This is a genomic window from Stenotrophomonas maltophilia (assembly GCF_006970445.1).
In the GTDB taxonomy this organism is placed as follows: domain Bacteria; phylum Pseudomonadota; class Gammaproteobacteria; order Xanthomonadales; family Xanthomonadaceae; genus Stenotrophomonas; species Stenotrophomonas maltophilia_AU.
In genome coordinates, this window is sequence record NZ_CP033877.1 from 3885699 (window position 1) to 3997524 (window position 111826).

Genomic DNA, 111826 nt, shown 5'->3' on the forward strand with positions numbered 1-111826 from the left:
GATGCGGCCATCGCACGCAGGGTGTCAGCCGCGTTGTCCTGCTTCATCAGTGCCAGGGTCAGCTGGTGCGTGCGCACCGCAAGGCGCTCATTGATCTGCGCGGTCGCGCCCAGGTCGGCCAACCGCCGCGCCAGCTCGCGGTTCTTCTCGCGCAGCACTTCCAGCTGGTAGCTGGCCAGCGATGCGGTCGGGCCGTCATCGCGCGGCACCACCAGGGTCAGGGCCAGGTCCGGGAACTGCTTGAGGAAGCCCGGATGACGCCGCAACCAGGCAGCGACTTCATGGGCCCCGAGCTTGTCGACGGTTTCGCTCATGCCATCCACTCCCCTTCGAAGACGAATGCGGTCGGGCCCGCCATCACCACCGGCTGGCCATCGCCCGGCCACTGGATGCGCAGGTCGCCACCGGGCAGGCTGATGCGCGCATCGCGCTGCAGGCGGCCGCGCTGCATCAGGGTCACCGCGGCGGCGCAGGCGCCACTGCCGCAGGCCAGGGTTTCACCGACGCCGCGCTCGAACACGCGCAGGCGGGCGTGCGCCGGGCCCATCACCTGGGCGAAGCCCACGTTCACCGAGCGCGGGAACGACGCGTGCTGCTGCAGCAGCGAACCCACGCGTTCGACCGGCGCAGCATCGATCAGGCCCACTTCGATCACGGCATGCGGGTTGCCCATCGACACCGCAGCAAAGCGGACGCTCTCGCCCTGCAGCGGCAGCAGGTATTCCTCGCGCGCGTGGGCGAAGCCCATCAGCGGCACGTTGGCCGGTTCGAACGCAGGCACGCCCATGGTCACCGCGAACTGGCCCTCGCCCAGCACCTTCACTTCGTGGCTGGCCAGCGGGCTGTCGATGACGAATGCATCGCCCTGCGCGCTGCCCTCGCGCACCAGCCAGGCCGCGATGCAGCGCGCGCCATTGCCGCACTGCTCGGAATTGGAACCGTCGGCATTCCAGATGCGGTACGAGGCCACCGAGCCTTCCGCACGCGGCGCCTCGATGGTCAGGATCTGGTCGCAGCCGACGCCGGTGTGGCGGTCGGCCAGGCGCGCGGCCAGTTCAGGCGTGGGCGGCGCAGTGCCGTCACGCAGGTCGATCACTACGAAATCATTGCCCGCGCCGTGCATCTTGCTGAAGCGCAGGGCCTTGGAACCGGCCTCACTCATTCCCGCTGCCCGCCTTCTTCGCAGGCACCGGCTGGGTGGTCGGTGCAGCCGGCTCCACGGTCGTGGCCGGGGTGCCGCTGCCCTGGGTCTCCGCCGGGGTCGCCTCAGCGGCGGGCTCGGCTGCGGGTTCGACGGTTTCTTCCACCGGCACCGGCTTCTGCGGCAGAACCAGCGGGCCCTTGTTGCCGCAGGCGGCGAGGAGCAGCAGCGAGGCCGCTGCCAGCGGAATCAGGATGGCGTTTCGATGGGGGATCTTCATGCCCCGAGTATAGCCATTGGCGGCTGAGCGGTTCGTGCAGGGGATCGGGTTGCTGGCCAGCGGCCGGCACTCCCGCAGGCGCTCAATCGGCGGGCGGTGGCAGCGGCCGCGTCCACAGCCAGATCGCCACCACGGTCATGCTGCCGATCGAGAACCACTTCACCCAGGCGATCGGCACGCACCACAGCATGATGGCGGCGCACACGGCCATGGTGATCGTGGCCATCCACTTGCCGTAGCGGCTGACCGCCCCGTGTGCCTGCCAGTTGGCGATGGCCGGGCCGAAGCGCGGGTGCTGCAGCAGCCAGTTGTGCAGGCGTTCGGATCCGCGCGAGGCGGCCCACGCCGAGATCAGGATGAATACGGTGGTCGGAAGGCCCGGCACGAAGATGCCGACAATGCCGGTGCCGAGGCTGACGTAGGCCAGCAGCCACCACGCCCAGCGGAAACGCACCACGCGCGGTGGCGTGGCGGTATCGCGGGATGTGGGGGGCTCGGGCAGGCTCATGGCCGCAAGGATAACGGTTCGGGGTGCCCGGCAACGCCCGGCACCCCTTCGCCGTTACGGCTGGGCGATGCCCAGCTGCTGCAGCACGAACGCGTACGACTCGGACAGCTCCCGATAGCGCTGGAAGCGCCCCGACTTGCCGCCGTGGCCGGCTTCCATGTTGGTGCGGAACAGGATCGGGTAGTGGCCGGTGTTGTCGTCACGCAGCTTGGCCACCCACTTGGCCGGCTCCCAGTACTGCACCTGCGAATCCCACAGGCCGGTGCCCACGAACAGCGCCGGGTAGGCCTGCGGCTTCACGTTGTCGTAGGGCGAGTAGGACAGCATGTAGTCGTAGTACTGCTTCTGCTCCGGGTTGCCCCACTCGTCGTATTCGTTGGTGGTCAGCGGAATGGTCGGGTCGAGCATGGTGGTGACCACGTCGACGAACGGCACCTGCGCCACCATCACCCGGTAATCCTGCGGAGCCTGGTTGGCCACGGCACCCATCAGCAGGCCACCGGCGCTGCCGCCGGACGCGGCCACGCGATCCTTCGCCGCCCAGCCCTGTGCGACCAGGCCGCGGGTGACGTCGATGAAGTCGTTGAAGGTGTTCTGCTTGTGCAGCAGCTTGCCGTTCTCGTACCAGTCGCGGCCCATCTCCTGGCCGCCGCGGATGTGGGCGATGGCACAGACCACGCCACGATCGAGCAGGCTTACCGCGGTCTGGTTGAAGTACGGGTCCATCGACATGCCGTAGCTGCCATAGGCGTACTGGAACAGCGCGCCCTTGCCGTCCTTCTGGTAGCCCTTGCGGTAGACCAGCGACACCGGCACCTTCACGCCATCGCGCGCAGTGATCCAGACGCGGTCGGTTTCATACTTCGACGCGTCATAGCCGATCACCGGCTGCACCTTCAGCTGGCGGCGCTCGCCGGTGGCGGTGTTCAGCTCGAACACCGTGGTCGGGGTGGTCATCGAGGTGTAAACGTAGCGCAGCCACGGCGTATCGGCCTCGGTGTTGTCGCCCAGGCCCATCGAGTACGCCGGCTCATCGGCCTTCACGTAGTCGCTGCGGCCATCCTTGAACAGCAGGCGGATGCGCTCCAGGCCCTCGGAACGTTCGGCAATGGCGGTGTAGCTGTCGAACAGCTCGAAGCCTTCGATGAACACCGCATCGTCGTGCGCGATCCAGTCCTTCCACTGCGCGCGTGAGGTGGCATCGGTCGGTGCGGTGACCAGCTTGAAGTTCTTCGCACCGTCGTTGGTGCGGATCACCCAGCGGCCGTCGTAGTGGTCGGCGTCGTACTCGACATCACGCTGGCGCGGCGCCAGCACGGTGAAGGTGGTTGGATCGCTGGCCGGCGCGTAGCGCTCTTCCGAGGACACGGTGCTGTGCACGCCGATGGTGATGAAGCGATCGTCGCGGGTGCGGCCGATGCCCATGTAGAAGCTGTCGTCCTTCTCTTCGTAGACGACGGTGTCGGCGCTGGCCGGGGTGCCCAGCACGTGCTTCTTGACGCGCACGGTCAGCAGGGTTTCCGGATCGTTCTCGACATACAGCACGGTGCGGTTGTCGTCGGCCCAGACCAGGTCGCCGGAGCTGCCGGTGATCACATCGGGCAGCACCTTGCCGGTGGCCAGGTCCTTGAAGCGGATCGTGTACTGGCGGCGGCCAACATCATCATCGGCCCAGGCCAGCAGCTGGTTGTCCTGGCTGACCTCCATCGAGCCGACGCTGAAGTAGCCCTTGCCGGCCGCCATCGTGTTGACGTCCAGCAGGACTTCCTCGGCGGCATCCATGCTGCCCTTGCGGCGCGCGTGGATGGGGTAGTCCTGGCCGGTCTCGAAACGGCTGTAGTACCAGTAGCCGCGCTCGCGCGCCGGCACGCTGGAATCGTCCTGCTTGATGCGGCCGACGATCTCCTTGTACAGGGTGTCTTCCAGCGGCTTCAGCGGTGCCAGCAGCTGGTCGGCGTAGGCATTCTCGGCCTGCAGGTAGGCCAGCATGTCCTTGTTCTCGCGCTTGTCGTCGCGCAGCCAGTAATAGTCATCGTTGCGGGTCGCGCCGAACGGCGCCTTGACCACATGCGGATGCCTGGCGGCGTCCGGCGGAACGGGCAGGGGGGCGGCGTTGGCAGTCGTGGTCATCAGGCTGGCGAGCAACAGGCAGAGGGTGGATTTCATGAGATAGGGCTCCTTGAGCGGCAATGCAATGGCGTCCTTGTGCCCGAGTCTGGGTCGCGGAAGGACTGCCGGCAACCCTGCCGGTAGTGCCGGCCGCTGGCCGGCAACCTCATGAACTCCGGAATGGGTCGGAATGCCGGCCAGCGGCCGGCACTACCCAAACGCATGCTCCCCGCGCGCGGCGTACCATGGGCATATGAGTACCCTGCCCCACACGCCGGGCTACAGCCGGCGCAGCCACGAAATCGCCCCGTTCCACGTGATGTCCCTGCTGGCCCGCGCACAGGCGCTGGAGCAGGCCGGCCACGATGTGATCCACCTGGAAATCGGCGAACCGGACTTCACCACCGCCGAACCCGTCGTGCGTGCCGGCCAGGCTGCATTGGCTGCCGGCCACACCCGCTACACCGCCGCACGTGGCCTGCCGGCCCTGCGTCAGGCGATCAGTGGTTTCTATCGCAGCCACTACGGGCTGGACATCGATCCCGAACGCATCCTGGTCACTCCGGGCGGGTCCGGTGCGCTGCTGTTGGCCAGCAGCCTGCTGGTCGATCCCGGCCGCCACTGGCTGCTGGCCGACCCCGGCTATCCGTGCAACCGCCACTTCCTGCGCCTGGTGGAAGGCGGTGCGCAGCTGGTACCGGTCGGGCCGGAGACCGCCTACCAGCTGACCCCATCACTGGTCGAACAGCACTGGAACGCCGACAGCGTCGGCGCGCTGGTCGCCTCGCCGGCCAACCCGACCGGCACCGTGCTCTCTGCCGGCGAACTGGCCGCACTGTCGCAGACCCTGCACGCGCGGGGCGGCCACCTGGTGGTTGACGAGATCTATCACGGCCTGACCTACGGCCTGGATGCACCCAGCGTGCTGCAGGTGGACGACAGCGCGTTCGTACTGAACAGCTTCTCCAAGTACTTCGGCATGACCGGCTGGCGGCTGGGCTGGCTGGTGGCACCGCCGGCAGCGGTACCGGACCTGGAGAAGCTGGCGCAGAACCTGTACATCAGCGCGTCAAGCATCGCCCAGCACGCCGCGCTCGCCTGCTTCAGCGAGGAATCGATGACGATCTTCGAACAGCGCCGCGACGCGTTCCGCCAGCGCCGTGATTTCCTGCTGCCCGCGCTGCGCGAGCTGGGCTTCCGCATCGAAGTCGAGCCACAGGGCGCGTTCTACCTGTACGCCGATGTCAGCGCGTTCACCGACGACGCGCAGGCGTTCTGCGCCCACTTCCTGGAAACCGAGCACGTGGCGTTCACCCCGGGCCTGGATTTCGGCTTCCATCGCGCCAACCAGCATGTGCGGCTGGCATACACCCAGGAAGTGCCGCGGTTGCAGGAGGCGGTGGCGCGGATCGCGCGTGGGTTGAAGCGCTGGCAGGGATCACGTTGACGGTGGTGCCGGCCGCTGGCCGGCAACCCGGGAATGCATGAATGATGCGGTTGCCGGCCAGCGGCCGGCACTACCGGATAAAGAAAAACGCCGCCCGAAGGCGGCGTTTTCCGTTCTGCTTACTTACCGCCCAACCGCTCCCACAGGAAGCTGTAGGCCAGCGCCGACATGTGTGCGGCCTGCGCGTTGTTGGCTGCGCCGCCGTGGCCACCTTCGATGTTCTCGTAGTAGGTCACGTCCTTGCCGGCGTCGATCATCTTCGCCGCCATCTTGCGGGCGTGGCCCGGGTGCACGCGGTCGTCGCGGGTCGAGGTGGTGAACAGCACCGGCGGGTAGTTCTTCTTCGCGTTGAACAGGTGGTACGGCGAGAAGGTCTTGATGAACTCCCAGTCGCTGGTATCCGGGTTGCCGTACTCGGCCATCCACGAGGCGCCAGCCAACAGATGGCTGTAGCGCTTCATGTCCAGCAGCGGCACCTGCACCACCACCGCACCGAACAGTTCCGGGTACTGGGTCAGCATGTTGCCGGTCAGCAGGCCACCGTTGCTGCCACCCTGCACGCCCAGGTGCTTGGCGGTGGTGATCTTGCGCTTGACCAGATCGCGCGCCACCGCGGCCATGTCTTCATAGGCCTTGTGGCGGTTCTGCTTCAGCGCCGCCTGGTGCCAGCGCGGGCCGTACTCGCCGCCGCCACGGATGTTGGCGACCACGTACACGCCGCCCTTCTCCAGCCAGGCGCGGCCCATGCCACCGGAGTAGCTCGGGGTCAGCGAGATCTCGAAGCCACCGTAGCCGTACAGCAGGGTCGGATTGGAGCCATCGAGCTTCATCGCCCTGTCGTGCACCACGAAGTACGGCACGCGGGTGCCGTCCTTGCTGGTGGCGAAGTGCTGCTCGATCACCTTGCCCTTGGCGTCGAAGAAGGCCGGCATGGTCTTCAGCGTTTCCGGCGCCTGGCCGATCTCGGCCAGGGCCAGCGTGGTCGGGGTCAGGTAGTCGGTGGCGGTCAGCCACACCGCGTCGCTGTCATTGCTGTCCACCGCGCCCACGGCCAGCGTGCCGAAGGCCGGCGCGCCGACGAAGCGGCTGGTCTTCCAGCCATCTGCGCCCGGGGTCAGCACCGACAGGCGGTTCTTGACGTCGTCCAGCACGTTCAGCACCAGGTGGCTCTTGGTCCAGGTGGCGCTGGCCAGCGAGGTGGTCGCGGTCGGGGTGAACAGCACCTCGAAGTCGCGCTTGCCGGCCAGGAAGTCGTCCAGCTGGGTCGCCAGCAGCGAACCGGAGGCATAGGTCTTGCCGCCCACGGTCCACGGATCGCGCAGTTCCAGGGTCAGCCACTGCTTGTGCAGGCCCTTCTCGGCCGAATTCGGCGCGTCGATCTTGGTCAGCGTGCCGTCGTCGCCACGCAGGTAGAGCTCGTTGTTGTAGAACGCCAGCGTGCGGCTGACCAGGTTGCGCTCGAAGCCCGGGGTGTCATCGTGCATCGCCGCGATGTACATGTCTTCCGGCTTGCCTTCGTACACCACGGTGGCCGAGGCCATCGGCGTGCCGCGCTTCCACAGCTTGGCCACGCGCGGATAGCCGGACGTGGTCATCGTGCCGGCACCGAAGTCGGTGTAGACGAACACGGTGTCGCGGTCGACCCAGTTGAGGCCACCCTTCGACTCCGGACGGAAGAAGCCGTCCTTGATCCAGGTCTTGTTGGCCAGGTCGAACTCGCGGGTGACGTCAGCATCGGCGCCGCCGCGCGACAGCGCGATCAGGCAACGGCTGTAATCCGGGCGCAGGCAATCGGCGCCGTGCCAGACCCAGTTCTCACCCTCGGCCTTGTTCAGCGCATCCAGGTCGAGCACGGTCTCCCACTGCGGCGAGGCCTTGCGGTACTCGGCCAGGGTGGTACGCCGCCACAGGCCGCGCTCGTGCTGCTGGTCCTTCCAGAAGTTGTAGTAGTAGTCGCCGATCTTCTGCACGCCGGGGATCTTGGCGTCGGAGTCGAGCACCTCGCGGATGCTGGTCTCCATCTGCTTGAAGGCCGGGGTCTGCGCCAGGCGCGCCTCGGACTTGGCATTCTGTTCCTTGACCCAGGACAGCGGCTTGTCGCCGGTGACGTCCTCCAGCCAGGCGTAGCGATCGGTGTCTTCAGCGGCCACGGCGGTCCCCACCGAGGCAGCGGTCATCATGCCGGCCAACAGGCAGGCGGAAGCGAGTCGTGACATTGCAGCTCCAGGCAGTCATAAGCCGTGGAACGCTAGCACGGAATGTCGCGGCCTCCCCCGTGTCGAAGGTCAGGCCGTGGCCACCGGACTGCGCCGGCGACGCGTGGCCGGAACCGGCCGACGGCGCGCCTGTCCACCGGTACGCCGCGCCAGCCGCAGCCAGGACAGCCGCGGCAGCGGAAAGCGCAACAGCGCCCACCACGCCGCGAGCGGCATGCCCACCAGCCACATCGGCAGCCAGCCCAGCCACGCGCTGCTGCCACGTGCCGCCGGCCAGACCAGGACCAGCGCCAGCCCGGCCAACGCCAGTTGCCGCACGCCGCGCAGCAGGCGCGGGTCGGCGCGTTCGATGACGCGTTCAGTTGCAGGGCGACGGACGGAACGTGCGTTCATGGGGCTTCTCCGGTAGACAATGCAACACAGCTTGGGCAAGCCCCTTCTCACAGGATGCGACACCATTGACGGATCGCGTGCACACAGTCGACCATGCGCGTGCAAGCCCACTGGAGCCCGCTCCCGCATGACATCGATCCGCCCGTTCTGCGCCGTGCTGCTGGCTCTGTCCCTGGCAGGCCCTGCCATGGCCGCCAGTGAGCCGCCGTCGCCCCGCGCCAGCGCCAACGACGCGGCCGACCCGGGGGCGCCGATCGACCTGAAGCGCTTCATGGGCACCTGGTACGTGATCGGCCGCGTGCCGAACTTCATCGAACGCGGGCATGTCGCCAGCGTCAACGAGTACGAGCTGCGCGACGAGCACAAGGTCGGCATCACCTACCGCTACCGTGATGGCTTCGGCGAACCGCTGCAGGAAGTACGCGCACGTGCCAGCGTCGATCCGGACAGCGGCAACCACGGCTGGCGAACCTGGTTCTATCGCGTGGTGCCGACCCATTCGCGGGTGCTGGAAGTCGCCCCCGACTACTCATGGGCACTGATCGGTTATCCGGGCCGCGAGATGGCCTGGATCTTCGCGCGTACGCCGGACATGGACAAGGCTCTGTACAAGGAGCTGGCCGAACGCCTGCGCGACGAGTACGGCGTGAACACCGACAAGCTCAAGCGCGTACCGCAGCATCCGGAACAGGTCGGCAAGCTGGGCTACGAAGTACCGAACGCACGTTGACCGCACGCGGGCGCGGACCTGGGGCCGCGCGCCCGGGATTCATGCCGCCCGTGGCTGCACCCGGCGTTCGATCTCGCTGCGCGTTGGCAATGTCTTGAGATCGTAGGCCGCCTGCATCGCAAGCCAGGACGCGGCATCCCCACCGAAATGCCGCGCCAGCCGCGCCGCGGTGTCCGCAGAGATGCTGCGTTGGCCGTGCACGATGGCATGCAGCCGCGTTGCGGGAACATCCAAGGCCTTCGCCAGCGCATTCACGCTCAGCGCCAGGGGCAGCAGGAATTCTTCGCGCAGGATCTCGCCAGGATGGATGGCGCGCATGCCGTTGTGGGGACGCTTCATGGCGGGCACCTCAGTGATAGTCAACAATTTCCACGGCATCGGCGCCGCTGTCGGTGCAGGTGAAGCAGAGCCGCCACTGTTCGTTGATACGAAGGCTATATTGCCCTCTCCGATCACCTGACAGCGCCTCAAGACGATTCCCGGGCGGGCTGCGCAGGAAGGCCAACGTCTGTGCCGAATCGAGCAGCTGGAGTTTACGTTCAGCAGCGCGTCGTATCGGGTCCCAGGCGCGAGGGCAGGTTCCTTCAAACAGGGCGCGGGTCTGCTTGCAGCGGAATGCACGGATCATTCCGTCAAACGTATTACGTTTGACGGAACATACCAAGGAATGCGATGTGCTGCCAGTCCCAGTCCGGCGGTATCGATTCCTGATGGGCGTGGCGGCTTCCAGAGCCTGGCGCTATGACAGGCACAATGTCGACACGCTGCAGGCTGCCGGACAGCGGCCGGCACTACCCGAACGATGCCGGGCGCCGCCCGGCATTCTGTTACTTGCGGCTGTAATGCGCGACCAGGCGGTCGCCGAGCATCTGCAGCAGTTGCACCAGGACCAGCAGCAGGACCACGGTAACCAGCGCCACGTCGGTGTGCGAACGCTGGTAGCCGTCGCGGAACGCCAGGTCGCCGAGGCCGCCGGAACCGATCGCACCGCCCATCGCGGTGAAGCCGATCAGGGCCACGGTGGTGACCGTCGCACCCGCAATCAGCCCCGGTCGTGCCTCTGGCAGCAACACGCGGGTGACCAGCTGCCAGGTCGTCGCCCCCATCGCCTGGGTCGCCTCGATGACGCCGCGATCCACTTCGCGCAGCGCCGTCTCGACAAGACGCGCGTAGAACGGTGCCGCGCCGATCACCAGCGGCACGATCGCACCACGTACACCCAGCGAGGTCCCCATCAGGAACAGCGTGACCGGGATCAGCACGATCATCAGGATGATGAAAGGCACCGAGCGCAGCAGGTTCACCACCAGCGCCAGCACGCCATAGGCGAACGGCCGGCGCTTCATCTGCGGTGCGCCGAACAGGTACAGCAGCACACCCAGTGGCAGGCCGATGGCCAGGGTCAGCGGCAGCGAACCGAGCAGCATCAGCAGGGTATCGATGGTGGCCTGGCCGATGTCGGCCCACTTGCCCGCATCCAGATGGCGGAAGAATCCACCGGCAGTGGCGATGATCATCGACGCAGCTCCTCGACATGCACACCGGCAGCCACGAAGGCGGCCTGCGCGGCGGACTGGTCACCGCCCACCAGGGCGACCACCAGCTGGCCATAGGGGGTGTCCTTGATCCGGTCGATACGGCCGGACAGGATGTTGTAGTCGACCCCGGTCTGGCGCGCGACGCTGCCGAGCAGAGGTTCGTAGGTGTCGCCACCGAGGAAGGTCAGGCGCACGATGCGCCCGCCCACCACGTCGAAATCGCGGTGCAACGCCCCTTCGTCCACGTGCTCCGATTCGCTGACGAAACGACGCGTGGTCGGGTGCTGCGGGTGCAGGAAGACCCGGGTGACCGGTCCGGTCTCGACCATCTGGCCGGCATCGAGCACGGCAACGCGGTCGCAGACACGGCGGATCACGTCCATCTCGTGGGTGATCAGCACGATGGTCAGGCCCAGCTCGCGGTTGATTTTCGACAGCAGCGACAGCACCGCAGCCGTGGTCTGCGGATCGAGCGCACTGGTGGCCTCATCGCACAGCAGGATCTGCGGGCGGGTCGCCAGCGCACGGGCGATGCCGACACGCTGCTTCTGTCCACCGGACAGCTGCGCCGGATACTTCTGCGCGTGCGCTTCCAGGCCCACGGTCTGCAACAGCTCGGCTACGCGCGCGTCGATCTCCGCCTTCGGCGTGCCGGCCAGCTCCAGCGGGAAGGCGACATTGCCAGCCACCGTGCGCGACGACAGCAGGTTGAAGTGCTGGAAAATCATGCCGATGCGCCGGCGCAGCGTGCGCAGGCCGTCCGCGTCCAGTGCGGTGACATCCTCGCCACCGATCAGCAGCCGGCCACCACTGGGTTCTTCCAGGCGGTTGATCATGCGGATGAGGGTCGACTTGCCCGCGCCGGAATGGCCGATGATGCCGAATACCTCACCGGCCTCGATGGTCAGGTCCAGCGGTTGCAGCGCGCTGACTTCGCGGCCGGCAACGGCATAGGATTTGTGCAGGCGCTGGAACTCGATCACGGGCGTGGCTCACCGGCTGGGTGACGGAAGGGGGCGTGCAGCCTACCAGCGCGGGCGGTCGCGCGCCCGCGCCATGGGCCAGAATGTTATTCCTTTTGGTTCTAAGGCGCCCGCACCGGCGCATTGGCTGGGGTCAGAGCCCCTGCGGGGATCCGTCCCCATTTCCTGGCCCAACCGGCTCAGGGATGATCCAGCGGCTTCGGCGGCTGCACCCGGTTCAGGCGCTCGCGATGCAGCAGATACAGGCCTGAGGCGACGATGATCGCCGCGCCCACCCAGGTATAGCCATCGGGCAGCTGGCCCCAGAAGGCCAGGTCCCAGCCAATCACCCAGACCAGCCCGCTGTACTCCAGCGGCGCAATCATCGAGGCCTCGCCCAGCTGGAAGGCCTTGGTCAGGGCGATCTGGCCCAGTGCCCCAGCCAGGCCCATGCCGGCGATCAGTGGCGCATGCGCCAGCTGCAGCGGCACCCAGCCGGGAATGGACAGCAGGCCGGCACCGATGGCCATGATCACTAGGAACCAGACCACCATCGACTGCGAGGTATCGGTCCGGGTCAGCAGGCTGACGGTGATCGCCGCCACGGCATAGGCAGTGGCGGCCGCCAGCACCATCAGGCCAGGCACCGAAATGAAACCGTCCACGCCCGGCCGCAGCACCACCAGCACACCGACCAGGCCGATGCCGATGGCGACCCAGCGCCGCGGCCCGACCCGCTCACCCAGCAGCGGCACCGACAATGCGGCGATCAGCAGAGGGGCGACGAAATAGATGGTGTAGGCGGTGGACAGCGGCAGGTCGCGCAGGGCAAACACGAAGCAGCCGATCATCGCCATGCCCAGCGCGCCACGCAGCAGGTGCAGGCCCCAGCGACGCGGCACCAGCGAGCGCGGCCCGGCACTGGCCAGCACCCAGACCAGCACGAACGGCAACGAGGCCGCGCCGCGCAGGAAGGTCACTTCCAGGGTGGGGTAGCTGGCCGACAGCTGCTTCATGCCAGCGTCCATCAGCGAGAAGCAGGCGACCGCGGCGACCATCCAGGCCACCGCGCGCGAGGGGGAGCGTTGCACGTTCATGGCCCATTATCGCCCGGCCGTCGCCTTCTGTAGAGCCGAGCCCACGCTCGGCGGCTCTTTACAAAGCAGCCGAGCGTTGGCCCGGCTCTACAGAGGACGGGCATGTGGGCCCTCGCGATAGAATGGGCGCCACTGAATCCTGCGGAGCATCGCCCATGCCTTCCTTCGACGTCGTGTCCGAAGTCGACACCCACGAGCTGACCAACGCCATCGACCAGGCCAATCGCGAGCTGAGCACCCGCTTCGACTTCAAGGGCGTGGACGCCAAGTTCGAGCGCGATGGCGATGTCATCAACCAGACCGCCCCGACCGAGTTCCAGCTCAAGCAGATGAACGACATCCTGCGCGCGCGCCTGGCCGCACGCGGCATCGACGTGCTCAGCCTGGAGTTCGGCGACATCGAGACCAACCTGGCCCAAGCCCGGCAGAAGATCACCGTCAAGCAGGGGATCGAGCAGAAGATCGCCAAGAAGATCGCCGCAGCGCTGAAGGATGCCAAGCTGAAAGTGGAAAGCCAGATCAACGGCGACAAGCTGCGCGTGCAGGGCAAGAAGCGCGACGACCTGCAGGACGCCATCGCCGTGCTCAAGGCCGGCAAGTTCGAGCTGCCGCTGCAGTTCAACAACTTCCGCGACTGAGGCATCCGCCGGGCATGGCCCGGCGCTGCCAGCGGCAGGTACGACGGCGCGTTGCCAGCGACGCGCCTACAATGGCGGCCCCGCCAGCCGACGTGCCCGCCATGACCGATTCCCACCTGCCCACCGATGACCCGATCGCCGCCACCCGCCTGTGGCTGGAGCGCATCGTCATCGGCCTGAACCTGTGCCCGTTCGCCAAGGCGGTCTATGTGAAGGACCAGGTCCGCATCGTGCTCAGCGATGCGACCACGCCGGAAGCGCTGGTTGAACAGCTGGCCGAGGAGCTGGTGCTGCTGCGCGACACGCCGGCCGAGCAGATCGACACCACGCTGATCGTGCATCCGCAGGTGCTGACCGATTTCCTCGATTACAACGACTTCCTCGACAACGCCGACGCGGCGATCGAGGCATTGGACCTGCAGGGCATCCTGCAGGTGGCCAGCTTCCACCCGGACTACCAGTTCGATGGCGTGGCCGCCGACGACGCCAGCAACTACACCAATCGCGCGCCCTTCCCCACCCTGCACCTGCTGCGCGAAGACAGCGTGGCGCGCGCCGTGGATGTCTATCCGGACCCGGACGTGATCGTCGAGCGCAACATCCAGACCCTGGACCGCATCGGCGTGGACGGCTGGCATCGCCGCCTGCGCGGCGAAGACCTGACGTGAGCGCGGTGCCGCCGATTGCCGCATGGCCGGCCGCGCCGCTGTCGGGCAAGGTGGTGCTGGTCACCGGCGGCGCCAACGGCATCGGTCGCGGTATTGCCCAGGCCGTGCTCGGTGCCGGTGGGCGCGTACTGATCGGCGACCTGGACGTGGAGGCCGGCGAGGCGTGCCTGGCGGAATGGCAGCGCGGTGATGACGCCGCGTTCCAGCGCCTGGACATCACCGACGAAGCCAGCGTGCGCGACTTCATCGCCGTGGCCCTGCAGCGTTTCGGCCGCATCGACGGGCTGGTCAACAACGCGGGGATCGCCGGCCCGCACGGAACGCTGCTGCAGGACATGGACTGGGACGAGTGGCAGCGCCGGCTGTCTTCGCTGCACGGCGCGTTCCTGTGCAGCAAGCATGCATTGCCCGCGCTGACCGCCAGCGCTGCCGGTGCGATCATCAACATCGCCTCCACCCGCGCCTGGCAATCCGAAGCACACAGCGAAGCCTATGCCGCGGCCAAGGGCGGACTGGTGGCCTTTACCCATGCGCTGGCGATCAGCAGCGGCCCGGCGGTGCGGGTGAACAGCATCAGTCCCGGCTGGATCGGCACCACCGCCTGGCAGGCCCCTTCGCGGCGCCACGCGCCGGAGTACTCGGCCATCGACCAGGCACAGCACCCGGTCGGCCGTGTCGGCCGGCCGGAGGATATAGGTGCACTGGCGGTGTACCTGCTGTCGTCGCTGTCCGGTTTCAGCACCGGCCAGGATTTCATCGTCGACGGCGGCATGACCCGGAAAATGATCTACGCCGAATGAAAAAAGGGGACGGAGGGGATTAAGTCGTTTGTGCACAAACGACTTAATCCCCTCCGTCCCCTTTTTTGCGAAGGTGCCAACCAAGGTTGGCACCCACCACAACGGTTTACGCCATGCCCGAGTGGCGCAGCAGCGCGTCGATCTGCGGTGCGCGGCCGCGGAAGGCCTTGAAGTTCTCCGCCGCCGGGCGGCTGCCACCGCGCGACAGGATCTCGTCGCGGAAGCGTGCGCCGGTTTCAGCCAGTGCCTGCGGTGCTTCCTCGAACGCAGCATAGGCGTCGGCGCTGAGTACCTCGGCCCACTTGTAGCTGTAGTAACCAGCGGCGTAACCACCGGCGAAGATGTGGCTGAACTGATGCGGGAAGCGGTTCCAGGCCGGCGGGTGGTTCACCGCCACTTCCGCGCGCACGCGATCCAGCAGTGCCAGCACGCTGTCCTGCGCCGGTTCGAACTGGCTGTGCAGCAGCATGTCGAACAGGCCGAATTCCAGCTGGCGCACGGTGGCCATGCCGCTGTGGAAGTTGCGCGCGGCCAGCATGCGTTCGTACAGCGCGCGCGGCAGCGGCTCGCCACTGTCCACGTGCGCGGTCATTGCCTGCAGGTGCTCCCATTCCCAGCAGAAGTTCTCCATGAACTGGCTGGGCAGCTCCACCGCATCCCATTCCACGCCGTTGATGCCGGCCACACCCAGTTCGCCGATGCGGGTCAGCAGCTGGTGCAGACCGTGGCCCATTTCATGGAACAGCGTGGTCACTTCATTGTGGCTGAAGGTGGCCGGCTTGCCGTTGGCACCGCGGCCGAAGTTGCACACCAGGTAGACCAGCGGGGTCTGCACGCTGCCGTCGGCGCGCACGCGACGGTTGCGGCAATCGTCCATCCACGCGCCGCCACGCTTGCCTTCGCGTGCGTACAGGTCCAGGTAGAACTGGCCGACCAGCGCACCCTGCGCATCGACCAGGCGGAAGAAGCGCACGTCCTCGTGCCAGACCGGCGCACTGTCTTCCTGCACGCGCAGGCCGTACAGCTGCTCGATCACCGAGAACAGGCCGCCCAGCACCTTGGGCTCGGTGAAGTACTGCTTCACTTCCTGCTCGGAATAGCTGTAGCGCGCCTGCTTCAGGCGGTCGGCGGCGAATGCCAGGTCCCAGGCCTGCAGGGCATCGATGCCCAGCTGCTCGCGTGCGAACTGCTCCAGCTCGGCGCGGTCCTTGGCCGCGAACGGCTTGGCACGCGTGGCCAGGTCACGCAGGAAACCCAGCACTTCGGCCGGGTCCTGCGCCATCTTGGTCGCCACCGAATAATCACCATACGAACCAAAGCCGAGCAGCGCGGCCAGTTCCGCACGGAGAGCAAGGATCCGATCGATGTTGCCGCTGTTGTCCAGCGCGTCATCGCCGAACTCGGAGGCACGCTGCGCGCTGGCGCGGTACAGGATCTCGCGCAGATCGCGATCTTCAGCCCAGGTCTGCACCGGCAGGTAGCACGGCATCTGCAGGGTCAGTTTCCAGCCGGTCTTGCCGTCCTTCTCTGCCGCAGCATGCGCGGCGGCCTTCACGTCCTCCGGCAGGCCCTTCAGTCGCGCTTCGTCCTCGATGAGCAGCGACCACGCGTCGGTAGCGTCGAGCACGTTCTGCGAGAACTTCGCCGACAGCGCTGACAGTTCTTCCTTGATCGCAGCAAAGCGCTGCTGCGCCTCGGGCGCCAGCTCGGCACCGCCCAGGCGGAAATCACGCAGGGTGTTGTCCAGCACCTTGCGTTGGGCCTGATCGAAGGTCGCGGCCTCCGGGCTCGCGGCCAGCGCCTGGTACTGGCGGTACAGCGCCAGGTTCTGCCCCAGCGCACTGGCGAAGCGGGTCACCCGCGGCAGGTTGCTGTTGTAGGCCTCACGCAGTTCCGGGGTGTTCACCACGCCCTGCAGGTGGCCGACCAGGCCCCAGGCGCGCCACAGGCGCTCGGTGGCATCGTCCAGCGGGGCCACGAAGGTCTCCCAGCGCACCGGCTGCACCTGCTCGGCTGCGCTGACGGCGGCTTCGGCTTCGGCCAGCAGCACGTCCAGCGCCGGCGCCACGTGCTCGGGGCGGATCGCCTCGAAGCGCGGCAGGCCGGAAACATCGAGCAGGGGGTTGGCAGCGGTCACGGCAGATCTCCAGGATACGGGCCCGGCGGGCGGGCAGCCCTGTAGATATGGCGCTGGCAGGTGGGGCTGACAAGGGGGGCACGGCATTCACATCGGCCTTACGCTCGCGCCCCGAAGCTCTGGCTGCGGGGGAGTCCGCAGCGGTAGGTACCGAACGAGGCCCCACATGGAAGGTCTGGCTGCAGTTGCATCCGCCATTCCGGCGCGGTCGCTGGCATTGTCCGCCAGCCCGGCCGAACTGACCTGGATCGCCGCGCTGTGCGATGCCGGCGACGACGCCCCGCGCCACCTGCAACAGCTGCAGGCGGTGCTGCAGCAGGGCGGCACGTTCAATGACGCCCAGGAGTGGTACCCGTTCGAAGTGGTCGAGCGCGGCGCCAGCCAGCTACAGCTGGGCCACGAGCGCGAGTTCGTGATCTGCGTGCTGCTGTGGCTGCAGGCCCTGGCCCAGGGCCGCGCCAGCATCCTGGATCCCAGCCTGCACCTGGATGACCGCGCGATGGACATCGAGGCGTTGCCTGATGCACTGCGCGATGCGGTGCTGGATGCGTTCACCGCGGCGGGGTATTGATCGAGGCGCGACACACCGCTGCGCCCGCCAGGCCATGCCCGGCGGCACTATCGGCCGGCCTACAGCGCTTCCAGGCTGCACCACGGAAGCTCGGGCAGCCCCTGCCCGGCCACCGCTGCGGCCAACTGTGCATCGGCGCCGTCGACATCGATACCCTGCCGCCCGTACCACGACGGATCGTAGTAGCTCTGCGCATAACGCTCGCCGCTGTCGCACAGGATGCTGACGATGCTGCCCTGGTGGCCCGCCTCGCGCATCCACTGCGCGGCCTGCAGCACGCCGATGAAGTTGGTTCCGGTCGAGCCGCCGACACGGCGGCCGAGCTGACGGCTGACATGGCGCATCGCGGCCAGGCTCAGCGCGTCGGGTACCTTCACCATCGCATCGACGCTGGTCGGGATGAAACTCGGCTCCACTCGTGGCCGGCCGATGCCTTCCACGCGCGAACCGCCGCTGCAGGTCAGGCCACGCCAGTCCTGCTCACCGGCCACGGCGGCCTGGTAGCCGTCGAAGAACACCGACACTTCCGGGTCCGCGCACAGGATGCGGGTGTCGTGCCGGCGGTAGCTGACATAGCGGCCCAGCGTCGCCGCAGTGCCGCCGGTGCCCGGGCTGCACACGATCCATTCCGGAACCGGGCTGGGCTCCTCGGCCATCTGCTTGAAGATGGATTCGGCGATGTTGTTGTTGGCACGCCAGTCGGTCGCCCGCTCGGCATAGGTGAACTGGTCCATGAAGTGGCCACCGGTTTCGCGGGCCAGCTTCTCCGATTCACCGTTGAGGTCACAGGCGCGTTCGACCAGGTGGCAGCGGCCCCCATGGAACTCGATCGCGGCGATCTTTTCAGGCGAGGTGCTGGCCGGGATCACCGCAATGAACGGCAGCCCGAGCAGGCGCGCGAAGTAGGCTTCGGATACCGCGGTCGAGCCGCTGGACGCCTCGATCACCGGCCGTCCTTCGCGCAACCAGCCGTTGGTCAACGCGTACAGGAACAGCGAGCGTGCCAGCCGGTGCTTGAGGCTGCCGGTCGGATGGCTCGACTCGTCCTTCAGGTACACATCGATGCCCTCGAACCCGGGCAGCGCCAGCGGGATCAGATGGGTATCGGCGGAACGGTTGAAATCGGCTTCGATCTTGCGGATGGCGGCGGCCACCCATTCACGCTGCGACATGGCGGGCAATGCTCAGAACGGAACGGTGCGATCCGGCCATTGTACGTCGCGGTGCCGTCAGCTGCGGGCCGGTAGAATGAAGCCATCCGGCCGGCAACGGCCCTGTCTGAAGGATCTCCCCCCATGACCATTCCCGCCCTGCGCGATGTCCCCGGCGTCGCCGCCCAGGCCCCGGCCGACACCACCGGCTTCGTGTTCAACCACACCATGCTGCGGGTGAAGGACATCACTGCCTCGCTGGATTTCTACACCCGCGTGCTCGGCTACCAGCTGATCGACAAGCGCGACTTCCCGGACGCCCAGTTCAGCCTGTACTTCCTGGCCTACGTCCCGGCCGGCACGGTGGTGCCGGAAGACGACTCCCAGCGTCGCGTGTGGATGGCTGGCCTGCCGGGCGTGCTGGAACTGACCCACAACCACGGCACCGAAACCCAGGACGGCGCGGTCTACCACGACGGCAACAGCGACCCGCGCGGCTTCGGCCACATCTGCGTGTCGGTGCCTGACATCGAGGCGGCCTGCCAGCGCTTCGAAGACCTCGGCGTGACCTTCCAGAAGCGCCTGACCGACGGCCGCATGAAGAACCTGGCCTTCATCAAGGACCCGGACGGCTACTGGGTCGAGATCATCGCCAACTGACAAAAAGGGGACGGAGGGGATTAAGCCGTTTCTGGCACTATTGGGCTGGAAGCGACTTAATCCCCTCCGTCCCCTTTTTTGCGAGGTTCGTATGGAAACGATGGAACTGCACCGCGGCCGTCTGATCGACCATATCCAGCTGGTGGTGCGTGACCTCGCCGCCAGTCGCCGTTTCTACCAGGCGGTGTTCGACACCATCGGCATCCCGATTGCCGGTGAAGGCGATGACTACTTCTGGGCCGACGAACTGTTCATTTCCAGCGCCAGCAGCGAGGCCGCCGCCGGCCAGCTGACCGGCCGCCACCACCTGGCGTTCCAGGCGCGCGACAGCGCCACCGTCGATGCCTTCCATACCGCCGCAATCGCTGCCGGCGGCACCGACAATGGCGCGCCAGGCGAACGCCCCTACCATCCGGGCTACTACGGCGCCTTCGTGCTCGATCCGGATGGCAACAACATCGAAGTGGTCTACCACGGCCCGGCGAACTACAGCGCCGACTCGGTGAAGGTCACTTTCTGATTTCACCGATGCCGTGAACGAAGAAGCCGGGCAATGCCCGGCTTCTCTGCTTCCAGCGCTGCAGCCCTCAGTGAGCGGCCATATAGATGTCCTGAAGCACGGCCTTCTCAAGTTCCAGCTCGCCCAGCAGGTTCTTCACGATATCGCCCAGGCTGAGGATGCCGACCAAGCGGGCGCCTTCAGTGACCATCAGATGACGACGCCGCGAGTACGTCATCAACGACATGGCCTGTTTCAGCGTGGCTTCCGGCGCAATGCCCTCCAGACCGGTGGACGGCAGGCTGGAAATCACCCGGCGACCGGCCTGCGGGCCGTCGTCGGCCAGGGTACGCACGATGTCCTTTTCGGAAATGATGCCCACCGGGGCATCGTCCTTCATCACCACCAGCGCAGCGATCTTGTTCGCGCTCATCTTGTGGGCGGCGGCACCGATGGTGTCTTCGGCATCGATGGTGATGACAGCTTCTTTCTTGGATTGCAGGAGTTCGCGGACGTTCATTCTTGTTTCCTGGTGCAGGTCACTGAAGTCAAAAAAGTGTGCTCTTCCGATACGCCCCCTCCCCGGGAACAGACCTTTCAGCGCACGTCTGGCGCACCCGTCTGCCGCTTGGAATGGCTCGGCAGACGACGTGCTGCAACGCGAACGAGGTGGGCTCAACCGCTCAACCCGAACCTCGGTCAAATCGATTCTACGACTGCGACCATCGGTCACTACCGGCATCGATAGGACAGTTCGTCGTGGGAACCTACTGACGATCCAGAGAATGGCACCGCGGCTGAAACCGCCGCTGAATACAAGAGGCATCGCGCATTAAAGATTGATTGCCTGCTGCCGACGGCGGACAGAACACCCGGCGGCTGTCCCACTTCGCACGGACTCCGGCACAAACGAAAGGGGCCACGCAGGCCCCTTTCGCATGCAGCATCCACAGCTCCGGGGATGTCTTACTCCACCGTCACGCTCTTGGCCAGGTTACGCGGCTTGTCCACATCAGTGCCGCGTGCCAGTGCGGTGTGGTACGCCAGCAGCTGCACCGGGATGGTGTGCACGATCGGGCTGAGCACGCCGGCATGGCGCGGCGTGCGGATCACGTGCACGCCTTCGGACTCGTTGAAGTTGCTGTCCTGGTCGGCAAATACGAACAGCTCGCCACCGCGCGCACGCACTTCCTGCATGTTCGACTTCACCTTCTCCAGCAGGCTGTCGTTGGGGGCGATCACCACCACCGGCATGTCCTCGTCCACCAGCGCCAGCGGGCCGTGCTTCAGCTCACCCGCCGGGTAGGCCTCGGCGTGGATGTAGGAGATCTCCTTGAGCTTGAGCGAGCCTTCCAGCGCGATCGGGTAATGCAGGCCACGGCCGAGGAACAGCGCGCTGCTCTTGCGCGCGAAACGCTCGGCCCAGGCGGCGATCTGCGGCTCCATGTTCAGTGCGTGCTGCACGCTGCCCGGCAGGAAGCGCAGCTGCTCCAGGTAGTCCGCTTCCTGCGCCGCGTCGATGCGGCCATGCAGCTTGCCCAGCACCACGGTCAGCTGGAACAGTGCGGCCAGCTGGGTGGTGAAGGCCTTGGTCGAGGCCACGCCGATCTCGGCGCCGGCGCGGGTGTAGCAGACCAGCTCGCTGGCGCGCGGAATCGCGCTTTCCGGCACGTTGCAGATCGACAGCGTGTGCTTGTGGCCAAGCGACTTGGCGTACTTCAACGCTTCCATCGTATCCAGCGTTTCGCCGGACTGGGAGATGGTGACGATCAGGTGCTTCGGGTTCGCATAGGCCGCGCGGTAGCGGTACTCGCTGGCGATCTCAACGCTGCACGGCAGGCCGGCGATGGCTTCGATCCAGTAACGCGCGGTCAGGCCGGCGTAGTAACTGGTGCCGCAGGCAATGATCTGCACGCCCTCGATGCCCGACAGCACCGCTTCGGCGTTCTTGCCAAACAGCTCGGCCGGGAAACCACCGGCGTCGATCGCCGCCTCGATGGTGTCGCCCAGCGCGCGCGGCTGCTCGTGGATTTCCTTCTGCATGAAGTGGCGATACGGGCCCAGCTCCAGCGAAGCCAGCGACACATCGGACAGATGCACGTCGCGCTCGATCGGCTGGTCATGCTCATCGAAGATGCGCACGCCATCGCGACGGATCTCGGCGGTGTCGCCCTCTTCCAGGAAGATCACCTTGCGGGTGGCCGAGATCACCGCCGAGACGTCGGAAGCGACGAAGTTCTCGCCCTCGCCCAGGCCGACCAGCAGCGGGCAGCCCATGCGCGCGCAGACGAAGCGCTCCGGCTCGGCGCGGCTGACCACGGCCAGCGCGTAGGCACCGGTCAATTCCTTCACCGTGTGCTGCAGCGCCACCAGCAGGTCGTCGCCGCCCTTCAGGTGATGGTGGATCAGGTGCGCGATGACTTCGGTATCGGTCTGCGACTCGAACGTGTAGCCCATCGCGCGCAGCTTCTCGCGCTGCTCTTCGTGGTTCTCGATGATGCCGTTGTGCACCAGCGCCACGCCGTGGCTGATGTGCGGATGCGCGTTGGCCTCGGTGACGCCCCCGTGGGTGGCCCAGCGGGTGTGGCCGATGCCCAGTACCGCATTGAAGCCCTCGGCCGCGGCCGCCGTGGCCATTTCCGACACTCGACCGGTACGGCGGACACGACGTACCTCGGGGCGCTCGGCATGGTCGATCACCGCGATGCCCGAGGAGTCGTAACCACGGTACTCAAGCCGCTTCAGGCCCTCGATCAGTACCGGCACCACGTCGCGATCGGCGATTGCACCCACGATTCCACACATGTCACGCGTTTCCTTGAAGACGATCGGCGCATTCTAGCCCGCGTGTCCGGCTTCCCCCTCCTGTCCGCTTAATGAAAGTGTCCGGAAAGGTGTCCGCGGACACCCGGACACTGCAGCAGCCATCCCAACCCATTGACCTGAAAGGAAATAAAGTTGGCACGCTACATGCTTGGTACTCACTACCACCGTCAGGCACGCACCCGATGATCCGCGACACTTCCGCACAGGACCAGATCGTTTCCTCCGCCCCGGCCGGCCGGCCCCGTGCAAACTGGCAGCGCTACCGCTGGCCTGCGCTGGGTGCCATCGCGCTGCTCGCCGGCATCGGCTGGGCGGTGCATGCCTGGTCCAATGCCAGCCGCTCCTTCGACAGCAGCCGCGTGCGCATCGCAGAAGTGAAGCAGGGCGACCTGGTCCGCGACATCGCCGCCGACGGCCGGGTGATCGCCGCCAACAGCCCGATCCTGTACGCCATCTCGGCCGGTACCGTGGACCTGAAGGTGGTCGCCGGTGATGTGGTCAAGAAGGGCCAGGAACTGGCGATCATCGACAGCCCGGAATTGCGCAGCAAGCTGGCCCAGGAACAGGCCACCCTGGCCGGCCTGGAAGCCGAGGCCAGCCGTGCCGCGCTGGACGCCACCCTGGCCCGCGCCAAGTCGCGCAAGGAAACCGACCAGGCCACCATCGAACGTCAGGCCGCCGACCGCGACCTGCAGCGCTACCAGCGCGGCTACGACGGCGGTGCGGTGCCGCAGATCGACCTGGCCAAGGCCAAGGACTCCCTGAAGAAGGCCGACATCACCCTGGCCAACGCCACCACCGATGCCCGCCTGCAGAGCCAGGGCGCCGACCTGGATGCCCGCAACAAGCGCCTGCTGGCCGATCGCCAGAAGGCCGTGGTGGCCGAAGTGCAGCGCCAGGTCGATGCACTGACCCTGCGTGCACCGTTTGACGGCCAGGTGGGCCAGGTGCAGGCGATCCAGTCCACCAATCTGGCCGCCAACGCGCCGGTACTGGGCGTGGTCGACCTGTCCAAGTTCGAGGTCGAGATCAAGGTGCCGGAAAGCTTCGCCCGCGACCTGGCGATCGGCATGCCGGCGCAGCTGACCGGCGGCAACGGCCAGCCGTTCCCGGGCGAGATCAGCGCAGTGTCGCCCGAAGTGGTCAACGGCGAGGTCAACGCCCGCGTGCGCTTCGCCAGCGCGCAGCCGGAAGGCCTGCGCCAGAGCCAGCGGATGTCGGTGCGCGTGCTGCTCGATACCCGCAAGAACGTGCTGAAGGTCGAGCGCGGCCCGTTCGTCGAACAGGGCAATGGCGTGGCCTACGTGATGGATGGCCGCACCGCAGTGCGGCGTCCGGTGGAACTGGGCGTCAGCAGCCTGGGCGAAGTGGAAATCAAGTCGGGTGTGCAGCCGGGCGACCGCATCGTGGTCTCCGGCAGCGACCTGTTCAAGGACGCCGAACGCGTCTCCGTCAACTGATACCTGATACCTGAATCCTGGAGAGAGGACACCCCATGTACATGCTCGAAATGCGTTCGGTCGCCAAGGTCTTCCGCACCGAACAGGTGGAAACCCACGCGTTGCGCTCACTGGAACTGCAGGTCAAGGAAGGCGAGTTCGTCGCCGTTACCGGCCCGTCCGGCTCGGGCAAGACCACTTTCCTCAACATCGCCGGCCTGCTGGAAACCTTCACCAGTGGCACCTACATGCTCGACGGCCAGGACGTGAGCACGCTGGGCGACGATGCCCGCAGCCGCCTGCGCAACCAGAAGATCGGCTTCATCTTCCAGGGCTTCAACCTGATCCCCGACCTGAACCTGTTCGACAACGTCGACGTGCCGCTGCGCTACCGGAAGATGAGCGCCAACGAGCGCCGCGAACGCATCGAGAAGGCGCTGACCCAGGTCGGCCTGGGTTCGCGCATGAAGCACTACCCGAATGAACTGTCCGGCGGCCAGCAGCAGCGTGCGGCGATTGCGCGTGCGCTGGCCGGCAGCCCGCGCCTGTTGCTGGCCGACGAACCGACCGGCAACCTGGATACGCAGATGGCGCGCGGCGTGATGGAACTGCTGGAAGAGATCAATGCCGCTGGCACCACCATCGTGATGGTCACCCACGACCCGGAACTGGCCGCGCGCGCGCAGCGCAACGTACACATCGTCGACGGCCAGGTCACCGACCTCGTGCGCGAGCCGGTGCTGGCTACCCCACCGCGCCACATCGTCGCCGTCAACGAGTGAGGGCCCGACCATGTTCGCCTACTACGCCCGATTGGCGGCGCGCAGCTTCCGCCGCAACAAGATCCTGACCGCGCTGATGGTCGTGGCCATCGCGCTGGGCATCGGCGCCTCGATGACCACGCTGACCGTGTTCCATGTGCTTTCCGGCGACCCGATTCCCGGCAAGAGTGACCGCCTGTTCTATGTGCAGCTTGATGCCGCGACCGGCGCCTATGTCGCTGGCGAGGAACCGGAAACCCAGCTGACCCGCTTCGACGGTGAAGCGCTGCTGCGCGAAGCCAAGGGTGAACGCCAGGCACTGATGAGCGGTGGCGGCGGCACCATCGAACCGGACAACAGCACCCTCAAGCCCTTCAGCATCGACACCCGCTGGACCTCGGCCGACTTCTTCCCGATGTTCGAGGTGCCCATGCAGTACGGCCGTCCCTGGACGCGCGAGGACGATGAAGGCCGCGCACGCGTGGTGGTCATCTCCAAGGCGCTCAACGACAAGCTGTACCAGGGGGCCAACAGCGTGGGCCGCGACCTGCGCATGGAAGGCCAGAGTTACCGCATCGTCGGCGTGATGAAGGAATGGAGCCCGGAGCCGCACTTCTACGACCTGACCACCGGCAGCTACGGCAAGAACGAAGACCTGCTGCTGCCGATCTCCACCTCGTTCGACCTGAAGCTCGGCAACAACGGCAACATGAACTGCTTCGGCGAAAACCCCGACGGCAACAGCTACTCGCTCAATGCACCGTGCGCGTGGCTGCAGTACTGGGTGGAAATGGACCCGGCCAAGGCCGGCGACTACCGCCGCTACCTGGAGAACTATTCGACCCAGCAGCGCGAGGCCGGCCGCTTCAAGCATCCGCCGAACGTGCGCCTGCGCACCGTGATGGAATGGCTGGACTTCAATGGCGCGGTGCCCAGCGACGTGCGCCTGCAGCTGTGGCTGGCGCTGGGCTTCCTCGGTGTCTGCCTGGTCAACACGGTAGGCCTGCTGCTGGCCAAGTTCCTGCGCCGCAGCGGTGAGATCGGCGTGCGCCGTGCACTCGGTGCCAGCCGCGGCCAGATCTTCCTGCAGTGCCTGGTGGAAGCCGGTGCGGTCGGCGTGGTCGGTGGCGTGCTGGGTATCGGCCTGGCCCTGCTTGGCCTGTTCGCGGTGCGCCAGCAACCGGTGGAGTACGCAAAGCTGGCCCATCTGGACGGCAACATGCTGCTGCTCGCGCTGGGCCTGACCCTGCTCGCCAGCCTTGCCGCCGGCTTCCTGCCCGCCTGGCGCGCCATGCAGGTCACCCCGGCCATCCAGCTCAAGTCGCAGTAAGCACCCGAACGAGGACTCCCATGGACATCCGCCCCATCCTCAGCACGCTGCGCCGGCACAAGACTGCCGCTGCCCTGATCGTGCTGGAAGTCGCACTGACCTGCGCCATCGTCTGCAACGCGCTGTTCCTGGTCAGCCAGCGCGTGGAGAAGATCAGCATGCCCAGCGGTATCGCCGAGAGCGAACTGGTGATGCTGCGCGTCAGTGGCATCGGCAAGCAGACCGACGCCCTGGCCCGCACCCGCGAGGACCTGGCATCGCTGCGCGCGATTCCCGGCGTCAGCAACGTCACCATCATCAACCAGGTCCCCTTCCGCAACGGCTCCTCCAGCAGCAGCATCTCGCGCGTGATCGACCAGGAACGGCCGACCACCAACGCCTCGATGTACACCCTGTCCGAGAACGGGCTGGCGACGATGGGCATCAACCTGATCGCAGGCCGCGATTTCCTGCCCGACGAGTACCAGAACTTCGAAGACGTCAGCAAGGGCGGCGCCAAGGAGAAGGCCATCCCGGTCATCTTCACCCAGGCCACTGCCGCCAAGATGGAGCCCAACGGCAGCGCACTGGGCAAGACCTACTACATGGGCAAGCAGTCGCTGCATGTGGTCGGCATCGTCGACACCCTCAGCACGCCCAATGGCTGGAGTGACAACTGGACCAACTCGATGCTGCTGCCGATCCGCACCACCTTCGACAAGGGTGGCACGTATGTGCTGCGGACCTCGCTGGAACGTCGCCAGGACGTGCTCGACGCCGGTGCCGCCGCGCTGGAGCGCAACGATCCCAACCGCCTGATGCGCGACAAGCTCACCTATGAGGACCAGCGCAAGGACTTCTTCAAGAACGACCGCGCGATGGTCGGCCTGCTGATCACCGTCAGCATCTCGCTGCTGGTGGTCACCGCGCTGGGCATCATCGGCCTGGCCAGCTTCTGGGTGCAGCAGCGCAGCAAGCAGATCGGCATCCGCCGTGCCCTGGGCGCGACCCGTGGGCAGATCCTGCGCTACTTCCAGACCGAGAACTTCCTGCTGGCCACGCTGGGCATCGTGCTGGGCATGCTGGCGGCCTACGCGATCAACCTGGCGCTGATGAATCTTTACGAGCTGCCGCGCATGCCGCTGTACTACCTGCCGCTGGGTGCGCTGCTGCTGTGGGTGCTGGGCCAGATCGCGGTGTTCGGTCCTGCACGGCGTGCGGCGGCGGTACCGCCTGCGGTCGCCACGCGGGGCGCGTGAGATGCGTGCCTGCGCGATGTGCCTGATCCTGCTCCTGCCACTGCCACTGCCGGCGCTGGCCGGCGGTGGCAGCGCGCAGACACTGGAATGGCGCCAGGATGCCGCGCGGTTGTCGTTGCGCTCGACGGAGGGCCAGGTGCGCGTGGAGGCCGCCAGTCCGGAAGTGCGCTTCGGCGTGCGCAGTGGCGATCGCATCCTCCGCGTGGACGACACGGCGGTGCGCCGGGTTGAACATCTGGCCGAGGCACTCCGCCATTCCCACGCGGCCACCGCCTATCTGTTGCTGCGCCGCGACAAGCGCGAGCTGACGGTGGCGGTCAACGCTGCAGCCTGGCGCCAGGCGCTGGAAGTGCCGCCGCCACCTGCGCCGCCACCGCCCCCGGCGCCTCCCCGCCACTGAGAAGCGGCAACTCCTGCACGGCCACGGGTTTGGCTATGCTTGGTGGGTGGCGCCGGGCTCTCCCGGCGTATGGACACGAACACGGCTCCATCGGCGCCGCCCATCCCTTTCCGCAGAACCGCTTGATGCCTTCGATCCTGATCATCGACGACAACGCCAGTGTGGGCACCGCACTGGACGTGCTGTTCTCCCTGCATGACATCGACACGCTGCAGGCGCAGAGCCCGGCCGAGGGGCTGGCCCTGCTCGAGTCGCAGCCGGTCGACCTGGTGATCCAGGACATGAACTTCAGCGAGGACACCACCTCCGGCGAGGAAGGCGAAGACCTGTTCGCACAGATCCGTGCGCGCCACCCGGACCTGCCGGTGATCCTGCTGACCGCCTGGACGCACCTGAGCAGCGCGGTGGACCTGGTCAAGGCCGGTGCCGCCGACTACCTGGCCAAGCCCTGGGACGACCGCAAGCTGCTGACCACGGTCAACAACCTGCTGGAGTTGTCCGAGGCACGGCGCGAACTGGACCGCCGACGCAGCCGCGAGCTGCGCCAGCGCAATGCGCTGGAAGAGAAGTACGAGCTGTGCGGGGCGGTGTTCGCCGATCCGGCCAGCGAGCGCGTCATCGCACTCGCCTGCCAGGTCGCGCGCTCCGAACTGCCGGTGCTGATCACCGGCCCCAACGGTGCTGGCAAGGAGAAGATCGCGCAGATCATCCAGGCCAACTCGCTGGTGGCCAAGGGTTCGTTCATCACAGTCAATTGTGGCGCCCTGCCCTCGGAACTGATCGAGGCCGAACTGTTCGGTGCCGAAGCCGGCGCGTATACCGGCGCCAGCAAGGCGCGCGAGGGCAAATTCGAAGCTGCCGACGGAGGCACGCTGTTCCTGGATGAGATCGGCAACCTGTCGCTGGGCGGTCAGATGAAGCTGTTGCGCGTGCTGGAAACCGGTCGTTTCGAGCGCCTGGGCTCCAATCGCGAACGCCAGGTCAAAGTCCGCGTGGTCAGCGCGACCAATGCCGACCTGCCGGCGATGATCCGCGACGGCACCTTCCGCGAAGACCTGTATTACCGCCTCAATACGGTGGAACTGGTACTGCCACCGTTGGCCGAGCGCCCGGGCGACATCGTGCCGCTGGCCGAGCGCTTCCTGACGGCCGGCAAGCCACTTTCCAATGCTGCAACCGCGGCCCTGCAACGGCACCCGTGGCCGGGCAACGTGCGCGAACTGCGCAACGTGATCCAGCGTGCCGAGCTGCTGGCGACCGGCAACCACATCGAAGTGGCCGATCTGAACCTGCCGCGTGCTTCACCTGCACCGCGCCCGGCACCGAGCGCCGGCAATGATCCAGACCGTGCGCGCATCGAGGATGTGCTGGCGCGCAACCACGGCGTCATCGCCCAGGCCGCCGCCGAACTCGGCCTGAGCCGCCAGGCGCTGTACCGGCGCATGGACCGGCACGGCATCCCACGCGAATGAAGCGGCGCTCGTTCACCTTCCGCCTGTTCCTGCGCCTGCTGCCGGTGCTGGCGCTGGCCGCCGCGTTGCCGTGGCTGCTGGCGTACTGGATGGACCATGGCTGGGTGGTGACCACGGTGTCGGCGGTGATCCTGCTGTCACTGATGTGGTGGACCCTGCTCCGCGCCACCGCACCGGTGCGCTCGCTGATGCGTGCACTGTCCGGCACCACCAGCAGCTACCGCGACGGCGAGTACAACTTCGGCGTGTACTGGCCGGGCAACGACGAACTGGGCGACCTGGTGCAGGCGCACCGCGAACTGGGCGATGTACTGCGCGAGCAGCGGCAGGGCCTGGTGCAGCGCGAACTGCTGCTGGACACCATGGTGCAGAACACACCGGTTGCGATGCTACTGATTGCCTCCGGCGGCGACGGCATCGCCCGCGTGGTGTTCTCCAACCTGGCCGCGCGCAAGCTGCTGCATGGTGGCTGGAAGCTGGAGGGCCAGCGCCTGGAAGAGGTGCTGGAACAGGTGCCGGTGGAGCTGCGCGATGCCATCGCCCGTGGCGGCGACAGCCTGTTCGCCGTGCATGCGGAAGGCGAAGACGGTGATGAGGAAGACGAGCAGGTCTACCACCTGTCGCGCCGCGCCTTCCAGCTCAACGGCCGTCCGCACGACCTGCTGCTGGTACGACTGCTCACCGCCGAACTGCGCCGCCAGGAAGTGCAGACGTGGAAGAAGGTGATCCGGGTGATCAGCCACGAGCTCAACAACTCACTGGCGCCGATCGCCTCGCTGGCCCACTCCGGTGGCGTGCTGGTGCAGCGCGAGCGCTTCGATCGGCTGCCGGAGATCTTCACCACCATCGAAGACCGCGCACGCCACCTGGAAGGCTTCATCCGTGGCTATGCGCGCTTTGCCAAGCTGCCGCAGCCGCAACTGCAGACCGTGCACTGGGCCCCCTTCCTGTCCAGCCTGCGCCAGCAGATCCCGTTCACCATGGATCGCGAACCGGACGAGGAACTGAGCAGCCGCATCGACATCGCGCAGTTCGGGCAGGCGCTGTTGAACCTGCTGAAGAACGCGCATGAAGCCTGTGCCGAGGCCGATCCACCCAACGATGACGTGCAGGTGCAGCTGACGCGGTTGCCGCAGTGGCTGCGCCTGGATGTGCTGGACCGTGGCAAGGGCATGAACGAGCAGGTGCTGCAGAACGCACTGATGCCGTTCTATTCGACCAAGCGCAATGGCACCGGGCTGGGACTGGCACTGACCCGCGAGATCGTGGAAGCGCACGGTGGGCGGGTGTCACTGCAGAACCGCGGTGATGGCGGGTTGTGCGTGTCGATCCTGTTGCCGGTGGGTTGAGTCGGGCCAGCGAATAGATCCACGCCATGCGTGGATGTGCCGACCAAGGTCGGTACCTACCAAACCTGCCGCATCGCCACGCGCAGTTGCATCGGAAATCCCAACGCGGCCTCTTCGGCCATCACCGCGCGCAGGCCCTCGCTCCACTCCGCTTCCGGCACTTCAACGAACCCTTCGCTGGCGTAGAAGGCCGCATTCCACGGTACGTCAGACAACGTGGTCAGCACCGCAGCCGCGTGGCCATCCGCCCTCGCCTGCGCCAATGCGTGGCGCAGCAGCGCACGACCATGGCCGCGACGCGCATGCGCCGGGTCCACATCCATCTGCAGGACATGGAAGTCACCGCACAGCTCGCCTGCCAGCAGGTAACCGGCAATGCCGCCCTCGGCAGCATCGACCACCCACAGCTGCCCGCGCTCAAGGCCGTCCTGCAGGGTCGGCAGGTCCAGGCCGTGGCCGGCGAACACCGGATAGGCTTCGTGGCCCTTCAGCAGCTCACCGGCACGCTGTTCGATCGCCGGTAGCACGCCAAGCTCGTCGGCGTGCGGAAGGCGTGGTTCAGGGCTTCTTGACCGGGCGCTTCCAGCCATCGATGGTTTCCTGTCGTGCACGTGCCAGTGTCAACTTGCCGTCCGGAGCGGTGCGGGTGATGACCGAGCCGGCGGCGATGGTCGCGCCCTCGCCGATCGTCAGCGGTGCCACCAGCGAGCTGTTGGAGCCGATGAACGCGTTGTCGCCGATGGTGGTGGTCGACTTGTTCACGCCGTCGTAGTTGCAGGTGATGGTGCCGGCACCGATGTTCACCCTGCTGCCGATCACCGCATCACCCAGATAGGTGAGGTGATTGGCCTTGCTGCCGACACCGAGGGTGACCTTCTTGGTCTCGACGAAGTTGCCCACGTGAACGCCGTCGGCGAGCACGGTGCCCGGACGCAGGCGCGCGAACGGACCGACCAGTGCTGCGCCTTCGGTGATCACGCCTTCCAGATCGCAGTGCGCGCGTACTTCGGTGCCAGGGCCGAGATTGACGTCCTTCAGCCGGTTGAATGGGCCTACAGTGACGCCGTCACCGAGCACGATGTTGCCTTCAAGAACAACATCGACGTCGATCAGCACATCGCTGCCCACAGTGACGGTGCCACGGATATCCAGTCGTGCCGGGTCACGCACGCGCGCGCCCTGTGCGCACAATGCACGCACCGCACGCCGCTGCCAGGCGCGCTCCAACTGCGACAGCTGCCACGGATCATTCGCCCCCTCGGCCTCCTGTGCATCGGCGACCAGCGCCATCTCGGCCGGGGTGTACTCATGGGCGGCGAACGCAAACACGTCGGTGAGGTAGTACTCGCCCTGCGCGTTGCGGTTGGACAGCTGCGACAGCCAGCGGCGCAGCGCGGTCGATTCTGCGGCGATGATGCCGGTGTTGATCGTGCGCACGCGCAGCTGGTCATCGGTGGCGTCCTTCTGCTCGACGATCGCAGCCACCCTGCCTTCTGCATCGCGCAGCACGCGTCCATAACCGGTCGGGTCATCGACGTCGGCCACCAGCACCGCCAATCGCCCCGGCTGCGCCAGCAGGTCGCGCAGGGTCTGCGCGCGGATCAGCGGCACATCGCCGTACAGCACCAGCACCTGCGCAGCATCGGGAACCTGCGGCATCGCCTGTGCGACGGCGTGCCCGGTACCGAGCTGCTGTGCCTGCTCGGCCCATTGCAGATCGCTCTGGTCGGCGAAGTACTGACGCACCGCCTCGCCACCATGGCCGTAAACCACGTGGATGGCCGCCGGCTGCAGCTCGCGGGCCGCATCGATCACGTGCGCCAGCATCGGTTGGCCGGCGATCGGCTGCAGCACCTTCGGCAACACCGACTTCATGCGCTTGCCGGCGCCGGCGGCGAGGATGATGACGTGCAGGGCTTGGGTCATGGGAGCGGCAGTCCGTGGTTCGTTGCCGGTGATTCTAGAGCGTGGGCCGTTAACATGGGCATCCCTCCTCCTTCACCATGCCGATGAGCCTCGTCCGCCAGGGAAGCGCCTACCTCGTGATCGGGCTCGTGCAGCTGCTGGTCGATTGGCTGGTGTTCGTGGTCGCCACCGCGCTGGGCATGCCGGTGGCGCCAGCCAACATCGCCGGTCGCCTGGCCGGCATGCTGCTGGGCTTCTGGCTCAACGGCCGCTACACCTTTGCCGAGGCCGGCACCCGCAAGCTTGGATGGAAGCGCTTTGCACGCTTCTTCGGGCTGTGGCTGCTGCTGACGGCGGCGAGCACGCTGCTGGTCAGCCTGGTCGACCAGGCGCTGGGCCTGCAGTACACGTGGCTGGCCAAGCCGCTGGTGGAAGGCGGGCTGGCCTGCGTGTCGTTCCTGTTGATGCGCTACGTGGTGTACCGCTGATACGAGGCGGGATTGGGAATGCCGGATCGGGATCGGTGGAGTCGACTGTTAGTCGACTGCTCTTCCATCAGACCGCGGAAATCCCGCGCTGCGCGCGGTAGTCGACTGACAGTCACTCTGCCCAGTCGCCGCTCGCCCGCGCACAAACAAAAACGCCGGCACAGGGCCGGCGTTCTCGTGGGTGCAGCGCGAACCTCAGTGCTTGAGATTCTTGCGCAGGCGCTCCAGCGCCTGCAGCTGGACGACAGCTTCAGCCAGCTTCTGCTGCGCCTCGGCCACTTCCATCGCTTCGCCGCGGTTGGCCAGGATCCGCTCGGCTTCTTCCTTGGCCTTGCGGACCGAGGCTTCGTCGATGTCCTGCGCGCGGATCGCGGTGTCGGCCAGCACGGTCACTACCTGCGGCTGAACTTCCAGGATGCCGCCGGAAATGGCGAAATCCAGCTGCTCGCCGTTCGGCGTGGTCACCACCACCTTGCCCGGCTTCAGGCGGGTGATCAGCGGCGCGTGCTTGGGCGCGATGCCCAGTTCGCCCAGCTCACCGGTGGCCACGACCAGGGTCGCTTCGCCACGGAAGATTTCCTGCTCGGCGCTGACGATGTCGCAACGGATCGTGCTCATGCAAATCTCTTCGCTGTTCGCGGCGGCGCAATGCCACCGTGGGGGTCCACCGGCGCGGGCGGTTGCCCGGCGCCGGCGTCAGGTCGGGCAGGATCGCTCCCGCCCGTCCCGGATCAGGCCTTCTCGGCCATCTTCTTGGCCTTCTCGACCGCTTCTTCGATGCCGCCGACCATGTAGAACGCCTGCTCCGGCAGGTGGTCGTACTCGCCATCGACGATGGCCTTGAAGCCACGGATGGTGTCCTTCAGCGGCACGTACTTGCCCGGCGAACCGGTGAACACTTCGGCCACGTGGAACGGCTGGCTGAAGAAGCGCTCGATCTTACGGGCGCGCGACACGGCCTGCTTGTCCTCTTCGGACAGCTCGTCCATGCCCAGGATCGCGATGATGTCCTTCAGTTCCTTGTACTTCTGCAGGGTCTGCTGGACGCGCTGGGCGGTGTCGTAGTGCTCGTGGCCGATGACCAGCGGATCCATCTGGCGGCTGGTGGAATCCAGCGGATCGACGGCCGGGTAGATACCCAGCGAGGCGATCGAACGCGACAGGGTAACGGTCGAGTCCAGGTGGGCGAAGGTGGTCGCCGGCGACGGGTCGGTCAGGTCGTCCGCGGGAACGTAGACGGCCTGGATCGAGGTGATCGAACCATTCTTGGTCGAGGTGATGCGCTCCTGCAGGACGCCCATTTCCTCGGCCAGGGTCGGCTGGTAACCCACGGCGGACGGCATGCGGCCCAGCAGTGCCGACACTTCGGTACCGGCCAGGGTGTAGCGGTAGATGTTGTCGACGAACAGCAGGACGTCCTTACCCTTGCCGTTTTCGTCCTTCTCGTCGCGGAAGTACTCGGCCATGGTCAGGCCGGTCAGGGCGACGCGCAGACGGTTGCCCGGCGGCTCGTTCATCTGGCCGTACACCATCGCCACCTTGTCGAGGACGTTGGAGTCCTTCATTTCGTGGTAGAAGTCGTTGCCCTCACGGGTACGCTCACCCACGCCGGCGAACACGGACAGACCGCTGTGCGCCTTGGCGATGTTGTTGATCAGTTCCATCATGTTGACAGTCTTGCCGACGCCGGCGCCGCCGAACAGGCCGACCTTGCCGCCCTTGGCGAACGGGCACATCAGGTCGATGACCTTGATGCCGGTTTCCAGCAGCTCGGTGGCCGGGGACTGGTCTTCGTACGACGGGGCCGCACGGTGGATTTCCCAGCTGTCGCTGGCGGCCACCGGGCCGGCTTCGTCGATCGGACGGCCGAGCACGTCCATGATGCGGCCCAGGGTGCCAGCGCCGACCGGCACGGAGATGCCGCGGTCGGTGTTGGTGGCGACCAGGTTGCGCTTCAGGCCGTCGGTGGAACCGAGGGCGATGGTACGCACCACGCCGTCGCCCAGCTGCTGCTGGACTTCGAGGGTGATTTCGGTGTTGTCGACCTTCAGTGCGTCATACACCTTCGGCACCGACTCACGCGGGAATTCGACGTCGACGACCGCGCCGATGATCTGAACGATCTTGCCCTGACTCATTGCTGCATCCTCTAAATGTGTGCTTTGAACGAACGCGGTCAGACTGCTGCCGCGCCGCCGACGATTTCGGAGATTTCCTGGGTGATCGCTGCCTGGCGCGCCTTGTTGTAGACGAGCTGCAGTTCGCCGATCAGCTTGTTGGCGTTGTCGCTCGCCGCCTTCATCGCGACCATGCGTGCTGCATGCTCGGAGGCGACGTTTTCCAGCAGTGCCTGGTACACCAGCGACTCGATGTAACGCGTCATCACGTGCTCGAGCACGGTCGCGGCATCGGGTTCGTACAGGTAATCCCAGTCGTGGTGAGCGACCTGCTTCTCAGCCGGCGGCAGCGGCAGCAGCTGATCGAAGCTGGCCTTCTGCGTCATGGTGTTCACGAAGCGGTTGTAGACCAGGTACACGCGGTCGACCTTGCCTTCGGTGAAGGCGTCGAGCATGACCTTGATCACACCGATCAGCGATTCCAGCTTCGGCACGTCGCCGATGTGGGTCACGCTGCCGACCATGTTGACCTTCACGCGGCGGAAGAAGGTCGATGCCTTCTGGCCGATGGTCACCAGGTCCACTTCGGCACCCTTGTCCTGCCATGCCTTGGCTTCGCCCAGCATCTTGCGGAACAGGTTGTTGTTCAGGCCGCCGGCCAGGCCGCGATCGGAGGAGATCACGATGAAACCGACCCGCTTGACCTGCTCGCGCTCGACCAGGAACGGATGCTGGTAATCGGTACTGGCCTGGGCCAGGTGGCCGATCACCTGCTTCATCGCCTGCGCGTACGGACGCGAGGTCTTCATCCGATCCTGCGCCTTGCGGATCTTGGAGGCCGAGACCATTTCCAGGGCGCGCGTCACCTTGCGGGTGTTCTGCACGCTCTTGATCTTGGTTTTGATTTCGCGTCCGCTTGCCATCTCTTGTTTCCCGTGGCGCGGGGCTGATGCCCCGCGTTGTTCAACCGTTTGTCATCTGGTCCAGCGGAGCCTGCGGCTCCGCTCTACAGGACCGCGATTACCAGCTGCCGGTGGTCTTGAACTCGGCGATGCCCTTCTTGAAGGCACCTTCGATGTCGTTGTCCCAACCGCCCGTGGCGTTGACCTTGCTGATCAGCTCGCCCTGGGTGTTGGCGAAGTGGGCGTGCAGGCCTTCTTCGAACGCCAGCAGCTTGTTGACCGGCACGTCGTCGAGGTAACCCTCGTTGACGGCGTAGATCGACAGCGCCTGGTTGGCGATCGACATCGGCGCGTACTGCTTCTGCTTCATCAGCTCGGTGACGCGCTGGCCACGCTCCAGCTGCTTGCGGGTCGCTTCGTCCAGGTCCGAGGCGAACTGCGCGAACGCCGCCAGCTCACGGTACTGGGCCAGCGAGATACGGATGCCGCCCGACAGCTTCTTGATGATCTTGGTCTGGGCCGAGCCACCGACGCGCGACACCGAGATACCGGCGTTCACGGCCGGGCGGATGCCGGCGTTGAACAGGTCGGTTTCCAGGAAGATCTGGCCGTCGGTGATCGAGATCACGTTGGTCGGAACGAAGGCGGACACGTCGCCAGCCTGGGTTTCGATGATCGGCAGCGCGGTCAGCGAACCGGTCTTGCCGGTGACCTTGCCTTCGGTGAACTTCTCGACGTACTCCTCGGACACGCGGGCAGCGCGCTCGAGCAGACGGGAGTGCAGGTAGAACACGTCACCCGGGTAGGCTTCACGGCCCGGCGGACGCTTCAGCAGCAGCGAGATCTGGCGGTAGGCGACAGCCTGCTTGGACAGATCGTCGTACACGATCAGTGCGTCTTCGCCGCGGTCCATGAAGTACTCACCCATGGTGCAGCCCGAGTAAGCGCTGATGTACTGCATGGCAGCCGATTCGGAAGCGGTCGCGGCCACCACGATGGTGTGGGCCAGCGCGCCGTTCTCTTCCAGCTTGCGCACGATGTTGGCGATGGTCGAAGCCTTCTGGCCGATCGCAACGTACACGCACTTGATGCCGGTACCCTTCTGGTTGATCACCGCATCGATCGCCATGGCGGTCTTGCCGGTCTGGCGGTCACCGATGATCAGCTCGCGCTGGCCACGGCCGATCGGGATCATCGAGTCGACCGACTTGTAACCGGTCTGCACCGGCTGGTCGACCGACTTGCGCCAGATCACGCCCGGAGCAACGCGCTCCACCGGAGCGGTCAGGTCGGTGCCCAGCGGGCCCTTGCCGTCGATCGGCTCGCCGAGCGCGTTGACAACGCGGCCCAGCAGTTCCGGACCGACCGGCACTTCCAGGATGCGGCCGGTGGTCTTGGCGACGTCGCCTTCGCGCAGGTTCTCGTAGTCACCCAGGACCACGGCGCCGACCGAGTCGCGCTCCAGGTTCAGGGCCAGTGCGAAGGTGTTGTTCGGCAGTTCGATCATTTCGCCCTGCATCACGTCGGCCAGACCGAAGATGCGCACGATGCCGTCGGACACGCTGGTCACGGTGCCTTCGTTGCGCGATTCCGCGGCCAGCTTGACCTTCTCGATGCGGTTCTTGATCAGTTCGCTGATTTCGGAGGGGTTGAGCGTGGTTGCCATCGTCAAGTCCTAGTGCCGGCAGCGGGGCCGGACGTTAAATGAATTCAGTTAGCGAGCGCGGTCTGCAGACGGGCCAGCTTGCCCTTCAGCGAACCATCGATGACCACGTCGCCGGCGTCGATCACGGCGCCGCCGATCAGCGAAGCATCGACCGCGGTGGTCACGTCGACCTCGCGGTTGAAGCGCTTGCGCAGCGCAACCTTGATCGCGTCCAGCTCGCCGGCCGACAGCTCGGAAGCCGAGGTCACCGTGGCCTTGACCACGTGCTCGGCTTCGGCGCGCAGGGCGTCGAACATGCCGGAGATTTCCGGCAGCAGCGGCAGACGATGCGATTCGGCCAGGATGGCCAGGAAGCGCGAGTAGGTCTCGCCGTGGGACACCGGCGCCAGCAGGGCGACGGCGTCGTCACGACCCAGCTCCGGGTTGGCGAGCAGGGCCGCCACGCGCGGATCGGCGGCGACGTGGGCGGAGAACGCCAGGGCGTCCGACCACGGCGCGAACGCGCCTTCGTCGCGCGCGGTCGCGAACGCGGCGCGGGCGTACGGGCGGGCAAGCGTGAGGGCCTGGCTCATCCTTAGATCTCCGAGGCCAGCTCGTCGAGCAGCGCCTTGTGGGCGTTGGCGTCGATTTCGCGCTTGAGCAGCTTTTCGGCACCGGTCACGGCCAGCGCGGACACCTGCTTGCGCAGATCTTCACGGGCACGGTTGGCGGCGGCGTCGATTTCAGCCTGGGCCAGTTCCTTCTGACGGGTGGCTTCGGTGATCGCTTCGTTACGGGCAGCATCAACGATCTGGTTGGCACGTGCGTGGGCCTGATCGATGATCTCGTTGGCCTTGGTGCGTGCTTCCTTCAGCGCTTCGTTGACCTTCTCCTGCGCCTGGGCCAGATCTTTCTGGCTGCGGTCGGCAGCAGCGAGGCCTTCAGCAATCTTCTGCTGGCGCTCTTCGATCGCGTTCATCAGCGGCGGCCAGATCTTGGTCGCGATGATCCAGATCAGACCAGCGAAGGCGAGCGCCTGCGCAAGAAGGGTGAAATTGATATTCATGGTTAGCTCGATCGCTGGTTTCGGGGTGGACGTGCCGCCGAAGCGGCACATCCGGCCTTCATCCGAAACCGGGTGCATCAGCACCCGGTCGTCTCAAACCGCTGTATCAGCCGGCCAGAGCCTTGGTGACAGCGCCAGCAAAGGCAGCCGACAGCGGGTTGGCGAAGGCCAGCAGCAGGCCGACGGCGACCGAGATGATGAACGCGGCGTCGATCAGGCCGGCGGTGATGAACATGCGGACCTGCAGGACCGGGATCAGTTCCGGCTGGCGGGCGGCCGACTCCAGGAACTTACCAGCCATGATGGCCAGACCCAGACCGGCGCCCAGCGCGGCCAGGCCGATCATGATGCCGACGGCAAGGGCGGTGGAGCTCTGAATCTGCGCGAAGTTGGTCAGGACGGCGAAGTACATGGTTATCTCCAGGAACTTAAGTTGCTAAGGGTGATGAAACGGATGAAGGTTGAAACGCGTTGAAGCTTGAAACTCAGTGAGCGTCTTCCGACAGGCTCAGGTACACGATCGACAGCATCATGAAGATGAAGGCCTGCAGCGGGATCACCAGCAGGTGGAACAGCATCCAGCCAAGGCCGAACACACCACCTGCGATGGCACCGAAGAAACCGGCACCACCCAGCACCCAGATCAGCAGGAACACGATTTCGCCGCCGAACATGTTGCCGAACAGTCGCATCGCCAGCGAGATCGGCTTGCTCAGCCACTCGACGATGTTGAGGATCAGGTTGAACGGCATCATCCACTTGCCGAACGGGGCCGTCAGGAATTCCTTGACGAAGCCGACCAGGCCCTTGGACTTGAGCGCGAAGAACAGCATCAGGAAGAACACGCTGATGGCCATGCCGAGGGTGGCGTTGACGTCAGCGGTCGGGACCGGCTTCCAGTAGTGAACGCCCACCCATTCCAGCGGCTTGGCGATGAAATCGGCCGGGATCATCTTCAGCAGATTCATCAACAGGATCCAGAAGAAGATCGTGATGGCGATCGGCGTGACCAGCTTGCTCTTGCCGTGGTAGGTGTCCTTGGCCTGGCGGTCGACGAACTCCAGGCAGATCTCGACGAAGGCCTGCCACTTGCCCGGCACGCCAGCGGTGGCCTTGCGGGTCCCCAGCCAGAACGCGACAACGATCACCAGGCCCATCAGGACGGCGGTGAGGAAGGTATCGACGTGGATATGCCAGAACATACCCTCACCCTTGCCGACCGGTGCGGTCAGGTTGTGCAGGTGATGCTGGATGTAGCTGGTAGGGGTTAGAGCCTCGCCCGCCATGTGTCCGGAACCTTCAGTTAATTGAATTCTGTCAACGCCTGGCCATGGCCAGGACCTGGAACATCAAGCCGACGGCGATACCGGCCAACAGCGCCAAGGCAGGCAGCTTGAAGACCAGGAACCCCACCAGCAGGACGCCGAAAACCACGACCCACTTGGCCACGATCGCAATGATCAGGCGAGCCATCGCCGATCCTGCAGCCACCGCACCACCACCCAGTGCCATCCGTGCCGCAACCCAGCCACCGGCCGAAATGGCCACACCGGACGCCAGCGCGCCGAGGGCATATTTCGGACCCACCAGCAGGAAGGCCAGGGCCAGGACAGCGACCGCGGCCAGCGGGTAGACCGCGGCGCGCAGCATCAGTCGCCGACCCGCATCAACGGAGTTCAGCACAGGACGTCCCGCGTGGTTGCAAGTGGAGGGCTGAGGCGGCTACAGCAGGGGGGCCTCATCGAGCCGCCAAATTATAGCAATGGGACAATTTGCGAGACAACCGCTGCCTGTTCATCCCGGGAAGCCGCAAGTTGCGGTAACGGTTACATTTTTGCGTACCACCCAGGGGACAATGACGTCCGCATGATGCTGCGCCGCAGTATTGAACTTTGGTCGCAGGCGCGGAACTTTCGCCGAATGCGCCGGTCCGATCTTTCGACCTGCCTGCAGCAACCTCGTCGACGCTCCGCCCCGCAGGTCCCACGATGGCCCCGAAGCCCGGCTCCGGGGCCATCTTTTTGCATCGTCGCGACAGCACTGAACCGTACACATGCCATGGACCATACGTTCACGGATGGTGGACGGGCGCGTCCGGCACAGTGGTTTTCATTCTGATGAACCACTGCAAGGACTCTTCGATGCGCTCCGTACCCACCCTGCTCGCCCTCTCCCTGCTCGCCACCGGTGCTTCGTTCGCCACTGCCGCCCATGCCGCCGAAGGCGATGACCGCTTCGCCATCCGCCTGGGTGCGATGAACATCGACTCGGACAACACGATCCGCGGCAAGACCAATGTGGCTGGCCAGGATGTCTCCCTGAATCAGGACTTCAAGCTGGGCGGCAAGGAATGGGAACCGCGCATCGATGGCATGTTCCGCATCAGCAATCGCCAGCGCCTGTTGTTCAACTACTTCAAGTACGACAAGGACCGTCGCGAGACGCTTGACCAGGGCATTTCCTTCGGCGGTGAGAACGTGCCGGCCGGCAGCTTCGTGAAGGGTGAACTGAAGTACCAGGTGGCCAGCCTGGTCTATGACTACTCGGTCGTTGACACCGACACCTTCGACCTCGGCCTGCAGATCGGTGGCGAGTACGCCAAGGTCAGCACCAAGGGCTACGCCGACCTGGGCACCGTATACGAAGGCCAGTTCCTCAACGAGAAGGCTGACGGCATCGCGCCGGTGGTGGGTGCGCGCATGACCTTCACCCCGGGCGAGCGCTGGATGATCACGCTGCAGGGCCAGTACCTGAACACGCGTTGGGGCAGCTTCGATGACTACAAGGGCGACCTGAGCCGCGCCAACGCCATCGTGGATTACCGCTTCACCAAGAACTTCGGCGTGTTCGCCGGCTACGACTGGTTCAAGCTGGACGTGGACAAGAAGGGCAGCGACGGCACTGTCGGTCTGAAGCAGGAATTCAAGGGCCCGGTGGCCGGTATCAGCTTCGTGTTCTGATCCCCCGCCCCTTCCACGGCATCCTCTCTCCTGGCGCGGCCTCCGGAACATCGGGGCCGCGTTTTTTGTGGGTTCCTGACAGGAGAGCAGAAGCGGGTTGGTCGAGCGCTGGAGAGAGCGGGGGCTGCGTGCGAATGTCCCCCGGCGCCGGCCTGCGGCCGACACCTCCTCCTTTACTTCGCACACAGCCCCCGCTCCCTCCGCGTTTCGGGCATCCAGGCGGCTTGGGCAGGGCTCTCGGCTATCCGCAAGCAGAGCCGCTGCGGGGGTGGCAGTTGCCGTAGACGCAGGCTTGATCGAGCGCCGGAGGGAGAGGGCCTCCGGGCGGCTTTGGTACTGGCTCTCGACTGTCCGCAAGCTGAGCCGCTGCGCGGGTGGCAGGCGTTTCGACAAAGTAAAGGAGGAGGCGACCGCCACAGGCGGGCGACGGGGGACATTTGTCGAAATGCCTGCCACCCACGCAGCGGCCCCACCCTTCGCTGCAGCACTGATCGAAGAAAAAAAGCCCCGGCAGATGCCAGGGCTTCTCGTTCGGAACGGCGCGGACGCCTTACTTCTTCTTCGGCATGTACAGATCGGTGATCGTGCCGTCGTAGATTTCCGAGGCCATCGCCACCGACTCGCTCAGCGTCGGGTGGGCGTGGATGGTGTGGCCGATGTCCTCGGCTTCCGCACCCATCTCGATCGCCAGGCCGATCTCGGCCAGCAGGTCACCGGCATGCACGCCGACGATCGCACCACCGATGATGCGGTGGGTCTCTTCGTCGAAGATCAGCTTGGTGAAGCCCTCGGTGCGGCCGATGCCGATCGCGCGGCCACTGGCGGCCCACGGGAACTTGGCCACGCCGACCTTCAGGCCCTTGGCCTTGGCTTCGGTCTCGGTGACGCCGACCCAGGCGATTTCCGGGTTGGTGTAGGCCACCGACGGAATCACACGGGCAACCCATTCCTTCTTGTGGCCAGCGGCCACTTCAGCAGCCAGCTTGCCTTCGTGCGTGGCCTTGTGCGCCAGCATCGGGTTGCCGACGATGTCGCCGATGGCAAAGATGTGCGGCACGTTGGTGCGCATCTGGCGATCAACCGGGATGAAGCCACGCTCGGTGACCTGCACGCCGGCCTTTTCAGCATCGATCTTCTTGCCGTTCGGCGAGCGGCCCACGGCCACCAGCACGCGGTCGAAGGTGCCCTGCGCCAACGCAGGCGCCTGGCCTTCCTCGGCGGCTTCGAAGGTCACGGTGATGCCCTTGGCATCGGCGGTGACGCCCGAGGCCTTGGTCTTCAGGTGCACGTCGATGCCCTGCTTCTTCAGGCGGTCAGCCAGCGGCTTGACCAGGTCCTTGTCGGCGCCCGGCATCAGCTGGTCCATGAACTCGACCACGGTGACCTTGCTGCCCAGCGCACCGTACACGGTGGCCATTTCCAGGCCGATGATGCCGCCACCGACGACCAGCAGCGAGCCCGGCACTTCGGCCAGCTCCAGCGCGTCGGTGGAATCCATCACGCGCTTGTCGTCCCACGGGAAGTTCGGCAGCTTCACCGCCTGCGAACCGGCAGCGATGATGCACTTCTGGAAGCGCAGCAGCTGGGTGCTGCCGTCAGCGGCAGTAATTTCCAGCTCGTTGGCCGAGATGAACTTGCCGACGCCCTGCACGCTGCGGACCTTGCGCTGCTTGGCCATGCCGGCCAGGCCCTTGGTCAGCTGGTTGACGACCTTTTCCTTGTACTGACGCAGCTTGTCCAGGGTGATGGTCGGCTTGCCGAACTCGACGCCGAAATCACCGGCGTGGGCCACTTCGTCGATCACCGCAGCAGCATGCAGCAGTGCCTTGGACGGAATGCAGCCGACATTGAGGCAGACGCCGCCGAGGCTGGCGTAGCGCTCGACCAGCACCGTATCCAGGCCGACGTCGGCGGCGCGGAAGGCGGCGGTGTAGCCGCCCGGGCCGGAGCCCAGCACGACCATTTCGCATTCGATGTCGGCCGGCTTGCCGCTGGACAGCGCCGGCTTCGGTGCAGCCGGTTCGGCCGGGGCACGGTGCGACGGGGTCACCGGCGGCTTGCTGGCCGGGGCGGCCGCAGCGGGAGCCGGCGCAGCGGCCTTGGCCGGGGCTTCGGCGGCGCCTTCAGCGTCCAGCACCACGACCACGGCGCCTTCGGACAGGGTGTCGCCCAGCTTGACCTTGATGTCCTTGACCACGCCGGCGGCCGAGGACGGCACTTCCAGGGTGGCCTTGTCCGACTCCAGGGTCACCAGACCCTGATCCTTCTTCACCGTGTCGCCGACGGCGACCAACACTTCGATCACCGGCACATCGCTGTAATCGCCGATGTCGGGAACCTTGACTTCAATCGTGGCCATGGTGGGTTTTCCTCGTGCCCGCCCGGCGGCGCCGGCGGGCTGTCACTGCATCTGTTCACGCGGCCGCGCCAGGGGCTGCGGCCGCACGGTGGGGGCGAAGCGGTGCCTTACAGCAGCACGCGGCGCATGTCGGCCAGTACCTGCGACAGGTACGTGGTGAAGCGTGCGGCCAGGGCGCCGTCGATGACGCGGTGGTCGTAGCTCAGCGACAGCGGCAGCATCAGCTTCGGTGCGAACTCCTTGCCGTTCCAGACCGGCTGGATGGACGACTTGGAGACGCCGAGGATGGCCACTTCCGGTGCATTGACGATCGGGGTGAACGCGGTGCCGCCGATGCCGCCCAGCGAGCTGATCGAGAAGCAACCACCGCTCATGTCGGCCGGGCCCAGCTTGCCGTCGCGCGCCTTCTTGGCCAGTTCGCCGGTTTCCTGCGCGATCTGCACCACACCCTTCTTGTCCACGTCGCGGATCACCGGCACGACCAGGCCGTTCGGCGTGTCAGCGGCGAAGCCGATGTGGAAGTACTTCTTCAGGGTCAGGTTTTCACCGCTGGCATCGAGCGATGCGTTGAATTCCGGGAACTTCTTCAGCGCCGCGGCGCTGGCCTTGATCAGGAAGGCGAGCATGGTCAGCTTGATGCCGGCCTTCTCGTTCTCCTTGTTCAGCGCCACGCGCAGGCCTTCCAGGTCGGTGATGTCGGCCTGCTCGAACTGGGTGACGTGCGGGATCATCGCCCAGTTGCGGGCCAGGTTCGCACCGGAGATCTTCTTGATGCGCGACAGCGGCTGGACTTCGGTCTCGCCGAACTTGCTGAAGTCGACCTTCGGCCACGGCAGCAGGTTCAGGCCACCACCGGCAGCGACAGCAGCACCGCCGGCAACCGGCACGCCACCGCTGAGTGCGGCCTTGACGAACTTCTGCACGTCACCCTTGGTGATGCGGCCACCCTTCTCGGTGCCGTTGATCTGCAGCAGGTCCACGCCCAGCTCGCGGGCGAACACACGCACCGCCGGGGTGGCGTACGGCACCTTGGCCGGCAGCACACCATCGGCGTTGAACTGCACCGGCGGGCTGGACGGGGCACCGGCCGACGGGGCGGCAGCAACCGGAGCGGCGGCGGCCACCGGCGCGGCAGTCTGCGGAGCGGCCGGTGCAACCGCCGGGGCCGGCGCAGCGGCCTTGGCCGGGGCCGGCGCGGCAGCGCCCTCGGCCTCGATGATGGCGACCACATTGCCCTGCGACAGATTGTCGCCAACCTTGACCTTGATCTCCTTGACCACACCGGCCACCGAGGACGGCACTTCCATGGTCGCCTTGTCGCTTTCCAGCGTGACCAGGCCCTGGTCCTTCTTGACCGTGTCGCCCACGGCGACCAGCACTTCGATGACCGGAATGCCGGCGTAGTCGCCGATATCCGGCACCAGCGCTTCAACCGCGCCACCGCCCGCGGCCGGAGCGGCCGGCGCAGCAGCAGCCGGGGCCGGCGCGCTCTGGGTGGCGGCAGCCGGGGCAGCGGCCTTGGCCGGTGCCGGTACGGCGGCGGCCGGCGCGGCGGCTTCGCCTGCGGCCACTTCGATCAGCGCCACGACCTTGCCTTCGGACAGGCTGTCGCCCACCTTGACCTTCAGTTCCTTGACCACGCCGGCCACGGAGGACGGTACTTCCATGGTCGCCTTGTCGCTTTCAAGCGTCACCAGGCCCTGGTCCTTCTTGACCGTGTCGCCGACGGCGACAAGCACCTCGATTACCGGGATATCGCTGTAGTCACCGATATCGGGGACAAGTGCTTCCTTGATTTCGGCCATGGGGATAACTCCGGCAATCTGGTGTAGGGAAACGTCTATTGTGCGGCCAGCGGGGTCCAGCGCCAACCGTTACAGGTGTTTTCAGTACGCACGCAGCCGGGACAGGCTGTTGCCCATGGGTCGCGGCCGCGACCAGTCGGTAGCGTATTGTCCGGACGATGTCCGCTTCATGTCGCCCGCGCATCGGCCACCGGCTGCCAGGCCTGGCGCAAGCGCGGCAACGACCACGCCGCATTGGCAGGGCTGGTCGACGGCAGTGCGACCACTTTCGGCGGGGTCTCCAGCCGCGGCAGCACCCAGCGCTGGAACACCTGCAATGATGCACCGCCATTGCAGCCGATCAGCTTCAGCTCAGGCAGCGTGGCGATCAGTTCCGGCAGTGCATTGGCCACTTCCGTGCCACGCACGATGTCCGCATCCAGGCTGCCGCGACGCTCACAGCGGCCGATCACATCCCACAGGCCGATGCCCGCGGTATTCAATGCCTGCAGCCGCGCGGCATAGGCCATATCCACGTCGAAACCGCAGATGTCGGCCATCAGCGGCCAGAAGCGGTTGCGCGGATGGGCGTAGTAGCGCTGCTCCTGCAGCGACGCCACGCCCGGCATCGAGCCCAGCAGCAGTACCCGGCACTCCACGTTCACCTGCGCTTGCAGGCCGATGCACAACGTTGCTGCGCTCACATCTTCTCCAACTGCATGAATGTCGGCGAGGGCCAAAAACCCCATGAATACAGGCATTCCGCACCCGTCGCTGAACAAGGAAAACTATTTTTTAACGTGCGTCGGATTCGATTCATGTTGGGGCGACTACGGTGTGCTCGCCCCGCAACCGGGGGCCCAAAACAAGAAACATTAGGAGATACCCCCATGCGCTCCATCCGTATCCTGAGTCTCGCCCTGCTGACCTCCGCCGCCTTCGCGCCGGCCGCTTTCGCCCAGGACAGCAGCAGCACCGACACCGCTTCGGGCAAGCATTTTGCCGTTGTTGGCGGCATCTCGCTGCTGCAGCCGAAGAACGACCCGATCACCGGCGTGAAGAAGACCGACGGTGGCCCGGCGCCGACCGTCAGCTTCAGCTACTACATCAACGACAACTGGGCCGTTGAGCTGTGGGGCGCCGCCGACAAGTTCGACAACAAGTTCAAGGGCCCGAACAACGCCCGCCTGGGCTCGGTCGAGCAGCAGCCGGTCGCGCTGAGCGGCCAGTACCACTTCGGTCAGGCTGACAACGTGTTCCGTCCGTTCGTGGGCGTCGGCTACTACCAGTCGAGCTTCAGCAACGAGAAGCTGGGCAACGGCGCTGACACCGACATCCGCTTCAAGGATGCCAAGGGCGTGATCGGCACCGTCGGCGTCGACATGAACATCAACTCCACCTGGTTCGCCCGTGCTGACGCCCGCTACATGCGTGCCCGCCCGGACATCAAGGTTGGCGGCGAGAAGATCGGCGAAGCCAAGATGGATCCGTGGACCGTCGGCTTCGGCATCGGCGCCCGCTTCTGATCCAGGCAGCACCTGCTTCACTGATGTAACGCGACGGGCCCTTCGGGGCCCGTCGTCGTTTCCGTCACCCGCGTTCTGTAGAGTCGAGCGTGCTCGACTGCCTTTTGTAGAGTCGGGCCATGCTCGACTGTAAACACACAGGACGCGGAGACACGATGGACGACGTCGACCTGCTGGTGATCGGTGGCGGCATCAACGGCGCCGGCATCGCCCGTGACGCCAGTGGCCGCGGCCTGCGCGTGCTGCTGTGCGAACAGCATGACCTGGCCGCGCACACGTCCAGTGCCAGCAGCAAGCTGATCCACGGCGGCCTGCGCTACCTGGAACAGGGCGAGCTCGGACTGGTGCGCAAGGCGCTGGGCGAACGCGAGGTGGTACGCCGGCAGGCCCCCCATCTGGTCCATCCGCTGCGCTTCGTCCTGCCCTGGGAACCACATCTGCGACCACGCTTGATGCTGCGCGCGGGACTGTGGCTGTACGACCATCTGGGCCGGCGCAGCCCCGCTTTCCCCGCGTCGCGCACACTGGACCTGCAACGCGACCCGCTGGGCCACTGGCTCTCGCCGACGCTGCGGCAGGCCTTCAGCTACGCCGATGCGCAGGTCGATGACGCGCGCCTGGTGCTGCTCAACGCCCTGGATGCCGCGCAGCGGGGCGCACAGGTGCGTGTCCGCAACCGCTGCATCGACCTGCGACCCGCGCAGGGCCGATGGCAGGCCGTTTTGGAATCCGCCGATGGCCGGTCACACCAGGTGAATGCACGCGCCGTCGTCAATGCAGCGGGACCGTGGGCCGGCGGCCTGCTGGAACGGATGCAGGCGCGCAGCGGTGGCCCCGCGCTGCGCCTGGTGCAGGGCAGCCACATCGTGCTGCGCCGGCCCTGGCCCGATGACAGTGCCTGCCTGCTGCAGCAACCCGATGGACGCGTGGTGTTCCTGCTGCCCTTCGCCCACGACCACCTGCTGGTTGGCACCACCGACACCGACTATCGCGGTGACCCGGCGCGCTGCAGCGTGCTGCCTTCAGAGGTGACGTACCTGTGCGAAGCGGCCAATCGCTACCTGCATGACCCCATCGCGCCGGAAGAGGTGGTCTGGCAATTCGCCGGTGTACGCCCGCTGCTGGCCGACCCCGCCCCGCGCGCGGCAAAACTCAGCCGCGACTACCGCCTGCAGCTGCAGTCAGATCCGGCGCCAGCGCTGCATGTGCTGGGCGGCAAGCTGACCACCTACCGGGTGCTGGCCGAGGAGGCGCTGGAGCTGCTGCGCCCTGCCCTGCCACAGATGGGCCCGGCGTGGACGGCACGCGGAGACCCGCTGCCGGGCAGCGATTGGGGGGATGCCGCACAGGTGCGCTCCCGCCTGCAGGCGCTGGCACCGTGGTTGCCCGCAGATATGGCGCGACGCTGGGCCGGGGCCTATGGCAGTCGCAGTGCGGAACTGCTGCAGGGTGTTCAGGGCATGGGCGATCTTGGCGAGGACTTTGGCGGCGGCCTGCATGCGCGGGAAGTGGCTTTCCTGCGCGACCACGAATGGGCCTGGGACGCCGAGGACGTGCTGTGGCGGCGGAGCAAGCTGGGCCTGCGGCTGGACGCGGTGCAGGTGGCCAGGCTGCAGGCGTGGATGGGGGGTCAGAGCCCTTTCCCACGGAAAGGGCTCTGACCCCCGTGTTGCCACGTGTACCAGCCAAGGTTGGCAGCTACCAGGGCGGCCGCGCGCGACGCGATCGATGCATTAGGATTTTCCCCAACGCCATCGGAGACGCTGCATGACGCCCCGCTACGTGCTGGCCATCGACCAGGGCACCACCAGTTCGCGCGCGATCCTGTTCGATCGTGCCGGCGATATCGTCGGCAGCGCGCAACGCGAGTTCGCGCAGATCTTCCCGCACCCCGGCTGGGTCGAGCATGACCCGCGCGAGATCCTTACCAGCGTCTATGCCACATTGACCGAACTGCTCAGCCGCGGGCAGATCGACCCACGCCATATCGCCGCGCTGGGCATCACCAACCAGCGCGAAACCACCGTGGTCTGGGATCGTGCCACCGGCCAGCCGATCCACAACGCCATCGTCTGGCAATCGCGGCAGAGCCACGCCATCTGCGAGCGGCTGAAGTCCGACGGGCATGAAGCGCTGATCCGCGAGCGGACCGGCCTGCTGATCGACGCCTATTTCTCCGCGACCAAGGTGCGCTGGATCCTCGACCACGTGGAAGGTGCGCAGCAGCGCGCCGAACGGGGCGAGCTGCTGTTCGGCACCATCGACAGCTGGCTGGTGTGGAACCTCAGTGGCGGCCAGGCGCATGTGACTGACTACAGCAATGCGGCTCGCACGCTGTTGTTCAACATCCACACGCTGGACTGGGATGACGACCTGCTGGCCCTGCTCGACATCCCGCGCGCGATGCTGCCGCAGGTGCGCGACTCCAGTGCGGTGTACGCACACACCCGGCCGCAGTTCTTCTTCGACCACCCGATCCCGATCGCCGGCATCGCCGGTGACCAGCAGGCGGCGCTGTTCGGCCAGGCCTGTTTCCAGCCGGGCATGGTCAAGAACACCTATGGCACCGGTTGCTTCATGTTGATGCACACCGGCGCGCAGGCGGTGCGGTCGCGCAACGGCCTGCTGACCACCATCGCCTGGGGCCTGGACGGGCGCGTGGAGTACGCGCTGGAGGGCTCGATCTTCATCGCCGGCTCGGTGGTGCAATGGCTTCGCGATGGACTACGCATGATCGAACGCGCCAGCGACAGCCAGGCACTGGCCGCACAGGTGCCCGACAGCGGTGGAGCCTACCTGGTGCCGGCGTTTGTCGGCCTCGGTGCACCCTATTGGCGCAGCGATGTACGCGGTGCGATGTTCGGATTGACCCGTGGCACCCGCAAGGCGCACTTCGTGCGCGCCGCGCTGGAAGCGATGGCCTACCAGACCCGCGACGTGCTCGATGCAATGCAGTCCGATGCGGGTATCGCGCTGACCGAGCTGCGCGCCGATGGCGGTGCGATCGGCAACGACTTCCTGGCCGGCTTCCAGGCCGACATCCTCGGTGTGCCGCTGCTGCGGCCGCGACTGACCGAGACCACCGCGCTGGGTGCGGCCTACCTGGCCGGCCTGGCGGTAGGGTTCTGGACCAGCCGCGAACAGATCGCCGCGCAATGGGGCCTGGACCGGCGCTTCGAGCCACAGATGGAGGTGGCCCGGCGCGAAAAACTGTATGCCGGATGGCAGCAGGCGGTTGCCGCCACCCTCGCCTTCCACGTCGATTGACGGTAGTGCCGGCCGCTGGCCGGCACCCCATGATCATCGGGGCGTTTGCAGATTGCCGGCCAGCGGCCGGCACTACCACATGGTCAGAACGCCGGCAGCACAGCGCCCTTGTACTTGGTCTCGATGAAGGCCTTCACCTGCGGGCTGGTCAGGGCCTTGGCCAGCTTCTGCACGCGGGCGTCGTCCTTGTTGTCCGGGCGCGCGACCAGGAAGTTCACGTACGGCGAATCCTTGCTCTCGATCGCCAGCGCATCCTTGGTCGGGTTGAGGCCGGCGTCCAGCGCGTAGTTGGTGTTGATCAGGGCCAGGTCGACCTGGTCCAGCACGCGCGGCAGCATCGCCGAGTCCAGCTCGCGGAACTTCAGGTTCTTCGGGTTGGCGATGATGTCGCGCTGGGTCGACAGCGCGTTGCTCGGGTCCTTCAGTTCGATCACGCCGGCCTTGTGCAGAAGGATCAGCGCGCGACTGTTGTTGCTCGGGTCGTTCGGGATCACCACGTCGGCGCCTTCACGCAGCTCGGCCAGCGACTTGACCTTGCGCGAGTACGCACCGAACGGCTCGATGTGCACGCCGATCACCTTCACCAGGTCGGTCTTGCGGTCGCGGTTGTAGGCATCCAGGTACGGCTCGGTCTGGAAGTAGTTGGCGTCCACCTGCTTCTGCACCAGCTGGTCGTTGGGCTGCACGTAGTCATTGAATACGCGCACGTCCAGGTCCACGCCTTCCTGCTTGAGGATCGGCTTGACCACCTCGAGGATCTCAGCGTGCGGCACGGCTGTGGCGGCCACCACCAGCTTCTGCGAGGGTTCGCCGGACTTGCCGCAGGCGGTCAGGGCCAGCGCAGCGGCAAGCAGGGGCAGCAACAGGGTCTTCTTCATGGGGGACTGGGTTCTCGGGGGGAGTTTCAGGATTTTTCGTAGTTGCTCAGGGCCAGCTCAAGCAACGCCTTGGCCTGCTCGCGCAGCATCATCGGCTCGACGATCTCGGCATCCGAGCCATAGTGCAGCACGTCCATCAGCAGTTCGCGCGAGACGCTGTACGGCACCTTCAGCTCATAGCGGCCGTCGGCCAGGAACCGGCCCTGCTGCTTGGAATGCCAGTGCTCGTCGGCCACCCAGCGCGCGGCCTTAGCGCTGAACAGGATGGTCGCCCAGCCCTTCGGCGCACCAGAGAAGATGCCGTAGCTGGCACCGAGCTGCTCGTCCAGTTCGCTGTCGGCGACATCACGGGCGGCGCTGTCGATCACCCGCGCCTTGTGGATGCGGTCCACCGCGAAGCTGCGCAGGGCCTCGCGGTCATGGTCCCAGGCATCCAGGTACCAGTTGTCGCGGTAATGGGTCAGGCGCTGCGGCGAGACGGTGCGCTTGGTCGGCTCGTCGGTGGAACGGGCGCGGTACTCGAACGCCAGCTGGCGGCGCTCCAGCACGGCCGACGCGACGCTGCGGAAGCTGCCCTCGTCGAACTTGCGGCCACGGTGCGGAATCACCCGCACGCGGTCGACCGGCCAGCTGGAGACACCGGCCTGGGCTGCCAGCAGGCTCTCGATGCGCTGCTGCAGCGGGGCCAGCACCGACGACAGCACGCCGCCGCCGGTACGCGCCAGCAGGTGCTGCGAGGCCAGCAGGGCATGCAGCTCCTCCGAGCTGAGCCACAGGCCGGGCAGCTCGAAGCGGTCGCTCTCGTCGGCCTGGTAACGGAAGCCGGCCTCGCCGTCGCCCTCGATCGGTGCCATCAGCGCATCGCGCAGGAAGGCCAGATCGCGGTAGACGGTGGCACGGGAGCAACCGAGCTTGTCCTGCAGGGTCGCCACCGTCACCGGATAGCGCGCGGACTTGAGCAGACGATGCAGGGCGGTGATGCGTTCGTATCGGTCCATGCCCCCGATTATGTCCGAGTCGCGGGTCTTGTGTGGGACGTTTGGGCTATCGTGGTCGCCCCCACCCCCATGGAATGCCCGATGCGCCGGTTGCCTGCCCTGTCCCTGCTGGCCTGCCTGCTGCTGGCCGCCTGCGATCGCGCGCCGGCGCCGGCCAGCACCGAGGCCCCGGTACCCGCCGCCGATCCGGCGCAGGCGGTGCTGGGCGCCAGCCAGCGTTTCGCGGCCCTGCGCAGCTTCCACGCCGAACTGGAGGTGCTGGGCGCACCGCAGCCGGTACGCAGCGCCATGGACTTCGTTGCGCCCGATCGTTTCCGGGTGGAGACTCCGGCCGGGCCGCAGACCATCGTCGGCGACACCATGTTCCTGCAGGCCGACGGTGCGATCCGCCAGGTGCCGACCCCGCCCGGCCTGCTCGAGCAGTGGCGCAACCCGCTGCCGGCCGATGCCCTGCCCGCCGACCTGAAGGCCGAAGACCTCGGCAGCCAGGCGCTGGACGGGGTCGAGACCCGGCACTACCGGCTGCGCGGTACCCAGCCCGGCGAGCGCCTGGAGTACTGGGTGGATGCCCAGGGCCTGCCACGCCAGATCGTGCGCAGCGGCAGCAGCAATGGCCGCAGCTTCCAGCTGCGCCTGCGCTATTCGCGCTTCAACGACCCCGCATTGCGTGTCGATCTGCCCTGAATAGGCGGTCGCGGCAACGTTCGCTGAAGCGTGCATTGGATCGATTCGGACCGCCATCACGCTTCCAGTATCATCACCGGCTGTTAACCGTTTCGGAGAAGCCTCGATGTCCCTGCGCGTGTCCCTGCTGATCCCCCTGTTGCTGTGTGCGCCGCTCGCATACGCACAGGACGCCTCCCAACTGGCGGCGATGTCCTCGCCGTGGAGCGGCAGCGGCGGCGAGCTCGGCTTCGCCTCGGCACGCGGCAACAGCAGCACCGAGAGCTTCAATGGCCGCCTGCGCCTGCTCTACACCGACGGCGACTGGGTGCACAGCATGGACCTGTTCGGCCTGCGCTCCAGCTCCAAGGTGACCGAGACCAACGACGACGGCACCACCACCCGCCGCAACAACACCACCGCCAATCGCTACACCGGCAGCGCCGGCAGTGCGCTGCAGCTGGGCGAGCATCGCCAGCTGTTCGCCAAGGTGCGCACCGAGCGCGACGACTTCGCCACCTATGATCGTCGCAGCTCGTTTGGCCTGGGTTACGGCACCCGCCTGTGGAGCACCGAGCGCTTTTCCTTTGACGCACTGGTCGGCCCGGGCGTCAGCCGCACTCACAGCACCGAAGACGACCGCACCCGCACCGGTCTGATCGGCCAAGGCCAGTTCGATCTGAAATACTCGCTGACCGACAACACCGACCTGGTGAACACGCTGCTGGTCGAATCGGGTTCCTACAACACCTTCGGCCAGAACGATTTCGGCGTTTCGGTGAGCATGAACGAACACCTGGCGCTGAAGGCCGGCTGGCAGGCGCGTTACAACAGCGACGTCGCTGTGGACAAGCGCAAGACCGATACGCTGACCACGATGAACGTGGTCTACAAGTTCAAATAAGAAACGGGCGCCAAGGCGCCCGTTCTTCATTTCGGTAGTGCCGGCCGCTGGCCGGCACTACCTGCGGTGGCTCAGACGTTCAACAGCTCGCCGGCGCCACCATCCAGCAGCTGCCTGGCCACCTGCTGGCCCAGCGCTTCCGGATCACTGGCCGGGCCCACCGCCTCGGCACGTACCGCACGGCCATCGCTGGCACTGCCGACCAGCCCCTGCAGGTGCAGATCGCCGCCCTGCCACTGCGCGATCGCGGCCACCGGCACGTGGCAGCTGCCATGCAGCGCGCGGTTCATTGCCCGCTCGGCTTCCACGCAGGCGCGCGTAGCGGCGTCATCAAGCGTGGCGAACAACGCCATCAGGCGCGTATTGCCACCGTCGCACTCCACCGCCACCGCCCCCTGCGCCGGGGCCGGCAGCCACTGTGGCGGCTGCAGGCGCGCGACGATGCGCCCGCCCAGGCCCAGACGCTCCAGGCCAGCCACGGCCAGCACGATGGCGTCGTAGCCACCGTTGTCGAGCTTGGCCAGGCGGGTGTTGACGTTGCCGCGCAGGTCCAGCAGCTCCAGGTCCGGGCGCAGCGCGCGCAGCTGGGCCTGGCGGCGCAACGACGAGGTGCCGACCCGCGCGCCGATCGGCAGCGCGTCCAGCGAGGCGTACAGGTTGGAGACGAAACCATCGGCCGGATCGTGGCGGGTCAGCATCGCCGGCAGTGCGAAGGGGTCGTCCAGTTCCATCGGCACATCCTTCAGCGAGTGCACGGCGCAGTCGGCCTCACCCCGCAGCATGGCCAGCTCCAGCTCCTTCAGGAACAGGCCCTTGCCACCGATGGCGGCCAGCGAGCGGTCCAGCACCTCATCACCGCGGGTGCTCATCGGCACCAGTTCCACATGCAGGCCGGGATGGGCCTGGCGCAGGCGGTCGGCGACGTGTTCGCTCTGCCAGAGGGCGAGCGGGCTCTTGCGGGTGGCGATGCGGACGGTTTCCATCCGGTCATTATCGCGCCTTCGGCGCGGATACGGCCAACGGCGGAGCCCCTCGTGGCTGCTGCATCGGCTGGATCTATCGCGCTTGGCCGGGGCGGTGGGGTCATGCGGGGACGCCGTAAACCCATCCCTGGGGGCTTGGCCGCGGCATCCATGCCGCGGACACCCCGCCTGCCCCCACCGCCCCGACCTCTGACAGTTTCCGTGTGCGCCAGCCACGGAAGATCAAAAGAAGAAAGCAGAAGCAAAAGCATCAGCCCAGGGCTTCCGGGGTCAGATCCCTTTTCCGCAGGAAAGGGATCTGACCCCTCTTTCCAAGCCGATAACAACAATGCTCTTGCTGTCCGATGCAGTGGAGAACGAGAGGGTTGGGCCGGGGTGGGGTGGCGGGACCGTTGGCGCCATGGGCCCGAGGTAAGCCTCGGGCGGGTTGGGCAGGACGCCCAACCCCGGTCTTGCCGTGTGCGCAGGATTGCGCACACGTGCAAGGCGCCATCGAGCCCCCATGGATGGGTTTACGGCGTGTCCCGCCACCCCACCCCGGCCCGACCCAGCACGCAAGAACAACGAGCCGATCAACCTGCTGTTGATCTTGATCTTGATCTTGATGTTGATCTGTAAGCAGTCGCGGCCGCAGGCCGCGCGGAACACTCACAGATGCCGCAATTCCTGTTTCAGCGTCGCCACACACCGGCGGCTGACTTCCAGCGGCTGCTTGCCATGCCGCAGCACCGCCTGCACCTGGCCGCCCGAGCCTCGACGCAGCTCCACCAGCTCGTGGCGTGCCACCAGGCAGTTGCGATGGATGCGGATGAAACGGCTGGCGAACTCTTCTTCCAGCGACTTCAGCGATTCCTCGATCAGGTCCTCGCCGCGCGCGTGGTGCACCACCACGTACTTCTCCTCGGCCTGCAGGTAGTGGATATCGTCCAGCGGAATCAGCCGCAGGCTGCCACGCAGGCGTGCGCACAGCACGCTGCGTGCCTGTTGCCCGCTGTGCTCCTGCGGCTGGCCATCGCGGCCGGCCAGGAACGTGCGTGCACGTGCAATCGCCGCCGCCAGTCGTTCGGCGCGTACCGGCTTCATCAGGTAGTCGATCGCCGCGGCCTCGAACGCAGACAACGCATGCGCATCGTAGGCGGTGCAGAACACCACCGCCGGCCGCGGTTCGAAGCTGGCCAGATGACGCGCCGCTTCCAGGCCATCCAGCCCGGGCATCGCGATATCCAGCAGGACCAGGTCAGGCTGCAGCTCCGCGCACGCGTGCAGGGCCTGCTCGCCGTTGCCGGCCTCGGCCACCACGTCCACGCCGTCCTGTGCCGCCAACAGGCTGCGCAGGCGCTCGCGCGCCAGTGGTTCGTCATCAGCGATGACTACCCTCACGATCGTTCCCTCACTGGATCGGCACTGTCACCTGGCAGGCATAGTAGCCCTCGCTCCAGCCAGCCGTCATCCGCGCGGCGCTGCCAAAGCGCCAGGCCAGCCGATGGCCGATGCTGTGCTGGGCATGGCCGGTCCCCCGCGCCAACGCCAGCCCGGGCGCCTGCGGATCGGGCGCCGGGTTGCGCACGCGGATCTGCAGCACATTGCCCTCGCGCGCCAGCTGCAGTTCGATGGTGCCGCCATCGGGCAGGCGCGAGATGCCATGCAGCACGGCGTTTTCCACCAGCGGCTGCAGTACCAGCCTTGGCAACGGCAGGTCCCAGGGCAGCGGCTCGTCGCGCTGCCAACGCACCTGCAGGCGTTCGCCCAGGCGCAGCGATTCGATCGACAGGTAGCGCTCGGCCAGCTCGCATTCGTCGCGCAGGGTGGAATCGCCCTCGCCCGCACCCAACGCGGCGCGGAACAGATCGGACAGATCGAGCACCGCGCGCTCGGCCACCGCAGGATCGCGATGCAGCAGGCTGGCGATGAGGTTCATGCTGTTGAACAGGAAGTGCGGACGGATCCGCGCCTGCAGCGCGTCGGCCTGGGCGCGCGCATTGGCCTGCACCTGCGCGGCCCAGCGATCACTTACGTAGAAATAGCGCAGCGCCAGCGCGGCAATCAGCGCCGTGGTTGCCGCGCTGCCGAGGGTGAAACGCCAGAAGCTGATGCCGCTGGCGAAGTTGTCGCCCAGCACCGCGTACAAGGCATGCACGATGCCGGCACAGACCACCGCGATCAGGGTCGCCAACGTAATCGCAGCGACCGCCCCCAGCATCTGTGGCAGCCTCGACAGTGCCTTCCGCAGCAGGCACAGGCTCGCGGTCACCGCCAACGCAAGCCACAACGCAAAGCCACTGGCCGACAGCAGTTCGCCGAAGGTCCAGTGGCGGCTGCCATCCGGGGCCAGCGCCAGCAGCACCACTACCAGCTCGGCCAGGCCGAGCATCGCCGCCAGCCGCGGCAGGCGGCACAGTTCCGGCATCCACGGCGGTGTGCTGGCCGGAGGCATGGTTCAGGCCGCGCCCAGGCGTTCCTGCAGCCAGTCACCCAGTGCCTGGATTTCCTCGGCACAGACCTGGTGGGCCATCGGGTAGCTGTGCCACTCCACGTCCAGGCCCAGCGTACGCAGCGCCTGTGCGCTGTGCGCGGCCACGGCCTGCGGGATCACCGGATCACCACTGCCATGGGCCATGAACACCGGCACCTGCACCGCCCCTTCAACACGCTTGGCGCTGTCGGCTTCGGGCAGATAGGTGGACAGTGCGATCAAGCCGGCCAGCGGCGCGGTACGCGACAGCGCGGCGGTCAGGATGATCGCGCCACCCTGCGAGAAGCCGGCCAGGAAGATCTTCCCGGCCGGGATGCCACGCTCGATTTCACGGGCGATCAGCGCGTCCAGCTGCACCACCGATTCCTGCACGCCAGCCATGTCGGCGCGCGAACGGAAGTCCATGCCGACGATGTCGTACCAGCCGCGCATCGGCACGCCGTTGTTGATCGTGATCGGCCGCACCGGTGCGTGCGGGAACACGAAGCGCAGCGCCGGCCAGTGCGGCCGCACCAGCTCCGGCACGATCGGCGCGAAATCATGGCCGTCGGCGCCGAGGCCGTGCAGCCAGATCACCGACCACTGCGGCGAGGCGCCGGTTTCCTGTTCCACCGTTTGCAGCATGATGCGGCTCCTTCAAGTTCGAGCCGCATTATGCCGCTGGCACGGGGCGATCAGTACAGTGGCGGTTGCTCGGCGGCTTCCCGGCGCAGTTGTGCGGCGCGTACCAGCACCGGCGGCGGGATGTTCTCTTCGGGGATATCGAGCAGGCCGAGGCGATGCAGGAAGGCGCCGGGGCCACGCGACGAGGTCAGCGCCACCACCGGAACGGCCAGCACCATGCCGATCACCACCGGCGCCATCCAGGCCGCCAGCGACGGCGACACCGCCCAGGCCAGCACGCCCATGAAGGCGCCGAACACACCCAGGCCACCGTAGCCACGGATCAGTGCCATCCACGAAATGCCGCCGTCGTCGCGCTGCTGCGCATCCCAGCCGGAATCGCGGCCTGACAACACTTCGGCCACGCCACGCGACTGCACGTACATCACCACCGGCGCCATCAGTGCGGCGAGCACGGTTTCCACCAGCATCGACACGAAGGCGCGGATCGCACCGCCACAACCTCGGCGGTCGACCGGGTCCAGCAGCATCGCCAGGTAGCCGAGCACCTTGGGCAGCAGCAGCACCGCCATGGTGGCAGCGAACAGGCGCACCACCTGCTCCTCGTCCTGCGCACGCCAGTACACGCTGGGCGACAGGTGCAGCAGGGCATTGAAGTCGATGCCCTCCTGGAACAGCGGGATGGCGATGCCGATCAGCATCAGCATTGCCCACATCGGTGCGGTGAAATAGTGGCCGATGCCGATCAGCATGTGCGTGCGGCTGATCCAGTGCAGGCCGCGGCTGCCGACCACCTTGCCGTGCTGCAGGTTGCCCTGGCACCAGCGACGGTCGCGCACCAGCAGGTCGGTCAGCGTCGGCGGGCCCTCTTCATAGCTGCCACCGAGGTAGGGCACCATGTGCGCGGCCCAGCCGCCACGCCGCATCAACGCCGCTTCGACGAAGTCATGGCTGAGCACATGGCCGCCGAACGGCTTGCGCCCCGGCAGCGCCGGCAGGCCGGCGTGGTCGGCGAAGGCGCGGGTGCGGATGATGGCGTTGTGGCCCCAGTAATTGCTCTCGGCGCCATGCCACCAGGCAACGCCACGGGCGATCACCGGCCCGTACACGCGGCCGCCGAACTGCTGCATGCGCGCGAACAGGGTGCGGCCGCCGATCACCGACGGCAGGGTCTGGATCAGTCCGACGTCGGCGTTGTGCTCCATGCCGGCCACCAGGCGCACGATGCTGTCGCCGGTCATCAGGCTGTCGGCATCGAGGATCAGCATCTGCGGGTAGGCACCGCCGAAGCGGCGGACCCAGTCGGCGATGTTGCCGGCCTTGCGCCCGCTGTTGTCGCCACGGCGACGGTAGAACAGGCGGGTCTGTCCATCCGGCACCCGATCGCGCAGCTCGGCGAACACCTGCTCCTCGGCAGCGGCGATATCCTCGCGGCGGGTATCGCTGAGCACGAAGAAGTCGAAGCGGTCGAGCTGGCCGGTGGCTGCCACCGACTCGTAGATCGCCTGCAGGCCCGCCAGCAGGCGGCGCGGGTCTTCGTTGTAGGTCGGCATCAACAGCGCGGTACGGCTGTGCACGGCCGGCAACGGTTTGTCCGGGTCGATGCCCAGGCGATAGCCACGGTCGAACACGGCGGTCAGGAAGCCCGCCAAAGCGCTGGCGAATGACAACGCGATCCAGGCAAACAGGCCGACGAACAGTACCAGCAGGCAGGCTTCGAGCACGCTGATGCCATTGGCCGACAGCACCCGCCACATCATCCGCGTGGCCACGGCGGTCATGCCGAGCGTGCCACCGAAGAGGTACAGCCGGCGCAGGCCAATCAGGCGCGGCGAGGTGCGATGCCGCCGGACCTTCAATGCGCCTTCGCGCAGGGTCTGTTCGGGCATCGGCAACGGAGATTCAGCGGGCAGCAGCGCCCAACCGGCATCGAGCCGGGGCGTTTCTGCTTCCGCATGGAGGGTCTGCACCGCCATCGTCGCCTACTCCGCGCCGTCGGCACGGCCGGCCATCCCGGCCGGGCTGCATGCACCAAGGTTCCCGGCGCGCTTTCCCGGCGCCCGCACTTGTCCTGGCTGTGTCGGCCTCAAGCCGCACAGTCGATGTCTGTCACTACCGGAACCCACACGATCTCCAACGGGGCGGAATCGAAAATGCGGCCCAGTCTAGGGTGCCGAATGTAAGCCGGGTGCGAAGGTCTACGCCGGGATTTATCCCCATTCAGCAAATAGCAGGCGATTGCGCCGGGGGATGGCCAGATGTCATTGCATTGCCCCCGGTACTGGATCGTAACAAACGCGAACGGTTATCATTTCATTAACCAGGCAGGTCACCGTCTTCCGCACGGCCGCGACCCACCCAGCTGCGCCGGTCCACACCGCGCGCCCGACGACCCACGGAAGGGGCGGCTGCCTGCTGTCTGCCTGCGCCTGCTGCTTCCACAGGGTCACCCCACCTCCCATGGAAGCCGTCATGTCCCCGTCGTCCCGTTCCCGTTCCGCGCGCCTGCCGCGCACCCGCCTGGCCAGCGCTCTGGCCACCGCCTGCCTGATCGCCCTGCCCGGCCTGGCCGCCGCAGAGGCCAGCGCCGATGCCTCCACCAAGGACCTGGATACCGTGGTGGTCACTGCCTCGGGCAGCCAGCAGTGGATCAAGGATGCCCCGGCCAGCATCAGCGTGATCAGCCGTGAGGACATCGAGCGCCAGCCGGTGCCCGACCTGGCCACCCTGCTCAGCCGCGTGCCGGGCGTGACCGGCGGCCTCAGCGCCGTCGGCGAACAGTCCAAGATCAAGCTGCGTGGCATGCCGTCCAACTACACGCTGGTGCTGGTGGACGGCAAGCGCATGGGCAGCTCGGCCTCGACCAACTATCGCCCCGACCTCGGCCGCCAGGACCTGAACTGGATCTCGCCTGACCAGATCGAACGCATCGAAGTGGTGCGTGGACCGATGTCCTCGCTGTATGGCTCCGATGCCATGGGCGGGGTGATCAACATCATCACCCGGCGCATCGGCGACGAATGGAACGGCAGCGCCACCCACAGCTACACCCGCCCCGGTGATGGCAAGCGTGGCGATACCCAGCAGATCGGTGCGACCTTCTCCGGCCCGCTGGGCGAACGCTTCGGCCTGCGCATCGGTGCCAACAGCATGCGCCGTGATTCGGACCAGTCCAACAACGGTGTCTACGGCAATGCCTATGCCGGCGAGAAGGACCGCAACGTTGATGCGCTGCTGCAGTGGAAACTGAGCGATGCACAGGAACTGTCGCTGGAAGCCGGGCACGGCGTGCAGCAGGCCTTCATCGATGCGTCGCTGGAAAAGCAGGACGAAGGCGCCTGGGGTGCCAGTGAGCTCAAGCGCAGTTCGCTGGCGCTCAACCATGATGGCAAGTGGGCCTTCGGCACCTCCAAGCTCAGCGCGTACTGGACCGAATACAAGAACGACATCGGCGCCACCGGCCGTTCCGAGGCCACCGACACCATCATCGAAGGCAGCCTGACCACGCCATTCACGCTGGGCGTTGAACACCAGTTCGCCGTGGGTGGGCAGTGGAAGCGCCAGGAGCTGACCAACACCGATACCATCGGCCGCGCGCCGATCGACTACGCCGGCAACGCGGTCAGCGGTTCCAATCTGGAAGTGGATACCTGGGCGTTGTTTGTCGAGGATGAGCTGAAGCTGCACCGCACCCTGGCCCTGACCGTGGGCGCACGCCTGGACCATCACGAGCAGTTCGGCGGCCATGTCAGCCCGCGCGCGTACCTGGTCTGGCACCCCGCCGAACAGTGGACGATCCGCGGTGGCGTCTCCAAGGGCTTCCGTGCGCCCAGCCTGACCGAGAATTCGCCCAGCGCCGCCACACAGTCCGGGGGCCGTGGCTGCACCTCGCTGATTCCGCTGGGCTACACCCGTGGCGGGTGCTACATGGCCGGCAACCCGGACCTGGATCCGGAAACCAGCACCAACCGCGAGATCGGCATCAGCTTCGACAATGACCTGATCGATGTCGGCGTGACCTACTTCCACACCGACTTCCGCAACAAGATCGAGTACGCACCGCTGGGCCGGTTCAATGGCATCTGGTGGACGCGCATGAGCAACGTGCAGCGCGCGCGCACCAGTGGCATGGAAGGCAACTTCAATGTCCGCTTCGGCGAGCAGTGGCGCTGGCGCACCTCGGCGACCTGGATGAAGGAAGCCAAGAACCTGACCACTGGCCGAAACCTGATCGATACCCCGGAATTCTCCGGCTATTCGTCGCTGGACTGGACGCCGAACACGATGTTCTCCAGCAGCCTGTCGGCGCAGTACACCGGCAAGCAGACCGGCACCGCCACGACCTTCCTCAAGGCCTACACGCTGTATGACCTGACCGCTGCATGGAACGTCAACGAGGTGCTGACCCTGCGCGGCGGCGTCAGCAACCTGGCGGACAAGAAGCTGTATGCAGAAGGCTCCACCGATTACTTCGTCGCCGGGCGCAGCTACTTCCTCAGCATGACCGCACGGTTCTGACCGGCGGCGCGCGCCGTGATCGCGCTGGCGACATGCCAGCGCGATCGACGGTGTTGCGGGTTACTCGCTTTCCAGCGCGGCCGGTGCCGCATCCCGCGTGGCGGCCGTGCGCGCACGGTCCATCGCCACCGCCAGTTGCTGGCGTGCGAGCAGTTGTTGTGCCTGCACCACTTCAGGTGTCGGCAGGAGCACCGGTCCCGGTGCGTTTTCCGGTGTAGCAGGTGTGGTCATGCAACCTCCATGGACATCCCGCCGCCGCACGGGTCCAGCCGGGGCGGCAGCGGAACTGCGCACCCTATCCTAAAAACAAGGCGAGTGGGTGACGGTGCGGCGCCCTGCCGCGGCTCCACACCGGCCCACCCGTCACATTTTTGACGCCGGAGACTGGTTTCCTGAACCGATCGCCCCGTATCATGTAACCGTTTTCCTACAAGGACGTATTCGTCAATGAACGCAGTCGACCTCTCCCGCTTCAGCCCGAAGTGGCAGTTCCGCTTCAACTTCTTCCAGCAGCACGGCGCGCCCAAGGAGCCGGGCTTCAAGCAGGCCTGGAAGGCGCTGTCCTTCGGCGACCGCCTGAAGATCAACATCAACTTCTTCGCCTTCTTCTTCGGCGCCATCTACCTGTTCATCCTGGGCATGTGGCGCAAGGCGCTGGTGGTGATCGGCATCAACATCGTGCTGGCCATCGTCACCCTGTTCCTGCCGGAAATCGTTGCCCGCGCACTGTTCATCGCCATGAACTTCCTGGTCGCCTCCAGCACCAACTACAGCTATTACCTGGAGCAGGTGAAGGGCAAGGCCAGCTGGAACCCGTTCGAAGGCATGTTCTGAGCCGAGGCAGTCACCGGACCCGGTCCGGTGCACCGGTGAGTGACACGAAGACGCCCGGCCCCTGGCCGGGCGTCTTCGTTCATGCCGTGCCTCAGGCTGCGCGGCGTGAGGGCACCTGCGGCTCGGCCTGCAGGCGGAAGCGCGACACCGCCACCGCCAGCTGCTCGGCCTGCTCTTCCATCGCCCGCGCGGCGGCGCTGGCTTCCTCCACCAGTGCGGCATTCTGCTGGGTGGTTTCGTCCATCTGCACCACGGTCTGGTTGACCTGCTCGATGCCGGCCGACTGCTCGCGCGACGCGGCCGAGATCTCGGCCATGATCTCGTTGACCCGACCGACCTGACCGACGATTTCCTGCATGGTGCGCCCGGCGCCGTGCACCAGCTGCGCACCGGCACCGACCTGGGCCACCGAGGCGTCGATCAGCTCCTTGATCTCCTTCGCGGCACCCGCCGAACGCTGCGCCAGCGCGCGCACTTCACTGGCGACCACCGCGAAACCACGGCCCTGCTCACCGGCGCGTGCCGCTTCCACTGCCGCGTTCAACGCCAGGATGTTGGTCTGGAACGCAATGCCATCGATCACCGAGATGATCTCGGCGATGCGCTGCGAAGACGCCTCGATCTGCTCCATGGTGTGCACCACCTGGCTGACCACCTGGCCGCCTTCGCTGGCCACGCCCGCCGCGGAACCGGCCAGCGTGTTGGCCTGCAGCGCATGGTCGGCGTTCTGGCGCACGGTGGAGGTCAGTTCTTCCATCGACGCGGCGGTTTCTTCCAGGTTGGCGGCCTGCTGTTCGGTGCGGCGCGACAGATCGCTGTTGCCGGCGGCGATCTCACCGGCAGCCAGGCGGATGCTGGCCGCCGACTGCTGGATCTGGCCGACGATCTGGGTCAGGTGCTGCACGGTGCTGTTGGCATCGTCGCGCATCACCGCAAACACCCCGTGGAAATCACCCTGCATGCGGGTACTGAGGTCACCGGCTGCGATCGCGCGCAACAGCGTCGACAGTGCAGCCAGGTTGTGGTCGCTGACCTGCATCATCGTGTTCAGGGTCTCCACCATGCGGCGGAAATCGTGGTCGAATCGCAGTGCATCACCGCGCACGGCGAAATCACCGGCAGCGGCCGCGGCGGCCAGCTGCTGGATCTGCTCGTTGATCGCGGCCAGGTTGCTCTTGGTGGTCGCCATCGCGGCGGTGAATACCGCCTTCTCGCCCGGCAGCGCTTCCATGTCCACGCTGAGGTCGCCCACGGCATAGCGCTGCATCACTTCAACCAGGCGCTGGGTGACCGCATTGCTGGATGCCACCAGCTGGTTGCTGTCGGCCACCATGCGGCCGTACTCGCCCGGGAACGCCGCGGCGTCCATGCGGTAGCTGAGTTCACCGGCATCGTGGCGGCGCGCCATTTCGGCCTGCGCAGCCATCACCGACTGCAGCTGGCCGCGCATGCCCTGCATCGCGTCCAGCAGGCGCCCCACTTCATCGTTGCTGCGCGCCGGCAACGTGCTGTCCAGCTTGCCGGCGGCGACGTCACCAGCCACGCGCACCGCTTCGGCCAGCGGGCGGATCGCCAGCCGGCGCAGCAGTACATAGACACCGGCACTGAGGGTCAACGCAGCGATCACGCCGACCAGCAGGGTCAGCCACAGCAGCTGGCGTGCTTCAGCCACGATCACCGCATGCGGCATCACCACGCCCAGCGCGAAGCGTTGCGGGGCGTCGCCCACGCGCAGCGGCACATACACACGCACGTTGCCGGCCGCATCGGGGCTGAAAGCCTCGAACGGGCGGTCGGCGGCGATGTCGGCCAGCATGCTGCGGGTCAGGGCATCGTTGCGCGGCTTGCCGATCTCGGCGGCATTGGCCGAGGCCAGCACCACGCCCTTCGGCGACAGCAGTTCGACGCGGCCCGCCCCCATCGGCTTCAAGGTGGCCAGGTGCTTCTGCAGCGCTGCCAGCGAGAAGTCCACGGTGAACACGCCCAGGAACCTGCCGTTCTCGATGATCGGCGTGCTCAGCGTACTCATCAGCACCTGCTGCCCGGCAATGTCATAGGCATAGGGCTCGCTGACCTTCGGCAGCTTGTCGCGGCTGGGCACCATGTACCAGTCACCGGAACCGCTGGCGGTCTCGGTGTAGTCGGTCATTGTCGACTGCTGCGGCTTGCCGTCGTGCCAGGCCCAGTAGCTCATGTAACGACCGGTGGCGTCGTGTGCTTCGGTGTTGACGAACGCGGCATCCTTGCCGTCGAAGGCATCGGCCTCCCACATGGTGCTCTTGCCCAGCCATTCCGGATGGGTGCGCAGCTGCTCGCCGAGCACCGCCGCGAGGCTGGCGCGATCAGGCACATCCCCACGGGCGCGCTGGGCCAGCACGGTCTCGACCATGGCGTCATTGCTGGCGAAGGCAGTGCCCAGGTCGGCCGAGACCTGGCGTGCTTCGGCGTTGGCTTCGCTGGTCATGGTCTGGCGCGAGGCGCTGATCAGGCTGGTGCTGGCTTGTCGGTAGATCAGGAACGCGGTCAGGCCGAAGCACAGCAGCGCGATCACGGCGGTGCCCAGCATCAGCTTGTGGGCGATGCTGCCCGGGCGGCGGGCAGCGGCGGAGCGGGAAGAAGACATGGGAGGGTCCGCAAGGCAGTTCAGGACGACCGGCACCACGAGGGCACCGCGCAGGCGCGCGATCCGTCGCGCAGGCGACCGGCCGCCGGGGTGGGCCCGGCACTGGAAGCGCACCGGGTTAGCGGCCGCCCGCCAACGAGGTTGAGGCGGCCCGCCTGCACATTCCTGAATCCGCTCAGGGTCGGCTCAGTTGTCCGCCCCCCGCGATGGCCTCACTCAGCCACGCGGTCCTTGATCCATTGCGCGCGCGGCAGTACCTCGATGCTGCCGACGGCGTACTGCTGCAGCACGTCGTCCGGCCCGAACCACGGTTGCCAGCCCAGCTCGCTGCGCAGGCGGGCGCTGTCGTACACACGGTCGATGCTCAATGGCAGCGGCCAACCACGGCGTTCGAACTCGGCCAGCAGCTGCGGCGCGCGACGGGCCAGCACGCTGCGCGGGTGGGTGGCCAGTTCCAGGCAGTCCTCGCGCCGGAACGGCGTCGGTGCGCAGGCGAGGTAGCGCGCGAATCGGGCGCCTTCGTCGAGCAGCAGTGCTGCATGTGCGCTGGCCACATCGCGGGCGTCGATGCCGCGATGCAGGCGGAACATCGCCATCCGTTCGGGCGGTTCCGGGAAACACCGGCCCATGCGCAGCACGCGAACGCTGAAGCCCGGCGTGGCAGCGGCTTCGGCCAGGGTCTCGGCCTGCAGCTTGGTGCGATGGTAGATCGTGCGCGGCAACGGCTCGGTGTCTTCGTCGATCCAGCGGCAGCCACCGGCCACCACGGCATGGCCGTACAGCGCAGTGGTGCTGGTCAGCACGAAACGACGTACGCCGGCTTCGCGTGCGGCCTGCAGCAGGTGCGCGGTTGCCTCCACGTTGATCTGCTGGAACACCGCGTCCGGCACCAGGCCGACATGCGGGGCATGCAGGGCCGCAGTATGGATGACTGCGTCCACGCCCTTTACCGCGCGTGCGACGGCCTGGCGGTCGGTGACATCGGCAATGATGCGCGTGGTGGCGAACGGGCTGCGGTCCAACCCCACCACTTCGTGGGCGGCCGCCAATGCACCGAAGATCGCGCGCCCGATGCGCCCGGAACTGCCGGTCAACAGAATCTTCATTGAGTCCATTCACTCGAAGCGCCCGGGAACTACCGGGATACTTCGATTCTAGGCATGCATTCGCGCATCTGCGATAGGACAGCCATGCAATCGTGCGTTCATCTTGACGACTTCGCAGGCGCCAGCAGTTGCCGCGCAACGAACAGCGGATCGTCGCCACCGGCCACATCAGGCCTCACGCCGCTGCGTTCCCAGTTGCCGCCGGTACGCAAGTTGATCGGTTGCCGGTCGGGAATGCTGATCTGATAGCCATCGGGCAGCAGCACAGGATCACCAAACATATGCGCGGCACCGCCGCTGCGCGCGCCGACAATGCGCGCGCGGCCCAGTGCCTGCAGCGAATAGGCGACGAACTCGGCCGCCGAAGCAGTACGCCGGTCGATCAGCACCACCAGCGGCTTCAGGTACGCGGGCAGGCTGGCAGGCGGCAGCGGTACCGGCGTGCGCCGGCCGCGCTGGTCCAGCTGCTGCACCGCGTCGATCTTCGCGTCCAGCAGCGTGCGTACCAGCAGGTCGGCACTTCCATCGTCGCCGCCCCCGTTCTGGCGCAGGTCCAGCACCAGGCCATCGGTGTCGGCCAGCAGCGTGAAGGCCGCAGCGAACTTCGGCCGCGCCAGATCCAGCGGATAGAACGTACTCAACCGCAGGTAGCCAACATTGCCCTCCAGCACCCGTACCTCGCGCACGCCGGCACCATTGCTGCGGGCATCGGCGCGCCAGGCCATCAACCAGTCGTCCTGGCCGGCCGCGGCGTCCACGCGTTCAACGTGGAAGTGGCCATCGAACATGTCCAGGTCCTGGTTCAGGCGTGCGCTGAATGCAGCAGGATCCGCGCAGCTGTCCGCATAGCGCTGCTGCGTTGACCAGGTGCGCAGGGCGTCGGCGATACGGGCGCCTTCCGCCTCGTCCAGGTACTGCGCCCGCACGGCAGTGGCCGCCGCCTGCAGGACCCCGTCCTGCGCCGGGCAGGCCGCCGCCAGCAGCGCACCGAGCATCCAGGAGACCGCCATCATCCACCCCCGCATTGAATATATGTAAGCGCTTATATATCATCCCGGCCATGGATCTCCAACACGCCACGCTGGGCACGTTGCTGCGCGCCCTGCTCGACCAGCTGGACCCGGCGGTCGAGCAGGCCTACCGGGACCTGCAACTGGACTACCGGCCCCGCTACACGCCGGTGCTGCGCACGCTGATGGCGCAGGGCCCCTGCCGGATCAAGGACCTGGCCCTGGCCTGCGGGCTCAGCCATTCGGCGCTCAGCCAGACCGTGGCGGCAATGGTGCGCGACGGCTGGCTGCATGCAGCCAACGGCGACGATGGGCGTGAACGCATCCTGCAGTTGAGTCCCCGCGCGCAACACGCGCTGCCTGCGCTGCAGGCGCAATGGCAGGCCACCGCCGTGGCGGCGCGCAGCCTCGATGCCGATCTGGGGCAGTCGCTGGAGCAGGTGCTGCGCGACGCACTTGCAGCGCTCGCACAGCGGCCCTTCGCGCAGCGCCTGCAGGACGCCCACCGGCGCTGACGCCTTACTGCTCTGCGGCCATTTCGATTTCGCTGAGGAAGGTCCAGCTGCCATTGGCCACGCGCAGCTCCAGCGTGCGGCACTGCGCGGCCAACGGGGCAGCATTGCCGAGCACGTACTCCTCTTCGGTCGAACCCATCACGCCGGCCTGGGTGAAGGGTGCCGACAGCGAGCCGATCGAAACGGCGGCAGTTCCCGGCTCGGCGCACATCACCTCCACCGATGTCGGCGTGACGATGCCCCAGGCCGGGCGCGTCATGGTGTGCAGGCCGATCCAGTCCACCCGTCGGCGCTGGCCCAGGTCGATGGTGATGCTGACGTTGCCGTGCACGCCGACCCAGCCCGCATCCATCGGATTGCGCGGGTCGCCTACACGGCGGTCGAACAGCTCATGGCCGCTGCTGTCGGGATAGCTGGTCGCCGGCGCCACGCTGTAGTGGTAGCTGGTCTGCACCGGGTCGACGATGTACGAGGCACCCAGTCCGTACAACCCGCGATAGGTGTTCATCATCCGCGGCGCCTCGCCGTAGCCCTGGCCGGGGCCGACCACTTCGGACATGTGGTACTGGTTGAGCCAGGCAACGCGCTTGCCAGCCGAACGCGCACTCCACAACTGCTGGTTGATGCGCTGCACCGACGCCGACCGGTACGCACCGGACAGGCCATGGCCGGTGTCCAGGAACAGCGGGCTGCCATGGTTGAACAGCTCGATGTCGGCCCACACAGCGTTGGCGCCCAGCTGCGCCGACAACGCCTGGTAGTACTGCTCGGTGGAGTAGCCCGGTCGATCCCACTGGAACAGCTTTGCGTGCGCCGCCGCGCCGATACCGTCCTGCCAGATCTGTACGTCGACACCGGTGGCAGCGCGGAACCGCAACGCAGCACTGGCCACACTGGCCGGGTCGACGCTGGAGGATGCCAGATAGGGCGCCACCATCACCGGCCTGGATGGCGTCGCCGCTTTCAGTGTGGAGACGATCGCGCGGTAGAACGACGCGCGGTCGGCCGGTACCTGCGCAGGCTCATCGGTGATGTACCAGCCGGCGAACGCCGGATGCGTTGCGTACTGCTGGGCCAGCTGTGCCATCGACTGCGCTGCATCCTGCGCCACCGCTGCGGCGTTCGGTCCCTGCCAGAACGTCGCACACTGGCCCGAGCTGTAGGTCGTGCCGACCACGACCTTCATCCCGCGCGCCGCGGCGGCGTCCAGCACCGTTCCCAGCTTGGCCGGGAAGCCGGCGATCCATTCGAAATCCTGCACGCTGCTGGCGCAGCCCACGCCGGCACGGGTGGCACGGGTCTGGCCGATGATGAGCGTGTCGTTGCCCAGGTCCTGCAGTTCATCGAGGAACAGCGGCAGCTGCGCCGCTGGCAGCTGCTCATCGATGGACGAGTAACCAAAGTGGACGAAACTGCCGCTCAGCAACGCAGTGTCCGCATGGGCCGGCGCAGCGCAGGCCAGCAGTACAAGCCATCCGAATCTGTTCATGGTGTCCTTTCCTGTCTGGGCAGCCATCCGGCATGCAAGCCCATCGTAGCCAAGCTGCGCAATCCGCGCAGCGGCGTAGCGGCGCTGTGAATGGCAGTACGGCGCGGCGTGAAGGCAGCAACGCCGGCGCGGACACTCCCTTAGCCGGGCACCGGCAAGGATGAGCTTCCCTTCCATGCAACGGGAGCCTTCCCATGGCCGACCAGCACCACGGCACCTCCCATCGTGGCTTCGCCTCGATGGACCAGGACAAGCAGCGCGCGATCGCCGCAAAGGGTGGACGCGCCGCGCATGCGTCCGGCAATGCACATGAGTTCAGCCCGGCCGAGGCACGCGTGGCCGGCCGCAAGGGCGGCGAGGCGATCAGCCGCAATCGCCAGCACATGGCAGCGATCGGCCGCGAAGGCGGGCACGCTCGCCATGCCAATGCACGGCAGCAGCAACAGCAGCCAGCGGCCGAACCCACGCCAACGACGGAGGGGCCGCAACGCCAACAGGGCTGACCGTGGTGGGTTCAGGCGCGCCTGCGCTGCCGGAACAGCCCGAGTGCCGCCAGCAGGGCCAGCACGCCGGCGACGGCCATCGCCCAGCCGAAGCCGCTGGCCATTGCGCCGCGATACCAGGCCAGCGCCTGCGACCCGGGCAGGGATGACGACGGCTGCAGGATCAACGTGCGCGCCTGCGCAGCCAGTGCAGGCTGCCCTGCCGCCTGTGCGGACGCAGCGAACTGGCGCACGGCGCGCAGGCCCATCAGGCTGCCCAGCAGCGCGATGCCCAGACTCATGCCCGCTTGGCGCAGGGCATTCATCGTGGCCGACGCAATGCCGGCCCGCTCGGCGGGGACGCACGCCATCACCGCCATGCCGGTCGCCGGCACCGCCAGGCCCATGCCAACGCCCAGCAGCATCAACAGTGCGCTGGCCTGGCCCCGCGCAGTCGCCGGCTCGAATGTGGCGATCGCACACAGTGCCACGCCGGTCAGCGCATACCCCGACACCAGCGCGGCATGCAGCCCGATCCGTGCCACCAGGCGGCCGAACAGCAACGACACCGCGCCCATCAGCACGAACTGCGGTACCAGCTGCGAGCCCGCCTGCGTCGCATCGTGGCCCTGCGCCTGCTGGAAGAACAGCGACAGGAAGAACAGGCTGGCATAGGCGGTGAATCCAAGCACGAACGAGGCGAGGTTGAGCATCCCGAAACCCGGCATCGCCAACAGGTCCAGCGGCAGCAGCGGTCGCGCCACGCGACGCTCGACCCACGCAAACAGCACCAGGCAGGATGCCGCGATGCCGAGCGCCAGCAGGGCCGAAGGTGCCAGCAGGCCGTGCTCGCCAATCGCGATCAGCCCATAGCTGAGTGCACCCAGCGCGACGATGCTGAGCAGCTGCCCGGCCGGATCCAGCGCAGCATGCTGCGGATGTCGTCGCTCCGGAATGCCCCAGGCGCCCAGCACCAGTGCAAGCACGCCCAGCGGCAGGTTGATCAGGAATATGCTGGGCCAGCCGGCGCGCTGTACCAGTTCCCCCCCCAGCAGCGGCCCCAGCACCAGCGCGAGCGCACTGAACGCCGACCAGCCGCCGATCACCCGTGCGCGCGGGCGCGCTTCGGGAAACGCATGGCTGAGGATCGGCATCGCACTGGGAATCAGCAGGGCACCGGCCACGCCCTGCACTGCCCGCCCCGCCACCAGCGCCGGCAGGCTGCCTGCGCAGGCGCACAGCAGCGAGCCCACGATGAAAGTCGCCACACTGAGCAGCCACATGCGGCGATGGCCGTAGCGGTCACCCAGCGGCCCCGCCGACAGCATCACCGCCGACAGGGCAATGGCATAGGCATTGATCACCCACTGCAGTCCCGCCATGTCGGTGTGCAGTGCCTGCTGCAGTGTCGGCAGCGCGACGTTGACGATGCTGATGTCCAGCGAGGCAAGGAAGGTGCCCAGATAGGCCGCCAGCACCAAAGCCGGCCGTCGGAAGCGTTGCATGCACGGATCCCGGGGGAGGATGTGGGCGCATCGTAATTGACTGACTGACCGTCGGTCAATGACTGGCGGTCAGTCATCGCGGAGGACGGCTAGAATGACGACCGTCGCACCCGGACCCCGCCCCATGCAGATTCCCGCTGTCGCCAGGCCCCGCACCAAACCCGCTGAAACACGCCAGGAAGAGCTGATGGACGCCGCGCAGGCGCTGTTCCTGTCAAAAGGCGTGGACGCGACCACCATCAGCGACATCGTGGCCGCCGCCGATGTGGCCAAGGGCACGTTCTATACCTACTTCGCCTCGCGCACCGAGATCCTGCAGGCGCTGGCACTGCGCTACACACAACAGTTCATGGCCGAGGTCGACCACGCGGTGCAGCAGCAGCCTGCCCGCGATGGCGTGGCGCGCCTGCGCGCCTGGATCCGCGCCAACATCGAGATCTACGTCCGCACGCACGCGCTGCACGACGTCGTGTATGCCAACCATCACCACCACCAGCGCGGCAATGCCGAGCGCAACGCGATCCAGCAGCAGTTGCTCGGCATCCTCGAAGCAGGTGTCCACGCGGGCCTGTGGCAGCTGTCGGCACCGCAGGTCACGGCCTCGCTGATCTATGCCGGCGTGCATGGCGCCACCGATGACCTGATCGCCGTGCCCATGCAGGACGCGGACACCTTCATTGCGGCGGTGGTGGCCGATTGCCTGCGCATGGTTGGCGTGTCGCCTGTTCCCGCGCGCACCGCCAGGCGCGGCTGAGGCACCATCCACCGCTCAGGCGTGGGCGAGGATGTTCAACAGCCGACCGAACGGATCGCGGACGAAGAAACGCCGCACGCCCCAGGGCTCGTCGGCCGGACCATATTCCAGCGCAATGCCGGCCGCGCGCATGCGCTCCAGCACGTCCTGCAGATTGTCCACTTCGATCGACAGGTCCGGCACCGGCGTACCCGAACCTCCTTCACTGGCGAAGCTGACCTGCGCCAGCGCACTGCCCTGCCCGCCGTGGGTGACGATCCAGCCATGGTCCATCACCACCGGCATGCCGAGCAGCTCGCCATAGAACGCAGCGGCACGGGCGGGATCGGACGTGGCGATGTTGGCGACGACACGCGTGACGGCCATGTTCCACTCCACCCGGAAGAATGTGTCGAGACTGCCCGACCTTGCGCACAAACAGAAGAGCCCCGTCATGGACGGGGCCCGTCATCAGCCGATCATGGCCGGGCTTACACCGCGCCGCAGCGATCCATGACACATCGATCGTATTCGTACTGGCATTCCATGGCATCCCCCCCACCGGCTACACACGCCTGATAGGCCTTCCAGCAGGGAAAATCGCAGGGCTGGACCGGTCCGGCCACGGCCACCGAGCCGCTGCAGGCCAACGCGAACACAGCACCGGCGATCACTTTCCTGAAAGTACGCATCGACATCACTCCTTGATAAGCCTGGTGAGCCCAGGCCGGGCCACCTTAGCGCTGCACACGGGACGTTGGGTGAAGGCGGATGCGGCTGGACTCAGTGTTGCAGCAACCCCAGGACACGCAGTTGCTCGGCCAGCTCATCAATGTTGCGCCACGGCAGGATCGGCGAATTGCCGCGCTCGTCCGGCGGGTTGTCCGGCAGCGCGTCGGACCAGCCACCCGCCCCCACAAGCGGCAGCAGCGGTCGCTTGTGCAGCCACGCCAGGCAAACCTCCGAGATCGTGCCGGCGCGCCCGCCGATGACGATGCAGGCGTCGCCGGCCAGGGCCATGATCAGGTTGCGCGCATCCCCCATGCCACAGGGCACCACCACCGTGGCCGGCCAATCGACCGGCGGCATGCTGCCTTCCGGGATGACGCTGAGCACCTGGCCACCGGCGGCGATCGCCTGCTCGGCAGCTACCCGCGTAGCGGCGCTGCCGCAGCCACTGACCACCGTGATGCCCTGGATGGCCAGGAAACGCCCTGCTTCAGCTGCGCGCTCGAACGCGTCACTGCCAGGATCGGCACTACCCAATATCGCCAACTGTGGTTTACGGAATGCGGTACCCATGGACGGTTCCAAGGCCTCGGAAAGAAGGGGCACGGTGCCCCGCCCGGCGGAGCCAAGCCATGCACCGATCACAGAACATTAACACGTTCATAAAATTCCCTTCACATTACTGGGGGATATCGCCACGCCTTGGCGTTAACGGCCTTGTTGTCCGTCAACCAAGGAAGTTGTCTGATGAATCACCCGCTGTACGGCCGTTCGTCCCGCTCCCTGTCGCACCGCCCACTGGCGCTTGCCGTCGCCAGCTCGCTGCTGCTGGCCACTGCACTGCCGGCCATGGCCAGCGAATCACTCGAGGCCTGGCAACAGCAACGCCAGATGCAGGCTGCGTGGGCGCAGCCCGCTGCCAGCACGGCACCCGCAGCGACAGCCGCTGCACCTGCCGCCAGCAGCACGGCCATTCTTGGCAACCCGGGTGATCCGGCCAGCTGGCGTAGCGATGAGTTCAACGCCGATTGGGGCCTGGGCGCGATGGGCGCGGACTACGCCTATGCACGCGGCCTGACCGGCAAGGGCGTACGTCTGGCGCTGTTCGACTCGGGCTCCGCGCTGGCGCATCCGGAATTTGCAGGACGCAATACCTCCAGCATCACCATCGGTGCCGACTGTGCGACGCCGGGTGTGGTCGCAGGTACCGGCGCCTGCGGACAGACCCGCGGCGAGCAGCCCGGCTACAACTACTACGGCCTCGGCGCCGGCGTTCCGGCCGCGCTCGCGGCACGCCTGATCGCCGCCGGCCAGCCCTATGGCTTCAGCTACGCCGACCACGGAACGCATGTGCTTGGCACCATCGGCGCCAACCGCAATGGCACCGGTATGCATGGCGTGGCCTTTGGTGCGGATCTCACCGCCGCCCGCGTGTTCGGTGACACCTACTACGAGTGGCGCCTTGACCCCGACAATTTCTATCGCCCGCGCGCGGTGTACCGCACCGATCCGGATGACGCCGCCACGCTGGACATGTACGCGCAGATCCAGGCGCAGGGTGTACGCGCCATCAACCACAGCTGGGGCATTTCCACGCGCAACATGACCGCCGCCGCGCTGGACCAGCAGTACGCCAGCATCGGTGCCGACTACGGCGTGTACGGCAGCATCTACGCCAACAACGGCGATACCCCGGGCTCCACCCTCATCCAGGTGTGGTCGGCCGGCAACGGCAGCGGTGCAGTTGCCGGCATCACCGCCTCGATGCCGCGCTGGAAGCCCGAACTGGAACCGTACTGGCTGGCGGTCGCCAACGTCCGCAGGCCCAATGCCGCCGCGGGTGAAACCGACTACGTGATCGATGGCAGTTCCAGCATCTGCGGCGTTGCCGCCAACTGGTGCATCTCGGCCCCCGGCACCGACATCGTCAGCACCATCGTCTCCGGCGATATCCAGGGCCGCATCGAGAACACCTCCGCCTACGTGCGGCTGATCATCGACAGCGAGAACACCAACTACGTCTACGGCACCAAGACCGGCACGTCGATGGCCGCGCCCCACATCACCGGCGCTCTTGGCCTGCTGATGGAGCGCTTCCCGTACCTGGACAACGCCCAGGTCCGCGACGTGCTGCTGACCACCGCACGCGATCTCGGCGCGCCGGGTATCGATGCAATCTACGGCTGGGGCATGGTCGACCTGCGCAAGGCCATCGAAGGCTATGGCTCCCTGCGCGTGGACACCAACGTGGTGATGAACCAGAAGGCCGGCGGCCTGAAGGTCTGGGAAGGCGATGCCTGGGACAACTGGACCAACGACATCGGCGGCCCCGGCAAGCTGACCAAATCCGGTATCGGTTGGCTGCGCCTGAGCGGCAACAACAGCTTCAATGGCGCGGTACTGCAGGACGGTACGCTGGAATTGAACGGTGCCAACACGCTCACCTCGGCGGTCGAGGTTCAGGGCGGTCGGTTCCTGCTCAACGGCAGCCTGGTCTCCACCGCGCTGACCACCACCGGTGGCGTCAGCACGGTCAGCGCCAGCGGTGTGCTGAACAACAGCAACCTGGTGGTCAACGGTGGCGTGGTGTCCTTCAACGGCACGCAGACCGGCGGCACCACCACGGTCGGCGCCAACGGCCTGCTGAAGGGCGTCGGCACGCTCGGCAACACCCGCGTGGACGGCATCATCGCGCCGGGCAACTCGATCGGCACGCTGACCATCAACGGCAACTACGTGCAGGGCGCCACCGGCGTGTATGCGGCGGAGCTGGCACCGGGTGGCCGCAGTGACCAGCTGCACGTGACCGGCACCGCCACCCTCGGTGGCACCCTGGTCGCGTTGCCGGAACCGGGCGTGTATTACCTCGGCGAACAGTTCAACTTCCTGCGTGCCGATGGTGGCATCAACGGCCAGTTCGCCAAGACCGACTTCAGTGCGTTCTCGCCCTTCCTGCAGTTCAGCCTGGCCTACGGCGCCAATGGCACGCGCATCGACGTCGCCCGTGGCGCTTCGCTGACCACGGCTGCCAGCACGCCCAACCAGCGTGCGGTGGCAGCGGCCGCCGACCTGCTGCCGATCGCCCAGGGCCTGCCCAAGCCGCTGACCCAGCTGTTCCCGCAGCAGGTCGGTGGCGTGCTCGATGGCCTCAGCGGCGAGCTGCATCCGGCCACGGCCATCGCCCTGGTCGAGGGCAGCCGCTACGTGCGCGATGCCGCGTTGTCACGCCGTGCCGGCGCCGCCGCGCCCGGCAGCGAGGCGGGTGATGCGACGGGTGCGTGGGTGCAGGCCATCGGTGGCAACAGCAAGCTGGACGGTGACTTCAACACCGCCCGCACCGAAGCCAACAGCAACGGCCTGCTGGTCGGCATCGACCGCGAGTTCTCCGGCTGGCAGGTCGGCGTGCTGGCCGGCACGGGCCGCACCGACGTGAAGCAGCAGGAACGTCGTGCCAAGTCGAAGATCGACAACACGCACTTCGGTGCCTACGCCAGCCACAACTGGGGCGGCTTCGGCCTGCGCGGTGGTGTGGCGTGGAGCAAGCACGAGGTGAAGAGTACGCGTGATGTCGCCTTCGCAGGCTTCAGCGACAGCCTGAGCGCGCGCTACGACGCCCGTACCCGCCAGGCCTTCATCGAAGCTGGCTACCGCTTCGGTGGCCCGGAAGCCGGGCTGGAGCCCTACCTGCAGGTCGCACGCGTGGAAGTGGATCTCAAGCGCGTCAACGAACGCGGCGGAGCGGCGGCGCTGCAGGGCAAGGTGGACGATACCGGAACCACGATCGCCACCGCCGGCGTGCGCTTCGACAAGGGGCTGAAGGCTTCGTTCCAGCAGGACAGCTGGCTGCACCTGCGCGGTGGCGTCGGCTATCGCCGTGCCTCGGGGGATCGCAGCCAGGTTGCCAACCTCGCCTTCGCCAACGGCGGCACCACCTTCGCCGTCAGCGGCGCACCGATCGCCGACAACGCGGTGGTGGCAGAGCTCGGCCTGTCAGCCTGGCTGACACCGCGACAGCAGCTGGAGCTGGGCTACAGCGGCCAGTTCGGCAGCGAAAGCCACGACCACGGTGCGAACGCACGCTGGTCCGTGCGCTTCTGATTCCGAAGCAGTGTGCCCTTGAAGCGTTGGGGCGGCCTCACGGCCGCCCCTTTTTTATGCCACACCGGGAAAGGTGGCCGGGGCAGCGTACTGCCCCGGCCGCGGCGGCCCCGGGGAGAAGGCCGCCTTCAACCGTCAGGCAGCCTTCATCGCATGCTTCCGCGCACGCATGACGTTGTGGCACTCCTGCACTTCGGGCAGCAACTGGGTCACTTCCTGGCGTACTGCCGGCGGAAGCTCGTTGTCCTTCAACACGTCCTTGAACGCGCCCAGCAGGCGGTCCTCCGATTCTTCCAGCTCGGCCACGTAGCCATAGTTGGTGTCACCGAAGGCTGCACGCACCTTGCCGTAGAACTGCTGCATCGAACCGACCACGGTGCCATGCTCGGCTGGCTTGCCGCCACTGGCGGCGACCGAGCTGCTCAGCGCCGCGACGATGCGCCCCTTGACGCCGGCGATGCGGGTGAACAATGCGGACAGCTCGGCATCCTTCACCTTGGTGGCCGCTTCCTCGTAGAACGTCTTGCCATCTCGGGCGATTTCGATCAGGTCGTTGAGGCGATGCTCGATGGTGGACTGGGTGCTCATGGAAATCACTCCTGTTCGCTTGAAAGTCTGTGGGAAACCGGCAAACGCATCTGCGTTGCCTGCGTGTCCACTGTGGCGTTGGGGATGTGGGCCCAGGGTGAGCGCCGATTGATCCGCGCGTCACCATCCACAACACGTACTGACTTCTTCATGCACGGACCCGACAACGTTCACGGGAACTGAGCAAACAGTCCGGCATTCACCAGGGCGCGGTGACGACGAGCAATGCGATCACCAGCACGATCGCCAGAACGAGAAGCAGAACGTGCCACTGCCGCCAACTGGGCTTCGGTTTTCCCGGGGTATTCATGCAACGTCTCCTTCATCGTTTATGGGTTCAGAGGCAGACTGATGCAGAGCAGCATCCCGTCGCGTGGACGGAGCGTGGATGCCTCGTGCACGACCAACGGCGCGGCGCGCTGACGATAACGCGTCCATAACGTAATTGACGTGTAAACGGAATGTTAGGTTCCTCCCGATTCCGCATAGCGGAGTTTCAGATCGGTTTCGACACAGCGATGTGCGGAGCCCATACAACTGGATTTGGAGAGAGCCAAATGCATCACTCGTACACCCTGCTTTCGCTGGCAGTGGGCACCGCGCTGGCCGCTGCCTGGGCACCGGCCGCGCACGCACAGACCGACGGCGACAAGACACCGAAGAACCTCGACCGCATCCAGGTCACCGGCTCGGCCATCCGCAGCGTGGACATCGAAACCCAACAGCCGATCATCGCCATCACCCGTTCGATGATCGAGCACCAGGGCTTCACCACCATTGCCGACCTGCTGCAGAACCTGACCTCCACCGGCTCGCCGGCCATCTCCCGCGCGCGTGCGCTGGCGTCCGGCGAGAACGTCGGCGGCTACTACGCCGACATCCGCAACCTCGGCGCCACCCGCACGCTCGTACTGGTCAACGGCAAGCGATTGGGGGCAACCACCGGCGGCCTGCAGGACCTGAGCCAGATCCCGATGAGTGCGGTCGAGCGCATCGATGTCCTGAAGGACGGTGCCTCCGCGCTGTACGGCTCCGATGCCATCGCCGGCGTGGTCAACATCATCACCCGCAAGGGCTACGACGGCCTGGAAGTCTCCGTGCAGCACGGCCAGTTCAGCCAGGGCGACGGCAAGGACAGCACCTTCTCGCTGGTTACCGGCGCACGCGGCGAGCGCGGTGGCTACACGTTGGCCCTGGAGTACCAGAAGTCCGATCCCGTGTTCGCGCGCGATCGTTCGTTCTCGAAGTATGGCGGTGCCGGCCCCGACTATCCCGGCGCGGACTGGAGCAACATCAGCCAGAACGGTTCCTGGTGCGACCCCGCGCTCTACAAGTGCAACACCGGCGATGCCGTGTTCAAGACGCTCAACCCTGGCGGCAACCCGAAGAACCCCAACGACTACCACCCGATCACCCCGGCCGAGTTCGCCAATGGCAACGATCAGATGCACCTGCAGACCGGCATCGAGCGCCGCTCGTTGTTCCTCAGTACCGACTATGCGCTGACCGACCAGATCAAGTTCAGCACCGACATCGGCTACAACGAGCGCATCACCGACCAGCAGATCGCAGGCTACCCGTACCAGTCCACCAAGTTCGGCACGCCACTTGCGGCCGGCAGCGTGTTCAACCCGGTCGGTCGCAACGTCGAGTTCAACCGCCGCCTGTGGGAGCTGCCGCGCACCACCGAAAGCAAGCTGAAGTCGCTGCGCATCGCCCCCAGCCTGTCCGGCTATTTCGAGCTGGCCACCAAGACCTACGACTGGGAAGTGGGCGCTCTGTTCAACCGCAATGAAGTCACAAAAACAGGCCGTGGCGACATGAGCCTGATCGCTTCCCGGCAGGCATTGGGGGCTTCCTACCTCGATGCCAACGGCGTGGCACGGTGTGGCACGGCGGCATCGCCGGTCTCCGGCTGCCTGGCCTGGAATCCTTTGCTGCCATTCGGTGTCGCGGGGGCAGGCTCTCTCTCCGACCCCGAATTGCAGCGCTTCTTGTTCCCCACCTTCACCGATACCGGCATCACCAAGACCCGCAGCTACTTCGCCAACATCTCCGGCCCGGTGATCGACCTGCCCGCCGGCGAGCTGTCGGTGGCGCTGGGCTACCAGTACCGCAAGGAAGAAGGGCGCTTCGTGCCCGACGCCTTCGCGCAGTCGCGCCAGAGCACCGCGCTGGGTGCATCAACCACCGCCGGCAACTACAGCCTCAATGAATTCTTTGCCGAAGTGAACGTGCCGGTGCTGCGCGACCTGCCGTTCGCCAAGGAACTGACCGTGAACCTGGCCACGCGCTATTCCGACTACAGCAACTTCGGCAGCACCACCAACTCCAAGGCGAGCTTTGCCTGGCGCCCGATCGAGGAGCTGATGATCCGCGGCACCTTCGCCGAGGGCTTCCGTGCACCGAGCATCTCCGACCTCTACGGTGGGCTGGGTACCAGCTTCCAGACCTACGTCGATCCCTGTGGCACGGGTGCCACCAACAGCGTCAACGGCAATGCGGCATGCAATGCGGCCGGCGTTCCGCTGGGCTACCAGCAGCTGAACCAGAGCCTCAAGCCCTGCGCCAGCTACCCGTGTGCCACCCCCGACGAGTTCACCACCGGCTCCAACCCGAAGCTGCGCCCGGAAGAGTCCAAGAGCAAGACGGTGGGTGTGGTCTGGAGCCCGCGCTGGGTCGACGGGCTGGACATCAACCTGGACTGGTACAGCTACAAGATCACCAACATGATCATCCAGGACAGCGTCGACCGCATCCTGCGTGACTGCTACGTGCTCGGCAATGCGCCGCGCTGCGGCAGCGTCAAGCGCGCGGGCGACGGTCATATCACCGGCATGTTCTATGGTCTGGCCAATCTCGGCGCCATGGAAACCGAAGGCTGGGACCTGGGCATCCGCTACCGGCTGCCGGAATTCCCGTTCGGCCGTTTCACCCTCGACCTGCAGAACAGCTACGTCTCCAGCTACGACGAGCAGAACCAGAACTCGGCCGGCGAAACGATCATGATGGGCCGCGTCGGCCAGCCGGGCATCTTCCGCCTGCGCTCCAACCTCGGCGTGAACTGGCAGCTGGGCAACTTCACTACCCAGTACACCTTGCGCTACTACTCCGGCATGGTGGAGAGCTGCGTGCCGAATCGCCCCTGCACCCTGCCCGACCGCTACGCCTATGGCGAACCGGATGCGCAGCGCAGGGTGGGTGGCAACGCGTTCCATGACATCCAGGTCAGCTACAAGCTGCCGTGGGACGGCACCGTGGCGCTGGGTTCGAACAACGTGTTCAACCACCAGGGACCGATCATGTTCTCCAAGCCGTCCAGCTCCTTCCCCTACTACGGTGGGTTCGATATCGGCCGCACCGTGTACGTGAAGTACTCGCAGCGCTTCTGACCTGAACGGGCCGTGCGCGTGGCCGGCGGAAGGGGAGTCCGCCGGCCACGCTGCACACTTCCTCCACCCAATCTCCATCGTTCTTCGACGGAATCTCCAAGGTTTCCGGCAACACTGATGTCATGACGGCAAGGGAGCTGGACCGCATGGATCGCCACGCGTACCGATGCTGCATGCCCGTCTCCAGGTTCACCACTGCATGCAATGGCATGGCCCGATTCGTCAATGCAGGCCAGACCGTTGCTAGGGAAGTACGAGATGACGACGGCAGTTCGCACCGGCCTGACCGACCTGGTCGCTGACGCGCAGCGCTACCTGCGCAGGGTCCTGCCGGGGCTTGCGTCGGCGGTGCATCCGGTCACGGTGGCACACGCCATTCCGCGCGCGATGGCGTCGCGCTACCACATCGCCGAGCTGACCCTGTACGGTGAAACCCCTGCCATGCTCGCCGTGGCCCGCGAGCCGGGCGAGTCCAGCAGCCGCGTCATCCAGGACGTACGCAGCCTGCGCTCGGCAGCAAACGCATTGGTGCTGTATGTCTCGCCCTACCTCACACCGACACAGCGACGCTTCCTGGTCGAGAACCACATCGACTTCGTGGTGCCGCACGCACAGCTGTTCGCACCGAGCCTGGCCATCGAGTTCCGCGACGCGCCCGACCACGAGAAGAAGGCGATCTCGCTGCTGCCTTCGGCGCAGGCTGTGCTGATCCACGTACTGTTGTCCGGGCAGCCGCGCTGGTGGTCGCCCCGCGAGATCAGCGCCACCGCAGGCTATACCTCGATGACCGCATCGCGGTTGTCCGCCGAGCTGGTCGGGCGCGGCCTAGCCGAACGCTCCACGGGCGGCCGCGAACGTTTCCTGCGCCTGGCGGGCGATCGCCGTGATGTCTGGGCCAGGGCGCAACCCTTCCTGCGCTCACCGGTCCTGAAAGAAGTCGATGTCTGCTGGGAGCTGATAGGCACCCTGCTGGCCGATGCGGGCCAACCAGCGCTGCGTGCAGGTCTGGATGCACTGGACGCGGACGGATCGCCGGCGGTGGTGACCACCCGTGCGCTGCATATCGATGCCTGGCGCGCGCTTGCTGCGCAGCCGACGGCCGCCCCCGGTTGCGCACAGCAGGTGCGGTTGCAGATATGGGCCTATCCACCGGCGTTCACCGGCGTCGGCGCGGTGATCGACCCGCTGTCGCTGTACCTGAGCCTGCAGGGCAAGCGCGGCCACGACAGCGATGCCTTGGAACTGAGGATCGAACAGGCACTGGCGACCGCGCAGCACGCCTGATCGCCCATTTCAGCCTACGCCTGCGATTCCGCCGTGGCCTGCGTCGCGCGCTTGGCACTGAACTCAGCAAATACCACGCCCGACACTGCCAGCAGCCCACCACCCAGCACCCATCCGCTGAGCGACTCGCCCAGCAGCAGTACCGCCAGCACGGCCGTCACGATCGGCACCAGGTTGAAGAAGCCCGAGACACGTGCCGCTCCCAACCGCGAAAGTCCGGTCATCCAGGTCAGGGGTGCAAGGATCGACGCACATACGGCAGCGAAACCGATACAGCCCACAGCGGTCAGGTTGTTCACTCCGCTGCCGACCAGCAGCTGCAGTGGCAACAGGATCAGCGATGCGGCCGTGGCCTGCAGGAACAGTGACTCCAGCACCGGCAGCGGAATCTTCCAGCGCTGCATGAGCACGTTGTAGGCGGCAAATGCCAACGCGCCGATCAGCATGATCGCATCACCGCGGTTCAGGCCGTGCGCCGCCAGCCGCGCCAGGTCGCCCTGCGACACCACGGCCACCACACCGACCGTGGAGATCACCGCACCGACGATGGCGGCACCGCGCACCGGATGGCCCATGAAAAGACGTGACAGCGCCAGCGCGATCAGCGGAATCAGCGCCTGGATCACGCCCATGTTGGTGGCCGAGGTGAAGTGCGCCGCATAGTACGCCAGGCACTGGTACATCACCCCGCCCAGGCAGCCCAGCACCAGGAAGCGCCCCAGATTGGCGCGCACGATCGGTAGATGGCCGCGCAGCCGTGGCCATGCGAAGGGCAGCAGGATGATCGCGGCCACCAGCCAGCGGAAGAAGCCGATGTCGATGGGACCGACCGAGCCGGAGGCCAACTTGGTGACAATCGTGTTGGCGCCCCACAGCAGGCAGGCGAGGATCGGGAAGAGATAGTTCAAGACGGCAGGTGTACGCGGGGGAATGGCCAGCGTACGCTTGGCGCATATCAAGGACATCCCGAAAATGCGCCACTCCGACCCGGGCTTGCGGCAACCGATGGAACCCATCCCCACCTTCCGCCAGCTGCCCGGCCCGATCTACTTCCGGCAGGGTGCGATGGAACCCACCGACTGGGGCACGCACAGCCATCCCTGGGGACAGTTCAACTTCGTTGCGCAGGGCGTGATGGAAATGAAGATCGAGGGCGAGTGGATGGTGTCCCCGCCGCACTATGCGCTCTGGATTCCGCCTGGCGTGGCCCACTACTCGCGCAACCGATCGGTGCTGGCCTATCGATCGGCTTACCTGTCGCCAGCGTTGTCGCGCCGCTTGCCCACGCGCTGCCGGGCGCTGGAGGTCACGCCCCTTCTGCGTGAACTGCTGCACGAACTGGCGCGCCAGGGCGTGACCGATCCGCAGACGCCTGACCAACGGCGCATGGCCGCGGTGGTGATCGACCAGATCATCAACGCCGCCGTTCTGCCCAGCTTCCTGCCGATCGCCAGCAGTGATGCACTGAAGCAGGTGATGGCATACGTGGAGAAACACCTGTCCACGGCCGGATCCGTTGCCGAGATCGCGCAGCGGCATCACATGAGCGTGCGCAAGCTGGAGCGCATGGCGCGCAGTGAACTGGGCATGTCACTCGGCGACTGGCGTGGGCGTGTGAAGTTCGTGCGCGCCACCGAGGCGCTGTGCACACGCAAGCCGATCAGCCGCATTGCCGAGGAGCTGGGCTATTCAGGCGTCAGCGCGTTTGCCGAAATGTTCAAGCGGCACGCGCAGTGCACGCCCGACCAGTATCGGAAGCAGCATCGGGCCGGGTAGAGGTGCCGTCAGTTGGCATCCTGCCTGGCAGCGGCCTTCTGGCATGCATACCGAGGCGCCAGCGCCAACCGTTCGATGCCCAGCAGAATGCCCATGAACAGAAGCACTGCGGGTAGCCAGTAGAACAGGAACACCGCAATCTGAAAGTCCCAGGTGTTCACGTACTGATCGGGGTTCGGCGGACCCGCCAGGACAGCCTTCGCATTCACGTAGAACCACGATGAGGCCAGGATCACCGCGATCAGCAGTTGCGCCATGGCCAGCATCCAGAAAGGGGGTAAACGGGAAAGACCGCGCATGGCATCCTGCCAGTGAAGGAATCGGGCAATTGTAGGCGTGGCCTGCACACGGTCACAGACACGAGTGTCGATTTCCCGCCCCGTCGTTCGTCGGAACAGGAAAGGCAGGCCCATCGGCCTGCAGGAGCGCTCCAATGCCGCCGATCCTCACTGCCTTCGCCACCTCCCCCGACCGCGGCCAGGGCCTGGCCCGTGACATGCGCGTGCGCTGGGCACTGGAGGAACTGGCCGTAGCCTATGACGTACAACTGCTCACCTTCACCGAGATGAAGCAACCCGCGCACCTGGCACGGAATCCGTTCGGGCAGATTCCCACCTGGCAGGAGGGTGGCCGGACCCTGTTCGAATCCGGCGCCATCGTCCTGCACCTGGCCGAACAGCATCCCGGCCTGCTGCCACGAGATCCGGACGCCCGCATGCGCGCGATCATGTGGGTGTTCGCTGCACTGAACACGGTGGAGCCCCCCATCGTCGAGCGCTCCATGGCCTGGGTGCTTGAGCGCGAGCAACCCTGGTACGGGCAGCGGCAGGTGATGCTCGATGAGCGGGTCCGGACGCGGCTGGCGCAGCTGTCGACGTGGCTGTCCAAGGCGGAATGGCTGGACGGCGAGTTCAGCGTGGGCGACCTGATGATGGTCTCGGTACTGCTGCGCCTGAAGAGCAGCGGCCTGCTCGACGAGTACCCGCAGGTGGCCGCCTATGTGGCCCGGGCCACGCAGCGGCCCGCCTACCAGCGCGCCTTCGCCGCGCAGCTGGCGGTATTCCAGAACGCCTAGCACTGCGCCCCGCGCGGGGTCTTCAGTGCAGCCTGCGCCGGCAGGCGGCCTGCACCAGCATCAGCTGGGCCACCAGGACCAGCATCGCGCAGCCCGACAACAGCCAGGGGTCGATGTACCACTGATCGTTGAAACTGAAGTCGCCCGCCGATATGCGCTTCCAACCATTGAAGTGCTGCATCGCCGCCACCACGAACGCGAAGGCACCCGCGCTGTACGACAGCCAGGGCACCACGATGCCGCCCGGGCGCGCGAACAGCGTCAGCAGGCCCAGCACGCCGATCACCGTGCGTTGCACGCGGCAGTACGGACAGACATAGGCCATTCCGCTCCATTCCATCGCCCAGGCCAGCAGGCTGACCAGCACGGCTGCGGCTGCAGCTGCGTACAGGATCCTGGGCCCGATCGTCATACCGCCATCGTGTGCCATCCCGCGCTCCTTCGTTCAAAGACCCAGGCAGGGTAGCAGCGCGGCAGGCTCAATCCTTCTTGAAGACCGTGCGCTTGCCGATCGGGCTGCCCTTGCGCGCCGTCGGTCGCGCCAGCCCGGGAATCAGGAAGTCGGTGACCTTGTGGCCCTTCTGGACCTTGGAGGCCAGCCAGCGCGGCATCCGCCCGCGGCCAGACCAGGTCAGCCGCTTGTATTCCGGGTCGCGGTACTTGGCCGCCACCTTGCCGGTTCTGCGCCGCGCGGGTTTGCGGTTGGATGTGGCCACCTCGCTGGCCTCTCCACCGAAGAGTTCTTCGAGGGTGTAGCCGGCTTCGGCAGCGGCGGCCTTCAGCATCCGCCGCACCGCATTGGCCGGACGGCGGCTGGAAATGAGCTGTTTCCGCTGTTCAGCGGCAACCACCAAGGCGCCCAGCTCTCGAAGGCTGAGCGATTCAATATCGATCGTCATGCGGGAAAGGTCCACTGCGGCGCGGCGGCTGTCAAGGCGGATGGCAACCGCGTAGACACGGGCTTCACCGCCGGTGGGCTCCGATCGCCTGCGTCGGCCATCCCCGAGGACATCCCTTTGAGCACTTCATCGCATTCGCTCGCCTACCTGCTTGCACGCATCCTGCTGATGGCGCTGTTCCTGGTCTCCGGGCTGGGCAAGCTCGGCGATCTCAGCGGCACCCAGGGCTACATGGAAGCGATGGGCGTGCCCGGCATCCTGCTATGGCCGACCATCGTCTTCGAGATCGGCAGTGGCCTGTGCATCCTGCTCGGCTTCCAGACCCGGCTGGTGTCGATCGTGCTGGTGGGATTCAGCCTCGTCACCGCTTTCATCTTCCACCACAACTTCGCCGATCAGACCCAGCAGATCATGTTCCTGAAGAACCTGGGGCTGGCGGGTGGGTTCCTGCTGCTGGCCTGCACCGGGGCTGGACGCTACAGCGTTGATGGGCGCGGTCGGCGCGGGTAAGCCTCGATCCGTAGTGTGCACGCGCTAGCGGCGAAGTTCGGCCTCTGGCGCCAGCGTGTGGATCACCTTGCCCTGCGCATCCAGAAACTCGATCGCACCATAGCCTTCCGCAGTGACGGTCAGCCGCAACCGCGTACGGTCGGCCTTGTCATTCAACGCAATGGCCGGCGTGCCGTCAGAGCCGACCACCAGGCCGATTCGGGTCGGTGCCTGCACGCCGGGAATCAGCTTGTTGCCCAGTGCAGGCTCGCGGATCAGCTTTGGCGCCTGGTTGATCGAAAAACTCACCGCCCCATCCGGCGAGACCCGCCAGCCGATCGCATCCATCGCCGGATGATCCAGTGCCAGCACCGCCATCCCACCGTCAACATCGGCAGTACCGAAACCACCGCGCTCGCTGCCCTTATCGTCATACAGCACCATGCCGGCCACGTTGAAGGCCCGCTTGTACTGCAGGCCATCGATGATCGGCGCCGGCGTCTTGCCGGAGAGCGTCATGCGGATCACGCCCGTGTCATCGACGATGTCGATGCGCCGTGCAGTGATCCGCTCATGGTCCGGTGTCTGCACGCGCGTCTGCGGTGCCTTGTCGACAATCAGGCGTTTCAAGGTTTCAACAGACGGGCGCTTGGGCGATTCGCCAGCGTCGGACGCGAATGCCGGAACGCATTGCAATGCAGCCAGAACGAAGAACGTACAAGTACTGCGCATCATGCGGTCTCCTGTCGGGATCGGAATCAACATCTGCACGCCCAGCATACCTGTGGTCGACGTCCCCCTCGCGGTGACACGGGCGTGCTGGCGATGGATCGACACCATGCCGTCAACCACGCCCCCCCGCGGTCTGTATTCACTCCTGCGCACGCCGCCGGATACGGAAATGATCCCGGCAAGCGGACGGGGACATGCTGATAACGCCCTGGAACGCCGTGCGGAAGGCGCTCAGTCCTCGTATCCCAACTCTCACTCGGGCGGCGTTGGATTACTTGTCCCACTGCGACGTGAGCCCTCCCATCTCTGGAACCAGGTCAGTCCCTACGCAGCTTCAACATACGGCGCTACTGCAACGGCCAGCACGTCGATTCCCCACATCGACCCGGCGACGTCGTCTGGCCCGCTCTTCTTGAAGCGCGACCAATTCGCCCTCGCCAGCTTCCCCACCAGCAGTTGATCTGCCGGCAGGCGATGCATCGCCCAATAGGGAAACTGCCGCGAAGACACGCGACCTCGCGCCAGCTCAACGATGTCGGTGTGACTCGTCGACTGCATCACACGCTCGTAGACACTCGCAACGCCGTCTTCAGGCCCTTCGAAGTACTGCACGAAGCGATCACCGTCGTGCAGCAGGACACCTGTAACCCCGGCCATCCCGTTGAACCTGGCGGCGTCCGCAACGAGCGACTCCAAACGCTCCGCGGAAAGATCCGCGGCAACCTGACTTGCGTAGACAACAGCCCGAAGGGGCATGGATTCTGCCTTGAAGGATGTGCCGGCTCGGCACCTGCCCATACCCTAGCACCGGGAACAAGCCCGCACCGTCACTCGCATTCTTAACTCTTCAGAATTCGACCGAACCACCTCTGTGCCAGATGGCCCGCAAAACAGCATGATGGGCGCCCTACGGATTCAGGGATCTCGTTTATCTTCATGCGTGACATCGGACAGTTCTACGTAATCAGCGTCGAGGGAGTGACGCGGGCAGACGGCACCCTGCTGCAGGTCACCCGAATCGATTGCTCCTGCATCAAGTGTTCCTGGCAGTTCAGGGCCATTCCCAACCATGGCCTGGTCGATCTCGACGGTGCGGCGGCCCTCAGCTGCCCAACCTGCGGCAATCACCAATCAGTCAGCCGCGCACGGCTTGAAGAGCTCAACCGACGCAACGACGAATAGCCTGCACTTCAACCATCCATCAACGCGGCACCGACACGACCGATACCTGGTTGGCTCTATCGTTCGTCAACAGGCACCATCCCGGCATTCCCATGAGTCATACCGGCATTTTTCAGATCACCGATCTCACTTACACGGCTGGAGAGCAGGGTACGCTGGCCCGCGCACTGCAGATCGTCGCCACCTGCACCGCCTGTGGATCAACGAGCGTGTGGGATGAGCATGAGATGGAGCACGTTGCCGGTGGAACCGTGCTCTCGTGCCGTAGCTGTGGTGTCCGCCAGGCCATCAGCAACGCGCGCCTTTCTGGCTGCGCATCCGACATCCGCCATCCGCGACGCTGATTGACGCGCAGTTCGTACTGCGTAAGCGCCGGCAGGAGCAGTCGTTCACTCGGCTTTTACAACGCGTCGCCGCTTCAGGCCAGGAAGCCCCGGGCGCATCTACCTGCATCCAAGGGCCGCGCCAGCGCGTATGTAGGATGCCCGCGCCTTGCGGGCATCCCACAGAGGAACGCGCCGTGAAAGCTCTTCAGCGGATAGCCGCCACAGTAAGCTTCGCCGTACTCGTCTCAGCCACTTCAATGAGCTTCGCCGCCAGTACCGTGATGGTCGGCGGAGCGGAAATGTATCCCACCAGGACCATCGTCCAGAACGCCATCAACTCCAAGGACCACACGACCCTGGTCGCTGCGGTCAAGGCGGCGGGCCTGGTCGATACGCTCAATGGAGCCGGCCCCTTCACCGTTTTCGCGCCCACCAATGCAGCCTTCAGCAAGCTGCCCGCAGGTACGGTCGATACGCTGGTGAAGCCTGAAAACAAGGCACAACTGACCAAAATCCTGACCTACCACGTAGTGCCGGGCAACTACAGTTCCGCGCAGCTGATGGCCGATGCCACGAAGCACGGCGGCAAGGCCATGCTGAAGACCGTTGAAGGTGAATCCCTCACCGTCGCTCTGCATGACGGCAAGCTGTGGGTCATCGATGCCAAGGGTGGCAAGGCTGGAATCAGCATTGCTGATGTCGGCCAGTCCAACGGCGTGATCCACGTGATCGATACCGTGTTGATGCCGAAGTAATTGCATGCAGCAGGACGCCCACATGAGCGGCAGTCGCGTAGCGGCTGCCGCTGTCGCCCTCCTTGAACCAGAATCGCGGCTGCGGGGCAGATGACACGCCATCACATCGCTCCTGAAGCGCCCGACAGTCTTGATATCCCTCATGCATCAGAAGCAAACCCTGGAATCCGGGTGATTACCTGGACGTCGCAGATCTCGCATTCGGTTTGGTCCATGGGCTCCCAATGGTCGCTCGCCAACTCAAACAAGGCATCCGGCACGTCCATGGAAAACGTTGGGCCTTACTCCCGATTGCGCTGGCGGACGCGATCACGACGAACGTCACGTGGGGCATCCAGGAGATACACGGCCAGATCGTGGCCCGCCTCCCTGACCTGCGCGTAGAAGCTCTCGCGGCTGGCTCTCTCCACCAGGCCCAGCTCGAGTACAACGTCGCGACCCGTATCGAGCACTTCGCAGGCTGTGATCCATATCTGCGCCATGCAACGCGCCTTCCTTGCGGCATACCATTCCATCAGGTTGGCGGCGGGACGGTCCGGGCTGTACAGCCGTACGAACCACGCGTCCAGAATGAATCCTGCCGCCGTATGCAGACTTCGCAACTCGGCAACAAACGTGGATTTGCCCGCACCGACGGGCCCTTCGACCAGGTGAATCGTTGCCATAGTGGTTGAGCCATCCTTCATTGCATTCAGAGACAGACCGGCCATCAGAGACCAATCGCTGTTTCGGAGGTGATAGCAGAGGCGAGGGGTATGACCATGGACATCCGTGACACTGACGATCAGGCTCACCTGGACCGCTGGCAACCCCGCGCTCCTGCCCCACGTGAATTCTGCCCGCGGCACAAAAAAAGAGCACCTGGGCGGAACCCAAGTGCCATTCCTGCGGTGGCCCACCAGCAACCGCAATACACAATCAAGTTACTGATTTAATTGATTTTAATCAGATGTCACAACCACTTTGACTCGCAAATCGACTCACTACTGGGGCCCCTACCTCTAGGTCCTTGGCCGGAAGACATCCTGCAAGCCAGCCCGTGGGATGGGAGGACTGTCCTGGCGCGTGTAGCCAGGGGCAACCGCGCTTAACAAGAAGGGCCGTCAGAGCAACGCCCTGACGACCCATTGAGGGACATGGGTTCCAACCGCGCCGTTGGCGTATTTGCGCCCGTTGCTAAATCGCGGGCCGAAGCTGCATTCCAATGCTAGGCACAGGTGCCTGAGGGGGCGCATTGGTCCGTCCGGTGGACGCGTTGCTGGTGGCAAATGTTCTGGTCCGCTTGCCGGCTTGGAAGCGCAGATACAGGTCGACCTTGGTCAGGTAACGCATTGCTTCTTCCAAAAATGACCATTTCACATCATCCCTGCGGTTAACCATGCCGATGCCGCAACGCTCGTAATCCTCCTTGCACTTGTTGCAGTTGAAATACATCCCCTTGCCTTCGGTGACCTCGTTCTTCCAGTACTTGCCGAGGACATCTGCCAGGACGATATCTTTGGCTACCCGCTGGCCGTCGAAGAAGATGGCGACGTGGAAGTGATAGCCCTTCTCGAAGCCATACTCCATCTTCCACATGTACCCGGCGAGGTGCTTGCCGTACGGCCCCTTGCGGAGATACTTGAGAAGCTTATCGCGATGAGCCTTCGCCTCATCCAGAGTCATTACTTGACCCCGGAAACCCACACCTGGGCAATAGGTGGAGAAGTACTCGAAGTCCACCCTTAGCACCAGCAGCTTTGAGTAGCGACGCCGCAACCCGTCAAGCAAAGTCTCGCAGGCCGTTGAGTTCGACCTCTCGCTGCGCTTCATATCCTTCAGGTGCGTGCGCAGCTCCTTTCCTTTGCCACATGCACGAGCCTCTGCAATTGCAGCATTCAGCGCTGCAATGTCCTCAGGCCAAAGCCGCTGCCCAACTAGATGGATCTCACCAAAAACCTGCTTGAAAAGCGTAAAAAGCGGGCTGTGCCGATGCTGTGGGAACTGCTCGTCGATCATTTTCAGATCCGACTTCAGGCAAAGGACAAGCGCATCACCAATTCTCGTCCGCTCCACAAAATCGTTGCCTGCGCGCCTGTAGCAACGGAAGACTGGGCCCTTACTGCTGATGAGCTTGCCCATCATGTCAACAATCCGCTTCACTTCGAATACGGCGTCCAGCTGGTGAGTGATGTGCCTAGTTCCATCCTCTCCCCAGACGTACGCACGCTGGTGCATTAGACCACTAGCACTTTTCATAGTGACACCCGCTCTACTCAAATAGAACAACCCACATATAACAACATTCATTCCTACCACTATGCGCCAGCCGTTTGGCAGTTCCTCCCTGGGAAAGCGGCACTACTGGGGGTGAAATGGACGGGAGAGCTGGCCCCGTCCATGAAAACTTAGCGCTCGTCCGGCGCCCCCTCCCTTGCCTGCATCAGGCCGACCACGAAGCTCTCGATCTCGTGCTCAATGAACGCTACGGTAGAGCCGAGACGAACAGGTTTAGGGAATGCCGGCAAGTAGCTCGGCGAGCGCTTATTGAGGTATGCGTAAAGGGTTGACCTCGCGACGCCCAGCCGCGCCTGAACCTCGGCGAGGCGAAGCATTCGAATGTGGGGAAAGGCGCCGTTGTCCATTTCATTCTTGCCCGATGGGAGTGGAGCGAGCGTACGGATCTGTTGCCAGCGCCTGCCAGCCTCTGCATGTTCCACTCAGATCCGTGGTCGGTAAGTTACTGAAAAATAAGGAGTCGACTTGGAGGGGGGATGCAACTTTTTTTTGGGGGGGATCCAACTTTCTGGGTTGCGGGGCCCGTATCGGCGCCCCGCATAGCACTCATTCGATGGGGGACCGCACCAGCAGAGCAGTCAGAAAGACGACCGCGAATGCGGCCAAGTACTCGAGGGGGGAATTGGATCGTTCGATGAACACGATAGGCTCCTAGTCAGTAGGGAACCGGCATTGCGCCGGCATAGTAGAGAGGCTGCTACCCCTCCCTATCGTGTTATGGGTCTGAAATGCGGTTGATTGATCGCTGGGGTTACCGTGTAGCTCTTTCTATGGCACGGTGCTGCCAGGCACACAGGCTGGGATCGAGATGGATAGCCCGGAATCCAACGTCTCCCTACAGGACGAGATCAAAGCTCTTCGCCAGCAGCTGGCGGTCATCCGTTTCGACATTCGCGGGAAAGACTGGCTCACCGTTGACGAGGCGGCCCATTACTGCGGGGTGTCATCCCGTCAGTTCCGAAGGAACGCCCCTGATCTCGGCCTTGTGCCCAGAAACTTCATGGGCAAGCAGCTCTATGAGAAGAATGAGCTGTATAAGTCCATCCAAAACGCGAGCGACTGGACTACGCGCGGACATGTCGGCTCGAACACTCCAGCGATGGTGCCGAGTTCTGCTGGGGTGGCGGAGGCTCTTGCTCGCCTGAGGCGATACGACCAGCGAAGGGGGAAGGGGTAATGGTTCCGGCTGACAAGCTAATGACGCTCGCTCAGGCTGCGGAGCTTTGTGCCTGCCACCCTCGAACCCTTCGCAGGGCGATCAACGATGGACAGCTCACTGCGATGCGTCTGGGGCAAAGCGCGAAGTCTGATCGTATCCATGCTGCCGATCTAGAGGCTTGGTGGCAGCGATCTCGGTATATGCCCCCACCCACAACAGTCTTCCCGAAAACCTCTCCCACAGGCTCGCTCCTATCTGATGCTGATGAGCGACTCGAAAGACTGCTGGCGACGAACAGAACCAAAGCGGCCAAGAAGCCGCGACATAGGCGAATAGCTCAATAACAGAGGTCCGGACTGGCCCTGGCGGCAGGTTCCTTGGCCCTCATGCACCAGACTCGGGTGTCGCGACCTCCGCACAGAACCTGTCAATGTCTGCCTTCACCCAAACCGACCTAGCACCGATCTTGCGCGGGGCAGGGAAGGATCCCAGCGCCATCCGGCGGTAGATGGTCGCGCGACTCAAGCTCGTCCTGGCCATCACTACCTCAATGTTCTGGAGGTCCGCCTGCAGGTTCAATATTCTCGCTTGCTTCCCAGCCATAGCCTCCACCTGTTACAAGCCCATACGGCCAAATCCGAGTCTAGTCCCGGCTCTGAACACTCTTCGCCTTCATCCATGCCTTTGTCGGGCCTTTTACTCTGGGCTTGATCTCGGCTGGAACTCTGCGCGGATCGAGCGCTTCCTTGATCCGCGCCATCTCTAAGGCCCCGGCTTCAGCCAAGCGCCGGGCCTGCTGTTGTTCGCGAGTCGGCTGCAGGCCCAGCAATGGACCGCGCGGGACGACCTGCGTGGTATCCAGCAATCGGGCCACGGCCGCGCGCAGGCGCATCTCTGGGTAGAGCCTGGCCGCGCACCAGCGCTCGGCGTAGCGCTTGCCCTGGGCGATGCTGGCGGCCCGCACGTCCTTGGTATCCCACATCTTCCGAGCGTTCAGTCGGACGCGCACGCTGCCATCTTTGGCTGCCGAGACGTTGACGATCTGCCTGCCGTTCCACCACAGCACCCATGTGTCGCCCAACTGGACCCAGCCAGAGGGGATCGGGGCGGTGCGGAAGCCTTGGTAGCCGTGCGAAGGAAACATGATCGGAAGGATACGGCCGGCGGTCGCAGATCCTGCGAACGGGATCGCGACCTGACTGAACTGTTCGGAATAGTGCCGGCGCGGCGCAGGCGCCACAAGGGGCGAGCTGCCTGCGGGCACGGATCCAGATGAATTGGCATGCCAGCCCAACAGCCACCGTCGAATGATGCTCCAGTGACCAAGGGAAAACCCCGACCAGGTGTCGGGAATAATCCGATACCAAACCATCCTCCCTTGACAAAGAATCACAGTCAACGCAAGGAGAAGGCATGGAACTCGTACTCAGCTGCCCATACTGCTTCAGAGAATCACAGCTCGGGATTAGGGTCTGTCAAGGCTGCCGAGCGGAGGTCCACTATGGCGCCCCCAAGGAAGCTCGCCAGGCTGCGATGCTGGCCGCCATAATCTCTGGACTCTATCTAGCTGTTACCTTCAACGTCTACGTCGGCGCAGCAGCGTTCGCTATCGTCGTATTTGGCCTAGCGAAGCTCATCAAAGAAAAGTACAAGGATCGCGTCGTTTTCAAAAGAGTATTTAACACTCATCACTGAACGGCAATCTGTGCCTTTCGTGCGCCCGAGCAGCAAGCGGCCACCTGCCCGAATCGCTCTGCGAAGGAATTGTAAAGCCCTGCATCGTCGATTTGACGAAATCGTCAATTCGCATACATTGCGGGTTGTGATGTCGCTTAGGCCGCCTCTGCAAAGGGCTGAACCAACGTCACCAGCATTTCCATTGCCGTCACCGGCGGATACTCCCCGACCGTTCGCTGCACGAACGAGGTCCAGTCCGCCCGGATCAATTGCAGCAGTTCGTCGGGTGACACCGGCAAGACGCGCATCGGCCAATACGGTAGCCTGCGCTGCCCCACCCTCCCCCTGGCCAGTTCCATCAACTCGGCATGGCTTGAGGCGCCTGCAGCTCTGGAGAACGCAACATCCAGACCATCCGGCGGCCCTTCCATGTACGCCAGAAATCGCCTGCCGTCGTACAGGGTTACACCGCTGACACCCGCGCTTCTGTTGAATCGAGCCGCGTCCGCCATGATCGCGGCCAAATGCTCCGCATCGAGGTGGGGTGCGACCACACTTACGAAAACGACGGCCCTGTTGGGCATGGCACTCTCCGGGCTCCTCGGGGAGACCGAGCGTAGAGCCGACTCCGTAAGCAGCGCGTCGAGAAGGCCGGATCGACGTCACAATTTGGCTCTACACACCCTGGGCACGGCCGGCAGGGCTAGCCTCCAGCCATGTGCGGCTTAGCTGGTCAGCACCACTCTGGTTCAGATCAACCCTAGGTCCTTCACCACCGCCTGCCCCTTCTGCAGGAACCCGGCCAGCAGCCTGCCGCCAGCCACCTTTCTTCCCACCTGCTGATTGAGGTAGCTAGCCTGCAGGCGCGCATGGGCCAACAGATCCGTCTGGGCCATGCTCGGCGTCACAGCTTGGAGAGGCTCGCCTGGCGACGCCAACTGGCCGCCGATAGGCTGGACTCGGGTCGGATGCTGACTGTCGTTCTTGGCATACGCCGTAGCCATCATTCGACCGTTCTTCGGCGACCAGCCAGCCAGCACCAACTCAGTACCGAGCTGATCGAGCGGCAGGCCGGCCTCCGCCGCTGCCCTCTCATAGTTCGGCCATAGCTGGTCCACAACCAACCCCAGCTCAACCGATAGCTGCTCCATCGTGAAGTCCGCGCGGAAGCTTGCCTGCAGCGCCAGCTCGTAGATGCGAAGGAAGAACTGGGTGGAACCGCGAGTGGCCAGCACCAGATTGTGTTGAGGGATCAACAGCAGCTTGGCCCCCGCCGAATGCGCACCTGTTCGGGCGTCCTCCGCCAAGGTGTCCACTGCGACGACCAGATGATCAGGAGTGAGCAGAACGTTGAGGATGCTCATAGCGGACTCATCGACAGGTCCGCAGAATATCGCCTCCCCACTCATGCCTGTCGAGACCGGCCAACCGTCAGACCGTTTCGATGCCTTCCCATGACTCCTAATGCAAAGGAGCGAGATCAGGGGTGTAATAATCTTGGAAATCTGAGAGCTTCATTGCTTTCGCTATCTGTCCCAACAATGCAGTTTCGCTAGCTGCTTTTACCGGCCTTTGCCGGTCGTCGACGATATACAGAATGTCCAGCGCTGTTTCTACGTCTCGCTGCACCAGAATTGCCTTTCTCATGCGAGAGCTCGTAGCACGTGCATCGGCCGGAATAGCATCAACGAGATGACGCCCCCACTTAAACATGAAGTCTACATTCTCACCGTTCGACAAGCGCACGACGGGGTATCGCTCGATAGCCACGTCGGGCGCCTTTCCTCTCATAAGCCGTTCGACTTCCTCCGCCAGCGTCTGATCCGCGTCGCGAGCGTCAAAATGCTCCTCCTGCCAAGCAACAATTTTCGAGAAAAGCTGGATGATTGCTCGGCCGAGCGTCTGCCCATCATCATTGGGGATTGAGCCCACAATGCATCCTGCTTGATCAATGTCGAAACCAAAGCCCTTCGCAATCTGCGCTATACCACGCACGGATCGATTGTCATCCAGTCGGAAGCCCAGTCCACGGAGATGGAAAAGAGTCAGGCCGTCGTCCGTGAAATGTGTCATGCCTCGGGACTGAGTTAGATAGAAGTCCAATGGCGATCCGCCCGGCAACACAATAGGCGTGCTGACATATAGAGCATCATGCTGCTCAAGGTATTGGCAGCGCCAACCCAACATCCGCATTAGATCCTGGCAGTTGAGCATGTTCATGGATCGCTAAAGAGATCGCCGACAAAAGGAGGCTTTAGTGGGTACGCGTCGCTATCGTACACCCGCGCGTGTCTCTGAAATCGCTCGATCCATCCTCTAACAGAGCTTACATCCAAGCTCGATTTTACCCCTCTCGCTCGATGCGAGAGCCCAAATTCTCGCTCGTCACCGAGTTGGATATGACTTCCATAGATCTCCAAGCCTGGCTCGACATGAGAACGCCTATGGCTGGGCATGACCTCCAGGGCAAAGACGCGCAGCCGCCGCCCTCCATTTAGCTGCATCAGACTGTATTTTTGGTATGGGCCGTAGGATCGATATTGGACCTCACCCAAAAACTCCAGGCCCGGGATCACTATCCGACTACGGTCCAAGACTGCGGAACGAGCCGCAAGCGCGCCGGCATGGTCATCGCGAGCGTCCCAAACGATCTCCTCACCAACGTACTTTGCCCGTCCACAGATTTCGCGGCACTGCTGCATCCAGTCCATGACGCTCCTCAGTAAGGCCCAAACGATCCTCTAAGACGGTTGGAGGCCCCCTGTCGCCCCCCCCTACCCTGGTCAGATGCTAACTCTCTGAAGCCCGTTCTTCCAACGCCGCCGCCCCCGACTACCCGATCCGCCCGTGCCATGGACATACCACGGGATCAAGAAGCCGCTGCATTGCGTTCGTCATGCTTGGCAGATGCGGTCGCAATGCGGACGCATGGTGATGCTGATAGGCTGCCCCGGAACGCCAAGGATCCGGCCATGCTTAGACTGTCGCTCGTCGTCCTACCCACCCTCGCACTCCTTGGGGCCTGCGCCAAACCTCCAGAGACTTGGACGGCCTTCGTCTACCCTCCCGGGAGATCCTTGGCTGCTGAAGACGCCTCCAGGGCGATCTACGGCCACTACGAGTCATTCGAACAATGCCAAAGCGCCTCCATTAGCGCACTCAGGCAATCGGCCGCTGAAAACCCATCCGACGACCTCGGGAGCTATGAGTGCGGCGTTGGCTGCCGTTACGAGAAGGAGTGGGACATGTACGTCTGCAAGGAGACCCGGAAGTAAGGCTAGTGCAGTGGGAAAATGTCCTGGATCGAATGGAACATATCCACCCCGGCGATCCACCGTCCATTGCTGAAGTAGCTGACCAACCCGCATTGGCAGTTGCCACCGCTCAGGACGGGGCATCGCCCGTCATGTAGGTCGTACGCCCTCCAAGGCGCGCCAATTGCAGCGGTAGCCACTTGCATCCGGCCTTCGAAATCCTCAGGCAGGCATTGTCGTTCGGCAGCGAAGACTTCGTAGGTCACACCGTCCCAGGACTCGACAGCTCCATCTACTTCTACAGTAGAAATCGAGGTCCGATCCTCAACCATGACTGCCGTCCTCCTCGGATGGTGCAGGGGAGACAAAGTGGACCGTGATCCCTTGGACGGGTGCCGAGTCAGGGTCTACGCCAACCGATTGGACCGGCTTGCCATAGCCACGATCCAGCAATGCCTCGCTGGCCGCCTTGGCGAGAGCAGCGTTATCGCCCCGCATGATGGTCACCAGCTTCTCAATGGCCTCTTGGCCGTACTCTCGCGCCAACTGCCGAACCTCGAAATCTACCTTGGGCCGGCCACTCGGGTTGCCCGACTGCCCTGGCTTAAATGCCATAGCTTTCACCTATTGTTTTCAGTTGTTACCAGTGCAAGTCCGTGCCTACGGAATGCCCTGTCCGCAGCGCCCAGACCCACCTCCGCCACGTGTCGCCGTAGGAAGCTCGCGGCGACCTCGGTAACGTCCAAGCCGCCAAGGTAGACACGCTGACCTGTGTTAGCTCGAAGCATCACTGCAGCGATGCCCTTCACTGCTGAGGGCGATAAGGAAGGAGTCATGGCTCGTCTCCTAAGCCTTCTTGGTCGTGATGAACCCGCGCTTGTAGTCCACGGGGTTACTGCCTGCGAATCGGCCGCCTACGATGCCTGGCATGCCGCCTCCAGTTGCTTGGCCGCTACCACCGCCTGAGCCGCCCCCAATGAAGCCGCCCACGTTGTTGCCCAGACCAAGGTTCGACCCGGTCGGAGCCGCTACCTGCTGGCCCCATACGCTCTGTGGGTTCCACTGGCCGATGCTTGCCATCCCATTGCCAAACTGGGTGTTGCCGAAGCTGCCCATAGAGCCAGCTCCTCCCGTGTAGCCGTACCAGCTGCCGCCAGGACGCTGGGCGCCTAGGCCCAGGTTCTGTGCTGTCATCTGCGAAGGCGTGGGCGCAGTGAATGCTCGGCTCGACGCGGGAGCACCCGGGATATCAACCTGCTCCATGACTGGGCCACCGATACCGTAGTCAGCCCCTCGGTTCACCCAGCCGGATAGACCCCGATCCACAAGCAACCCGGTGCCAGGGACAAACATGTTTGCGAGGAACTTGATGCCGGTGGCTATGGCGGCTCGCCCGCCGTTGCCCATGTAGTTTCCGCGAGCGTCAAAGACATTCCCTGGTACCGCCCCGTTAACAACGCGATTGCGCGCCCCCGCGAAGAAGGCTGGAACTCTAGAACCTGCCATTACTTACCCCTTGGGCACCTGCCGTGCCCATTCATTTTCTTAAGTGTTTGAGTAGCGGGGCCAGGTGTATCCTGACCCCACACCTCTCCGATGGACGGGAAATGGACGCTTGGAAAAAGACGAGCTATCCCCTGCCGCAGCCGCTGGAAAGCAACCGCGTTTCTGACGGACGGAAGGGCGGCCTGTACGGCCTTGCCTTTGCCGGCTTGCTGATCGCAGTCCCCGTTCTACTGGCGTGCTTGGTAGTGCTCGCCTTTACGGGCTTCGCTGTGGCCTCGTAGCCTCAAGCCGATCTGCAAACGCATCCAGATCCGGGTTGTCTTCCCGCTCTGCAATTTCCCGCAGCAAACGCGCTTGCGGTATCAGCTCACCAATTGGCTTCTCGCCGTTCTGCGCAACCCAGCGCACGAAGCCCGGGCTGGTCATAAGGCGGGCCAATCCATTCAAGCCACCCGCCAGCGCCATCGAGCCAGAGACAATCCCTGCGGCCAGCAGCGGGCTACCCGCCACCAATGCGCTACCGGCGCTGCTGGCAGTACCTGCCGACTGAGTTATCAGGGAGATCAGCCGAGCGGATCCCGAGGGATTGCGGAACACCGAGCTTCCCTGCCGAATTCGATCCGTCATCCTGGCGATCCTGTCCATGTCCTGCCGGAAGCCTAGGCCATGCCGGTCAAACAACACCCGCTTTGCCTCAGTGCTCATGTTCGCCCAGTTGGTGAGGAACGTCTCCATACTGAAGACGTCGCTGTCCGCATTCTGCTGACTGCCAGTGGCCCGGCCCATGCGGCGGATGAAGGACGCCGATACTTCACGCTGGGCGTCCTTGGGCAACGACTGCATCACCGCTCGCAACGTGGTCGCACCCTCTCGGGTGTTGCCAAACGCCGCCCTGTAAACAGCCTCCGGTCCGCCGCTCTTATCCACCACATGCGCCACGGTGTCGATTCGATTGCTACGCGCCGCGTAGTAGGCGTTTGCCCGACTCCAAGCCTGCCGCGCTTCGGGTGTCGTGGCGGCGGCCTCCATATCCTTCGTAAGTGCCCCATAGAGCGTTTTCCACTTGTCCCGGGGAACGCTGTCAGCCAAGGAGTAGTTATCGAGCTCCCGCCCAACCAGCGTGCGAAGCTTGGTAAGCGCCTGATACGGCAGTTGGTTGTCGGCCATTCCAGATACGGCGGTCACCACCTGCTCGTCGATCTGCTGAGGCGTCAGAACGGGAAGCGAGCCACGCATCCCCAGTGACTGAAGGCGCGCGTTCTCCGCAGCTGTCCGCTGCGCCTGCCCCTCAAGCTGCTGTTTCAGCTGCTCTGCTTGGCGCTGTACATCCGGACGCTGCAGTGCTGCCTCCATTCCGCCGACATCCTCGTCCAATGCACCGCCGATTCCTCGAATGCGAGCGTTCTGGAATAGGCGCGCAACGTTGGGGGCTCCTTCAATGGAGGCGTTCAGATCGGCAAGCGCCCTTTGCGTGTTCTCCACAGGCACCCGTGCATCCGGTGCAATTTGCTTCGAGACTCGAACGTAAAGCTCCTCCGCCCTTTTGGCCGTCTTGGGGACGAAGGCGGCAGCGCTCTTCCCCTCAATTCCTTCTAGGATGGTACGTCCTGCTTGCTCTGGACTCATGGCTCGGCCACGTGGAGAGAGTTCCGCCGCGTACTGACCAATCGCCGCGTTGGCGCTATCCGCCTGGTTGCGCGCAAGACGCGCAATCGGACCTGAGCCGCCAGCAACGTTGCCCAACATGGTTTCTGTAGCCTGGGCAAACCTCCCGCCCGTTGCCTGGCCCACACTCGGTGAAGTCCCTGCTGCCGCGAAATCGGAAATCGCCCGCTCCACGTCCTGCGCGGTCACGCGCTCACCCGAAGCATTGCGGCCTCTCAGTGCTCCACGGGTAGCATCTGCGACGGCCTGAGGAACAAAGCCGCTACGCATGCCAGGAAGCGCCGAAGCGACGCCTGGGGCGAAGCCACCAGCCAGCCCAGCGGCTACCTGTGCACCAGTACCACCACCCGCCTCACGAACGGCTGAGCTTGCACCTGTGCCTGCCACTGTGGCAGCGGTCTGCAGGACAGGATTTGCGGCAAAGAACTCGCCGGCAGTCTGGGCAAGCCCTCTGCCACCGCTAGCCGCAGAGCCTGCGCCCAAGGTGAGTGCGGTACCGGTCAGCCCTTCGCCAATGTCTGAAACAATGCGCTGCGCCTTCGTCTGGGGCCGCTGCATGCCCAACTCATCCGCAATCTGCTCGCCGACCTGGCGATACGGGGCAGTCGGAACGAAGCTGTCCCGCCCCGTAGCGATGTCCTCTTCCGTAGGTTCGTGCAGGCGGCGCCGAATCGGATCCACGACATAGTGATTGAAAGCGTCACCGCCAACGGCACCGAGAAGTCCGCCCGCGCCTTGAAGGACTTGGCGCCCGCCGTACTGGCCTAGCCACCGACCTAGGGCGTTGCCTGGTAACTCGGCGGTGCTATCCCAGCTGGACGCTACCTCGCTGAAATCGGGTTTGGCGGCCTGTACGGCAGGGAGCGTCACGATCTCATCGGGCTGGTCGAACTGGTCAAAGACGTTCTGCCCGGTCGAAGAAGCACCCGATGGGGCATCAAACTGATCAAATGGATTTCTTTCCATTGGCTACCTCAGGTATTCGTCTGCGCTAACGCCATACTTCTGTTCGAAGGCAGCACGCATGCTGGGGTTCTTCCTAAGGAAGTCCACCGCCGCTGCGGGAACTGCGGATGCCCCGCGTGGTGCCGCACCGTTGGTTGCAGTGGCCCTACCCACCACACGTTCCGGCGCGTAGTTGTACTCCCGTGCCAGCCCTGAGTACTGCTCTCTGTAGGCGTCGATCTGCGACTTTGCCTGGTCGTGCAGCCCCTTGGCGGAGTTAACAAAGCCAGTTCGCTGCTCTGGGTTCAGTCGTTGACCATCTCGGAGCCTGTTGTACTCGTTGCGGATGCGGTCCGGAACGCCAGCAGCGTTCTGAGCATTCGCGAACTCGCCCTCACGAACCACCGAAGTGGGATCAAGCATGCGCATGTAAGAAAAGATCAACGCAAGATCGTTCTGTGCAGATGGATTCCTCGCAGCCTGAGCGATCTGCTCGTAAGAGTTGACCACTGTCTGGGGGACCTTGGTCTGGGCGATGAACTCTTTCCGCAGCGCCTGCTCCGCCTGAGCCAGATCCCCTGGGGCAGGATTGTTCTTTCGGTCTGCGGGGCCGCCAGGGATAGCTTCTAGCTGTGAGCCATCGGCACTAAAGCGGTAGCCAGACGGAGCTTGGCGCTCCACCTGACGAGCCGAACGATCGGGTCTGAAGCCAATTTCCAGACCCGCAGTTCCCGGCTGCCTCGCCTGGCCTGCTTGCGCAAGCACCTTAGGGACATAGGCACGCGTCTCTGCAGGGGCGGATGCGAGCATGGCATCTACATTGCCGCCTGCGGTGCGCAGGGCGTTGTCGACGTTGCCCGGACCCCAGTTGTACGCAGCCAAAGCAGCACGCGGGTCTGCATACTGGCGAAGCATGGCCTGCAGGTAATCCTTTCCGACACGCTCCTGCTCTGCCGGTGACTGATCGCGGGCCGGAACAACGCCATAGCCCGGATCGCGCAGCGTGCCAGGCATAGTCTGCATGGTGCCTACCGCACCCTTGCTCGATACGGCAGCCGGATTGCCGCCCGACTCAACCTGCATCACTGCCTGTTCCAAACCCGGAATGAGGTCAGAACCCAGCAGCCCCGCGCTGGGCATCTGCAGCTGCGCTGCGTCAGGCGACAGAAGACCGGCACTCGGCAACTGCGGCGCAGCGGCTCCAGAGCCAAGTAGGCCTCCGCTGATGATGTTGCCTTGGAGATCCCGGTATTCCTGGGTATCGGTGTTGCGAATGACATCCAGCAGCCCCTCTTTCCCCGTCCTGGGATCGCGGTAGCCAATCTGGCCCGGCTCCCATTTCGCCTTCGGACTCACCTTCTGCCGGAACTCCTGGGCGCCTACGGGGTCGACACTTGCCCACTGACTCCATGAGCCCTCATTGAGCGATCCGTCTTGGTTCAGCACGCCTCGCTGAGCCTCTTCAATAGCCGCGTTCCGCTGCATGCCTTGGCGAGTCCGAGCGAGGATTTCGTCCTTGTAGCGGGCGTTCTCGGCATCGCTCACGCCTTGATTGACTGAGAGAAGTCCACCTTGGATGCCATTTGCCAATGCGGCGCCAAAGTTGCCTCCGGTCGGCCGGAGCATGGCAAGTCCAGCGGATAGCAGGCTCTGGCGAGCAACCGCGCCTTGGTCCTTCTCGGACAGACCCTGCCATCTCGGCGTGACCCTGCCGAAGAAATTGTGAATGTAGGAGTTCATTTGCTTCCTGTGCTTCTAGGGCGTCTCATGCGCCGGATGGGAGTGGGCGGCGCCACCACTCGATGACGCCGCCCAGGAGCCCGCCCTTGGGTAGTAGAGCCCCTACTACTTATGGCGTTTGGCAGGTGTAAATCGCTCCCGGGCAAATGCGCCCGGGACAAAGAACCCAGAGGAAAGGGCTGGGTTTACTGGCTACCCATTCGCCGTCATGTTCAAGATCCTCCCCACCCCCACATCCCATCCTGTACTCTCGCCGAGCTCCTCCAGCAGGGCATAGCTGGCCCGCTCGAGCCAGTCCCAGAGAATGGATTCGACGGTCGACACTTGCTTCCGATAGGTAGCCTCTCGAACTCCGAAACTGCGCGCGCCGTCCTTGTAGCTACGCCCGACGCCGAGAAGCTTGGCCGCCGCCGCCCTTGCCACTTCAGCTGTATGCCCCATCACGGTCAGATAGAGCTCGACCTTGGGCCAAAGCTCCATCCTCTGTGCTGCATAGACCATCAGCCATGCCTCAAGCGGGCCATCAAGTGACGCGTCGGACAATGCCAGCAGCACTGGCCGCACCGGCCTCACAGTCGGGATGACCAACGCTCCTGCAAAACTGTGGTTCTCCCAGCGCCGTACGCGTCGGACACGCGTAGCGCACGCGTCCGCACGCATGTTCGCTACTTGGTCGAAGTCCTCGGCTGCTTGCCGGTCCTCAGCCTTAAAGGTCCGTAGAGCAGCTGCTCTTGCCCGTGTACCTTTGGGCAGGTATCCGCGAGCGCCCTGAACTACGCGCCCCCTGGTGTGGATGGCTAGCCCCGCTGGATCAAGTGAGCCGTCTTCATCTGGAAGAACCTCCACCCAAGTCGCCTGTGCAGGCAGTGACATGCATGGCCCGCAACCGAAAGCAGCGGCAAGGGCCTTGGAAGCTCGATCCACATTAGTCGACCCCTCCACCCACGGCTTCGACAGCCCTGGAATTTCCGGGGCCTGTACCTGCTTTGGGCTGGCTTTGAACTGTGCTCGACCGTTCAAGGGGCGCCCTCCCTAGAGCAAGGCTTCAGAAGCACTGGAAGCGATGAAGAGCGCGCTCCGCTTGGTATATATCTAGAAGGGTGTACACATAGCGACCTCGAAGGGGTGTGGATAACCGCTTGACTGGCCCACATAGCGACCTCATAGGTCTGTATGTGGGCTAACTCTCTCCGCAGTTGGCCCACATAGCGACCTAATTGGCCCACATAGCGACTAGCCATCGCGCGGTGTCCTCCACAAATTGGGCGCAACGGTCGTAGCTGGCTCGAGGTGCTTGGGAGACTCATCGACCGGGTAGTAGGTCAGAGCGAAAAGGCTGCACATGTTCTTGCCTCCCTTTCTCGTCTCGATGATCCAGCCCGCAACGAGAAGCTCGAGCTTCGCCGCTTGAACTGTCGCCTTGCTTCTCCACCCCCTCAGGGAGAGCATCGACCACGGAATACTCAAATCGCCGTTCTTGCCTGGTCGGTACTGGCGGGCCAGCTCCAGCAAAAGCTTGACGGCATTCCCGGACAGGCGACCGAACTCCTCCGAATCCGAGATTCGGTGCTCAATCCGTAGAAATGGCGGCGTCTGACTTCGTCCAGTTAGCTTCTGGCGAAGCTTCTTGCTTGCTGGTTTGGGGGCCCGCCCAAATGATTGCCCCACCACGGACCGCATATCGCGATCCTCACTTGTGCTGTGCATACACCCCCCAAGGGCATAGGTATGAAGCCGATTAGGGCTTCTTGCGACGTGCCTTCGCGGCCCGCTTCCCGGGGAGGTGCGCCCAGGTCTGTCCGCTACGAACTTGGTTCACCGTGCGAAGGGATATCCCGAGTCGCTTGACCCAGACCTTTGCCGGAATGCTCCCCGCGCTATCGCGGATTGCGCTTGCCTGGTCGGGCGTCAATTTGCAGTACGGTGATCTGCAGCCATACAACGCCAAGTTCTTCCTTGCCTGCCTGGCGCGGTTCTCTTGGGGGGTTACCAAATCCAGGTTGGGCAGCGCGTTGTTACCTGCGTTGGAGTCGAGATGATCAATCTGCATGCCCTCGGGAATAGGTCCGTGAGCGGCTTCCCATACCAATCGGTGTGCGTACCAAGTGACGCGTGTATGGGCCGCCGTTTGGCGCCGTATCACCCTGACGTAGGTGTCCGAAGTCTGGATCCCTACCTCTGATCCATCCCGGTCAAAGATCCGTCCGGTAGAAAGACTGACAAGGAGGCCAGACGACGCGTGTGGAACAAGCTGACCAATAGTCTGCTCCGTCATAGCTGCCCCTCCTCCTGGTCCCCTGGGTCAATCCCCTGTCCCTTTGAGGCGTTCAACGCCTGCCAGGCCCGCTGGACCTCTTGCGGAACGTAGTACTCGATCACCTTGTACGGTCCGTGGTTGTCCTCGTGCATGGCGGGGTAAGCCTCAATGAGCCCACGCTCTACCAATTCCCTGACGGCGCGCCGCGTAGGGGCTGGGCGAGCGCAGCCAGCGGTCCACCCGGCGGCATCCAGAAGACCCGACTGCTCCCGGTTAAGACAGGAAAAATTGAACCCGTTCACGCTGCGACCCCCGTAGAGGCCGCAGCGAGGCGTGCGGGTAGTGTGTAAAGACTATCGAGGTAGACGAATCGACGCGTGCCGATGCTGACCGTCTCAAGAAGACCGGCCTTTGCCAGCTCATATGCCTTGGAGCGACCGATTCCTACCTTCGCGCATTCCGGGATGAAGGGCCGGAAGTCCCGATGTCCATACGTATCCATTGACTGCACCGTGTGGCCGCTGTGCGCGGCGGGTGAGTCGAAATTTATGGATGCGGGACCTAAGGGAACATGCCGTCAAATCTGCAATTTAAGAATTTGGCTCAGCTGAATCAGAATCAGGAATTCCGATTCTGATTCAGTGTCGTCGGCCTACGCCCTCTTCGAGACTGGAGCCAGCTTGGAGATAGCGGCCTCGTCCAAGTCCTCAGTGCTAAAGAAAACCGAGGTTAGCGCGAGCACCAGCGCTCTGTGCGGCGTACCAAACTCCCTCATGAATTTGCTAGTCACTCGCCGGATAAAGCGCAGCCTCCTTACGTTAGAGTCATTCGGCCTCTTTACCTCTGTCTCTAATTCGGCCAGGCGAAGCGCGCCATTGTGGATCGCGTCAAAGACGAGTCCTAGGTCCATCCTGATCCCGTGATAGATAGAGAACCGAATTCGGTTGAACGCGTCCTCTCTTTCATCTTCGTCAAGATCTTCGAAATCACTAGGATGGGCAGCTTGGTAGTTGATCGCGCTGTTGAGCGCAGCGAGATCCAGATCGGGCTGAAAGGGCCAATTCAGGCCACTTTTCTCGTCATAGAACGGTATGAGCAGCTCCCGGAGAGCCTCACAGTGGGCGACCATCCTTTTTGAGGCTTCCTGCCGCTGTTTGGATGTCATCTTTTCGAATGGCTCCAGTTCTGCGAGACCGTGCATCACTACACCGCCAACCCAGTCCTCCAGCGTCCCCGCCCAAATCCCGGGCCTCCGATCTTTTCCCTTCAGGGAATCCAGGCACAGCGCATACTCTGCAGATGCCGTCAGCTTCCGCCAAGCGGCTTCCGCCTCCTGACTCATGAAATATCGGGTCGTACTCATACGCTGCTCCGATGTGGTCTCAAGCCTGGGGCTTCCCGAGCTTCCGACATCCTACCTAGGGCCACTCAGGTGGGCGATAGTGTCGTTCACTAGATCGCGGGCCGCGCGTCTCGCCTGGGCCATTGATCTGAGCTCAGGGCGGTCGGCAGGTGGATTACGCAGCAGGTCTTCTGCAAGCCTCTCGAGACTCCGCCTTGCCTTTTCCCGCGCCCGCTTGGCAGTCTCCCGCTGTGCGCGCTTGAAGCGTCTATCCGCTGCCGCATCGCGCCGACGCTGCCGCTGTCGTCCCGCTATCAGCGCGACCTCAGGAAAGCCAAGAGGAAGCATTTCGTCAGTGTCGTCGTAAGCACTCGCATACCAGTGAATGCCTCGTCGCAGATTGTACGAAGCCTCTTCGAATAGGTGGCAACCCGCGCTAGGTCCCATCGGGTCCTCGACGGGCCGCCAACCGATCTCCTGTGCACGAGTGAGAAGCTGGTCGGCGCCCACCATTTCCGTCACGACTGCGCCTGTGTTGTCGTAGTGGCACAGGCAGAACCTGTCTCGACGGTGCACGGCCAGCCAGTCCATGCAAACGAGTTGATGAGAGATGAGCAAGCGGGGAGCCACCCCCATTGCCAAGAGTTCGTCAATCGGGTCACGGGCCTGAATGGCCGGCTCACCCGTGACGGGATCTTTATCCGTGCTCCCGGAGGCAGCACTTATACTCACGCTATCCATGATCGACTCTCCAATAGTCGGTTGTGGTAGGCCGAGCCAGGGGTTGCCGCCCCTTCCTCGGCCGCTTTGTTTATGCGGTTCTACTGCCTTGCTGGCCCTCCTTAAGGCCCCTCTAAGGTTTAGGCGCGCTTGGCCTTGAAGGCCAGCACGTTAGGTTCTGAAACGCGCAGCTGGTCGAGATAGTCAGACCAAGCCTGCATCATCTTCCGGCGTTCCGGCAGGTGGGTTGCCCGGTTGTAGGCCCGCCCAAGCGGATCCTTTACGGCATGCGCTAACTGATGCTCGATGTAGTCCGGGCGATAGCCAAGCACTTCATCCAGCACCGTTCTTGCCATCGCTCGGAAGCCATGGCCCACCATCGTGTCTGAGTCGAATCCAAGGTTTCGCAGCGCCGCGTTCAGCGTGTTCTCGCTCATAGGTTTTTGGGCACTACGGACACCCGGAAACACGAACTCGCTGCGTTTGGTGTAGGGATACAGGTCCCTCAGCACTTCCACGGCTTGGCTCGAGAGAGGAACGATGTGCGGAGTCTTGGTCTTGCTGGTGACGTAGCGCCACTCTGCCGCTTCAAGGTCGATGTCGGCCCACTTCGCCTGCCTCAGCTCCCCGGGACGGACAAATAGCATTGGGGCTAGCTTTAGCGCGGCCTGTGTGACCAGTGCCCCCTGGTAGCCCCACAGTGCACGCAGAAGGCCACCTATAACGGCAGGGTCGGTCATGCTGGCAAAGTGCTTGGTCTGAGGCTGCTCAAGCGCTCCTGTGAGGTCCTGAGCGGGATTCCGATCAGCACGACCCGTAGCGATGGCGTAGCGGAAGATTCGACCAGCGTGAGCCCTAGCCCGATGGGCAGTCTCGACTACGCCTCGCTGTTCCAGCTTCCTAAGCGCAGCCAGCAGAACCGGCGCAGTGATGTCCCCAACAGGCAGATCCGCCAACCCAGCCAGATCCTTCTCGATCAGCCGACGCTCGCGCACAACGGATCCAGGGGAAAGGCCCTCCTTCGTTCGCTTGGCGAGCAACTCCAACCCGATGGCTCCGAAGGTGTTTGCGGCGCGCTCTCCTTGCACTGCCTTCTCGACCCTTGCCACCTGAGCGGGATTGGCTCCGCCACGCAGCAGCGCACGTAGACGGTCACGTTCGACGCGAGCAGCCTGCAGCGACATTGAGGGGTACTCATCGAGGGTGACGATGCTGGCCCTACCGGCGTACCTATAGCGGTACCGCCAAGCCTTCGACCCTGTTGGACGCACCTCAATGCATAGCCCATTCGAGTCAGCGATACGGTAGGCCGCTGCCTTGGGCTTCAGTGTGCGAACTTTGGTGTCGGTGAGCATGTGAGTCATCCGCCAGTGAGTCAGGGTCGGGAATTACCTACCCTCGACTCACAGCCTGACTCACTTTTTTTGCGGATGCAAGTGGATGCCGACGGATGCCGATGGACGGCTAAGTACCGTAAAAACAGGCTATGCCGGGTGCATCTGGACGCCTCTGGACTTCGCTGGACGTCAATGTGGTGGGCCCATCAGGATTCGAACCTGAAACCAAGGGATTATGAGTCCCCTGCTCTAACCGTTGAGCTATAGGCCCGGCGCAGCCTCACAGTGTAGTGAGGCCTGCAAAGGGTTTCCACTGCGCGCCACTACTGCCCCAGGCGCTGCATCAACCGATCCAACGGCGCACGGTTGTGGTACTCACCGCGCAGGCGGCGCTCGCGCTCGCCACACTGTCCGTTGTCAGCCACCACCAGGTCGGCGCCGCGCAGCAGTACACGTGTTGTGCAGTCACCCTGGCGCAGATGCAGCACGTCTTCGTCCTCCTCCGGTGCAGCGCGGCCCAGGAACCGCGGTGCCGCCCCCTCGCCGCCCTCCTGCGTGCTCAGCTCGAATGCGTCCCCCTTGGCTGCGATGTCGATGGCATTTCCGTCACTGCGTTCCCAATGGGCGACCCAGCTGGTCAGGCTGGTCTCGTAGTAGTTGCTCGTTTTCATCACGCGCGACTCCGGCGCCCAGCCCACCACTTCCTTGCTCGGCGGACGTGCTTTCACGCAGTAGTAGCTGTTCCAGCGGTCACCGATCACCAGGCCGGTACCCGGTTCCATCTCCTCGCCACTGCGGCAACCCTCCCGCTCCTCGTCCAGGCAGCCTTCTGCCTCGCCCAGCAGCAGCACCTGCCCGGCGTCGACCACGCGGCCCACGGCATAGTCGAACTGGCTGCTGAAGAAACTCTCGGCATTGCATGGCGGTGGTTGCGGAGTATCCGCCCAGGCAATCAGCGGTGAAAGCGAGAGCAGCAGGATCGGTAGTTTCATCGGCATTCCATTGACCAGTACAAAAACAGGACACGCATCCTATCCCGTCGCACGCAACGCGGACGTCCGCAGGCAAAAAAAAAACAGACCCCGCTTGCGCGGGGTCTGTCGGGTGCTTCATATGCAGCGGATACCCGTCAATCGATATCCAGGAAGCTGCGCAGCTGCTCCGAGCGGCTCGGGTGACGCAGCTTGCGCAGGGCCTTCGCTTCGATCTGGCGGATGCGCTCACGGGTCACGTCGAACTGCTTGCCGACCTCTTCCAGCGTGTGGTCGGTGTTCATGTCGATGCCGAAGCGCATGCGCAGCACCTTGGCTTCCCTCGGGGTGAGGCCGGCCAGCACGTCGCGCACGGTTTCAGACAAGTTGATGTTGGTGGTGTTCTCGATCGGGGACTCCACGTTGGTGTCCTCGATGAAGTCGCCCAGATGGGAATCCTCGTCGTCGCCGATCGGGGTTTCCATCGAGATCGGCTCCTTGGCGATCTTCATCACCTTGCGGATCTTGTCTTCCGGCATGTCCATTTCCTTGGCCAGTTCCTCCGGCGTAGCCTCGCGGCCGTACTGCTGGAGCATCTGGCGGGAAATGCGGTTCAACTTGTTGATCGTCTCGATCATGTGCACCGGAATACGGATGGTGCGTGCCTGGTCGGCAATCGAGCGGGTGATCGCCTGGCGGATCCACCAGGTGGCGTAGGTCGAGAACTTGTAACCGCGGCGGTACTCGAACTTGTCCACGGCCTTCATCAGGCCGATGTTGCCTTCCTGGATCAGGTCGAGGAACTGCAGGCCGCGATTGGTGTACTTCTTGGCGATCGAGATCACCAGGCGCAGGTTGGCCTCGACCATTTCCTTCTTGGCCTTGCGCGCCTTGGCTTCACCGTAGGCCATGGCACGGCTGATTTCCTTCAGCT

The 111826-nt window shown here is 65.1% G+C and carries 109 protein-coding genes and 1 tRNA gene (2 of these 110 only partly in view); 39 read left to right on the plus strand and 71 right to left on the minus strand.

Annotated elements, in window-relative coordinates; translation table 11 throughout:
* The 5 genes from EGM71_RS17770 to EGM71_RS17790 all read right to left on the minus strand — a co-directional run.
* Positions 1-314 carry the 5' end (the start) of a DUF484 family protein gene (locus EGM71_RS17770; RefSeq protein ID WP_188486065.1) on the minus strand. It extends 361 nt beyond the left edge of the window, so the window shows 314 of its 675 coding nt (coding positions 1-314); it begins with the start codon at positions 312-314; its stop codon lies off the left edge, out of view.
* Positions 311-1162: a diaminopimelate epimerase gene (gene dapF, locus EGM71_RS17775; protein WP_188486067.1), complete on the minus strand. Its 852-nt coding sequence runs from the start codon at positions 1160-1162 to the stop codon at positions 311-313. Before dapF ends, EGM71_RS17770 begins: the two co-directional genes overlap by 4 nt.
* Positions 1155-1421, minus strand: coding sequence for an LPS translocon maturation chaperone LptM (lptM, locus tag EGM71_RS17780; RefSeq protein WP_188486069.1), 267 nt, complete (start codon positions 1419-1421; stop codon positions 1155-1157). The genes dapF and lptM overlap by 8 nt, the downstream gene beginning before the upstream one ends.
* Before the next feature lie 82 nt (positions 1422-1503).
* Positions 1504-1929 carry a YbaN family protein gene (locus tag EGM71_RS17785; protein ID WP_188486071.1) on the minus strand — a complete coding sequence of 142 codons (426 nt, stop codon included), beginning with the start codon at positions 1927-1929 and terminating at the stop codon, positions 1504-1506.
* A gap of 54 nt (positions 1930-1983) precedes the next feature.
* Entirely contained in the window at positions 1984-4095 is a 2112-nt protein-coding gene (locus EGM71_RS17790; RefSeq protein WP_188486073.1) for a S9 family peptidase, read from the minus strand.
* 196 nt (positions 4096-4291) lie between these two features.
* On the opposite strand from EGM71_RS17790, the gene EGM71_RS17795 reads away from it, so the two are divergent.
* The gene (locus tag EGM71_RS17795) at positions 4292-5485 is read left to right on the plus strand and encodes a pyridoxal phosphate-dependent aminotransferase (RefSeq protein ID WP_188486075.1); all 1194 of its coding nucleotides are present in this window, start codon (positions 4292-4294) and stop codon (positions 5483-5485) included.
* Between the two features lie 119 nt (positions 5486-5604).
* Here the strand turns inward: EGM71_RS17795 and EGM71_RS17800 are convergent, their stop codons facing one another.
* Together EGM71_RS17800 and EGM71_RS17805 are read right to left on the minus strand one after the other, a co-directional pair.
* The gene (locus EGM71_RS17800; RefSeq protein ID WP_188486077.1) at positions 5605-7701 is read right to left on the minus strand and encodes a prolyl oligopeptidase family serine peptidase; all 2097 of its coding nucleotides are present in this window, start codon (positions 7699-7701) and stop codon (positions 5605-5607) included.
* A gap of 69 nt (positions 7702-7770) precedes the next feature.
* The gene (locus EGM71_RS17805) at positions 7771-8094 is read right to left on the minus strand and encodes a hypothetical protein (protein WP_188486079.1); all 324 of its coding nucleotides are present in this window, start codon (positions 8092-8094) and stop codon (positions 7771-7773) included.
* 127 nt (positions 8095-8221) lie between these two features.
* Here EGM71_RS17805 and EGM71_RS17810 point away from each other — a divergent pair, with 127 nt between their 5' ends.
* Positions 8222-8824 carry a lipocalin family protein gene (locus EGM71_RS17810; RefSeq protein ID WP_188486081.1) on the plus strand — a complete coding sequence of 201 codons (603 nt, stop codon included), beginning with the start codon at positions 8222-8224 and terminating at the stop codon, positions 8822-8824.
* 39 nt (positions 8825-8863) lie between these two features.
* Here the strand turns inward: EGM71_RS17810 and EGM71_RS17815 are convergent, their stop codons facing one another.
* The 5 genes from EGM71_RS17815 to EGM71_RS17835 form a co-directional block, all read right to left on the minus strand.
* Complete coding sequence (locus EGM71_RS17815; RefSeq protein WP_006471116.1) at positions 8864-9163, minus strand: HigA family addiction module antitoxin; 300 nt, start codon at positions 9161-9163, stop codon at positions 8864-8866.
* A 10-nt stretch (positions 9164-9173) separates the two neighbouring features.
* Positions 9174-9452 (minus strand): type II toxin-antitoxin system RelE/ParE family toxin, encoded by a 279-nt coding sequence (locus tag EGM71_RS17820; RefSeq protein WP_188486083.1) that lies wholly within the window; start codon positions 9450-9452, stop codon positions 9174-9176.
* A 199-nt stretch (positions 9453-9651) separates the two neighbouring features.
* Positions 9652-10341 (minus strand): methionine ABC transporter permease, encoded by a 690-nt coding sequence (locus EGM71_RS17825; protein ID WP_014038544.1) that lies wholly within the window; start codon positions 10339-10341, stop codon positions 9652-9654.
* Entirely contained in the window at positions 10338-11345 is a 1008-nt protein-coding gene (locus EGM71_RS17830) for a methionine ABC transporter ATP-binding protein (RefSeq protein WP_188486085.1), read from the minus strand. The genes EGM71_RS17825 and EGM71_RS17830 overlap by 4 nt, the downstream gene beginning before the upstream one ends.
* A gap of 179 nt (positions 11346-11524) precedes the next feature.
* On the minus strand, positions 11525-12421 hold the full coding sequence (locus EGM71_RS17835; protein ID WP_188486087.1) for a DMT family transporter: 897 nt from the start codon (positions 12419-12421) through the stop codon (positions 11525-11527).
* 155 nt (positions 12422-12576) lie between these two features.
* On the opposite strand from EGM71_RS17835, the gene EGM71_RS17840 reads away from it, so the two are divergent.
* The 3 genes from EGM71_RS17840 to EGM71_RS17850 all read left to right on the plus strand — a co-directional run bounded on the left by EGM71_RS17840 (position 12577) and on the right by EGM71_RS17850 (position 14527).
* On the plus strand, positions 12577-13059 hold the full coding sequence (locus EGM71_RS17840; protein WP_014038547.1) for a YajQ family cyclic di-GMP-binding protein: 483 nt from the start codon (positions 12577-12579) through the stop codon (positions 13057-13059).
* Between the two features lie 101 nt (positions 13060-13160).
* Complete coding sequence (locus tag EGM71_RS17845) at positions 13161-13727, plus strand: DUF1415 domain-containing protein (RefSeq protein WP_032129027.1); 567 nt, start codon at positions 13161-13163, stop codon at positions 13725-13727.
* Positions 13724-14527, plus strand: coding sequence for an SDR family oxidoreductase (locus tag EGM71_RS17850; protein WP_188486089.1), 804 nt, complete (start codon positions 13724-13726; stop codon positions 14525-14527). The genes EGM71_RS17845 and EGM71_RS17850 overlap by 4 nt, the downstream gene beginning before the upstream one ends.
* Before the next feature lie 106 nt (positions 14528-14633).
* Here EGM71_RS17850 and EGM71_RS17855 read toward each other — a convergent pair whose 3' ends face one another.
* Complete coding sequence (locus EGM71_RS17855; protein WP_188486092.1) at positions 14634-16664, minus strand: M3 family metallopeptidase; 2031 nt, start codon at positions 16662-16664, stop codon at positions 14634-14636.
* A gap of 166 nt (positions 16665-16830) precedes the next feature.
* Here EGM71_RS17855 and EGM71_RS17860 point away from each other — a divergent pair, with 166 nt between their 5' ends.
* A complete protein-coding gene (locus EGM71_RS17860; RefSeq protein WP_188486094.1) occupies positions 16831-17235 on the plus strand; it encodes a hypothetical protein in 405 nt (134 codons plus the stop codon).
* A 59-nt stretch (positions 17236-17294) separates the two neighbouring features.
* On the opposite strand, the gene EGM71_RS17865 is transcribed toward EGM71_RS17860, so the two are convergent.
* Positions 17295-18407: a PLP-dependent cysteine synthase family protein gene (locus tag EGM71_RS17865; RefSeq protein WP_188486096.1), complete on the minus strand. Its 1113-nt coding sequence runs from the start codon at positions 18405-18407 to the stop codon at positions 17295-17297.
* Between the two features lie 123 nt (positions 18408-18530).
* On the opposite strand from EGM71_RS17865, the gene gloA reads away from it, so the two are divergent.
* The gene (gene gloA, locus EGM71_RS17870; protein WP_188486098.1) at positions 18531-19046 is read left to right on the plus strand and encodes a lactoylglutathione lyase; all 516 of its coding nucleotides are present in this window, start codon (positions 18531-18533) and stop codon (positions 19044-19046) included.
* A 91-nt stretch (positions 19047-19137) separates the two neighbouring features.
* A complete protein-coding gene (locus tag EGM71_RS17875) occupies positions 19138-19566 on the plus strand; it encodes a VOC family protein (protein ID WP_049404183.1) in 429 nt (142 codons plus the stop codon).
* Between the two features lie 67 nt (positions 19567-19633).
* Here the strand turns inward: EGM71_RS17875 and EGM71_RS17880 are convergent, their stop codons facing one another.
* Positions 19634-20065 (minus strand): CBS domain-containing protein, encoded by a 432-nt coding sequence (locus tag EGM71_RS17880; RefSeq protein WP_049421412.1) that lies wholly within the window; start codon positions 20063-20065, stop codon positions 19634-19636.
* Positions 20066-20511: 446 nt separating this feature from the next.
* Positions 20512-22350 (minus strand): glutamine--fructose-6-phosphate transaminase (isomerizing), encoded by a 1839-nt coding sequence (gene glmS / locus EGM71_RS17885; protein ID WP_188486100.1) that lies wholly within the window; start codon positions 22348-22350, stop codon positions 20512-20514.
* A gap of 203 nt (positions 22351-22553) precedes the next feature.
* On the opposite strand from glmS, the gene EGM71_RS17890 reads away from it, so the two are divergent.
* The 7 genes from EGM71_RS17890 to EGM71_RS17920 all read left to right on the plus strand — a co-directional run bounded on the left by EGM71_RS17890 (position 22554) and on the right by EGM71_RS17920 (position 30360).
* Positions 22554-23831, plus strand: a complete 1278-nt coding sequence (locus EGM71_RS17890) for an efflux RND transporter periplasmic adaptor subunit (protein WP_188486102.1) — start codon at positions 22554-22556, stop codon at positions 23829-23831.
* A gap of 35 nt (positions 23832-23866) precedes the next feature.
* A complete protein-coding gene (locus EGM71_RS17895; protein ID WP_014038558.1) occupies positions 23867-24592 on the plus strand; it encodes an ABC transporter ATP-binding protein in 726 nt (241 codons plus the stop codon).
* Between the two features lie 10 nt (positions 24593-24602).
* Entirely contained in the window at positions 24603-25901 is a 1299-nt protein-coding gene (locus EGM71_RS17900) for an ABC transporter permease (RefSeq protein WP_188486103.1), read from the plus strand.
* Between the two features lie 20 nt (positions 25902-25921).
* Positions 25922-27139: an ABC transporter permease gene (locus EGM71_RS17905; RefSeq protein ID WP_188486105.1), complete on the plus strand. Its 1218-nt coding sequence runs from the start codon at positions 25922-25924 to the stop codon at positions 27137-27139.
* A 1-nt stretch (position 27140) separates the two neighbouring features.
* Positions 27141-27539: a PDZ domain-containing protein gene (locus tag EGM71_RS17910; protein ID WP_188486107.1), complete on the plus strand. Its 399-nt coding sequence runs from the start codon at positions 27141-27143 to the stop codon at positions 27537-27539.
* Between the two features lie 125 nt (positions 27540-27664).
* The gene (locus tag EGM71_RS17915; protein WP_188486109.1) at positions 27665-29011 is read left to right on the plus strand and encodes a sigma-54-dependent transcriptional regulator; all 1347 of its coding nucleotides are present in this window, start codon (positions 27665-27667) and stop codon (positions 29009-29011) included.
* Positions 29008-30360, plus strand: a complete 1353-nt coding sequence (locus EGM71_RS17920; protein ID WP_188486111.1) for a sensor histidine kinase — start codon at positions 29008-29010, stop codon at positions 30358-30360. The genes EGM71_RS17915 and EGM71_RS17920 overlap by 4 nt, the downstream gene beginning before the upstream one ends.
* Before the next feature lie 56 nt (positions 30361-30416).
* Here the strand turns inward: EGM71_RS17920 and EGM71_RS17925 are convergent, their stop codons facing one another.
* Positions 30417-30950, minus strand: a complete 534-nt coding sequence (locus EGM71_RS17925; RefSeq protein WP_188486113.1) for a GNAT family N-acetyltransferase — start codon at positions 30948-30950, stop codon at positions 30417-30419.
* Positions 30919-32286: a bifunctional UDP-N-acetylglucosamine diphosphorylase/glucosamine-1-phosphate N-acetyltransferase GlmU gene (glmU, locus tag EGM71_RS17930; protein ID WP_188486115.1), complete on the minus strand. Its 1368-nt coding sequence runs from the start codon at positions 32284-32286 to the stop codon at positions 30919-30921. The genes EGM71_RS17925 and glmU overlap by 32 nt, the downstream gene beginning before the upstream one ends.
* Before the next feature lie 83 nt (positions 32287-32369).
* Here glmU and EGM71_RS17935 point away from each other — a divergent pair, with 83 nt between their 5' ends.
* On the plus strand, positions 32370-32753 hold the full coding sequence (locus EGM71_RS17935) for a GtrA family protein (RefSeq protein ID WP_049445060.1): 384 nt from the start codon (positions 32370-32372) through the stop codon (positions 32751-32753).
* A 195-nt stretch (positions 32754-32948) separates the two neighbouring features.
* On the opposite strand, the gene EGM71_RS17940 is transcribed toward EGM71_RS17935, so the two are convergent.
* The 9 genes from EGM71_RS17940 to EGM71_RS17980 all read right to left on the minus strand — a co-directional run bounded on the left by EGM71_RS17940 (position 32949) and on the right by EGM71_RS17980 (position 40166).
* Positions 32949-33371 carry a F0F1 ATP synthase subunit epsilon gene (locus EGM71_RS17940; protein WP_005419509.1) on the minus strand — a complete coding sequence of 141 codons (423 nt, stop codon included), beginning with the start codon at positions 33369-33371 and terminating at the stop codon, positions 32949-32951.
* Positions 33372-33484: 113 nt separating this feature from the next.
* Positions 33485-34891, minus strand: coding sequence for a F0F1 ATP synthase subunit beta (gene atpD / locus EGM71_RS17945; RefSeq protein ID WP_032129045.1), 1407 nt, complete (start codon positions 34889-34891; stop codon positions 33485-33487).
* Positions 34892-34929: 38 nt separating this feature from the next.
* A complete protein-coding gene (gene atpG, locus EGM71_RS17950; RefSeq protein WP_049435859.1) occupies positions 34930-35793 on the minus strand; it encodes a F0F1 ATP synthase subunit gamma in 864 nt (287 codons plus the stop codon).
* A 97-nt stretch (positions 35794-35890) separates the two neighbouring features.
* Positions 35891-37438, minus strand: a complete 1548-nt coding sequence (gene atpA / locus EGM71_RS17955) for a F0F1 ATP synthase subunit alpha (RefSeq protein ID WP_014038567.1) — start codon at positions 37436-37438, stop codon at positions 35891-35893.
* A gap of 44 nt (positions 37439-37482) precedes the next feature.
* Complete coding sequence (locus EGM71_RS17960; RefSeq protein WP_032129048.1) at positions 37483-38010, minus strand: F0F1 ATP synthase subunit delta; 528 nt, start codon at positions 38008-38010, stop codon at positions 37483-37485.
* Between the two features lie 2 nt (positions 38011-38012).
* Positions 38013-38483 carry a F0F1 ATP synthase subunit B gene (locus tag EGM71_RS17965; protein WP_005419512.1) on the minus strand — a complete coding sequence of 157 codons (471 nt, stop codon included), beginning with the start codon at positions 38481-38483 and terminating at the stop codon, positions 38013-38015.
* Between the two features lie 106 nt (positions 38484-38589).
* Positions 38590-38895 carry a F0F1 ATP synthase subunit C gene (atpE, locus tag EGM71_RS17970; RefSeq protein ID WP_005411133.1) on the minus strand — a complete coding sequence of 102 codons (306 nt, stop codon included), beginning with the start codon at positions 38893-38895 and terminating at the stop codon, positions 38590-38592.
* Positions 38896-38968: 73 nt separating this feature from the next.
* Positions 38969-39769, minus strand: coding sequence for a F0F1 ATP synthase subunit A (atpB, locus tag EGM71_RS17975; RefSeq protein WP_014038569.1), 801 nt, complete (start codon positions 39767-39769; stop codon positions 38969-38971).
* A 31-nt stretch (positions 39770-39800) separates the two neighbouring features.
* Positions 39801-40166, minus strand: a complete 366-nt coding sequence (locus EGM71_RS17980) for a hypothetical protein (RefSeq protein WP_014648497.1) — start codon at positions 40164-40166, stop codon at positions 39801-39803.
* A 458-nt stretch (positions 40167-40624) separates the two neighbouring features.
* On the opposite strand from EGM71_RS17980, the gene EGM71_RS17985 reads away from it, so the two are divergent.
* A complete protein-coding gene (locus EGM71_RS17985) occupies positions 40625-41443 on the plus strand; it encodes a hypothetical protein (protein ID WP_188486118.1) in 819 nt (272 codons plus the stop codon).
* Positions 41444-41993: 550 nt separating this feature from the next.
* On the opposite strand, the gene lpdA is transcribed toward EGM71_RS17985, so the two are convergent.
* The 3 genes from lpdA to EGM71_RS18000 all read right to left on the minus strand — a co-directional run bounded on the left by lpdA (position 41994) and on the right by EGM71_RS18000 (position 46290).
* Positions 41994-43802, minus strand: a complete 1809-nt coding sequence (gene lpdA / locus EGM71_RS17990; protein WP_188486120.1) for a dihydrolipoyl dehydrogenase — start codon at positions 43800-43802, stop codon at positions 41994-41996.
* Positions 43803-43909: 107 nt separating this feature from the next.
* Entirely contained in the window at positions 43910-45607 is a 1698-nt protein-coding gene (aceF, locus tag EGM71_RS17995) for a dihydrolipoyllysine-residue acetyltransferase (protein WP_188486122.1), read from the minus strand.
* 167 nt (positions 45608-45774) lie between these two features.
* Positions 45775-46290, minus strand: coding sequence for a DNA-deoxyinosine glycosylase (locus tag EGM71_RS18000; RefSeq protein WP_188486124.1), 516 nt, complete (start codon positions 46288-46290; stop codon positions 45775-45777).
* 186 nt (positions 46291-46476) lie between these two features.
* Between EGM71_RS18000 and EGM71_RS18005 the strand changes: the two genes are divergently transcribed.
* From EGM71_RS18005 to glpK, 3 genes are all read left to right on the plus strand, one after another.
* The gene (locus EGM71_RS18005; RefSeq protein WP_153854577.1) at positions 46477-47112 is read left to right on the plus strand and encodes an OmpW/AlkL family protein; all 636 of its coding nucleotides are present in this window, start codon (positions 46477-46479) and stop codon (positions 47110-47112) included.
* A 155-nt stretch (positions 47113-47267) separates the two neighbouring features.
* Positions 47268-48773 carry a glycerol-3-phosphate dehydrogenase gene (glpD, locus tag EGM71_RS18010; RefSeq protein WP_188486126.1) on the plus strand — a complete coding sequence of 502 codons (1506 nt, stop codon included), beginning with the start codon at positions 47268-47270 and terminating at the stop codon, positions 48771-48773.
* Between the two features lie 106 nt (positions 48774-48879).
* Positions 48880-50379 (plus strand): glycerol kinase GlpK, encoded by a 1500-nt coding sequence (glpK, locus tag EGM71_RS18015; protein ID WP_188486128.1) that lies wholly within the window; start codon positions 48880-48882, stop codon positions 50377-50379.
* An 83-nt stretch (positions 50380-50462) separates the two neighbouring features.
* Here the strand turns inward: glpK and EGM71_RS18020 are convergent, their stop codons facing one another.
* Positions 50463-51257 carry a MetQ/NlpA family ABC transporter substrate-binding protein gene (locus tag EGM71_RS18020; RefSeq protein ID WP_188486130.1) on the minus strand — a complete coding sequence of 265 codons (795 nt, stop codon included), beginning with the start codon at positions 51255-51257 and terminating at the stop codon, positions 50463-50465.
* A 26-nt stretch (positions 51258-51283) separates the two neighbouring features.
* Positions 51284-52255 (minus strand): helix-turn-helix transcriptional regulator, encoded by a 972-nt coding sequence (locus EGM71_RS18025; protein ID WP_100440019.1) that lies wholly within the window; start codon positions 52253-52255, stop codon positions 51284-51286.
* 81 nt (positions 52256-52336) lie between these two features.
* Here EGM71_RS18025 and EGM71_RS18030 point away from each other — a divergent pair, with 81 nt between their 5' ends.
* Both EGM71_RS18030 and EGM71_RS18035 read left to right on the plus strand, forming a co-directional pair.
* Positions 52337-52939 carry a LolA family protein gene (locus tag EGM71_RS18030; RefSeq protein WP_188486132.1) on the plus strand — a complete coding sequence of 201 codons (603 nt, stop codon included), beginning with the start codon at positions 52337-52339 and terminating at the stop codon, positions 52937-52939.
* A 106-nt stretch (positions 52940-53045) separates the two neighbouring features.
* Positions 53046-53822: a DUF481 domain-containing protein gene (locus tag EGM71_RS18035; protein WP_188486134.1), complete on the plus strand. Its 777-nt coding sequence runs from the start codon at positions 53046-53048 to the stop codon at positions 53820-53822.
* A 71-nt stretch (positions 53823-53893) separates the two neighbouring features.
* Here the strand turns inward: EGM71_RS18035 and hemC are convergent, their stop codons facing one another.
* From hemC to mdoH, 5 genes are all read right to left on the minus strand, one after another.
* Positions 53894-54805: a hydroxymethylbilane synthase gene (gene hemC, locus EGM71_RS18040; RefSeq protein WP_188486136.1), complete on the minus strand. Its 912-nt coding sequence runs from the start codon at positions 54803-54805 to the stop codon at positions 53894-53896.
* 648 nt (positions 54806-55453) lie between these two features.
* A complete protein-coding gene (locus EGM71_RS18045; RefSeq protein ID WP_005419545.1) occupies positions 55454-56185 on the minus strand; it encodes a LytR/AlgR family response regulator transcription factor in 732 nt (243 codons plus the stop codon).
* A 10-nt stretch (positions 56186-56195) separates the two neighbouring features.
* Positions 56196-57239: a sensor histidine kinase gene (locus EGM71_RS18050; RefSeq protein ID WP_188486138.1), complete on the minus strand. Its 1044-nt coding sequence runs from the start codon at positions 57237-57239 to the stop codon at positions 56196-56198.
* Positions 57240-57242: 3 nt separating this feature from the next.
* Positions 57243-57902: an alpha/beta hydrolase gene (locus EGM71_RS18055; protein ID WP_188486140.1), complete on the minus strand. Its 660-nt coding sequence runs from the start codon at positions 57900-57902 to the stop codon at positions 57243-57245.
* 50 nt (positions 57903-57952) lie between these two features.
* A complete protein-coding gene (mdoH, locus tag EGM71_RS18060; protein WP_188486142.1) occupies positions 57953-59878 on the minus strand; it encodes a glucans biosynthesis glucosyltransferase MdoH in 1926 nt (641 codons plus the stop codon).
* 496 nt (positions 59879-60374) lie between these two features.
* Between mdoH and EGM71_RS18065 the strand changes: the two genes are divergently transcribed.
* Entirely contained in the window at positions 60375-62420 is a 2046-nt protein-coding gene (locus EGM71_RS18065; protein ID WP_188486144.1) for a TonB-dependent receptor domain-containing protein, read from the plus strand.
* A 60-nt stretch (positions 62421-62480) separates the two neighbouring features.
* On the opposite strand, the gene EGM71_RS18070 is transcribed toward EGM71_RS18065, so the two are convergent.
* Positions 62481-62651, minus strand: coding sequence for a hypothetical protein (locus tag EGM71_RS18070; protein WP_005419553.1), 171 nt, complete (start codon positions 62649-62651; stop codon positions 62481-62483).
* Positions 62652-62867: 216 nt separating this feature from the next.
* Here EGM71_RS18070 and EGM71_RS18075 point away from each other — a divergent pair, with 216 nt between their 5' ends.
* On the plus strand, positions 62868-63254 hold the full coding sequence (locus tag EGM71_RS18075) for a DUF2628 domain-containing protein (protein WP_188486146.1): 387 nt from the start codon (positions 62868-62870) through the stop codon (positions 63252-63254).
* Between the two features lie 91 nt (positions 63255-63345).
* Here the strand turns inward: EGM71_RS18075 and EGM71_RS20960 are convergent, their stop codons facing one another.
* The 3 genes from EGM71_RS20960 to EGM71_RS18090 all read right to left on the minus strand — a co-directional run bounded on the left by EGM71_RS20960 (position 63346) and on the right by EGM71_RS18090 (position 67993).
* Positions 63346-65877, minus strand: a complete 2532-nt coding sequence (locus EGM71_RS20960; RefSeq protein ID WP_188486147.1) for a methyl-accepting chemotaxis protein — start codon at positions 65875-65877, stop codon at positions 63346-63348.
* Positions 65878-66089: 212 nt separating this feature from the next.
* Positions 66090-66983, minus strand: coding sequence for an NAD-dependent epimerase/dehydratase family protein (locus tag EGM71_RS18085; RefSeq protein WP_188486149.1), 894 nt, complete (start codon positions 66981-66983; stop codon positions 66090-66092).
* 98 nt (positions 66984-67081) lie between these two features.
* Positions 67082-67993, minus strand: coding sequence for a S41 family peptidase (locus EGM71_RS18090; RefSeq protein WP_188489889.1), 912 nt, complete (start codon positions 67991-67993; stop codon positions 67082-67084).
* A gap of 50 nt (positions 67994-68043) precedes the next feature.
* Between EGM71_RS18090 and EGM71_RS18095 the strand changes: the two genes are divergently transcribed.
* Positions 68044-68508 (plus strand): MarR family winged helix-turn-helix transcriptional regulator, encoded by a 465-nt coding sequence (locus tag EGM71_RS18095; protein WP_188486151.1) that lies wholly within the window; start codon positions 68044-68046, stop codon positions 68506-68508.
* 4 nt (positions 68509-68512) lie between these two features.
* Here the strand turns inward: EGM71_RS18095 and EGM71_RS18100 are convergent, their stop codons facing one another.
* Positions 68513-69997: a DUF4434 domain-containing protein gene (locus EGM71_RS18100; protein ID WP_188486153.1), complete on the minus strand. Its 1485-nt coding sequence runs from the start codon at positions 69995-69997 to the stop codon at positions 68513-68515.
* A 194-nt stretch (positions 69998-70191) separates the two neighbouring features.
* Between EGM71_RS18100 and EGM71_RS18105 the strand changes: the two genes are divergently transcribed.
* On the plus strand, positions 70192-70500 hold the full coding sequence (locus EGM71_RS18105; RefSeq protein ID WP_188486155.1) for a KGG domain-containing protein: 309 nt from the start codon (positions 70192-70194) through the stop codon (positions 70498-70500).
* An 11-nt stretch (positions 70501-70511) separates the two neighbouring features.
* On the opposite strand, the gene EGM71_RS18110 is transcribed toward EGM71_RS18105, so the two are convergent.
* On the minus strand, positions 70512-71984 hold the full coding sequence (locus EGM71_RS18110; protein ID WP_188486157.1) for an MFS transporter: 1473 nt from the start codon (positions 71982-71984) through the stop codon (positions 70512-70514).
* 124 nt (positions 71985-72108) lie between these two features.
* On the opposite strand from EGM71_RS18110, the gene EGM71_RS18115 reads away from it, so the two are divergent.
* Positions 72109-72738, plus strand: a complete 630-nt coding sequence (locus EGM71_RS18115) for a TetR/AcrR family transcriptional regulator (RefSeq protein WP_188486159.1) — start codon at positions 72109-72111, stop codon at positions 72736-72738.
* A gap of 15 nt (positions 72739-72753) precedes the next feature.
* Here the strand turns inward: EGM71_RS18115 and EGM71_RS18120 are convergent, their stop codons facing one another.
* The 3 genes from EGM71_RS18120 to EGM71_RS18125 form a co-directional block, all read right to left on the minus strand.
* A complete protein-coding gene (locus EGM71_RS18120) occupies positions 72754-73104 on the minus strand; it encodes a VOC family protein (RefSeq protein WP_135968312.1) in 351 nt (116 codons plus the stop codon).
* A gap of 104 nt (positions 73105-73208) precedes the next feature.
* The gene (locus EGM71_RS20965; protein WP_317608639.1) at positions 73209-73409 is read right to left on the minus strand and encodes a hypothetical protein; all 201 of its coding nucleotides are present in this window, start codon (positions 73407-73409) and stop codon (positions 73209-73211) included.
* Between the two features lie 91 nt (positions 73410-73500).
* Complete coding sequence (locus tag EGM71_RS18125) at positions 73501-74019, minus strand: Rossmann fold nucleotide-binding protein (protein ID WP_188486161.1); 519 nt, start codon at positions 74017-74019, stop codon at positions 73501-73503.
* A 174-nt stretch (positions 74020-74193) separates the two neighbouring features.
* Between EGM71_RS18125 and EGM71_RS18130 the strand changes: the two genes are divergently transcribed.
* Complete coding sequence (locus EGM71_RS18130; RefSeq protein WP_188486163.1) at positions 74194-77544, plus strand: autotransporter domain-containing protein; 3351 nt, start codon at positions 74194-74196, stop codon at positions 77542-77544.
* Positions 77545-77679: 135 nt separating this feature from the next.
* Here EGM71_RS18130 and EGM71_RS18135 read toward each other — a convergent pair whose 3' ends face one another.
* Positions 77680-78132, minus strand: coding sequence for a PA2169 family four-helix-bundle protein (locus tag EGM71_RS18135; RefSeq protein ID WP_100440001.1), 453 nt, complete (start codon positions 78130-78132; stop codon positions 77680-77682).
* 557 nt (positions 78133-78689) lie between these two features.
* Between EGM71_RS18135 and EGM71_RS18140 the strand changes: the two genes are divergently transcribed.
* Together EGM71_RS18140 and EGM71_RS18145 are read left to right on the plus strand one after the other, a co-directional pair.
* Positions 78690-81524: a TonB-dependent receptor plug domain-containing protein gene (locus tag EGM71_RS18140; protein ID WP_188486165.1), complete on the plus strand. Its 2835-nt coding sequence runs from the start codon at positions 78690-78692 to the stop codon at positions 81522-81524.
* Positions 81525-81782: 258 nt separating this feature from the next.
* Positions 81783-82808, plus strand: coding sequence for a hypothetical protein (locus tag EGM71_RS18145; protein WP_188486167.1), 1026 nt, complete (start codon positions 81783-81785; stop codon positions 82806-82808).
* Positions 82809-82822: 14 nt separating this feature from the next.
* Here EGM71_RS18145 and EGM71_RS18150 read toward each other — a convergent pair whose 3' ends face one another.
* On the minus strand, positions 82823-83773 hold the full coding sequence (locus EGM71_RS18150; protein ID WP_188486169.1) for a DMT family transporter: 951 nt from the start codon (positions 83771-83773) through the stop codon (positions 82823-82825).
* Between the two features lie 7 nt (positions 83774-83780).
* Here EGM71_RS18150 and EGM71_RS18155 point away from each other — a divergent pair, with 7 nt between their 5' ends.
* A complete protein-coding gene (locus EGM71_RS18155; RefSeq protein WP_188486171.1) occupies positions 83781-84584 on the plus strand; it encodes an AraC family transcriptional regulator in 804 nt (267 codons plus the stop codon).
* An 8-nt stretch (positions 84585-84592) separates the two neighbouring features.
* Here the strand turns inward: EGM71_RS18155 and EGM71_RS18160 are convergent, their stop codons facing one another.
* The gene (locus tag EGM71_RS18160; protein WP_223224494.1) at positions 84593-84841 is read right to left on the minus strand and encodes a hypothetical protein; all 249 of its coding nucleotides are present in this window, start codon (positions 84839-84841) and stop codon (positions 84593-84595) included.
* 176 nt (positions 84842-85017) lie between these two features.
* Here EGM71_RS18160 and EGM71_RS18165 point away from each other — a divergent pair, with 176 nt between their 5' ends.
* Positions 85018-85659: a glutathione S-transferase family protein gene (locus EGM71_RS18165; protein ID WP_188486175.1), complete on the plus strand. Its 642-nt coding sequence runs from the start codon at positions 85018-85020 to the stop codon at positions 85657-85659.
* A 22-nt stretch (positions 85660-85681) separates the two neighbouring features.
* Here the strand turns inward: EGM71_RS18165 and EGM71_RS18170 are convergent, their stop codons facing one another.
* Together EGM71_RS18170 and EGM71_RS18175 are read right to left on the minus strand one after the other, a co-directional pair.
* Complete coding sequence (locus EGM71_RS18170) at positions 85682-86089, minus strand: hypothetical protein (RefSeq protein WP_188486177.1); 408 nt, start codon at positions 86087-86089, stop codon at positions 85682-85684.
* Between the two features lie 49 nt (positions 86090-86138).
* The gene (locus EGM71_RS18175; RefSeq protein ID WP_188489891.1) at positions 86139-86558 is read right to left on the minus strand and encodes an H-NS family nucleoid-associated regulatory protein; all 420 of its coding nucleotides are present in this window, start codon (positions 86556-86558) and stop codon (positions 86139-86141) included.
* A 117-nt stretch (positions 86559-86675) separates the two neighbouring features.
* Here EGM71_RS18175 and EGM71_RS18180 point away from each other — a divergent pair, with 117 nt between their 5' ends.
* Positions 86676-87068 (plus strand): DoxX family protein, encoded by a 393-nt coding sequence (locus EGM71_RS18180; RefSeq protein WP_188486179.1) that lies wholly within the window; start codon positions 86676-86678, stop codon positions 87066-87068.
* A 24-nt stretch (positions 87069-87092) separates the two neighbouring features.
* Here EGM71_RS18180 and EGM71_RS18185 read toward each other — a convergent pair whose 3' ends face one another.
* Positions 87093-87887: a hypothetical protein gene (locus EGM71_RS18185; protein WP_223224496.1), complete on the minus strand. Its 795-nt coding sequence runs from the start codon at positions 87885-87887 to the stop codon at positions 87093-87095.
* Positions 87888-88103: 216 nt separating this feature from the next.
* Positions 88104-88535 (minus strand): BLUF domain-containing protein, encoded by a 432-nt coding sequence (locus EGM71_RS18190; protein ID WP_188486181.1) that lies wholly within the window; start codon positions 88533-88535, stop codon positions 88104-88106.
* 180 nt (positions 88536-88715) lie between these two features.
* On the opposite strand from EGM71_RS18190, the gene EGM71_RS18195 reads away from it, so the two are divergent.
* From EGM71_RS18195 to EGM71_RS18205, 3 genes are all read left to right on the plus strand, one after another.
* The gene (locus EGM71_RS18195) at positions 88716-88961 is read left to right on the plus strand and encodes a hypothetical protein (protein WP_030002866.1); all 246 of its coding nucleotides are present in this window, start codon (positions 88716-88718) and stop codon (positions 88959-88961) included.
* Between the two features lie 92 nt (positions 88962-89053).
* Positions 89054-89305 carry a hypothetical protein gene (locus tag EGM71_RS18200; protein ID WP_188486183.1) on the plus strand — a complete coding sequence of 84 codons (252 nt, stop codon included), beginning with the start codon at positions 89054-89056 and terminating at the stop codon, positions 89303-89305.
* Between the two features lie 176 nt (positions 89306-89481).
* Positions 89482-90042, plus strand: a complete 561-nt coding sequence (locus tag EGM71_RS18205) for a fasciclin domain-containing protein (RefSeq protein ID WP_188486184.1) — start codon at positions 89482-89484, stop codon at positions 90040-90042.
* A 281-nt stretch (positions 90043-90323) separates the two neighbouring features.
* Here the strand turns inward: EGM71_RS18205 and EGM71_RS18210 are convergent, their stop codons facing one another.
* The 3 genes from EGM71_RS18210 to EGM71_RS18220 form a co-directional block, all read right to left on the minus strand.
* Positions 90324-90836, minus strand: a complete 513-nt coding sequence (locus tag EGM71_RS18210; RefSeq protein WP_223224497.1) for an AAA family ATPase — start codon at positions 90834-90836, stop codon at positions 90324-90326.
* 382 nt (positions 90837-91218) lie between these two features.
* Positions 91219-92166: a YagK/YfjJ domain-containing protein gene (locus tag EGM71_RS18215; RefSeq protein ID WP_188486186.1), complete on the minus strand. Its 948-nt coding sequence runs from the start codon at positions 92164-92166 to the stop codon at positions 91219-91221.
* Positions 92167-92429: 263 nt separating this feature from the next.
* A complete protein-coding gene (locus EGM71_RS18220) occupies positions 92430-92666 on the minus strand; it encodes a helix-turn-helix transcriptional regulator (protein ID WP_188486188.1) in 237 nt (78 codons plus the stop codon).
* 461 nt (positions 92667-93127) lie between these two features.
* Here EGM71_RS18220 and EGM71_RS18225 point away from each other — a divergent pair, with 461 nt between their 5' ends.
* A complete protein-coding gene (locus tag EGM71_RS18225; RefSeq protein WP_188486190.1) occupies positions 93128-93496 on the plus strand; it encodes a hypothetical protein in 369 nt (122 codons plus the stop codon).
* A 20-nt stretch (positions 93497-93516) separates the two neighbouring features.
* The gene (locus EGM71_RS21000; protein ID WP_188489895.1) at positions 93517-93822 is read left to right on the plus strand and encodes a helix-turn-helix domain-containing protein; all 306 of its coding nucleotides are present in this window, start codon (positions 93517-93519) and stop codon (positions 93820-93822) included.
* 40 nt (positions 93823-93862) lie between these two features.
* Here EGM71_RS21000 and EGM71_RS20970 read toward each other — a convergent pair whose 3' ends face one another.
* Together EGM71_RS20970 and EGM71_RS18240 are read right to left on the minus strand one after the other, a co-directional pair.
* A complete protein-coding gene (locus tag EGM71_RS20970) occupies positions 93863-94081 on the minus strand; it encodes a helix-turn-helix transcriptional regulator (RefSeq protein WP_188486192.1) in 219 nt (72 codons plus the stop codon).
* Between the two features lie 40 nt (positions 94082-94121).
* A complete protein-coding gene (locus EGM71_RS18240; RefSeq protein ID WP_188489897.1) occupies positions 94122-94622 on the minus strand; it encodes a hypothetical protein in 501 nt (166 codons plus the stop codon).
* 269 nt (positions 94623-94891) lie between these two features.
* Between EGM71_RS18240 and EGM71_RS18245 the strand changes: the two genes are divergently transcribed.
* On the plus strand, positions 94892-95173 hold the full coding sequence (locus tag EGM71_RS18245) for a hypothetical protein (RefSeq protein ID WP_188486194.1): 282 nt from the start codon (positions 94892-94894) through the stop codon (positions 95171-95173).
* A gap of 137 nt (positions 95174-95310) precedes the next feature.
* Here EGM71_RS18245 and EGM71_RS18250 read toward each other — a convergent pair whose 3' ends face one another.
* The 13 genes from EGM71_RS18250 to rpoD all read right to left on the minus strand — a co-directional run.
* Positions 95311-95739 carry a BLUF domain-containing protein gene (locus EGM71_RS18250; protein WP_188486196.1) on the minus strand — a complete coding sequence of 143 codons (429 nt, stop codon included), beginning with the start codon at positions 95737-95739 and terminating at the stop codon, positions 95311-95313.
* Positions 95740-95904: 165 nt separating this feature from the next.
* Positions 95905-96519, minus strand: coding sequence for a hypothetical protein (locus EGM71_RS18255; RefSeq protein ID WP_188486198.1), 615 nt, complete (start codon positions 96517-96519; stop codon positions 95905-95907).
* A gap of 97 nt (positions 96520-96616) precedes the next feature.
* Positions 96617-97375, minus strand: a complete 759-nt coding sequence (locus EGM71_RS18260; protein ID WP_188486200.1) for a DUF1828 domain-containing protein — start codon at positions 97373-97375, stop codon at positions 96617-96619.
* 1358 nt (positions 97376-98733) lie between these two features.
* Positions 98734-99024, minus strand: coding sequence for a DUF5681 domain-containing protein (locus EGM71_RS21005; protein ID WP_223224498.1), 291 nt, complete (start codon positions 99022-99024; stop codon positions 98734-98736).
* 1146 nt (positions 99025-100170) lie between these two features.
* Positions 100171-102546 carry a hypothetical protein gene (locus EGM71_RS18265; RefSeq protein WP_188486202.1) on the minus strand — a complete coding sequence of 792 codons (2376 nt, stop codon included), beginning with the start codon at positions 102544-102546 and terminating at the stop codon, positions 100171-100173.
* Positions 102547-102549: 3 nt separating this feature from the next.
* The gene (locus EGM71_RS18270; RefSeq protein WP_188486204.1) at positions 102550-104265 is read right to left on the minus strand and encodes a transglycosylase SLT domain-containing protein; all 1716 of its coding nucleotides are present in this window, start codon (positions 104263-104265) and stop codon (positions 102550-102552) included.
* A 192-nt stretch (positions 104266-104457) separates the two neighbouring features.
* Positions 104458-104820: a hypothetical protein gene (locus EGM71_RS18275; RefSeq protein WP_188486206.1), complete on the minus strand. Its 363-nt coding sequence runs from the start codon at positions 104818-104820 to the stop codon at positions 104458-104460.
* 1183 nt (positions 104821-106003) lie between these two features.
* Positions 106004-106540, minus strand: a complete 537-nt coding sequence (locus EGM71_RS21010; protein ID WP_188486208.1) for an HNH endonuclease signature motif containing protein — start codon at positions 106538-106540, stop codon at positions 106004-106006.
* A gap of 634 nt (positions 106541-107174) precedes the next feature.
* A complete protein-coding gene (locus tag EGM71_RS18285) occupies positions 107175-107885 on the minus strand; it encodes a hypothetical protein (protein ID WP_188486210.1) in 711 nt (236 codons plus the stop codon).
* Between the two features lie 839 nt (positions 107886-108724).
* Entirely contained in the window at positions 108725-109939 is a 1215-nt protein-coding gene (locus EGM71_RS18290; RefSeq protein ID WP_188486212.1) for a tyrosine-type recombinase/integrase, read from the minus strand.
* A gap of 177 nt (positions 109940-110116) precedes the next feature.
* Positions 110117-110192: transfer RNA gene (locus tag EGM71_RS18295), tRNA-Ile, on the minus strand.
* A 52-nt stretch (positions 110193-110244) separates the two neighbouring features.
* A complete protein-coding gene (locus EGM71_RS18300) occupies positions 110245-110913 on the minus strand; it encodes a hypothetical protein (protein WP_188486214.1) in 669 nt (222 codons plus the stop codon).
* A gap of 137 nt (positions 110914-111050) precedes the next feature.
* Positions 111051-111826: the end of an RNA polymerase sigma factor RpoD gene (gene rpoD, locus EGM71_RS18305; protein WP_188486216.1), read on the minus strand. The gene runs 1078 nt beyond the window's last position; the window shows 776 of its 1854 coding nt (coding positions 1079-1854); its start codon lies beyond the right edge, outside the window; its stop codon occupies positions 111051-111053.

What these genes read in the sequence shown, in the direction of transcription:
- dapF (WP_188486067.1), bottom strand. Translation starts at nt 1,162, where the DNA reads ATGAGTGAGGCCGGTTCCAAGGCCCTGCGCTTCAGCAAGATGCACGGC.
- lptM (WP_188486069.1), bottom strand. Translation starts at nt 1,421, where the DNA reads ATGAAGATCCCCCATCGAAACGCCATCCTGATTCCGCTGGCAGCGGCC.
- EGM71_RS17785 (WP_188486071.1), bottom strand. Translation starts at nt 1,929, where the DNA reads ATGAGCCTGCCCGAGCCCCCCACATCCCGCGATACCGCCACGCCACCG.
- EGM71_RS17790 (WP_188486073.1), bottom strand. Translation starts at nt 4,095, where the DNA reads ATGAAATCCACCCTCTGCCTGTTGCTCGCCAGCCTGATGACCACGACT.
- EGM71_RS17795 (WP_188486075.1), top strand. Translation starts at nt 4,292, where the DNA reads ATGAGTACCCTGCCCCACACGCCGGGCTACAGCCGGCGCAGCCACGAA.
- EGM71_RS17800 (WP_188486077.1), bottom strand. Translation starts at nt 7,701, where the DNA reads ATGTCACGACTCGCTTCCGCCTGCCTGTTGGCCGGCATGATGACCGCT.
- EGM71_RS17805 (WP_188486079.1), bottom strand. Translation starts at nt 8,094, where the DNA reads ATGAACGCACGTTCCGTCCGTCGCCCTGCAACTGAACGCGTCATCGAA.
- EGM71_RS17810 (WP_188486081.1), top strand. Translation starts at nt 8,222, where the DNA reads ATGACATCGATCCGCCCGTTCTGCGCCGTGCTGCTGGCTCTGTCCCTG.
- EGM71_RS17815 (WP_006471116.1), bottom strand. Translation starts at nt 9,163, where the DNA reads ATGAAGCGTCCCCACAACGGCATGCGCGCCATCCATCCTGGCGAGATC.
- EGM71_RS17820 (WP_188486083.1), bottom strand. Translation starts at nt 9,452, where the DNA reads ATGATCCGTGCATTCCGCTGCAAGCAGACCCGCGCCCTGTTTGAAGGA.
- EGM71_RS17825 (WP_014038544.1), bottom strand. Translation starts at nt 10,341, where the DNA reads ATGATCATCGCCACTGCCGGTGGATTCTTCCGCCATCTGGATGCGGGC.
- EGM71_RS17835 (WP_188486087.1), bottom strand. Translation starts at nt 12,421, where the DNA reads ATGAACGTGCAACGCTCCCCCTCGCGCGCGGTGGCCTGGATGGTCGCC.
- EGM71_RS17840 (WP_014038547.1), top strand. Translation starts at nt 12,577, where the DNA reads ATGCCTTCCTTCGACGTCGTGTCCGAAGTCGACACCCACGAGCTGACC.
- EGM71_RS17845 (WP_032129027.1), top strand. Translation starts at nt 13,161, where the DNA reads ATGACCGATTCCCACCTGCCCACCGATGACCCGATCGCCGCCACCCGC.
- EGM71_RS17860 (WP_188486094.1), top strand. Translation starts at nt 16,831, where the DNA reads ATGGAAGGTCTGGCTGCAGTTGCATCCGCCATTCCGGCGCGGTCGCTG.
- EGM71_RS17865 (WP_188486096.1), bottom strand. Translation starts at nt 18,407, where the DNA reads ATGTCGCAGCGTGAATGGGTGGCCGCCGCCATCCGCAAGATCGAAGCC.
- gloA (WP_188486098.1), top strand. Translation starts at nt 18,531, where the DNA reads ATGACCATTCCCGCCCTGCGCGATGTCCCCGGCGTCGCCGCCCAGGCC.
- EGM71_RS17875 (WP_049404183.1), top strand. Translation starts at nt 19,138, where the DNA reads ATGGAAACGATGGAACTGCACCGCGGCCGTCTGATCGACCATATCCAG.
- EGM71_RS17880 (WP_049421412.1), bottom strand. Translation starts at nt 20,065, where the DNA reads ATGAACGTCCGCGAACTCCTGCAATCCAAGAAAGAAGCTGTCATCACC.
- glmS (WP_188486100.1), bottom strand. Translation starts at nt 22,350, where the DNA reads ATGTGTGGAATCGTGGGTGCAATCGCCGATCGCGACGTGGTGCCGGTA.
- EGM71_RS17890 (WP_188486102.1), top strand. Translation starts at nt 22,554, where the DNA reads ATGATCCGCGACACTTCCGCACAGGACCAGATCGTTTCCTCCGCCCCG.
- EGM71_RS17895 (WP_014038558.1), top strand. Translation starts at nt 23,867, where the DNA reads ATGTACATGCTCGAAATGCGTTCGGTCGCCAAGGTCTTCCGCACCGAA.
- EGM71_RS17900 (WP_188486103.1), top strand. Translation starts at nt 24,603, where the DNA reads ATGTTCGCCTACTACGCCCGATTGGCGGCGCGCAGCTTCCGCCGCAAC.
- EGM71_RS17905 (WP_188486105.1), top strand. Translation starts at nt 25,922, where the DNA reads ATGGACATCCGCCCCATCCTCAGCACGCTGCGCCGGCACAAGACTGCC.
- EGM71_RS17910 (WP_188486107.1), top strand. Translation starts at nt 27,141, where the DNA reads ATGCGTGCCTGCGCGATGTGCCTGATCCTGCTCCTGCCACTGCCACTG.
- EGM71_RS17915 (WP_188486109.1), top strand. Translation starts at nt 27,665, where the DNA reads ATGCCTTCGATCCTGATCATCGACGACAACGCCAGTGTGGGCACCGCA.
- EGM71_RS17920 (WP_188486111.1), top strand. Translation starts at nt 29,008, where the DNA reads ATGAAGCGGCGCTCGTTCACCTTCCGCCTGTTCCTGCGCCTGCTGCCG.
- EGM71_RS17925 (WP_188486113.1), bottom strand. Translation starts at nt 30,950, where the DNA reads ATGGCTGGAAGCGCCCGGTCAAGAAGCCCTGAACCACGCCTTCCGCAC.
- glmU (WP_188486115.1), bottom strand. Translation starts at nt 32,286, where the DNA reads ATGACCCAAGCCCTGCACGTCATCATCCTCGCCGCCGGCGCCGGCAAG.
- EGM71_RS17935 (WP_049445060.1), top strand. Translation starts at nt 32,370, where the DNA reads ATGAGCCTCGTCCGCCAGGGAAGCGCCTACCTCGTGATCGGGCTCGTG.
- EGM71_RS17940 (WP_005419509.1), bottom strand. Translation starts at nt 33,371, where the DNA reads ATGAGCACGATCCGTTGCGACATCGTCAGCGCCGAGCAGGAAATCTTC.
- atpD (WP_032129045.1), bottom strand. Translation starts at nt 34,891, where the DNA reads ATGAGTCAGGGCAAGATCGTTCAGATCATCGGCGCGGTCGTCGACGTC.
- atpG (WP_049435859.1), bottom strand. Translation starts at nt 35,793, where the DNA reads ATGGCAAGCGGACGCGAAATCAAAACCAAGATCAAGAGCGTGCAGAAC.
- atpA (WP_014038567.1), bottom strand. Translation starts at nt 37,438, where the DNA reads ATGGCAACCACGCTCAACCCCTCCGAAATCAGCGAACTGATCAAGAAC.
- EGM71_RS17960 (WP_032129048.1), bottom strand. Translation starts at nt 38,010, where the DNA reads ATGAGCCAGGCCCTCACGCTTGCCCGCCCGTACGCCCGCGCCGCGTTC.
- EGM71_RS17965 (WP_005419512.1), bottom strand. Translation starts at nt 38,483, where the DNA reads ATGAATATCAATTTCACCCTTCTTGCGCAGGCGCTCGCCTTCGCTGGT.
- atpE (WP_005411133.1), bottom strand. Translation starts at nt 38,895, where the DNA reads ATGTACTTCGCCGTCCTGACCAACTTCGCGCAGATTCAGAGCTCCACC.
- atpB (WP_014038569.1), bottom strand. Translation starts at nt 39,769, where the DNA reads ATGGCGGGCGAGGCTCTAACCCCTACCAGCTACATCCAGCATCACCTG.
- EGM71_RS17985 (WP_188486118.1), top strand. Translation starts at nt 40,625, where the DNA reads ATGCGCTCCGTACCCACCCTGCTCGCCCTCTCCCTGCTCGCCACCGGT.
- lpdA (WP_188486120.1), bottom strand. Translation starts at nt 43,802, where the DNA reads ATGGCCACGATTGAAGTCAAGGTTCCCGACATCGGCGATTACAGCGAT.
- aceF (WP_188486122.1), bottom strand. Translation starts at nt 45,607, where the DNA reads ATGGCCGAAATCAAGGAAGCACTTGTCCCCGATATCGGTGACTACAGC.
- EGM71_RS18005 (WP_153854577.1), top strand. Translation starts at nt 46,477, where the DNA reads ATGCGCTCCATCCGTATCCTGAGTCTCGCCCTGCTGACCTCCGCCGCC.
- glpD (WP_188486126.1), top strand. Translation starts at nt 47,268, where the DNA reads ATGGACGACGTCGACCTGCTGGTGATCGGTGGCGGCATCAACGGCGCC.
- glpK (WP_188486128.1), top strand. Translation starts at nt 48,880, where the DNA reads ATGACGCCCCGCTACGTGCTGGCCATCGACCAGGGCACCACCAGTTCG.
- EGM71_RS18020 (WP_188486130.1), bottom strand. Translation starts at nt 51,257, where the DNA reads ATGAAGAAGACCCTGTTGCTGCCCCTGCTTGCCGCTGCGCTGGCCCTG.
- EGM71_RS18025 (WP_100440019.1), bottom strand. Translation starts at nt 52,255, where the DNA reads ATGGACCGATACGAACGCATCACCGCCCTGCATCGTCTGCTCAAGTCC.
- EGM71_RS18030 (WP_188486132.1), top strand. Translation starts at nt 52,337, where the DNA reads ATGCGCCGGTTGCCTGCCCTGTCCCTGCTGGCCTGCCTGCTGCTGGCC.
- EGM71_RS18035 (WP_188486134.1), top strand. Translation starts at nt 53,046, where the DNA reads ATGTCCCTGCGCGTGTCCCTGCTGATCCCCCTGTTGCTGTGTGCGCCG.
- hemC (WP_188486136.1), bottom strand. Translation starts at nt 54,805, where the DNA reads ATGGAAACCGTCCGCATCGCCACCCGCAAGAGCCCGCTCGCCCTCTGG.
- EGM71_RS18050 (WP_188486138.1), bottom strand. Translation starts at nt 57,239, where the DNA reads ATGCCTCCGGCCAGCACACCGCCGTGGATGCCGGAACTGTGCCGCCTG.
- EGM71_RS18055 (WP_188486140.1), bottom strand. Translation starts at nt 57,902, where the DNA reads ATGCTGCAAACGGTGGAACAGGAAACCGGCGCCTCGCCGCAGTGGTCG.
- mdoH (WP_188486142.1), bottom strand. Translation starts at nt 59,878, where the DNA reads ATGGCGGTGCAGACCCTCCATGCGGAAGCAGAAACGCCCCGGCTCGAT.
- EGM71_RS18065 (WP_188486144.1), top strand. Translation starts at nt 60,375, where the DNA reads ATGTCCCCGTCGTCCCGTTCCCGTTCCGCGCGCCTGCCGCGCACCCGC.
- EGM71_RS18070 (WP_005419553.1), bottom strand. Translation starts at nt 62,651, where the DNA reads ATGACCACACCTGCTACACCGGAAAACGCACCGGGACCGGTGCTCCTG.
- EGM71_RS18075 (WP_188486146.1), top strand. Translation starts at nt 62,868, where the DNA reads ATGAACGCAGTCGACCTCTCCCGCTTCAGCCCGAAGTGGCAGTTCCGC.
- EGM71_RS20960 (WP_188486147.1), bottom strand. Translation starts at nt 65,877, where the DNA reads ATGTCTTCTTCCCGCTCCGCCGCTGCCCGCCGCCCGGGCAGCATCGCC.
- EGM71_RS18085 (WP_188486149.1), bottom strand. Translation starts at nt 66,983, where the DNA reads ATGAAGATTCTGTTGACCGGCAGTTCCGGGCGCATCGGGCGCGCGATC.
- EGM71_RS18090 (WP_188489889.1), bottom strand. Translation starts at nt 67,993, where the DNA reads ATGGCGGTCTCCTGGATGCTCGGTGCGCTGCTGGCGGCGGCCTGCCCG.
- EGM71_RS18095 (WP_188486151.1), top strand. Translation starts at nt 68,044, where the DNA reads ATGGATCTCCAACACGCCACGCTGGGCACGTTGCTGCGCGCCCTGCTC.
- EGM71_RS18100 (WP_188486153.1), bottom strand. Translation starts at nt 69,997, where the DNA reads ATGAACAGATTCGGATGGCTTGTACTGCTGGCCTGCGCTGCGCCGGCC.
- EGM71_RS18105 (WP_188486155.1), top strand. Translation starts at nt 70,192, where the DNA reads ATGGCCGACCAGCACCACGGCACCTCCCATCGTGGCTTCGCCTCGATG.
- EGM71_RS18110 (WP_188486157.1), bottom strand. Translation starts at nt 71,984, where the DNA reads ATGCAACGCTTCCGACGGCCGGCTTTGGTGCTGGCGGCCTATCTGGGC.
- EGM71_RS18115 (WP_188486159.1), top strand. Translation starts at nt 72,109, where the DNA reads ATGCAGATTCCCGCTGTCGCCAGGCCCCGCACCAAACCCGCTGAAACA.
- EGM71_RS18120 (WP_135968312.1), bottom strand. Translation starts at nt 73,104, where the DNA reads ATGGCCGTCACGCGTGTCGTCGCCAACATCGCCACGTCCGATCCCGCC.
- EGM71_RS20965 (WP_317608639.1), bottom strand. Translation starts at nt 73,409, where the DNA reads ATGCGTACTTTCAGGAAAGTGATCGCCGGTGCTGTGTTCGCGTTGGCC.
- EGM71_RS18125 (WP_188486161.1), bottom strand. Translation starts at nt 74,019, where the DNA reads ATGGGTACCGCATTCCGTAAACCACAGTTGGCGATATTGGGTAGTGCC.
- EGM71_RS18130 (WP_188486163.1), top strand. Translation starts at nt 74,194, where the DNA reads ATGAATCACCCGCTGTACGGCCGTTCGTCCCGCTCCCTGTCGCACCGC.
- EGM71_RS18135 (WP_100440001.1), bottom strand. Translation starts at nt 78,132, where the DNA reads ATGAGCACCCAGTCCACCATCGAGCATCGCCTCAACGACCTGATCGAA.
- EGM71_RS18140 (WP_188486165.1), top strand. Translation starts at nt 78,690, where the DNA reads ATGCATCACTCGTACACCCTGCTTTCGCTGGCAGTGGGCACCGCGCTG.
- EGM71_RS18145 (WP_188486167.1), top strand. Translation starts at nt 81,783, where the DNA reads ATGACGACGGCAGTTCGCACCGGCCTGACCGACCTGGTCGCTGACGCG.
- EGM71_RS18150 (WP_188486169.1), bottom strand. Translation starts at nt 83,773, where the DNA reads ATGTCCTTGATATGCGCCAAGCGTACGCTGGCCATTCCCCCGCGTACA.
- EGM71_RS18155 (WP_188486171.1), top strand. Translation starts at nt 83,781, where the DNA reads ATGCGCCACTCCGACCCGGGCTTGCGGCAACCGATGGAACCCATCCCC.
- EGM71_RS18160 (WP_223224494.1), bottom strand. Translation starts at nt 84,841, where the DNA reads ATGGCGCAACTGCTGATCGCGGTGATCCTGGCCTCATCGTGGTTCTAC.
- EGM71_RS18165 (WP_188486175.1), top strand. Translation starts at nt 85,018, where the DNA reads ATGCCGCCGATCCTCACTGCCTTCGCCACCTCCCCCGACCGCGGCCAG.
- EGM71_RS18170 (WP_188486177.1), bottom strand. Translation starts at nt 86,089, where the DNA reads ATGGCACACGATGGCGGTATGACGATCGGGCCCAGGATCCTGTACGCA.
- EGM71_RS18175 (WP_188489891.1), bottom strand. Translation starts at nt 86,558, where the DNA reads ATGACGATCGATATTGAATCGCTCAGCCTTCGAGAGCTGGGCGCCTTG.
- EGM71_RS18185 (WP_223224496.1), bottom strand. Translation starts at nt 87,887, where the DNA reads ATGGTGTCGATCCATCGCCAGCACGCCCGTGTCACCGCGAGGGGGACG.
- EGM71_RS18190 (WP_188486181.1), bottom strand. Translation starts at nt 88,535, where the DNA reads ATGCCCCTTCGGGCTGTTGTCTACGCAAGTCAGGTTGCCGCGGATCTT.
- EGM71_RS18195 (WP_030002866.1), top strand. Translation starts at nt 88,716, where the DNA reads ATGCGTGACATCGGACAGTTCTACGTAATCAGCGTCGAGGGAGTGACG.
- EGM71_RS18200 (WP_188486183.1), top strand. Translation starts at nt 89,054, where the DNA reads ATGAGTCATACCGGCATTTTTCAGATCACCGATCTCACTTACACGGCT.
- EGM71_RS18215 (WP_188486186.1), bottom strand. Translation starts at nt 92,166, where the DNA reads ATGATGGGCAAGCTCATCAGCAGTAAGGGCCCAGTCTTCCGTTGCTAC.
- EGM71_RS18220 (WP_188486188.1), bottom strand. Translation starts at nt 92,666, where the DNA reads ATGGACAACGGCGCCTTTCCCCACATTCGAATGCTTCGCCTCGCCGAG.
- EGM71_RS18225 (WP_188486190.1), top strand. Translation starts at nt 93,128, where the DNA reads ATGGATAGCCCGGAATCCAACGTCTCCCTACAGGACGAGATCAAAGCT.
- EGM71_RS21000 (WP_188489895.1), top strand. Translation starts at nt 93,517, where the DNA reads ATGACGCTCGCTCAGGCTGCGGAGCTTTGTGCCTGCCACCCTCGAACC.
- EGM71_RS20970 (WP_188486192.1), bottom strand. Translation starts at nt 94,081, where the DNA reads ATGGCTGGGAAGCAAGCGAGAATATTGAACCTGCAGGCGGACCTCCAG.
- EGM71_RS18240 (WP_188489897.1), bottom strand. Translation starts at nt 94,622, where the DNA reads ATGTTTCCTTCGCACGGCTACCAAGGCTTCCGCACCGCCCCGATCCCC.
- EGM71_RS18245 (WP_188486194.1), top strand. Translation starts at nt 94,892, where the DNA reads ATGGAACTCGTACTCAGCTGCCCATACTGCTTCAGAGAATCACAGCTC.
- EGM71_RS18250 (WP_188486196.1), bottom strand. Translation starts at nt 95,739, where the DNA reads ATGCCCAACAGGGCCGTCGTTTTCGTAAGTGTGGTCGCACCCCACCTC.
- EGM71_RS18255 (WP_188486198.1), bottom strand. Translation starts at nt 96,519, where the DNA reads ATGAGCATCCTCAACGTTCTGCTCACTCCTGATCATCTGGTCGTCGCA.
- EGM71_RS18260 (WP_188486200.1), bottom strand. Translation starts at nt 97,375, where the DNA reads ATGAACATGCTCAACTGCCAGGATCTAATGCGGATGTTGGGTTGGCGC.
- EGM71_RS21005 (WP_223224498.1), bottom strand. Translation starts at nt 99,024, where the DNA reads ATGGCATTTAAGCCAGGGCAGTCGGGCAACCCGAGTGGCCGGCCCAAG.
- EGM71_RS18265 (WP_188486202.1), bottom strand. Translation starts at nt 102,546, where the DNA reads ATGGAAAGAAATCCATTTGATCAGTTTGATGCCCCATCGGGTGCTTCT.
- EGM71_RS18270 (WP_188486204.1), bottom strand. Translation starts at nt 104,265, where the DNA reads ATGAACTCCTACATTCACAATTTCTTCGGCAGGGTCACGCCGAGATGG.
- EGM71_RS21010 (WP_188486208.1), bottom strand. Translation starts at nt 106,540, where the DNA reads ATGACGGAGCAGACTATTGGTCAGCTTGTTCCACACGCGTCGTCTGGC.
- EGM71_RS18285 (WP_188486210.1), bottom strand. Translation starts at nt 107,885, where the DNA reads ATGAGTACGACCCGATATTTCATGAGTCAGGAGGCGGAAGCCGCTTGG.
- EGM71_RS18290 (WP_188486212.1), bottom strand. Translation starts at nt 109,939, where the DNA reads ATGCTCACCGACACCAAAGTTCGCACACTGAAGCCCAAGGCAGCGGCC.
- EGM71_RS18300 (WP_188486214.1), bottom strand. Translation starts at nt 110,913, where the DNA reads ATGAAACTACCGATCCTGCTGCTCTCGCTTTCACCGCTGATTGCCTGG.